This window comes from Dactylosporangium sp. NBC_01737 (assembly GCF_035963215.1).
Taxonomy (GTDB): domain Bacteria; phylum Actinomycetota; class Actinomycetes; order Mycobacteriales; family Micromonosporaceae; genus Dactylosporangium.
In genome coordinates, this window is sequence record NZ_CP109153.1 from 6,907,021 (window position 1) to 7,022,363 (window position 115,343).

The 115,343-nt window shown below is 73.7% G+C and carries 81 protein-coding genes and 1 pseudogene (2 of these 82 only partly in view); 54 read left to right on the top strand and 28 right to left on the bottom strand.

Annotated elements, in window-relative coordinates; all coding sequences use genetic code 11:
- The 5 genes in view from OHA72_RS31305 to OHA72_RS31325 are tightly spaced (at most 43 nt apart) and all read left to right on the top strand, a layout consistent with a single transcriptional unit that may run on beyond the window.
- On the top strand, positions 1-277 hold the 3' portion of the coding sequence (locus OHA72_RS31305; protein ID WP_327011379.1) for an ABC transporter ATP-binding protein. 527 nt of this gene lie to the left of the window's left edge; 277 of the gene's 804 nt are visible here — the last part of the coding sequence; the start codon falls outside the window, past its left edge; it ends in the stop codon at positions 275-277.
- 35 nt (positions 278-312) lie between these two features.
- Positions 313-552 (top strand): MbtH family protein, encoded by a 240-nt coding sequence (locus tag OHA72_RS31310; RefSeq protein WP_327011380.1) that lies wholly within the window; start codon positions 313-315, stop codon positions 550-552.
- 1 nt (position 553) lies between these two features.
- A complete protein-coding gene (locus OHA72_RS31315) occupies positions 554-2,272 on the top strand; it encodes an ABC transporter transmembrane domain-containing protein (protein WP_327011381.1) in 1,719 nt (572 codons plus the stop codon).
- Positions 2,269-4,038: an ABC transporter ATP-binding protein gene (locus OHA72_RS31320; protein WP_327011382.1), complete on the top strand. Its 1,770-nt coding sequence runs from the start codon at positions 2,269-2,271 to the stop codon at positions 4,036-4,038. The genes OHA72_RS31315 and OHA72_RS31320 overlap by 4 nt, the downstream gene beginning before the upstream one ends.
- Before the next feature lie 43 nt (positions 4,039-4,081).
- Positions 4,082-27,001: a non-ribosomal peptide synthase/polyketide synthase gene (locus OHA72_RS31325; RefSeq protein WP_327011383.1), complete on the top strand. Its 22,920-nt coding sequence runs from the start codon at positions 4,082-4,084 to the stop codon at positions 26,999-27,001.
- Between the two features lie 51 nt (positions 27,002-27,052).
- Here OHA72_RS31325 and OHA72_RS31330 read toward each other — a convergent pair whose 3' ends face one another.
- Positions 27,053-28,069: an ABC transporter substrate-binding protein gene (locus OHA72_RS31330; protein WP_327011384.1), complete on the bottom strand. Its 1,017-nt coding sequence runs from the start codon at positions 28,067-28,069 to the stop codon at positions 27,053-27,055.
- A gap of 131 nt (positions 28,070-28,200) precedes the next feature.
- On the opposite strand from OHA72_RS31330, the gene panD reads away from it, so the two are divergent.
- The 9 genes from panD to OHA72_RS31375 all read left to right on the top strand — a co-directional run bounded on the left by panD (position 28,201) and on the right by OHA72_RS31375 (position 37,616).
- A complete protein-coding gene (gene panD / locus OHA72_RS31335) occupies positions 28,201-28,635 on the top strand; it encodes an aspartate 1-decarboxylase (RefSeq protein WP_327011385.1) in 435 nt (144 codons plus the stop codon).
- A 4-nt stretch (positions 28,636-28,639) separates the two neighbouring features.
- Positions 28,640-29,011: a hypothetical protein gene (locus tag OHA72_RS31340; protein ID WP_327011386.1), complete on the top strand. Its 372-nt coding sequence runs from the start codon at positions 28,640-28,642 to the stop codon at positions 29,009-29,011.
- A gap of 114 nt (positions 29,012-29,125) precedes the next feature.
- The gene (locus OHA72_RS31345; RefSeq protein ID WP_327011387.1) at positions 29,126-30,004 is read left to right on the top strand and encodes an alpha/beta fold hydrolase; all 879 of its coding nucleotides are present in this window, start codon (positions 29,126-29,128) and stop codon (positions 30,002-30,004) included.
- Between the two features lie 232 nt (positions 30,005-30,236).
- On the top strand, positions 30,237-30,662 hold the full coding sequence (locus OHA72_RS31350; RefSeq protein ID WP_327011388.1) for a hypothetical protein: 426 nt from the start codon (positions 30,237-30,239) through the stop codon (positions 30,660-30,662).
- Entirely contained in the window at positions 30,644-31,909 is a 1,266-nt protein-coding gene (locus OHA72_RS31355) for a hypothetical protein (RefSeq protein WP_327011389.1), read from the top strand. The genes OHA72_RS31350 and OHA72_RS31355 overlap by 19 nt, the downstream gene beginning before the upstream one ends.
- Before the next feature lie 179 nt (positions 31,910-32,088).
- Positions 32,089-34,959, top strand: a complete 2,871-nt coding sequence (locus OHA72_RS31360; protein WP_327011390.1) for a HEAT repeat domain-containing protein — start codon at positions 32,089-32,091, stop codon at positions 34,957-34,959.
- Between the two features lie 51 nt (positions 34,960-35,010).
- The gene (locus OHA72_RS31365) at positions 35,011-35,445 is read left to right on the top strand and encodes a hypothetical protein (RefSeq protein ID WP_327011391.1); all 435 of its coding nucleotides are present in this window, start codon (positions 35,011-35,013) and stop codon (positions 35,443-35,445) included.
- A gap of 655 nt (positions 35,446-36,100) precedes the next feature.
- Entirely contained in the window at positions 36,101-36,634 is a 534-nt protein-coding gene (locus tag OHA72_RS31370) for a hypothetical protein (protein ID WP_327011392.1), read from the top strand.
- Positions 36,635-36,668: 34 nt separating this feature from the next.
- A complete protein-coding gene (locus tag OHA72_RS31375) occupies positions 36,669-37,616 on the top strand; it encodes an AbeC-like domain-containing protein (protein ID WP_327011393.1) in 948 nt (315 codons plus the stop codon).
- Positions 37,617-37,686: 70 nt separating this feature from the next.
- On the opposite strand, the gene OHA72_RS31380 is transcribed toward OHA72_RS31375, so the two are convergent.
- Together OHA72_RS31380 and OHA72_RS31385 are read right to left on the bottom strand one after the other, a co-directional pair.
- Positions 37,687-38,367: a response regulator gene (locus tag OHA72_RS31380; protein WP_327011394.1), complete on the bottom strand. Its 681-nt coding sequence runs from the start codon at positions 38,365-38,367 to the stop codon at positions 37,687-37,689.
- Complete coding sequence (locus OHA72_RS31385) at positions 38,364-39,647, bottom strand: sensor histidine kinase (protein WP_327011395.1); 1,284 nt, start codon at positions 39,645-39,647, stop codon at positions 38,364-38,366. The genes OHA72_RS31380 and OHA72_RS31385 overlap by 4 nt, the downstream gene beginning before the upstream one ends.
- Before the next feature lie 204 nt (positions 39,648-39,851).
- Between OHA72_RS31385 and OHA72_RS31390 the strand changes: the two genes are divergently transcribed.
- Together OHA72_RS31390 and OHA72_RS31395 are read left to right on the top strand one after the other, a co-directional pair.
- Positions 39,852-40,583, top strand: coding sequence for an ABC transporter ATP-binding protein (locus OHA72_RS31390; protein ID WP_327011396.1), 732 nt, complete (start codon positions 39,852-39,854; stop codon positions 40,581-40,583).
- The gene (locus OHA72_RS31395) at positions 40,580-42,955 is read left to right on the top strand and encodes an ABC transporter permease (protein WP_327011397.1); all 2,376 of its coding nucleotides are present in this window, start codon (positions 40,580-40,582) and stop codon (positions 42,953-42,955) included. The genes OHA72_RS31390 and OHA72_RS31395 overlap by 4 nt, the downstream gene beginning before the upstream one ends.
- A 61-nt stretch (positions 42,956-43,016) precedes the next feature.
- On the opposite strand, the gene OHA72_RS31400 is transcribed toward OHA72_RS31395, so the two are convergent.
- Positions 43,017-44,558: an alpha/beta hydrolase gene (locus tag OHA72_RS31400; protein ID WP_327011398.1), complete on the bottom strand. Its 1,542-nt coding sequence runs from the start codon at positions 44,556-44,558 to the stop codon at positions 43,017-43,019.
- Between the two features lie 132 nt (positions 44,559-44,690).
- On the opposite strand from OHA72_RS31400, the gene OHA72_RS31405 reads away from it, so the two are divergent.
- The 6 genes from OHA72_RS31405 to OHA72_RS31430 all read left to right on the top strand — a co-directional run bounded on the left by OHA72_RS31405 (position 44,691) and on the right by OHA72_RS31430 (position 54,726).
- Positions 44,691-45,752 (top strand): LacI family DNA-binding transcriptional regulator, encoded by a 1,062-nt coding sequence (locus tag OHA72_RS31405; RefSeq protein ID WP_327011399.1) that lies wholly within the window; start codon positions 44,691-44,693, stop codon positions 45,750-45,752.
- 275 nt (positions 45,753-46,027) lie between these two features.
- The gene (locus OHA72_RS31410; RefSeq protein WP_327011400.1) at positions 46,028-48,238 is read left to right on the top strand and encodes a pectate lyase-like domain-containing protein; all 2,211 of its coding nucleotides are present in this window, start codon (positions 46,028-46,030) and stop codon (positions 48,236-48,238) included.
- Between the two features lie 69 nt (positions 48,239-48,307).
- Positions 48,308-50,497 carry a carbohydrate-binding protein gene (locus OHA72_RS31415; RefSeq protein ID WP_327011401.1) on the top strand — a complete coding sequence of 730 codons (2,190 nt, stop codon included), beginning with the start codon at positions 48,308-48,310 and terminating at the stop codon, positions 50,495-50,497.
- Positions 50,498-50,934: 437 nt separating this feature from the next.
- Positions 50,935-52,395 carry an APC family permease gene (locus tag OHA72_RS31420; RefSeq protein ID WP_327011402.1) on the top strand — a complete coding sequence of 487 codons (1,461 nt, stop codon included), beginning with the start codon at positions 50,935-50,937 and terminating at the stop codon, positions 52,393-52,395.
- Positions 52,396-52,738: 343 nt separating this feature from the next.
- Positions 52,739-53,530 (top strand): hypothetical protein, encoded by a 792-nt coding sequence (locus tag OHA72_RS31425; RefSeq protein WP_327011403.1) that lies wholly within the window; start codon positions 52,739-52,741, stop codon positions 53,528-53,530.
- Entirely contained in the window at positions 53,527-54,726 is a 1,200-nt protein-coding gene (locus OHA72_RS31430; protein WP_327011404.1) for a pyridoxal-dependent decarboxylase, read from the top strand. Before OHA72_RS31425 ends, OHA72_RS31430 begins: the two co-directional genes overlap by 4 nt.
- 1,978 nt (positions 54,727-56,704) lie before the next feature.
- Here the strand turns inward: OHA72_RS31430 and ligA are convergent.
- A complete protein-coding gene (gene ligA, locus OHA72_RS31435) occupies positions 56,705-58,861 on the bottom strand; it encodes an NAD-dependent DNA ligase LigA (protein ID WP_327011405.1) in 2,157 nt (718 codons plus the stop codon).
- A gap of 117 nt (positions 58,862-58,978) precedes the next feature.
- On the opposite strand from ligA, the gene OHA72_RS31440 reads away from it, so the two are divergent.
- Together OHA72_RS31440 and OHA72_RS31445 are read left to right on the top strand one after the other, a co-directional pair.
- Positions 58,979-59,314: a VOC family protein gene (locus OHA72_RS31440; protein ID WP_327011406.1), complete on the top strand. Its 336-nt coding sequence runs from the start codon at positions 58,979-58,981 to the stop codon at positions 59,312-59,314.
- Between the two features lie 147 nt (positions 59,315-59,461).
- On the top strand, positions 59,462-60,463 hold the full coding sequence (locus tag OHA72_RS31445; RefSeq protein WP_327011407.1) for a LacI family DNA-binding transcriptional regulator: 1,002 nt from the start codon (positions 59,462-59,464) through the stop codon (positions 60,461-60,463).
- A gap of 1,233 nt (positions 60,464-61,696) precedes the next feature.
- Here OHA72_RS31445 and OHA72_RS31450 read toward each other — a convergent pair.
- The 5 genes from OHA72_RS31450 to OHA72_RS31470 form a co-directional block, all read right to left on the bottom strand.
- Positions 61,697-62,878 (bottom strand): hypothetical protein, encoded by a 1,182-nt coding sequence (locus tag OHA72_RS31450; protein ID WP_327011408.1) that lies wholly within the window; start codon positions 62,876-62,878, stop codon positions 61,697-61,699.
- Entirely contained in the window at positions 62,875-63,378 is a 504-nt protein-coding gene (locus OHA72_RS31455) for a SigE family RNA polymerase sigma factor (RefSeq protein WP_327011409.1), read from the bottom strand. Before OHA72_RS31455 ends, OHA72_RS31450 begins: the two co-directional genes overlap by 4 nt.
- A gap of 77 nt (positions 63,379-63,455) precedes the next feature.
- Complete coding sequence (locus OHA72_RS31460; protein WP_327011410.1) at positions 63,456-63,779, bottom strand: effector-associated constant component EACC1; 324 nt, start codon at positions 63,777-63,779, stop codon at positions 63,456-63,458.
- Between the two features lie 180 nt (positions 63,780-63,959).
- A complete protein-coding gene (locus OHA72_RS31465) occupies positions 63,960-64,175 on the bottom strand; it encodes a DUF397 domain-containing protein (RefSeq protein ID WP_327011707.1) in 216 nt (71 codons plus the stop codon).
- Positions 64,176-64,226: 51 nt separating this feature from the next.
- Entirely contained in the window at positions 64,227-64,979 is a 753-nt protein-coding gene (locus tag OHA72_RS31470) for a DUF5753 domain-containing protein (protein ID WP_327011411.1), read from the bottom strand.
- A 271-nt stretch (positions 64,980-65,250) separates the two neighbouring features.
- Between OHA72_RS31470 and OHA72_RS31475 the strand changes: the two genes are divergently transcribed.
- The 3 genes from OHA72_RS31475 to OHA72_RS31485 all read left to right on the top strand — a co-directional run bounded on the left by OHA72_RS31475 (position 65,251) and on the right by OHA72_RS31485 (position 68,149).
- Positions 65,251-65,889: a GOLPH3/VPS74 family protein gene (locus OHA72_RS31475; RefSeq protein ID WP_326999652.1), complete on the top strand. Its 639-nt coding sequence runs from the start codon at positions 65,251-65,253 to the stop codon at positions 65,887-65,889.
- A gap of 75 nt (positions 65,890-65,964) precedes the next feature.
- Entirely contained in the window at positions 65,965-67,497 is a 1,533-nt protein-coding gene (locus OHA72_RS31480) for an APC family permease (protein WP_326999653.1), read from the top strand.
- A gap of 37 nt (positions 67,498-67,534) precedes the next feature.
- Positions 67,535-68,149, top strand: coding sequence for a GNAT family N-acetyltransferase (locus OHA72_RS31485; RefSeq protein WP_326999654.1), 615 nt, complete (start codon positions 67,535-67,537; stop codon positions 68,147-68,149).
- Positions 68,150-68,152: 3 nt separating this feature from the next.
- Here the strand turns inward: OHA72_RS31485 and OHA72_RS31490 are convergent, their stop codons facing one another.
- The gene (locus tag OHA72_RS31490) at positions 68,153-68,716 is read right to left on the bottom strand and encodes a hypothetical protein (RefSeq protein ID WP_326999655.1); all 564 of its coding nucleotides are present in this window, start codon (positions 68,714-68,716) and stop codon (positions 68,153-68,155) included.
- 133 nt (positions 68,717-68,849) lie between these two features.
- Here OHA72_RS31490 and OHA72_RS31495 point away from each other — a divergent pair, with 133 nt between their 5' ends.
- Positions 68,850-69,941, top strand: a complete 1,092-nt coding sequence (locus OHA72_RS31495) for a type III PLP-dependent enzyme (protein WP_326999656.1) — start codon at positions 68,850-68,852, stop codon at positions 69,939-69,941.
- Between the two features lie 9 nt (positions 69,942-69,950).
- Positions 69,951-71,915 (top strand): Hsp70 family protein, encoded by a 1,965-nt coding sequence (locus OHA72_RS31500; protein WP_326999657.1) that lies wholly within the window; start codon positions 69,951-69,953, stop codon positions 71,913-71,915.
- 231 nt (positions 71,916-72,146) lie between these two features.
- On the opposite strand, the gene OHA72_RS31505 is transcribed toward OHA72_RS31500, so the two are convergent.
- A complete protein-coding gene (locus OHA72_RS31505) occupies positions 72,147-73,133 on the bottom strand; it encodes a LacI family DNA-binding transcriptional regulator (protein ID WP_326999658.1) in 987 nt (328 codons plus the stop codon).
- Between the two features lie 714 nt (positions 73,134-73,847).
- Between OHA72_RS31505 and OHA72_RS31510 the strand changes: the two genes are divergently transcribed.
- The 9 genes from OHA72_RS31510 to OHA72_RS31550 all read left to right on the top strand — a co-directional run bounded on the left by OHA72_RS31510 (position 73,848) and on the right by OHA72_RS31550 (position 83,454).
- Positions 73,848-74,792 (top strand): ABC transporter substrate-binding protein, encoded by a 945-nt coding sequence (locus OHA72_RS31510; RefSeq protein ID WP_327011708.1) that lies wholly within the window; start codon positions 73,848-73,850, stop codon positions 74,790-74,792.
- A 23-nt stretch (positions 74,793-74,815) separates the two neighbouring features.
- The gene (locus tag OHA72_RS31515) at positions 74,816-76,309 is read left to right on the top strand and encodes a sugar ABC transporter ATP-binding protein (RefSeq protein ID WP_327011709.1); all 1,494 of its coding nucleotides are present in this window, start codon (positions 74,816-74,818) and stop codon (positions 76,307-76,309) included.
- Positions 76,309-77,349, top strand: a complete 1,041-nt coding sequence (locus tag OHA72_RS31520) for an ABC transporter permease (RefSeq protein ID WP_326999659.1) — start codon at positions 76,309-76,311, stop codon at positions 77,347-77,349. Before OHA72_RS31515 ends, OHA72_RS31520 begins: the two co-directional genes overlap by 1 nt.
- Positions 77,346-78,335, top strand: coding sequence for a galactofuranose ABC transporter, permease protein YjfF (gene yjfF / locus OHA72_RS31525; protein WP_326999660.1), 990 nt, complete (start codon positions 77,346-77,348; stop codon positions 78,333-78,335). The genes OHA72_RS31520 and yjfF overlap by 4 nt, the downstream gene beginning before the upstream one ends.
- Positions 78,332-79,933 (top strand): ribulokinase, encoded by a 1,602-nt coding sequence (locus tag OHA72_RS31530; protein ID WP_326999661.1) that lies wholly within the window; start codon positions 78,332-78,334, stop codon positions 79,931-79,933. Before yjfF ends, OHA72_RS31530 begins: the two co-directional genes overlap by 4 nt.
- Complete coding sequence (locus OHA72_RS31535) at positions 79,930-80,604, top strand: L-ribulose-5-phosphate 4-epimerase (RefSeq protein ID WP_326999662.1); 675 nt, start codon at positions 79,930-79,932, stop codon at positions 80,602-80,604. Before OHA72_RS31530 ends, OHA72_RS31535 begins: the two co-directional genes overlap by 4 nt.
- Entirely contained in the window at positions 80,601-82,082 is a 1,482-nt protein-coding gene (araA, locus tag OHA72_RS31540) for an L-arabinose isomerase (RefSeq protein ID WP_326999663.1), read from the top strand. The genes OHA72_RS31535 and araA overlap by 4 nt, the downstream gene beginning before the upstream one ends.
- Positions 82,083-82,124: 42 nt before the next feature.
- Positions 82,125-82,514, top strand: coding sequence for a VOC family protein (locus OHA72_RS31545; protein ID WP_326999664.1), 390 nt, complete (start codon positions 82,125-82,127; stop codon positions 82,512-82,514).
- A gap of 112 nt (positions 82,515-82,626) precedes the next feature.
- Positions 82,627-83,454 carry an alpha/beta hydrolase gene (locus tag OHA72_RS31550; protein WP_326999665.1) on the top strand — a complete coding sequence of 276 codons (828 nt, stop codon included), beginning with the start codon at positions 82,627-82,629 and terminating at the stop codon, positions 83,452-83,454.
- On the opposite strand, the gene OHA72_RS31555 is transcribed toward OHA72_RS31550, so the two are convergent.
- Entirely contained in the window at positions 83,441-84,526 is a 1,086-nt protein-coding gene (locus OHA72_RS31555) for a lysylphosphatidylglycerol synthase transmembrane domain-containing protein (RefSeq protein ID WP_326999666.1), read from the bottom strand. The genes OHA72_RS31550 and OHA72_RS31555 overlap by 14 nt on opposite strands.
- Positions 84,527-84,834: 308 nt before the next feature.
- Here OHA72_RS31555 and OHA72_RS31560 point away from each other — a divergent pair, with 308 nt between their 5' ends.
- Positions 84,835-85,056: a hypothetical protein gene (locus OHA72_RS31560; protein ID WP_326999667.1), complete on the top strand. Its 222-nt coding sequence runs from the start codon at positions 84,835-84,837 to the stop codon at positions 85,054-85,056.
- Positions 85,057-85,129: 73 nt separating this feature from the next.
- Entirely contained in the window at positions 85,130-86,536 is a 1,407-nt protein-coding gene (locus OHA72_RS31565; RefSeq protein ID WP_326999668.1) for a glucose-6-phosphate dehydrogenase, read from the top strand.
- Here OHA72_RS31565 and OHA72_RS31570 read toward each other — a convergent pair.
- A complete protein-coding gene (locus OHA72_RS31570) occupies positions 86,520-86,717 on the bottom strand; it encodes a hypothetical protein (RefSeq protein ID WP_326999669.1) in 198 nt (65 codons plus the stop codon). The two genes, OHA72_RS31565 and OHA72_RS31570, sit on opposite strands and share 17 nt — an antisense overlap.
- A gap of 67 nt (positions 86,718-86,784) precedes the next feature.
- Positions 86,785-87,177 (bottom strand): hypothetical protein, encoded by a 393-nt coding sequence (locus OHA72_RS31575; protein WP_326999670.1) that lies wholly within the window; start codon positions 87,175-87,177, stop codon positions 86,785-86,787.
- Positions 87,178-88,303: 1,126 nt separating this feature from the next.
- On the opposite strand from OHA72_RS31575, the gene OHA72_RS31580 reads away from it, so the two are divergent.
- Positions 88,304-88,660, top strand: a complete 357-nt coding sequence (locus OHA72_RS31580; protein WP_326999671.1) for a tetratricopeptide repeat protein — start codon at positions 88,304-88,306, stop codon at positions 88,658-88,660.
- A 41-nt stretch (positions 88,661-88,701) separates the two neighbouring features.
- On the opposite strand, the gene OHA72_RS31585 is transcribed toward OHA72_RS31580, so the two are convergent.
- A complete protein-coding gene (locus OHA72_RS31585) occupies positions 88,702-89,985 on the bottom strand; it encodes a hypothetical protein (RefSeq protein WP_326999672.1) in 1,284 nt (427 codons plus the stop codon).
- A 136-nt stretch (positions 89,986-90,121) separates the two neighbouring features.
- The gene (locus OHA72_RS31590; protein WP_326999673.1) at positions 90,122-90,598 is read right to left on the bottom strand and encodes an SHOCT domain-containing protein; all 477 of its coding nucleotides are present in this window, start codon (positions 90,596-90,598) and stop codon (positions 90,122-90,124) included.
- A 227-nt stretch (positions 90,599-90,825) separates the two neighbouring features.
- Between OHA72_RS31590 and OHA72_RS31595 the strand changes: the two genes are divergently transcribed.
- Both OHA72_RS31595 and OHA72_RS31600 read left to right on the top strand, forming a co-directional pair.
- A complete protein-coding gene (locus OHA72_RS31595) occupies positions 90,826-92,196 on the top strand; it encodes a family 43 glycosylhydrolase (protein WP_326999674.1) in 1,371 nt (456 codons plus the stop codon).
- Positions 92,197-92,211: 15 nt separating this feature from the next.
- Entirely contained in the window at positions 92,212-93,657 is a 1,446-nt protein-coding gene (locus OHA72_RS31600; RefSeq protein WP_326999675.1) for a glycoside hydrolase family 43 protein, read from the top strand.
- Positions 93,658-93,666: 9 nt separating this feature from the next.
- On the opposite strand, the gene OHA72_RS31605 is transcribed toward OHA72_RS31600, so the two are convergent.
- Both OHA72_RS31605 and OHA72_RS31610 read right to left on the bottom strand, forming a co-directional pair.
- Positions 93,667-95,316, bottom strand: coding sequence for a HAMP domain-containing sensor histidine kinase (locus OHA72_RS31605; protein ID WP_326999676.1), 1,650 nt, complete (start codon positions 95,314-95,316; stop codon positions 93,667-93,669).
- Between the two features lie 36 nt (positions 95,317-95,352).
- Positions 95,353-96,042: a response regulator transcription factor gene (locus tag OHA72_RS31610; protein WP_326999677.1), complete on the bottom strand. Its 690-nt coding sequence runs from the start codon at positions 96,040-96,042 to the stop codon at positions 95,353-95,355.
- 114 nt (positions 96,043-96,156) lie between these two features.
- Between OHA72_RS31610 and asnB the strand changes: the two genes are divergently transcribed.
- From asnB to OHA72_RS31620, 3 genes and pseudogenes are all read left to right on the top strand, one after another.
- Entirely contained in the window at positions 96,157-98,040 is a 1,884-nt protein-coding gene (gene asnB / locus OHA72_RS31615) for an asparagine synthase (glutamine-hydrolyzing) (protein ID WP_326999678.1), read from the top strand.
- Positions 98,041-98,191: 151 nt separating this feature from the next.
- A pseudogene (locus OHA72_RS64945) lies at positions 98,192-98,503 on the top strand (GAF domain-containing protein); the annotation flags it as partial.
- Between the two features lie 349 nt (positions 98,504-98,852).
- A complete protein-coding gene (locus tag OHA72_RS31620; protein WP_326999679.1) occupies positions 98,853-99,770 on the top strand; it encodes a sensor histidine kinase in 918 nt (305 codons plus the stop codon).
- 108 nt (positions 99,771-99,878) lie between these two features.
- On the opposite strand, the gene OHA72_RS31625 is transcribed toward OHA72_RS31620, so the two are convergent.
- The gene (locus tag OHA72_RS31625; RefSeq protein WP_326999680.1) at positions 99,879-100,463 is read right to left on the bottom strand and encodes a hypothetical protein; all 585 of its coding nucleotides are present in this window, start codon (positions 100,461-100,463) and stop codon (positions 99,879-99,881) included.
- A 19-nt stretch (positions 100,464-100,482) separates the two neighbouring features.
- Here OHA72_RS31625 and OHA72_RS31630 point away from each other — a divergent pair, with 19 nt between their 5' ends.
- Genes OHA72_RS31630 through OHA72_RS31640 form a run of 3 tightly spaced genes read left to right on the top strand, consistent with a single transcriptional unit; the run spans position 100,483 to position 103,267 of the window.
- Positions 100,483-100,983, top strand: a complete 501-nt coding sequence (locus OHA72_RS31630; protein WP_326999681.1) for a YfbM family protein — start codon at positions 100,483-100,485, stop codon at positions 100,981-100,983.
- Positions 100,970-101,863 (top strand): hypothetical protein, encoded by an 894-nt coding sequence (locus OHA72_RS31635; RefSeq protein WP_326999682.1) that lies wholly within the window; start codon positions 100,970-100,972, stop codon positions 101,861-101,863. Before OHA72_RS31630 ends, OHA72_RS31635 begins: the two co-directional genes overlap by 14 nt.
- 57 nt (positions 101,864-101,920) lie before the next feature.
- The gene (locus OHA72_RS31640; RefSeq protein WP_326999683.1) at positions 101,921-103,267 is read left to right on the top strand and encodes an MFS transporter; all 1,347 of its coding nucleotides are present in this window, start codon (positions 101,921-101,923) and stop codon (positions 103,265-103,267) included.
- A gap of 148 nt (positions 103,268-103,415) precedes the next feature.
- On the opposite strand, the gene OHA72_RS31645 is transcribed toward OHA72_RS31640, so the two are convergent.
- Positions 103,416-103,631, bottom strand: coding sequence for a hypothetical protein (locus tag OHA72_RS31645; protein ID WP_327011964.1), 216 nt, complete (start codon positions 103,629-103,631; stop codon positions 103,416-103,418).
- Here OHA72_RS31645 and fusA point away from each other — a divergent pair.
- The gene (gene fusA, locus OHA72_RS31650; RefSeq protein WP_442788753.1) at positions 103,536-105,500 is read left to right on the top strand and encodes an elongation factor G; all 1,965 of its coding nucleotides are present in this window, start codon (positions 103,536-103,538) and stop codon (positions 105,498-105,500) included. The genes OHA72_RS31645 and fusA overlap by 96 nt on opposite strands.
- 60 nt (positions 105,501-105,560) lie before the next feature.
- Here fusA and OHA72_RS31655 read toward each other — a convergent pair whose 3' ends face one another.
- Genes OHA72_RS31655 through OHA72_RS31675 form a run of 5 tightly spaced genes read right to left on the bottom strand, consistent with a single transcriptional unit; the run spans position 105,561 to position 109,854 of the window.
- Positions 105,561-105,704 carry a hypothetical protein gene (locus OHA72_RS31655; protein ID WP_326999684.1) on the bottom strand — a complete coding sequence of 48 codons (144 nt, stop codon included), beginning with the start codon at positions 105,702-105,704 and terminating at the stop codon, positions 105,561-105,563.
- Between the two features lie 59 nt (positions 105,705-105,763).
- Positions 105,764-107,287 (bottom strand): FtsX-like permease family protein, encoded by a 1,524-nt coding sequence (locus OHA72_RS31660; protein ID WP_326999685.1) that lies wholly within the window; start codon positions 107,285-107,287, stop codon positions 105,764-105,766.
- Positions 107,230-108,465, bottom strand: coding sequence for a hypothetical protein (locus OHA72_RS31665; RefSeq protein WP_326999686.1), 1,236 nt, complete (start codon positions 108,463-108,465; stop codon positions 107,230-107,232). The genes OHA72_RS31660 and OHA72_RS31665 overlap by 58 nt, the downstream gene beginning before the upstream one ends.
- Positions 108,466-108,520: 55 nt before the next feature.
- Positions 108,521-109,240, bottom strand: a complete 720-nt coding sequence (locus OHA72_RS31670; RefSeq protein ID WP_326999687.1) for an ABC transporter ATP-binding protein — start codon at positions 109,238-109,240, stop codon at positions 108,521-108,523.
- Positions 109,241-109,269: 29 nt separating this feature from the next.
- The gene (locus OHA72_RS31675) at positions 109,270-109,854 is read right to left on the bottom strand and encodes a PadR family transcriptional regulator (RefSeq protein WP_326999688.1); all 585 of its coding nucleotides are present in this window, start codon (positions 109,852-109,854) and stop codon (positions 109,270-109,272) included.
- A gap of 425 nt (positions 109,855-110,279) precedes the next feature.
- Here OHA72_RS31675 and OHA72_RS31680 point away from each other — a divergent pair, with 425 nt between their 5' ends.
- The 3 genes from OHA72_RS31680 to OHA72_RS31690 are packed head-to-tail and all read left to right on the top strand — an operon-like array spanning position 110,280 to position 112,020.
- The gene (locus OHA72_RS31680; RefSeq protein ID WP_326999689.1) at positions 110,280-110,717 is read left to right on the top strand and encodes a hypothetical protein; all 438 of its coding nucleotides are present in this window, start codon (positions 110,280-110,282) and stop codon (positions 110,715-110,717) included.
- Between the two features lie 11 nt (positions 110,718-110,728).
- Positions 110,729-111,559 (top strand): alpha/beta fold hydrolase, encoded by an 831-nt coding sequence (locus OHA72_RS31685; protein ID WP_326999690.1) that lies wholly within the window; start codon positions 110,729-110,731, stop codon positions 111,557-111,559.
- The gene (locus OHA72_RS31690) at positions 111,556-112,020 is read left to right on the top strand and encodes a GNAT family N-acetyltransferase (protein ID WP_326999691.1); all 465 of its coding nucleotides are present in this window, start codon (positions 111,556-111,558) and stop codon (positions 112,018-112,020) included. The genes OHA72_RS31685 and OHA72_RS31690 overlap by 4 nt, the downstream gene beginning before the upstream one ends.
- A 121-nt stretch (positions 112,021-112,141) precedes the next feature.
- Here the strand turns inward: OHA72_RS31690 and OHA72_RS31695 are convergent, their stop codons facing one another.
- On the bottom strand, positions 112,142-114,184 hold the full coding sequence (locus tag OHA72_RS31695; RefSeq protein WP_326999692.1) for a methyl-accepting chemotaxis protein: 2,043 nt from the start codon (positions 114,182-114,184) through the stop codon (positions 112,142-112,144).
- A 56-nt stretch (positions 114,185-114,240) separates the two neighbouring features.
- Positions 114,241-115,194 (bottom strand): aldo/keto reductase, encoded by a 954-nt coding sequence (locus tag OHA72_RS31700; RefSeq protein WP_326999693.1) that lies wholly within the window; start codon positions 115,192-115,194, stop codon positions 114,241-114,243.
- Between the two features lie 138 nt (positions 115,195-115,332).
- Here OHA72_RS31700 and OHA72_RS31705 point away from each other — a divergent pair, with 138 nt between their 5' ends.
- Positions 115,333-115,343 carry the 5' portion of a helix-turn-helix transcriptional regulator gene (locus OHA72_RS31705; protein ID WP_326999694.1) on the top strand. It continues 829 nt past the right edge of the window, so the window shows 11 of its 840 coding nt (coding positions 1-11); the start codon lies at positions 115,333-115,335; its stop codon lies off the right edge, out of view.

Here is a 115,343-nt window from a genome sequence, read left to right on the forward strand (position 1 = left end):
CGAGCTGCTCGAACTGTGCCTGCGGCTCAACCGGGAGCAGGGCACCACGATGGTCGCGGTCCTGCACGACCTCAACCACGCCTGCCGCTACGCCGATCACATCGTGGTGATGAAGGCGGGCGTCGTGGTCGCCGAGGGCGACCCGCGGCACGTCGTGACCGGCGACCTCGTCGAGGACGTCTTCGGGCTGCCGTGCCGCATCATCCCCGACCCGGAGACCGGCACGCCACTGGTCATCCCGCGGGCCGGTGCGCTGCACGCCGCCGTATCGCTGTGATCCGCAACATTTCTCGACAGAGGGGAACGACCAGCATGTCCAGCAACCCGTTCGACGACGAGAACGGCACGTTCTTCGTGCTCGTCAACGACGAGGAACAGCACTCGCTGTGGCCGACGTTCGCCGCGGTGCCGGCGGGCTGGCGGATCGTCTTCGGTGAGAACGGCCGGACGGCCCGCCAGGAGTGCGTGGACTACGTCGACCGCCACTGGACCGACCTGCGGCCCAAGAGCCTCCGCGACAGCATGGCGCAGGACGCCGCCGCGGTCGCCTGACATGGCAACCGTCACAAGTTCCCGCATCCTGCTGCGTTCCCTCACCCGCAACCGGGCCCGGCTCGCCGCCGGCACCGGACTGATCAGCCTGCACCAGCTCGCCGAGGCGACGGTGCCGGTGCTGATCGGCGTCGGCATCGACCGTGCCGTGGCGCCCGGCGACGGCACGGCGCTGCTGCTGTGGGTCGTCGCGCTCGGCGCCCTCTTCACGGGGCTGCACCTGTGCTACCGCTTCGGCGCCCGTCACCTGATGCTCGCCATCGCCAACGAGGCGTACCTGCTGCGCGGCGAACTGGCCGCGAAGATCGTGCACCCGCGGCGGATCCGCACGTCCCTGCGCGCCGGGGAGCTGCTGACGGTGTCCAGCACCGACGCCGACAACGTCTCCTACCTGCTGGACTACTTCCCGCGGATCGTCGGCGCGCTCACCGCCACCGCCGTCAGCGCCACCGTGCTGCTCGTCGTCGACGTGCAGCTCGGCCTCGTCGTGCTGATCGGCACCCCGATCGTCCTGGTCGGCATGCAGTTCGCCGGCCCGCTCATCACCCGGCGGGTCACCGAGCAGCAGGAGCTCGCCGGGAAGTCCACGGCGCTGGCCACCGACCTGGTCAGCGGGGTCCGGCCGCTGCGCGGGCTCGGCGCCGAGCGGGCCGCCGCCCGCCGGTACCGCGACGTCAGCCAGGCCTCGCTGCGCGCCGCGTTGCGGGCCGCCGGCACGACCAGCCGGTACCTCGCGGTCTCCACCGCCGCCAGCGCGCTGCTCGCCTGCGGCGTCGCCGTGCTCGCCGGCTGGTTCGCCCTCGACGGCCGCATCAGCGTCGGCGAGTTCATCATGGTCATCGGCCTGGCCCAGTTCCTGCTCGAACCGATCGGGCTCCTCGCGATCGTGCCGAGCTGGGTCGCCGAGGCCCGCGCCTCCGCAGACCGGGCCGCCCTCGTCCTGGGCGCCGAGCTGCTCCTGCCGCCGGGGACAGCGCAAAAGACAGCTCCAGAGCCGGATCTGGTACTGGCGGCGCTGCGCCACGGCACGCTGAACGGCCTGGACCTGACGGTGCGCCCCGGCGAGTTCGTCGGCGTCGTCACCCCCCGCTCCGCCGACGGTGAGGCCATCGTGCGGCTGCTCGCCGGTGGCGTCCCGCCGGCCGAGTACGAGGGCTCGATCCTGCTCGGCGGGGTCTCGCTGCACGACCTCGAGCCGGCCCACGCCCGCGCCGTGCTGCTCGTCGAACCGCACCACACCGACCTGTTCACCGGCACCGTGGCCGCCAATGTCGCCGGCCTGCCCGCCGGGGCGGCGGTCAAGGACCAGGCGGCGCTGCGCGCGGCCCTCGCGGCGTCCGCGGCGGACGAGGTCGTCGCGGGCCACCCCGACGGCGTCGACCGGCAGGTCGCGGAGCGCGGCGCCACCCTGTCCGGCGGGCAACGGCAACGCCTCGCGCTGGCCCGGGCGCTGCTGGCGCACCCGCCGATCCTCGTGCTGCACGACCCGACCACGGCCGTGGACACCGTCACCGAGCAGGCGATCGCGCGGGCCGTCCGCGCGCTGCGGCACGGCGGCACCGGCGGGCGCCGCACGACCGTCGTCGTCACCAGCAGCCCCGCCATCCTCGCCGTCACCGACCGGGTCGTGGTCGTCGACGAGGGCAGGGTCACGGTCGAGGGCGGGCACGCCGAGCTCGGCGCCACCCACGACGACTACCGGAAAGTGGTATTGCGGTGAGCAACGACCAACTCCCGATCGCCGACCGGCGCGAGACACTGCGCTGGCTGCGCGGCGAGCTGCGGGCCCGGTGGGGCGAGGCGGCCGGCGCGTTCGCCGTGGGCGTGCTCGCCGCAGCCGCCGGCGTCACGCCCGTCTACGCGCTCGGCGTCCTCGTCGACCGGGTCCGGGCCGGCGCGCCGTCCTCCGACATCGTCGGGATCACGGTCGTCATCGCCGTCTCGGCCATCGTCGCCGGCGTCACCACCGCCGTGTCGACCTACCTCATCGCCCGGCTCGGCGGCCGGATCCTGGCCACACTGCGGGAGGACACCGTCGCCCGCGCGATCACGCTGCCCGCGACGCGCCTGGAACGCGTCGGCAAGGGCGAGCTCATGTCGCGGGTCGGCCCCGACGTCGCCGCCGTCAACAAGGCCGTCACCGACGTGCTGCCGACGATGACGGCGTCGGTGCTCCTCGCGGCGCTGAGCATCGCCGCGATGCTCGGCATCGACTGGCGGCTCGGCCTCGCCGGGCTCGTCACCGTCCCCCTGTACGTCATGGCGCTGCGCTGGTATCTGCCGCGCTCCGCCCCCGGCTACGCCGTCGAACGCGCCGCCGTCGGCGAACGGTCCCAGCTGCTGCTGGAGAGCGTGCAGGGGCTGCGGACGGTGCACGCGTACCGCCTCGAAACGCCGCACCTGCAAGGGATCGACGTCGCGTCGGCCCGCGCCAGGGACGTGTCCGTCGCGGTGTTCGGCTACTTCACGCGGTTCGTCGGCCGGATCAACCGGGCCGAGTTCGCCGGGCTCGCCGTCATCGTGGTGACCGGCTTCTGGCTGGTGAAGGACGGCTCGGTCACCGTCGGCGGGACCGCCGCGGCGGCCGTGCTGTTCCACCGGCTGTTCAACCCGGTGTCGATGCTGCTGTACACGTTCGACGAGCTGCAGGCGGGCGGCGCCGGCCTGGCCCGGCTCGTCGGCGTCGTCACCATTCCCGACGAGCCCCGTCCGTCGGCCGCCGGCGGGCAGTCCCCAGTGGACGCCACCCTGGAGCTGAGCGGGGTGCGGTTCGGCTACCCCGGCGGTGCCGAGGTACTGCACGGCGTCAGCCTCCGCATCGCGGCGGGGCAGCGGGTCGCGCTGGTCGGCTCCACCGGCGCCGGCAAGTCGACCCTCGCCGCCGTCGCCGCCGGGATCCTCCAGCCGGCCGCCGGATCCGCGTCCGTCGGCGGGATGCCCGTCACGGCGATGGACCCGGTGCTGCTGCGCTCGCAGGTCGCCATCATCAGCCAGGAGACGCACGTCTTCGCCGGGCCGCTCATCGAGGACCTGCGCCTCGCCCGGCCCGACGCGACCGTCGAAAACGTGGAGGCGGCCCTGGCGGCCGTCGGCGCCGCCGAGTGGGTCCGCGCGCTGCCCGACGGGGTGCGGACCGTCGTCGGGGAGGGCGGGCACGAGCTGACCGCCGCGCGGGCGCAGCAGGTCGCCCTGGCCCGGCTCGTCCTGGCCGACCCGGCGGTCGCGATCCTCGACGAGGCGACCGCGGAGGCCGGCAGCTTCGGCGCCCGCGACCTGGAGGACTCCGCGCTCGCCGCGACCGCGGGGCGCACCACCCTCGTGGTGGCGCACCGGCTCACCCAGGCCAGGGCCGCGGACCGGGTCGTCGTCCTGGAGGACGGCCGGGTCGCCGAGGAGGGCGGCCACGACGAGCTGCTCCTGGCCGGCGGCCGGTACGCGCAGCTGTGGGCGGCGTGGGAGTCCCGCACCCCACTCCCGGCCGAATGACCCACCCTTTCCATCGAACGCACCCATAAAGGCAGGAAGAACCGTGTCCACAGTGGACGTGCTGCGGCAGCTGGACGACTGGAACAACCCGACGGAGCCCGGCCACCGCAGCACCGTCGCGGCGTTGTTCACCGCCCAGGTCCGGCGCACACCGGAGGCGCTCGCCCTCGTCGCGGGCGGCACCCGGCTCAGCTATGCCGAGCTCGGTGCCCGGGTCTTCCAGCTGGCCCGGTCGCTGCGCCGGCGGGAACTGGCCGACGAGGAGATCGTCGGCATCGCGGTGCCGCGCTCCGCCGAGATGGTCGTCGGGGTGCTCGCCGCGATGGTCGCCGGCGGCGCGTTCGTGCCCGTCGACCCGTCCTGGCCGGCGGAGCGCCGCCGGCAGGTGCTCACCGACGCCGCCGTCCGCATCGTCCTTGACGACCTGGACCTCGGCGCGTGGGCACACGACGACGAGTCGCCGGAGCCGCTCGACCTCGACATCGCGCCGGGCCGCCTCGCATACGTCATCTTCACCTCCGGCTCGACCGGCCGGCCGAAGGGCGCGATGATCCGGCACGAGGCGATCTGCGAGCGGCTGCGCTGGCAGATCGAGGAGATCCTCGGCTTCGGGCCCGGCGACGCGAGCCTGTTCAAGGCGCCGCTCGCCTTCGACATCTCCGTCAACGAGATCCTGCTGCCGCTGGTGTCCGGCGGCACCGTCGTCGTCGCCGAACCCGGCGGCGAACGCGACCCGCAGTACCTGCTCGACCTCATCGCCGGGGAGCGGATCACGTTCGTGTACCTGGTGTCCTCGATGCTGGACGTGCTGCTGGAGATGGACCGTACCCACGAGCAGGGCCCCGGCCGGCTCGCCGGGCTCAAGCACGTCTGGTGCGGCGGGGAGGTGCTCACCCCGGAGCTGTTCGACCGGTTCCGCACCCAGCTCGGCACCACGCTCTACCACGGCTACGGCCCGGCCGAGGCGACCATCGGCGTCTCGCACGTCATCTACCGCGACGCCGCCGAACGCATCGCCACGTCGATCGGCCGCCCCAACCCGCACACCCAGCTGTACGTCCTGGACGACGCGCTCACCCCGCTGCCGCCCGGCGAGACCGGGGAGCTGTACGCCGCCGGGTTCCTGCTCGGCCGCGGCTACGTCAACGCGCCCGGCCTGACTGCGTCCCGCTTCGTCGCCAACCCGTTCGACGCCGCCGGCAGCAGCCGCCTGTACCGCACCGGCGACCTGGCCCGCTGGACGCCGGACGGCGCCCTGGAGTTCGTCGGCCGCGCCGACAACCAGGTGAAGATCCGCGGGATGCGCCTGGAGCTGGAGGAGGTCGAGGCGGTCCTCGCCGCGCACCCCGCGGTGCGGCACGCGGCCGTCGCCGTGCGGCGCAACGCGGCCGGCGCGAACCACCTCGTCGGCTACGTCATCGCCGCCCAGGACGCCGACTACCTCGGCTGGTGCGCCGGGCGGCTGCCCGAGTACGCCGTGCCCAGCGTGGTCGTGCGCCTGGACGCGTTGCCGGTCAACGCCAACGGCAAGGTCGACCGGGCCGCGCTGCCCGCGCCCGCCCTGCCCGGCAGCGCCGGCCGCGCACCGCGGACCGCCATGGAGCGGGCGCTGTGCGACGTCTTCGCCGCCGTGCTCGGCGTGCCCGTCGCCGCCGACGACGACTTCTTCGCCCTCGGCGGGGACAGCATCGTCGCCATCGGCGTGGTCCGCGAGGCCCGCCGCGCCGGGATCGCGATGCGCCCCAGGGACCTGCTCACCCACCGCACCCCGGCCGGCGTGGCGGGCGTCGCCACCACCGCCGCCGCGCCCGTGTCCGAGGTCGACCGTGCGGGGGACGTCCCGGACACCCCGATCGTGGCGTGGCTGCGCGAGCACGGCCCCGCCCTCGACGGGTTCTACCAGGCGGTGACCCTGCACACCCCGGCCGGGCTGACGCAGGCCGGCCTGGAGCGGATGGTCGCGGCGCTGCTGGCGACCCACGACGCGCTGCGGGCCCGCGTCGACGCCCGCGGCAGTCTCACCGTCCCGCCGTACGACCCGTCGCTGATGCCCGCCGTGGTGCGGGTCCCTGCCGGTGACGGTGACGGTGACGGTGCCGCGCTGGCCGGCGCCGTGGCCCGGCTCGACCCGGCGCGTGGCGTGATGGCCGCCTTCACCTGGCTCGACGCCGGACCCGGCGCGCCGGGGCGCCTGATCGTCGCCGTGCACCACATCGTCGTGGACGGCGTGTCCCTGCGGGTCCTCGCCGAGGACCTCGCCGCCCTGTGGGACGCCGTCGCCGCCGGCCGCCCCGCCGCGCTGGAGCCGGCCGCCACGTCGCTGCGGCAGTGGGCGACCGCCCTGACCGCCGCCGCCCGCGACGGGCGCTTCGCCGCCGACGCCGCGTACTGGCGGGCCGTCGCCGCCGTCGCCGACCCGCCCCTGGGCCGCCGGCCCCTGGATCCGGCCCGCGACGTGGTCGCCACCGAGCGGCGGCTGACCGTCAGCCTCTCCACCGGCACCACCGCCCGGCTGCTCGGCACCGTCCCCGCCGCGATCCACGGCGGCGTCGACGACGTCCTCGTCACCGCCGCCGCCCTCGCCGTGCACCGCTGCCGCGGCGGCGCCCCCGCCCCGGTGCTGCTGGAGCTGGAGGGCCACGGCCGGCAGGAGGACCTGGTCGGCGACCTCGACCTGTCCCGCACGTTCGGCTGGTTCACCGCCCTGTACCCGGTCGCGGTCGACGCCGGCGACGGCACCGACCTCGGCGCGTCGGTCAAGGCCGTCAAGGACCAGCTGCGTGCCGTGCCGTCGCACGGCCTCAGCCACGGCGTGCTGCAGCACCTCGCCGGGCGGGCCGACCTCGCGGCCGCCCCGCAGGTCCTCGTGCACTACCTCGGCCGCTTCGGCGCCGGCGACGGCCGCCCCTGGACGGAGGCGCCGACCGGCGGCGGACCGGTCGCCGAGGACCGCGACCCGCGGATGCCGCTGCCACGCGTCCTGGAGATCAACGCGGTCACCACCGACACCGCCGGAGGGCCGGTCCTGTCCGCGATGTTCAGCTGGCCCGGCGGGGTCCTCGACGAGGACGCCGTGCGGACCCTCGCCGGGCACTGGACCTGGGTCCTGGACGCGATCGCGACCGACCCGTCGGTCAGCGGGCACACCCCGTCGGACTTCCCCCTGACCGCGCTCAGCCAGGCCGACGTCGACCGGCTCGACGACGGCGGGCTGCGCGACGTCCTGCCGCTGTCGCCGCTGCAGACGGGGCTGTACTTCCACGCCACGTACACCACCGGCGCCGACCCGTACGTGGTGCAGCAGCGGGTCGAGCTGACCGGCGCCCTCGACGGGGACCGGCTGCGCGCCGCCGCCGATCGGCTCCTGGAGCGGCACCCGAACCTCGCCGCCGCGTTCCGCCCCACCGCCACCGGTGACGTCGTCGCCGTGCACACCGCAGGGACCGCCGCGCCGTGGCGTACCGTCGCGGTCACCGACCCCCGGGACCTCGACGGCATCGCGGCCGTGGACCGCTCCCGCCCGTTCGACCTCGCCGAGCCGCCCGCGATGCGTTTCACCCTGGTACGCCTCGCCGCCGACCGGCACGTCCTCATCCACACGATCCACCACATCGTCGCCGACGGCTGGTCGGTGCCGATCATGTTCAACGACCTCCTGGCGCTGTACACCGGCGACCCGCTGCCGCCCGCGGTGCCGTTCCGCGACTTCCTCGCCGCGATCGGCACGGCCGGCGGGCGGGCACCGGAGCACGCCGTGTGGGACCGGCTCCTGGACGGCGTGCACGAACCGACCCGGCTGCTCGGCGCGCTGCCGCCCGCGCCGGCCGGCGGCGACGGCTACGGGCGGGTCACCCGCGAACTGCCCGCCGCCCTCACCGCGTCCGTGCGGGCCTTCGCCACCGCGCACGGCCTCACCGCCGGCAACGTCGTCGGCGCCGTCTGGGGTGTGCTGCTCGGCCGGCTCACCGGCCGCGCCGACGTCACGTTCGGCTCCACCGTCGCCGGTCGTGGCCTCGCCGTGCCCGGCATCGAGCGGATCGCCGGGCTGCTCATCAACACCGTCCCGGCGCGGGTGCGCTGGACGCCTTCGCAGCCCCTCGCCGACGTCGTCGCCGCGTTCGCACGGGACCAGCGCGAAACCATGGACCACGAGCACGTGCCGCTCACCGAGTTGCAGCGGCGGCTCGGGACCGCGGAGCTGTTCGACACCCTCGTCGTCGTGGAGAACTACCCCGACGTCGGCGTCGCCGGTGGCGACCTGCGCGTCACCGGCATCGACGTGCTCGAGGCGCCGCACTACCCGGTGACGCTCATGGTCCGGCCCGGGGAGCCGTTCACCGTCACCGTCACCCACGACCGGCGGCACGTGGACACCGCCACCGCGTCGCGCCTGCTCGGCCAGTACGAGGCGCTCCTGTCGGCCCTGGACGCCACCTGCGCCGCGCCCCTCGCCGGTGTCCTCGCCGCGCCCGCCCTCCCGGCGGCGCACGACGGGACCGTGCTGGACCTGCTGACGTTCTCAACCGTGGACACCGACCGCACCGCCGTCGTCTGCGGCGAGCGGGAGCTGAGCTACGCCGAGCTCGACCGGCGCTCCGGCCGGCTCGCCCACGCCCTCGCCGCCGCCGGGGTCCGCCGCGGCGACGTCGTCGCCGTCGCCGCCGGTCGCTCCGTCGACCTGCCCGTCGCGGTCCTCGGTGTGCTGCGCGCCGGCGCCGCGATGCTGCCGGTCGACCCCGCCTACCCGGCCGCCCGCGTCGAACTCATGCTCCGCGACGCCGCCCCCGTCTGCGTCCTCACCGACGGCACCGCGGCGGCGCTGCCCGCGCACGGGCTGCCGGTGCTGCGGATCGGCCCGGCGATCGACGGCGCCACCGGGCACCTCCAGGTCGCCGGGCTCACCGGCGCCGACGCCGCCACCGTGCTGTACACGTCGGGGTCGACCGGCGTGCCGAAGGCGGTCGTCGGCACCCACGCCGCCCTCGCCAACCGGCTCGCCTGGGCCCGCGACGCCTGGGGGCTGCGAGCGGGGCGGGTGCGCATCGCGAAGAGCTCGCTGAGCTTCGTCGACGGCACCACCGAGCTGCTCGGCGGGCTCGTCGCCGGCGCCACGACCGTCCTCGCCGACGACGCCACCGCCGCCGACGGTGCCGCGCTCGGCCGGCTCGTCGAGCGCAGCGGAGCCGAGCAGCTCCTGGCCGTGCCGGGCCTCGCCGCCGCGCTCGCCGACCGGGCCGGGACCGGCCTGCGCGGGCTGCGGCGCTGGATCACCAGCGGCGAGGCGCTCACCCCGGCGGTCGTGCGGGCCCTCGCCACCGCGTCGCCGGCCGCCGAGCTCGTCAACTCCTACGGATCCTCCGAGGTCGCCGGCGACGTCCTCACCGCGGTCGTCACCCCGTCCGGCGGGCCGGTGCCGCTCGGCACCGCCGTCCCCGGCGTCCGGGTGCACCTGCTCGACGCGGCGCTGACCCTGGTCCCGGACGGCGCCGCCGGCGAGATCTACGTCGGTGGCGTCCAGAACGCCCGCGGCTACCTCGGCCGGCCCGGGATCACCGCCGGCCGGTTCGTCGCCGACCCGTTCGGCACGCCCGGGGACCGGCTCTACCGCACCGGCGACCTCGGCCGCCGCGACGCCGCCGGGCAGATCGAGTTCCTCGGCCGCGCCGACGACCAGGTCAAGATCAACGGTTTCCGGGTGGAGCTCGCCGAGGTCGAGGCCGCCCTGACCCGGCGTCCGGGCGTCGCCGACGCCGCCGCCGTGCAGCGCGGCAACGCCCTCGCCGCGTTCGTCGCCGGCACCGCCGGCGCCGTGGTGGACCCCGTGGCGGTCCGCGACGCGCTGCGCGCCGAACTGCCCGCGCACCTGGTCCCGGCGACCGTCACCGTCCTGGACGCGATCCCGTTGCTGCCCAACGGCAAACGCGACCGCGCCGCCCTGCCCCAGCCCGCCGTGCCGCGCCCCCGCGGCGGCGGCGCCGAGGGCCCGGTCACGCCCCGCCAGGCGCGCATCAGCGCCCACTACACCGCCGTGCTCGGCACCGACGCCGGACCCGACGACGACTTCTTCGCCCTCGGCGGCGACAGCATCGCCGCCATCCGCGTCATCAACCGGCTGGCCCAGGACGGCATCGTGCTCACCACCCGCGACATCTTCGACCACCGGACCCCGGGCGCCCTCGACGCGCACCTGACCGCCGGGACCCCGTCCGCCGCCGCGGCCGACCCTGAGGCGGCCGGCCCGCTGCCGCTGCTGCCCGCGGTGGAGCGGCTCACCGACGTGCCCGACGGCGCACCCGCCCGCCTCGCGCTGTTCCAGGCGCCGGCCGGCCTCACCGAACCGGTCCTGCGGCGGGCCCTGCAGACCGTCCTCGACCATCACGACGGGCTGCGGCTGCGGATCGCCCGCGAGTCCGGGCTGTTCCTCACCCTGGAGATCACCGCCCCCGGGACCGTCGACGCGGCGGACGTGCTGCGCCGGGTCCCCCTGGCCGACGGCGCCGTCGAACGGGAGGTCACGGCCCTGGACCCGGCCGCACCGCTGAGCGTCGTGTGGCTCGCGGACGGCTCCGGCACCGGCGGGCAGGTGCTGCTCGCCGCGCACCCCCTGGCGGCCGACGACGTCACCCTCACCCTCGTCGCCGACGACCTCGCCGCCGCCTGCGCCGCCGTCGCCGACGGCAGGACCCCGCAGCTGCCGCCCGTCGGCACGTCGCTGCGCGCCCACGCCCGCGCCGCGCAGGAGGACGCCGCCCGCCCCGGCCGCGTCGCCGAGTTCGCGCACTGGCAGGGCGTGCTGCGCCCCGGCGCCGACCCGCGCCTCCGCGGCGCCGTGGCCGGCCGGCACACCCGCGTGTTCGCCGGGCCCGTCGCCGCGAAGCTGGCCGCCGCGCCGGAGCTGGCCGCCCTCGCCGCGCTCCGCGTCGCCGTGCAGGACCCCGCCGACCTCGTCGTCGAGGTCGAACGCGCCGCCCGGCACCTCGTGCGGGTCGCGCCGGACGAGGACCTCACCCGCACCGCCGGGCTGTGCGCCACCGTCGTGCCCGTCCGGGTCGCCGCCGCCGGCGACGGTGACGCGGCGCTCGCGCACGCCGCCGTCGCCCTCGGCGCCGCACCCGGCAACGGCGCCGGGTTCGGCGTGCTGCGGCACGGCAACCCGCGCGTCGGCCGGGCCCTGGAGGCCCTCGAACGCGCCGCCGAACCCCGGATCCTGAGCCGCACCACCGGGTTCGGCGCCCCGGCGGCGTGGCACCGGCTGCCGGTCACGCAGCCCGCAGACCCGCTGCTCGGCACCCGGTACGCCGTGCAGTGCGAGCTCGCCCTCACCGGCGACGGCCGGGTCGAGGCGACCCTGCAGCACGTGTCCGACGTGGACGGTGCCGCGCTCGCCGAGCGGTGGTGGCGCGCCCTGGAGGCCCTGTCGCGGCAGGCCGTGCCGGCCTCAGAGCCGGCCGCCGAGGTGTGGGACCTGTCGCCGCTGCAGCGCGGCGTCTACTACCAGGCCACCTTCGACCAGGTCGCGAACACGTACATCGCGCAGAACGTCTTCGAACTCGACCGGCGGGTGGACGTCGAGGCGATGACCCGCGCCGTCGGCGAGCTGCTGCGCCGGCACCCGACGCTGCGGGCCGCGTTCGTCGGCGACGGCGTCCCCGCCCCCGTGCAGGTGATCGCGCCCGAGGTCCCCGCGACCGTCGCCGTGGTCGAGGTCCCCGACGACGACGGCTTCGCCGCGCTGGCCGCCCGGGACCGGACCGAGCCGTTTGACCTGGCGGCGCCGCCGCTGGTCCGTCTCACCGTCGCCCGGCGCCCCGGCGGCCGCGACACGCTCCTGCTGACCAGCCACTTCCTGCTCTGGGACGGCTGGTCCCGGGAGCTGGTCCTGCGCGACCTGTTCGCCCTGTACGCGGGGCATACCCCCGCCGAGCCGGCCGCGTCGTTCACCGACTACCTCGGCTGGCTCGCGACCCGTGACACCGCAGCGTCCGCCGCGGCCTGGCGCCGCGCGCTCGGCGACGTCGCCGAGGCGACCCTGGTCGCGCCGGAGGCGGCGGGCCGCGCGCCGATGCTGTCGGAGCGGGTCCTCGCCGTGCTGCCGGCCGGGGTCACCGCCCGCCTCACCGAGCAGGCCCGCCACGGCGGCGTCACCCTCAACTCGCTGCTCACCGCCGCGCTCGGCCTGGTCATCGGCTACGAGACCGGCCGCACCGACGTCGTGTTCGGCACCACCGTCGCCGGTCGCCCCACCGAGCTGCCCGGCATCGACCAGGTCGTCGGCCTGTTCCTCAACACCGTGCCGGCCCGGGTCACCGCGACCGCCGGCGCCACCGTGCTCGACCTCGCCCGCCGCGCCCAGGCCGACCGCCTGGACCTCGGGCCGCACGAGTACCTCGGCCTGGGCGAGATCCAGCGGGCCGCCGGTCACGAGCAGCTGTTCGACGCCCTGTACGTGCTGCAGAACTTCCTCGCCGACGACACGTTCGCCGACCTGGAACGCGAGCAGGGCATCACCGGCGTCGACTACACCGACACGACCCACTACCCGCTGACGTGGGTACTCACCCCGGGCGCGAACCTGCGCCTGAAGCTGGAGTACCGCCCCGACGTCTTCACCGGGGCGCAGGCCACGGCGATGACCGACCGGCTCGTGCGGCTCCTCACGATGCTGGCCGGCGGTCTCGACGTCCCGGTCGGCGCCCTGGACCTGGTGTCGGCGGCCGAGACCGACGCCCTGCGCGCGGCGTGGCGGGCCACGCAGCACCCGATCGGCGGGGCGACCATCGCCGACATGCTCGCCGAGCGGGCCGCGGCCTGCCCCGCCGACACGGCGCTGGTCTCCAGCGGGGAGGTGCTCACCTACGCCGAGCTCGACGCCCGCGTGAACCGCACCGCCCGGCTGCTGCTGGCCAACGGCGCCGGCCCGGAGCGGATCGTGGCGCTCGCGCTGCCCCGCGGCGCCGACATGGTCGTGGCGCTGTTCGCGGTGCTGCGGGCCGGTGCGGCGTACCTGCCGCTGGAGCTGGACCACCCCGTCGACCGGCTCGCGGGCATGCTGGAGGACGCCCGGCCGGTGCTGCTGGTCGCGCTGCCCGGCACCCCGGTCGCCGCCCGGCACGACGGCACCGTCGTCAGCCCCGCCGACGCGGCCCCGTTCCCGTCGGACCCGCCGCCGGCCGGCGACGACCCGCACCGCATGGACCGCCCTGCCTACGTCATCTACACGTCCGGCTCCACGGGCAGGCCGAAGGGTGTCGTCACCCCGTACCGCGGCCTGACCAACATGCAGCTCAACCACCGCGCCGAGATCTTCGCCCCAGCGGTCGCCCGGGCCCGCGCGGCCGGTCGCGACCGGTTGCGGATCGCGCACACCGTCTCGTTCTCCTTCGACATGTCGTGGGAGGAACTGCTGTGGCTGGTGGAGGGCCACGAGGTGCACGTGTGCGACGAGGAGCTGCGCCGCGACGCGGTCGCGCTCGTCGCCTACTGCCGGGCCCAGCGCGTCGACGTGATCAACGTGACGCCCACGTACGCCCACCACCTCTTCGACGAGGGGCTGCTCGACCCCGCCGGGCACCCGCCGTGCCTGGTGCTGCTGGGCGGGGAGGCGGTCTCCGGCGCGGTGTGGTCGCGGCTGCGCGCCTCGGACGGCACCACCGGCTACAACCTGTACGGGCCCACCGAGTACACCATCAACACCCTCGGCGCGGGCACCGACGACAGCGCGACGCCCACCGTCGGCCGGCCGATCTGGAACACCCGCGGCTACGTGCTGGACACGTTCCTGCGCCCCGTGCTGCCCGGTACCGTCGGCGAGCTGTACATCGCCGGCGCCGGCCTGGCCCGCGGCTACCTGCACGCGCCGGGGCTCAGCGCGGCACGCTTCGTCGCCGACCCGTTCACGGCCGGTGGACGCATGTACCGCACCGGCGACCTGGTGCGCGAACGCGCAGACAGCAACCTCGACTTCCTCGGCCGCAGCGACGACCAGGTGAAGATCCGTGGCTACCGGGTCGAACTCGGCGAGGTCGAGGCCGCCGTGGCCGCGCTGCCGCAGGTGCGGCAGGCCGCCGTCGTGGCCCGCCCCGACGCGGTCGTGCCCGGGCTGAAGAAGCTGGTGGCGTACCTGGTGCCGGCCGGCGACGGGACCGACCTCGCCGGTGCGGTGCGGGCGGCCCTCGCCGAGCGGCTGCCGTCCTACATGGTGCCGTCGCTGTACGGCGTCGTGGCGTCGCTGCCGCTGACCGTCAACGGCAAGCTCGACGTCGCCGCCCTGCCGGAGCCGTCCGCCCTGGGCGGCGGGGCCGGCGGTCTCGCCGGCCCGCGCAACGAGCGCGAGCGGGTGCTGTGCGCCATCTACGCCGACGTGCTCGGCCTGCCCGCCGTCGGCATCGATGAGGACTTCTTCGTCGCCGGCGGTGACAGCATCTCCTCGATCGCGGTCGCCGGCCGGGCCCGCCGCGAAGGCCTCCCCGTCACGCCCCGCGACATCTTCCGCCGCCGCAGCGTCCAGGCGGTCGTGGCGGGCCTGCCCGCGTCGGAGGCCGCCGTGGTGGCGGTCCCCGCCGACGACGGCGCCGGCACGGTCGCGCTGACTCCGATGCTCGCCGAGACCCGCGCGGCGGCGACCCCGCTGTCCGGCTTCTACCAGGCGATGACGTTCCGCACCCCGGCCGGGCTGACCCGGCCCGCCCTCGACGCGGTCCTTCGCGCCCTGGTCGACACGCACCACCTGCTGCGCGCCGTCGTCGACCGGGACTGGACGATCACCGTCCCGCCCGGGGGGACGCCGGTGCCGGTCACGGAGGGCCCGCTGGACGTCGCCGCCGCGGCGGCGCGCCTCGACCCGCACCGCGGGGTCATGGTGCAGGCCGTCTGGTCGCCGGCGGCCCGGGAGCTGCTGCTCGTGGTGCACCACCTCGTCATCGACGGCGTTTCCTGGCGGATCATCGGCGCAGACCTCGCCCGCGCCTGGCAGGACGCCGCCGCCGGCCGGCCCGTCGCCCTCGACGCGGCGCCGGTGTCGTTCCGCGGCTGGGCCGCGCTCACCACCGGGGCGGGGGCGCGCTTCGCCGGGGAGACCGCCCACTGGCGGGACGTCCTGGCCACCCCCGACCCGCTGCTCGGCTCCCGCGCACCCGACCCGGCCGTCGACACCGCCGCCACCGTGCGGACCGTCACCGTGACGCTGCCCGCCGCCGACAGCGGCGCCGTGTTGTCCCGGGTGCCCGCCGCCATGTACGGCACCGTCAACGACGTCCTCCTCGCGGCGTTCGCCCTCGCCGTGCGCGCCTGGCGGCCCGCGGCCGGGTCCGCGGTCGTGGTCAGTCTCGAAGGCCACGGCCGGGAGGCGGACGTGTACGACGCCGACGTCGACCTGTCCCGCACCGTCGGCTGGTTCACCGCCATCGCCCCGGTGCGGCTGGACCCCGGCGCCGTCGCCTGGGACGACGTCCTCGCCGCCGGCCCGGCCCTCGCGGGGGCGGCCCGCGCGGTCAAGGAGCAGCTGCGGGCCGTGCCCGGCAAGGGCCTCGGCTACGGCGTGCTACGCCACCTCCGGCAGGAGCTCACCGGCCCGGTGCCGCAGATCCTGTTCAACTACCTCGGCCGGTTCCCGACCGGCTCCGCCGAGGACTGGGCGCCGACCGGGCCACTGCGGGAGGGCGTCGACCCGGCGAACCCGGCGATGACCCTGGAGGTCAACGCGTTCGCCGCGGACGGCCCCGACGGCGTGACGTTCACCGCGGCGCTGTCGTTCCCGGCCGGGCTGTTCGCCGAGGACGACGTGGCGGGGCTCGCGCAGCGCTGGCTCGCCGCGCTCGCCGCCCTCGGCCGCTGCGCCGACCTCGCCGGGCACACCCCGTCGGACTTCCCGCTCGTGCGGCTCGCCCAGCGCGACGTCGACGACCTCGCCGGCGCCGAGGACATCCTGCCGCTGCTGCCGTTGCAGGAGGGCATGTACGTGCACCAGGCCCTCGCCGGGCCCGGCGCCGACACGTACCTCGTGCAGCAGGTCGCGGGGCTGTCGGGCCCGGTCGACCCGGTGCGGCTGCGCGCCGCGGTCGAGGCGGCCGTCCGGCGGCACGCGGCCCTGCGCGCCGGTTTCCGGGAGCTGCACGACGGCCGGATCGTCCAGGCGATCGCGCCGTCGGTCGAGGTGCCGTGGCGGGTCGTGCCCGGCGGCGACCTCGCCCTGGTCTGCGCCGACGAGCTGGCCCGGCCGTTCGACCTGGCCCGGCCGCCGGCGCTGCGCTACGCGCTGGTGTCGCTGAGCGCCACGGACCACCGCCTGGTGGAGACCATGCACCACGTCCTGGCTGACGGCTGGTCCTACCCGCTGGTGTTCAGCGACATCGTCGCCGCCTACGCGCTCGGCACGGACCTGCCGGCGCCCGCGACCACGTTCCGCGACCACGTCGAGGCCGTCGTGGCCCGCGACCGGGACGCGGCCCGCGCCGTCTGGTCCCGCGCGCTGGACGGGGTCGCGCCGGCGCTGCTGTACCCCAGCGGCAGCCCCGTCGCCGCGCACGACAGCGTCCACCGTGCACTGTCCACCCAGGACACCGCGGCGCTGACGGCCGCGGTCCGCGCGCACGGCGTCACCCTCAGCACCGCCGTGCACGCCGCGTGGGGCCTGCTGCTCGGCCGGCTGCTGCGCCGCGACCGGGTCGTGTTCGGCTCGACCGTGTCCGGCCGCGGCGGCGAGCTGCCCGGCGTCGAGACGGTCGTCGGGCTGCTCATCAACACGCTGCCGCTGCCGATGGCGTGGAGCCCCGACGAGCCGCTCGGCGCGGTGCTGACCCGCCTGCAGGACCAGCAGAGCGAGGTCCTCGACGCGCAGCACATCGGCCTCGCCGAACTGGCGCGCCTCGCCGGGGTCCGCGAGCTGTTCGACTCGATGGTCGTGGTGGAGAACTTCCCGGCCGTGCGCGCGGGCGTGGACTCGCCGCTGACCGTCGACGGCTTCACCGGCACCGACTCGCCGCACTACCCGGTCGCGCTGGTCGCGTTCCCCGGCGACGAGCTCACCCTGGAGATCAAGTACGACGTGGCGCTCGTCGGCGCCGCCAAGGCCCGGGAGCTCCTGACCGCGGTGGAGGAGATCCTGCGCGGCTTCGCGACCGGCCTCGACGCTCCCGTCGGCGCCCCCGCCGAGGCCGAATGGCCCACGGTGGACGGCACGCTCGCGGACCGCCGGGGCGAGGCCGACCCGTCGGCGGTGGCCGTCAGCCACGGCGCGGACCGGCTCACCTACGCCGAGCTCGGCGCCCGCGCCAACCGGCTCGCCCGTGAGCTGATCGCCCGTGGGGTGCGGCCCGAGTCACGGGTCGCCGTCGCGCTGCCCCGCGGCCTCGACCTGGTCGTCGCGCTGCTCGCCGTCATCCGGGCCGGCGGCTGCTACGTGCCCGTCGACACCGGCGCGCCGGTCGCGCGCACCGCGTACATCCTCGCCGACGCCGCGCCCGTGTGCCTGCTCACCGACGGCGCCACCGCCGCCGTCCTCGACACGGACGTCCCGGCGGTCCTGCTGGACGGGCCGCTGCCCGCGCACGACACCGGCCCGGTCACCGGCACCGGGCTGCTGCCGGACAACACCGCGTACATCATCTACACGTCCGGCTCGACCGGGCAGCCGAAGGGCGTCGCGGTCACCCACCGCAACGTGCTGACCCTGTTCGCCGCCGCCGAGGGGCTGTTCACGTTCGGCGCCGCCGACGTGTGGACGATGTTCCACTCCTCCGCGTTCGACTTCTCCGTCTGGGAGCTGTGGGGCGCCCTGCTGTACGGCGGCCGGCTCGTCGTCGTGGACAACGACGTCGCCCGCGACCCGCGCCGCTTCGCCGGCCTGCTGCGCGCCGAACGCGTCACCGTGCTCAACCAGACCCCGTCGGCGTTCTACCCGCTCACCGGCGAGGACACCGCCGGTCTCGCCCTGCGCTACGTCGTCTTCGGCGGCGAGGCCCTCGACCCGGCCCGGCTGCGGCCCTGGTACGCCACGCACGCCGACGACGAACCGTTGCTGGTCAACATGTACGGCATCACCGAGACGACCGTGCACGTGACGTTCCGGGCGCTGCGCCGGGCCGACGCGGCCGCCGGCAGCGTCATCGGCGCGGCACTGCCGAGCCTGCGCGCGTACGTGCTCGACCAGCGGCTGCGCCCGGTCCCGCCCGGCGTCACCGGCGAGCTGTACGTCGCCGGCGACCAGCTCGCCCGCGGCTACCTCGACCGGCCCGGGCTGACCGCCGCCCGGTTCGTCGCCAACCCGTTCGGCCCCGGACGGCTGTACCGCAGCGGCGACCTGGCCACCTGGACCGCCGGCGGTGACCTGGTCTACGCCGGTCGCTCCGACCACCAGGTCAAGGTCCGCGGCTACCGCGTCGAGCTCGGCGAGATCGAGTCGGCGCTGCTGGATGCCGACGGCGTCGGCAACGCCGCCGTGCACCTGCACGAAGGGCGGCTCGTCGCCTACCTCGTCGGCGGATCCACCGTGGACGTCGAGGCCGTCCGCGCGAGCCTTGCGCGGCGGCTGCCGTCCTACATGGTGCCCGCGGCGTACGTGCGGCTGCCGGCCCTGCCGCTGACCGTCAACGGCAAGCTGGACCGGGCGGCGCTGCCGGCACCCTCCGCGGAGCGGGCCGCGCCGGTCGCCGTCGACGCCGCCGAACCCGAGACGCAGCGGCTGCTGCGCGGCCTCGTCGCGGAGGTCGTCGGGCTGTCCGAGGTCGGCGCCGACGAGGACTTCTTCGCCGTCGGCGGGGACAGCATCATCGCGATCCAGCTGGCGAACCGCGCCCGCCGGGCCGGCCTGTCGCTGACCCCGAGGGACGTGTTCGTGCACCGCACCGCGGCCGCCCTCGCCGCGGCCGCCGCCCCGAAACAGCCGGCGGCGCCGGTCGCATCGCACGGCGTGGGCGAGGTGCCGCTGCTGCCGATCGTGCAGCGCCTCGCCGAGCTGGGCGGGCGGATCCACCGCCACAACCAGTCGGAGCTGCTGCTCACCCCGGCGGGCAGCACCCACGAGGGGATCACCGGCCTGGTCGAGGGCCTGGTGCGCCGCCACGACGCGCTGCGCCTCCGGCTGCACCGCCCGTCGCCGATGCTGTGGTCCCTGGAGACCCGGCCCGCCGCCACCGCTTCCACCGCGGACGTGCGGCGGGTGGACGCGGCCGGGCTCGGCGCCGCCACCGACCGGCTCGACCCCGACGCCGGCACGGTCCTGCAGGCGGTCTGGTTCGACCGCGGGCCGGGGGAGCGGGGCCGGCTGCTGCTGGTCGCGCACCACCTGGTCGTCGACGGGGTGTCCTGGCGCATCCTCACCGACGACCTCCGCGACGGCGCCACCGCCGCGGACACGACCGGCACGTCGCTGCGCGCCTACGCCCGGCTCCTGCAGGAGCAGGCCGGGCAGGCGGCGCGGCTCGGCGAGTTCGAGCACTGGGCCGCCGCCCTCGCCCCCGGCGGCGAGCTCGACGCCACCAGGCACACGATCGGGCTGACCGTCGGCCGGACCCGCGACCACGAGCTGCGCCTCCCGCCGGAGGTGACCGGGCCGCTGCTCACCACCGTCCCGGCCGCGGCCGGTACCGACGTCACCGCGACACTCGTGGCGGCGCTGCGGATCGCGGTGAGCCGCTGGCGGGCCGGCCGTGGCGCCGACGCGGACGCGGCGCTGACCGTCGACCTGGAGCGGCACGGCCGGGAGGAGCTCGACGGCACCGACCTGTCCCGGACCGTCGGCTGGTTCACCGCGATCGCCCCGGTGCGGCTGCCCGCGGTGCCGGACGGGCCGCAGGCCCTCGCCGACGTGCACCGGCTCATGACCGCCGCGCCCGACAACGGGCTCGGCTTCGGGCTGCTGCGCTACGCCAACGCCCGCACCGCCCCGGTCCTCGCGAGGCTCGGCACGCCGCAGGTGCTGTTCAACTACCTGGGCCGGTTCGCGGCGGCGTCCGATGTGGACTGGGACACCGCGCCGGAGGCGGACGCGCTGCGCACCGCACCCGACCCGGACCTCGGCACCCCGTACCTTCTGGAGATCAACGCCGCCTGCCACGGCACCCCGGACGGGCCGGAGCTGCGGGCCGTGCTCACCTACGCCGACGAGGGCCTGGACATCCCCGGCCTCGCCGCGCACTGGGCCGACGCGATGCGCGAGCTGTGCACGCCCACCGAGGAGGTGTGGCCGCTGTCGCCGCTGCAGGAGGGCCTGTTCGTGCAGGCCCGCCTCGCCGGGGACGCCGACGTGTACGTCGCCCAGAACGCGTTCGACTTCGCCGGCCGCCTCGACGCCGGCCGCCTCGACGCCGCCTGGACGAAGGTCCTGGACCGGCACCCGGCGATCCGTCTCGGCTTCACCGTCGACGGCCGGACCGAGCCGGTCGCTGTGCTCGCGGCCGCCGTCGAGGGTCACGTCGCCGTCGTCGAGGGCGACGTCGAGGACATCATGGCGCGGGACCGGACCAGGCCCTTCGACCTGGCGGTGCCGCCGCTGGCCCGGCTCACCGTCGTGCGCCGCCCCGACGGCACCGACCGGCTGCTGTTCACCTACCACCTGCTGCTGTGGGACGGCTGGTCCCGCGAACTGGTGCTGCGGGACCTGTTCGCCCACTACGCCGGGCAGGCCCCGCCGCCACCGGCGGGCCGGTTCACCGACTACCTCGGCTGGCTCGCCGCCCAGGACGCCGAGGCGTCCGCGCGGGCGTGGGCCGGCGCGCTGCGCGGCCTCGACGAGCCGACCGTGCTCTACCCGGAGGCCGCGGGGACCCGGCCGGTCCTCGCGACCAGCATCGCCCGGCAGCTCACCGAGGAGCAGACGGCCCGGCTCACTGCGCAGGCCCGCGCCCAGGGCGTCACCCTCAACGCGGTGCTCAGCGCCGCGCTCGGCGTCGTCCTCGCGCACGCCACCGGGCGCAAGGAGGCCGTGTTCGGCACCACCGTCGCCGGCCGCCCCACCGAGCTCGACGGCATCGACGAGGTCGTCGGCGTCTTCCTCAACACCGTCCCGGCCCGGGTCACGCTCGCGCCGGGCGAGCCGGCCGCCGCCGTGCTGCGCCGCATCCAGGCCGACCGGATCGACCTGATGCCGCACGAGTACCTCGGCCTCGGCGAGATCCAGCGCGCCGCCGGTCGCACCACCCTGTTCGACAACCTGTACGTGCTGCAGAACTTCCTCGACGACGACACGTTCACCGACCTGGAGACCGAGCACGGGATCGTCGGGGTGACCGCCGTGGACGCCACCCACTACCCGCTGACGTGGGTCGCCACGCCCGGCCGGCGGCTGCGGCTGCGGCTGGAGTACCGCGCCGACGTCGTCCCGGCCGCGGACGCCGAGGCGCTGCTCGCCCGCCTGGAGCGGGTGCTGCTGGCCCTGGCCGAGGACGTCTCGACCCCGGTCGCCGCGCTGCCCGTCGCCTCCGGCGAGGTGCTGCAGGGCGTGCAGGGGGAGATCCTGCCGGAGACCATCGCCGAGCTGATGGCGGCGCAGGCCGCCCGCACACCGGACGCGCCGGCGCTCACGTTCGGCGGCTCCACCGTCACGTACGCCGACCTGGACGCGCGCGTCAACCGGCTGGCCCGGCACCTGCTGAGTCTCGGCGCCGGCCCGGAACGCATCGTCGCCCTCGCCCTGCCACGCTCGATCGACATGGTCGTCGCGCTGTTCGCGGTGCTGCGCACCGGATCGGCGTACCTGCCCCTCGAACTCGACCACCCCGACGACCGGCTCCTCGCCATGCTGCGGGACGCCCGCCCGGCCCTGGTCCTGACCGCCGGCCGCCTGGACGGGATCCGCCTCGACACCCTCGACCTGTCCGCGGTGTCCGGCGCCCCGCTCACCGATGCGGAGCTCGGCGCGTTCGCGCCCGGGACCCCCGGCCGCATGGACCACCCCGCCTACGTCATCTACACGTCGGGCTCCACCGGGCGGCCCAAGGGCGTCGTCACCCCGTACCTGGGGCTGACGAACATGCAGCAGAACCACCGCGAGGCCATCTTCGCCCCGACGATCGCCGCGCACGGCGGCCGGACCCTCACCATCGCCCACACCGTGTCGTTCTCCTTCGACATGTCGTGGGAGGAGCTGCTGTGGCTCGTCGAGGGCCACCACGTGCACGTGTGCGACGAGCACCTGCGCCGCGACGCGGTCGCGCTCGCCGCCTACTGCGCGACGCACCGCATCGACGTCGTCAACGTGACACCCACCTACGCCCAGCACCTGCTCGACGCGGGACTGCTGCGCGGTGCCCACCCGCCCGCGCTGGTGCTCCTCGGCGGCGAACACGTCCCAGAGGGGCTGTGGGCCACGCTGCGCGACACCGGCGGGGTGCTCGGCTACAACCTGTACGGGCCCACCGAGTACACCATCAACACCCTCGGCGGCGGCACCACCGACAGCGCGACGTCCACAGTGGGCACCCCGATCTGGAACACCCGCGGCTACGTCCTGGACGACTGGCTGCGCCCCGTCCCGCCGGGGGTGCCCGGCGAGCTCTACATCACCGGCGCCGGCCTGGCCCGCGGCTACCTCAACCGTCCCGCGCTCACCGCGGACCGGTTCGTCGCCGACCCCGCGGTCCCCGGCGGCCGCATGTACCGCACCGGCGACCTGGTCCGGGTCCGCCCGGACGGCCTGCTGGACTTCCTCGGCCGCACCGACGACCAGGTGAAGATCCGCGGCTACCGGATCGAGCTCGGCGAGGTCCAGGCGGCGGTCGCGGCGCAGCCCGGGGTCCGGCAGTGCGCGGTCCTCGCCGTCGCCGACGGTACCGGCGGCAAGCGGCTCGTCACGTACATCGTCGCGTCCCCCTCCCTGGACGTCGCCGCGCTGCGCGGCGCGCTGAAGGCGACGATGCCCGCCTACATGGTCCCCGCCGCGTATGCGGTCGTGCCGGAGCTGCCGCTGACCGTCAACGGCAAGCTCGACGTGGCGGCGCTGCCCGAACCGCAGTCCGTCGCCACGGGCGGGCGGGCCGCCGCCACCGACACCGAACGGCGGCTGTGCGCGGTCTTCGGCGAGGTCCTCGGCGTGCCCGGCTACGGCGTCGAGGACGACTTCTTCGACCGCGGCGGCCACTCGCTCATCGCGATGCGGCTCCTCGGCCGGCTGCGCACCGACCTCGGCGCCGACCTGCCGCTGCGGGCACTGTTCGACGCGCCGACCCCGGAGCGGCTGGCGCTGCGGCTGGCCGCCGGGGTTCCCGGCCGCCGGCCCGCGCTGACCGCCCGCCCCCGCCCCGACCGGGTCCCGCTGTCACCGGCGCAGGAGCGGCTCCTGCTGCTGCACCACCTCGACCCCGCGTCCACCGCCTACAACTACCCCCTCGTCATGCTGCTGCAAGGCCACGTGGACACCGCCGCCCTGCGCGCCGCCCTGGCCGACGTCACCGCCCGCCACGAGGTGCTGCGGACCCTCGTCACCCTCGACGGCCAGCAGGTCCTCGATTCGGTGGAGGTCCCGGTGTACGAGACGCTTGACGCCGCCCTGGCGCTGCCCTTCGACCTGGCCGTCGAGGCGCCGATCCGGGCCGCGGCCGTCGACGAGCCCGGCGGCGGCACGCTCCTCGCCGTGGTCCTGCACCACATCGCGATGGACGAGTGGTCCGACCTGCCGCTGCTGCGGGACCTCACCGGCGCGTACACGGCCCGGCTCGCCGGGCGGGCACCGTCGTGGGCGCCGCTGCCGGTGCAGTACGCCGACTACGCCGCCTGGCAGGCCGACCTGCTGGGTGATCCCGCCGACCCCGCGAGCGGGCACGCGACGTCGCGGCGGTTCTGGCAGGAGCAGCTGCGCGGGCTGCCGGAGGAGATCCCGCTGCCCGGTGCGCTGCCACGCACCACGCCCGGGCCCGCCGGGCAGGTCGGCGCGACCCTGCCCGCGGACCTCGTCGCCCGGCTGCGGGCCATCGCGGGGGAGCAGTCGGCGAGCCTGTTCATGGCCCTGCACGCCGGTGTCGCGGTCCTGCTGTCCCGGCACGGCGCCGGGGAGGACGTGCCGATCGGCACCCCGACGTCCGGCCGTGGCGACCCGGCGCTCACCGACCTCGTCGGCTTCTTCGTCAACACCGTCGTGCTGCGCACCGACCTGTCCGGCGCGCCGACGTTCACGGAGCTGCTGCGGCGGGTCCGCGCCGCCGACCTCGCCGCGTTCGACCACGCGGAGCTGCCGTTCCAGCACGTCGTCGAGGCGGTCAACCCGCAGCGCGCGCCGGGCCGCAACCCGCTGTTCCAGGTGATGATCGGCTACCACCACCGGCCGGCCGGCGACGGCACGGTCCTCGGCCTGCCGCTCGGCCCGGAGCCCGGCTTCGCCGCCGACCCGAAGGTCGACCTCAACGTCACCTTCGTCGACGCGGGGAAGACCGTCGGCGTGACCGTCGAGTACGACACCGCACGCTTCGCCGCCGGCACCGCTTCGCGTGTCGTCCAGCGGCTCGTCCGGCTCCTCACGGACCTGGCCGGGCACCCCGGCCGCCCGGTCCGGGACGCGGCGCTGCTCGCCCCCGGCGACGAGGCCGACCTGGCCCGCTGGTCGACTGGCGGGCCGCTGCCCGTCACCGGCTCGTGGGTCGAGGCGTTCCGCGGCCACGCCGCCCGCGCCCCGCACGCCGACGCGCTCGTCAGCGACGGGCGCACCTGGAGCTATGCCGAGCTCGACGCCGCCTCCGACCGGCTCGCCGCCGCGCTGCTCGCCCGGGGCGCCGGCCCGGAGCGGCTCGTCGGGGTCGCGCTGCCCCGCACCGCCGACCTGGTCGTCGCGGTCGTCGCGGTGCACAAGACCGGCGCCGCCTACCTGCCCCTGGATCCGGCGTTCCCGGCGGACCGCCTGGCGTACATGGTGCGGGACGCGGACCCGGTGGTGGTCCTCGACGAGCACACCGAGCTGGCACCCGGCCCCGGCAGGGCACCGTTCGTGCGGGCGGATCCGGGCAGCGCGGCCTACGTCATCTACACCTCCGGGTCGACCGGGCGGCCGAAGGGCGTCGTGGTCACCCACCGCGACCTCGACGCGTTCCTCGCCGCCGTCGGCGAGGTCGTGCCGATGGACGCCGCCGACCGGTTCCTCGCGGTCACCACCCTGTCGTTCGACATCTCGGTGCTGGAGCTGCTGCAGCCGCTGCGCACCGGCGGCTGCGTCGTGCTCGCCTCCGGCGCGCAGGTCCGCGACCCGGCGCTGCTCGCGCCGCTCGCCGCGGCGGCCACGGTCGTGCAGGCCACGCCGTCGCTGTGGGCGGCGCTGCTGGAGGCGTCCGATGTGGACCTCACCGGCGTGCGGGCCCTCGTCGGCGGCGAGGCGCTGCCGCCGTCGCTGGCCGCCGAGCTGCACCGGCGGGCCCGGTCCGTGACCAACCTGTACGGCCCCACCGAGGTCACCGTGTGGGCGAGTGCCGCGACCGTCGGCGAGGGCCGGCCCACCATCGGCGGGCCGCTGCCCGGCACGACCGCCCACGTCCTGGACGCGGCGCTGCGGCCGGTGCCGGGGGTCGCCGGTGAGCTGTACCTCGGCGGCGCCCAGGTGACCCGCGGCTACCTCGGCCGGGCCGCGCTGACCGCGTCCCGGTTCGTCGCCGGCGCGGACGGGGCCCGCCTGTACCGCACCGGCGACCTCGTGCGGTGGCTGCCGGGCGGGGACCTGGAGTTCCTGGGCCGCACCGACTTCCAGGTGAAGGTCCGCGGGCACCGCATCGAGCTCGGCGAGATCGAGGCCGTCCTGGCCGCGCACCCGTCGGTGCACCGCGCGGTGGTCGTCGCCCGCGACGACCGCCTCGTCGGTTACGTGACCACAGTGGACGGTCAGGCGGCCGACCTCGGGCGGTACCTCGCCGACCGGCTGCCCGCGTACATGGTCCCGGCGGCGTTCGTGGTCCTCGACGCGATCCCGCAGACCCCGAACGGCAAGGTCGACCGGGCCGCGCTGCCCGACCCCGAGTTCACCGCCGGGACGGCGGGGGACCGCCCGCGCAGCCGGACCGAGGCGCGGCTCTGCGAGCTCGTCGCCGAGGTCCTCGGCGTGCCGGCGGTCGGGGTGGGGGACGACTTCTTCGCCCTCGGCGCGCACTCGCTGCTGCTGGTCCGGCTCGCCGCCGCGGTCCGCCGCGAACTCGGCGCCGACGTGGCCGTCGCGGACCTGTTCACGGCCCCGACGGTGCAGGGCCTGGCCCGTCGGCTCGCGGGTGACCTGCCGCCCGGCGACGCCCTCGCCCCGGTGGTCACGCTGCACCCGGGTGCGGGCGAGGCACCGCTGTTCTGCCTGCCGCCGGCCAGCGGCCTGGTGTGGCAGTTCGCCGGGCTCAAGCGGCACCTACCGGCCGGGGTGCCGCTGCTCGGCCTGCAGGCACCCCGGCTGAGCCGCTCCGAGGACCTGCCGTCCACGTTGGACGACCTCGCGGCCGAACTCGCCGGCCGGGTTGCGGAGCTGGCCCCGGACGGCCCGGTGCGGCTGCTCGGCTGGTCCTTCGGCGGCGCCGTCGCGCACGCCCTGGCCGCGCGGCTGGTGAGGGCCGGCCGGGACGTGACGTTCGTCGGCATGCTCGACTCGCGGGTGTCGCTGCCGGCGGCCGTGTCCGGCGACTGGGACGGCCCGGCCGCGATCGTGGCGCTGCTGCAGGAACTCGGCTACGACGTGCCGGCGGACCTGCGGCCGACCGTCGCGGACGCGGTCACGTTCGTGCGGGACGCCGGCGGCGGCGTGGCCGCGCTCACCGACGCGCAGATCGCCCGGGTCGTGGAGAACTACCTCGACAGCGACCGGATGATGGCGGGCGCCCGGCACGGGGTGCTCGCCACGGACGTGCTGTTCGTCGACGCGACCGTGCCGGAGCCCGGGTTCACCGGCACCGCGTCCGACGGCTGGGTGTCCCTGGTGGACGGTCGCCTGAGGACGGTCGGGATCGCCTGCGGGCACTCGGAACTGCTCGACCCGCAGGTGCTGGAGCAGCTCGGCCCGCTGATCGCCGGGGCGCTCTGAGGCAACGCAAAGGGGCGGCGCCGACCGGCGCCGCCCCTTTGGTGTTCGTCGTTACGCGGCCAGGTCCGGGACCTTCGTCGCGGGGTCGTTGTCGACGGCGGTGGCGAGCGCCGGCACCAGCAGGTCCAGCGCGAACAGCAGCGCGTTCGGGCCGCTGTAGGACAGCGCACCGGCGAGCGGGGTCTCGAACGTGGTGTACAGGGTACGGTCGGTGGTGACGACCTTCAGCTTGGCGAACACCGGCGAGGCGGTCATCGTGGCCTTGGTGGCGCCGACGACGAAGAGCACATCCTTGTCGGCCAGGTCGAGCCGCTCCTCGCTGATCTCGTCCTTGTCTGTCTGCGCGGCGAAGCCGAGCGCGTCGAACACCGCGCGCCGCGGGTCCTTGGCGGCGATCAGCCAGTGCGTGCCGTTCTCCGGGCCGTAGTCCTCGACGAGCACCTTGCCGGCGAACTCGGGGTGCGCCTTCCTGATCTCGGCGATCTTGGCGTTCACCTTGTCGACGAGGGCCTTCGCCTCGGCGGACCTGCCCAGGGCCTTGCCGGTGGTCAGGGTCTGCACGTCCCACGGGGTCTGCTCGTCGGCGTAGTCCTTCGACTGCACCACCGTCGGCGCGATCTGGCTGAGCCGGTCGTACGTCTCCTGGTTGATCGTCTCGTAGATGGCCAGGATCAGGTCCGGCTTCTCCTTGAGGATCGCCTCGAAGTTGATCTCGGCAGAGAAGGTCGGCAGCGCCTTGCCGCCCAGCACCGACTTGACCCACGGGTAGTTCGGGTACTCGGCGAACCACTCGCGGGTGCTGACCGGCGTGACGCCCAGGGCGATCGCGTAGTCCTGGTCGTTCCAGCCGACGGTGAGGACCCGCTTCGGCTCGGACTCGATCTTCGTCGATCCGAACTTGTGCTCGATGGTCACCGGGAAGGCGGCGGGAGCGGCGGGCGCGTTCGCCGGGGCGGCGGTCTCCTTCTCCTCGCTCCCGCAGGCGGCGAGGGTGGTCGCGGCGAGGAGTGCCGCGGCGGCCAGCGCCGTATGGCGCAGCCAGTTCCTGGATCGGGGGGCGCGGATCATCAGGGCTCCTTGGAAGGTTCGGGTTGCGGCCGGCCAGGCCGGAGGGAGGCGCGTCGCGGCAGGAATGTAGGTTAGCATTGCCTAACTTAGGTTGGGCTTCCCCATGCCTGCCCCTTTGGAGAGGACGACGCATGCAGCGCACCCTGCTCGGCGGCAAGATCCACCGCGCGACGGTGACCCAGGCCGACCTGCACTACGTTGGATCGATCACCATCGACAGCACGCTGCTGGAGGCGGCCGGCCTCGTCGAGGGGGAACAGGTGCAGGTCGTCGACATCGACACCGGCGCACGGCTCACCACGTACGTGATCGAGGGCGAGCGCGACAGCGGGATCATCGGCATCAACGGCGCCGCCGCCCGCCTCGTCTCACCCGGCGACCTCGTGATCATCATGTCGTTCGAGCTGGTCGACGACACCGAGATCGCACGGCACCGCTCCCGCGTCGTCCACGTGGACCGGGCCAACCGCATCGTCGACCTCGGCACCGACCCGGCCGCTCCCGTCCCCGGCGACCCCGACCAGCGCTCGGGTCGCGGCCCGGCCGTGCTGACGGCGGGCCGCTGACCCCATGGCCCCGCCGTCGAGGGACGACACCTGCACGCTCACGGTGTGCCGCGACTGCTGCTGCGGCAGTCCCGACAAGCACCCCGACGTCGACCACGACGCGCACCTCGCCGCGCTGCGTGCCGGCGCCGGCCGGCACCGCGTCCGCGTCAGCGAATGCCTCTCGGTCTGCGAACGCTCCAACGTCCTGGTGGTGCAGCCGTGCCCGGCCGCCCGCCGCCGCGGGGCCAGACCCGTCTACCTGGGCGACGTCCTCGACGGCGACGCCCTCGACGCGGTGACGTCCTGGCTCGCCGCCGGCGGGCCCGGCGTCGCCGCGATGCCCGACCGGCTCCACCCGCACCACTTCGACCGCTCGGCGGCCGAGGTGGGCTGAGTTCCTTCGCTGTGCCTCCGGCCGCCCGTCGTGTCTCCGGTCGCCTGGCGCCCCCGGCCGCTTGGCGGCCGGGGGCACTTCCGGAGATCGCGTCTCATGGCGGATGCTGGCCCGATGGTCACCGGACTGGCGCGGCACGGCGACGTCACCATCGCGTACGAGCGGCTCGGCCCGGCGGACGGCGAGCCGCTGCTGCTCGTCATGGGGCTCGGCATGCAACTGGTGTCGTGGCCCGACGAGTTCTGCGCGATGCTCGTCCAGCAGGGCTTCAGCGTCGTGCGGTTCGACAACCGCGACGCCGGGCAGTCCACCCACTGGTCCCACGCCGGCAACCCCAGCCTGCTGCAACTCCTCGCCCGCCCGCGGTCCGTCGCGCCCTACCGCCTCACCGACATGGCCGACGACGCCGCAGCGGTCCTCGACGCCGTCGGCTGGCCCGCCGCGCACGTGGTCGGCGCCTCGCTCGGCGGGATGATCGCCCAGACGCTCGCGATCGGCCACCCGGGCCGCGTACGGACACTGACGTCCATCATGTCCACGCCGTCACCGACGATCGGCCGCCCCCGCCCCGGCGCCCTCGCCGCGCTCGGCCTCCGCCCAGCCACCGACCGTGACGGGGCGGGCGAGCGGATGGTCCGGGTCTTCCAGGCGATCGGCTCTCCCCGGTACCCGCACGAGGAGCAGTGGCTGCGCGACGTCGGTCGCCGCGCGTACGACCGCGGCCACGACCCCGCCGGCGGCCGCCGCCAGCTCGCCGCGATCCGCGCCTCCGGCGACCGCCGCGCGGCCCTCGCCGGCGTCCGCGTCCCGACGCTGGTCCTGCACGGCGACGCCGACCCCCTCATCCGCCCGTCCGGTGGCCGCGCCACCGCCGCCGCCGTGCCAGGCTCCCGTCTCGTCATCTACCCCGGCATGGGCCACGACCTGCCCCGCCCCCTCTGGCCGGAGATGATCGCCGAGATCACCACGCTCACCGGCGCGCGATCCACCTGACCAGGGCTCCGGTGCCTAGGATCGGGCCTGTGACCACATCGAGCGGGCCCGTGACCGCCGCCGTCGAACGGGGCGACGCGGACTGGCTCACCGCGAACGTCGACGGCACCGCCTGCCCACCCGCCGTCTTCGCCCGGCTCGCCCGCCACGCCGACCCGCGCCTGCGGCTGCTCGCCGTGCGCTGGCTCGGCGAGCGGCTCGCCGACGCCCCGACCCCGCCGGCGTCGCGGCGTTGGACGCGGGTGGCGGCCTCGACGCCTCGCCGGAGGTCGCGCTGGCCACCGCCGAGGTGTACCAGCGCCACGGCCGGCACCTCCCGGCCGACGCGTGGCCACGGTGGCGCGACGCCGCGACGCCGGCCGTGGTGCGGGTCGCCTGGCTGCGGGCCGAGCTCCTGCACCTGCCGGGCAGTCTCACTGCGTACCCACGCGGCGAGCTGCTGTATCAGGCCGTGGCCGGACTGCGGTGCGCCGACGTCCCCGACCCGCGGCGGCTCATCGACGAGCTCGCCGACCGCGACGACCCGGTCCTGCGCGCCGCCGCGCTGCGACTGTGCCGGGAGGCGCTGCGCGCCGCGGTCCTCGCTCCGCACCCGCCCGCCGCCTGCTGGTCCGCCTCCTGGACGGCACCGACCCGGCGGTGGTCGCCGGCGCCCTGACCGAGCTGGCCCAGCCGTGGGCCGCCGTCGACCCGGCCGCACCACACCACCTGCACGCCCTGCTGGCCGTCCCCACCCCGCCCGCGACCCCGGCCCCGCCCGCGATCCGGGTGCCGCCACCCGCGATGTCGGTGGTGACGCCAGCCCCGCCCGCGACCCCGGCCCCGCCCACGACCCCGGCCCTGCCCGCGATCCCGGCCCTGCCCGCGATCCCGGCCCTGCCCGCGATCCCGGCCCTGCCCGCGATCCCGGCCCTGCCCGCGATCCCGGCCCTGCCCGCGATCCCGGCCCTGCCCGCGATCCCGGCCCTGCCCGCGATCCCGGCCCGCGATCCGGCCCTGCCCGCGACCCGGCCCTGCCCGCGATCCGGCCCTGCCCGCGATCCCGGCCCTGCCCGCGATCCCGGCCCTGCCCGCGATCCCGGCCCTGCCCGCGATCCCGGCCCTGCCCGCGATCCCGGCCCTGCCCGCGATCCCGGCCCCGCCCGCGACCCCGGCCCCGCCCGCGATCCGGGTGCCGCCACCCGCGACGTCGGTGGTGATGCCACCCGCGACCCCGATCCCCGCCGCGATCCCGGCTCCGGCCGCGACGTGCGCCGCGACCCCGCCGGCGGCGTCAGGGCGGACGTCGTCGAGGCTGCGGTGGCGGCCGCGGCCCGGCACGGACTGCGGGACCCGCTGCTCGCCGCGGCCGCGGACGCCGGGCTGCCGCCGCGGGCACGGCGCCGTGCCCTCGAGCTTCTCGGTGGTCTGCTCGACCGCAGGCACATCCCCGCCGTCGTCGACCTGGCCGGCACCGATCCGCTGCTGCTCGGGGTGCCCGCCGTCGCGTGCCTCGTCGCCATGCACCACCGGAGGCTGTTTCCCGGCGACGGCGAGGCGGTCAGGGTCGTCGGCCTCGCCCTCGACGACCACGCGATCGTCGCCGAGGACGTGGCGATGCTGCTGTACACCGCGCGCCACCAGGTCCGCGGCGCGCTCCTGGACGCGGCGGCGGGCGATCCCGGCTGGCCGCGGCGGCTGGAGCTGCTGGTCGCGCTCGCCCGGCAGGGCGCGCCGGACCTCGACGTCGGGGGCGACCTCGCCGCGCTGCTGCCGGCCGCGGTCGCGCCCGAGCCGGTGCTGGCCGCGATCCGGGCGCTGCGCCACGCGCCCGCCGAGGACGCCGTGCCGGCCTGCCCAGGGCGCCCGTCGCGGCGCTGCACGCCCTGGAGGCGGTCGGGGGTGCGCGGACCGTTGCGGTACTGACCGGCGCGCTGGACGGTGACGGCACGCCGTACCTGCGGCCGTGGCGGATCCAGGCGCTCGAACTGTGCTGGCGGCTCGTCGAGCCCGGCCGCCGGCACGCGCTGCTGCGCCGGCTCGACCCGGCGAGGCTGCCCGAGGTCGCGGCGGACCTCGGCCGGGCCGACGAGCGGGAGCTGGCGGTGCTGCGGGCCCGCGCGGCCCCGGACCGGCCCGTCGAAGCGCTGGTCACGCTGGTCCGGGACGCGGACGCCGGCGCCGTGCCCGCCGTGACCGAGGTGCTCGGCCGGATCGTCGCCGAGCTCGCGGTCGCCTGGGACACCCGTGGTAACCCGCCGGGGCAGCGGCACACGGTCCCCGAGGACCTGGCCGCCGCGGCCGTGGAGGCCGACCGGCCGGTGGGCGCCACCCAGCCGATGCCCGTCGTGCCGCAGCGGGTCGTCGAGGCGATCCACGGCCTGGGGCGCCGGCTGTACCACCGCGGCCGGATCCGGCCGGTCTGCCTGCTCGACGCCGCCTCGGCCGCAGCCGCCGGGGACGCGCTGGTCGCGAGCGTCGCGCTGGACCTGCTGGAGCGGCCGCGGGCGACGCCGACCGAGCTGGCGGTGCTGCTCGAACTGCTGCACCGCGCGCCGTACGAGGGCACCCGCGCCCGCGTCCACCGGCTGCTGCGCCACCGCGACCCGCACGTGCGCAAGCACGTCATCGCGCTGCTGGCCCGCGACGGCGGCGGCGCGGAGGCGCTGGCGGCGACCCTGACGGTGCTGACCGGGGCCGCGGACGTGCAGACGGCCCGGCAGGCCCTCGCCGCGCTCGGCCAGGTCGGCGCCCGGTGGGCCGCCCACGCCGTCGCCGCCTGCCTCGACCACCCGAACATGAACGTGAAGAAGGCGGCCGCCGAGGCGTTGCGTACCGCCGGAACCCCCGCAACGGTCCCGCACCTGCTCGCCTGGCTCGGCCGGCACGACAACCCGGGCCTGCGCTCGGCGCTGATGTCGGCGCTGCGGGCGGTCCTCGGCGAAGCCGCCGACGCGACGGTCCTGGCGGCCGCCGAGCACGCCGAGCCCGGCCGCACCCGTGACCTGCTGCTGGAGGCGCTCGACCGCGCCCTGCCGGCGCGTTCGGTTGCGGCGCTCGCGGACCAGGGCTCCCCGGCAGGCCCGGCGCTGCTGCGGCTGGTGACCGCCGGCCGCGTGCGCCTGCGCGCCGGCACCACCGCCGACCTCGCGAGCAGGATGGTGGCGCACGGCGTGACGCCGCCCGCCACATCCCCGGCCGCCGGCCCGCATCCGGACGTCGACGCGCTGACCCGCCACGGGTGGCACGAGGCGACCGCCCGCCGGCTCGCGACCGGCCACGACCCCGCGGACCTGCCCGAGGCACTGCTGCCCGGGCTGCGACGGCTGCTGCCCGACTGGCTCAGGCTCGCAGCGACTGAGACCGAGACCGCTCCCGCGATCCGCCCGCCGGTGCTGCGGCTGGTCCTGCGCTGCTGCCCGGCGCCGTGGACCGACGCGGAACGGGCCGCGTTCACCCACTCGCGGCAGGCCCTGGTCGCCGGCGTCGGGGAGCTGTCGCACGCCGACCGCGACGGGCTGCTCGCCGTCCTCGAGGACCTGGCACCGCACCTCACCGCCGTTGCGGCGTTCGACGTGGCGTCCGGATTGCGGCGTGTACCGCCATCGCCGGCCGGACGGCGCAGCACCCTGCCGCTGCTGCGCCGGTGCGGCGCGGTCCTCACCCGCGCCGACCTCGAGCGTGCCCTCGCCGACGCCGCGCTCGGCGCCGACCCGTGGCAGGGCGAGGTCTCGGTGCTTCGGGAAGCGTTCGCCGTCGCCCGGCGTGCCGCGGGCGAAGACTCCAGGGAACGGCTCGCGGCGCTGCTCGAGGCGTGGCCCGCCACCGCACCCGGCGACCGCCCGGCGCTGCTGGACCGGATGACGGACCTCCAGCCGATCGACGCTCCACTGTGGACCATCGAGGAGGAGGCGCACCGTCACGGCCCGGCGCCGCGGACACCGCACGACGGCGACCTCGACCAGCCCCGCTCGGCCGTCCAGCGTGACCGGCTCCTCGACATGCTCGACGCTCCCACGCCCGGCACCACGCAACGCCGCCGCGCCGCCGAGGCGCTGCTGGACTGGCCCGAGCCGGACGTCCGGCGGCGCCTGCTCGCCGCGTACCTGCGCGGCGACGCCGACGTGCACCCCACCGCCGCGCTCGCCCGCACCCTCACCGCCGCCGACCTCACCGCCACCGCCGCCGGCGACGACGTGCTCGTCCGGGCGGTCCGGCTCGCCGGTCACCTCGGCACGGCGGGGCTGGCACCGCTCGTCCCGGCCCTGCGACGGCTGGGGAGCACGCCGCACCGGCCGTGCGGACAGCGGCCGGCGAGACCCTGCGCCGGCTCCCGGACGACGTCCGCGCGGCCGTCCTCGGTGAGCCGCTGCACCCGCTGTTCGTGCCGGCGCCGGTCGAGCCGCGCCTGCCGGCCGCGCTGCTGGAGCGGCCCGCGCGGCCCGCGGACGCCCGCCCGCCGACCCGCCAGGAACTGCTCGACCGGGCCCGCGACGGCGACGCCGGGCAGATCCGGGTCGCCCTGGCCGGCCTCGCCGAGTCGACCGGCGACGGCGACACCGACGTCGCCGAGCTCCTCGAACACCTGCTGCGCCACCCCGAGCCGAAGGTCCGCCTGCACGCCCACCGCGTGTCGCGGCAGTTGCTGGACCGCCCGGCGTACCTGCGGCACAGCGAGATCCTGCTCGCCGACCCGCAGCCGGACATCGTCCGCTCCGCGATCCGGGCCGTCAGCGGCGCCGCCTGGACCCCGGCGATCGGCGCCGTCGTCGGCCTCCTGCTGCACCCCGACCCGACCGTCCGCCGTACCGCCGAGGCAGGCCTGGCCCGCTTCGGCCCGGCCGCCGCGCCGGCGGTCACGAAAGCCGGCCGTGCCCGCCCGGACCGCCGCGGCGTCTACACCGCCGTCCTGGCCGGTCTCGCCGCCGCGGCCGAGCCACCCGGCTGACCCCGGCGCCGGCAACCCGACCGGGTGACGGCCGGTCGATCCTCTGGAAGGCGGACCCGGCCGTCCCTATGGTGATCCGATGAGCGCAGCCGGTGCGGCCATGTGGGGTCTGTTCGCGGCGCTCGCGCTCGAATGCCTCGACCTGCTCGGTGCCCTGCGCCGGGCGGGCCGACCGCCTTGGCGTGGTGCGGGGGAGCCGGGCGGGGTGCCGTACGCCATCTCCGCCGCGGTCCGCTGCCTCGCCGGCGCCGGGCTCGCCGCTGCCGTCGCCGCCGCCGGCCAGGTGTCGACGGCGGGCGGTGCGGCCGCCGTCGGGCTCGCGGCCCCGCTGCTGCTGACACAGCTCGTCCGGCTCGCCCGCCCCGCCGTGGTTTCCGACGTCGCCGTGGGTACGGACGCCGCCGTCCCCGCCGGCGCCTCCGCGCCGCTGGTGGGCACGACCCGCCCGTCCCGGCTGCGGGTCAAGCTGCCCGCCGCCCGGAAGAAGACCGGCGACGATCACCGTGCGGGTTGACCGCCTCGCCGTGCGGGTCGTCGCTGCGCTGGCCCGCGACGACCACGGCGGCCCGGCCCCGGTGCCGCTGCTTGCCGCGCTGAGCCGGGACACCCCGCGTTCGGCGGCACCACCACCGCGTCGGCGCAGGGCCCCGGCCGGCCCTGGACTGGCCTGCCTTCCCTCGTGCGCCGCGCCGCCGTCGTGCGCCGCGCCGCCCTCCTGCACTGCGCCGTGCTCCTGCGCCGCGCCGCCCCGTCGGCGGGCGTGCTTCCGGCCCGGCGGGCGTGCTTCCGGCCCGGCGGAGCGTGCTTCCGGCGCGGCGGAGCACCCGTTCACGGAAGCCGGCCGCCCGCCGTCCATGCCGGAGGATAGGCTGCCCTTCACGGCGGCGGACCGCCCGCCGTCCGGGTCGGCCGCGCAACGGTCCACGACTGCCGTGCCGCCGTCGACGCCCGCCCTGCGCCCGGCCGCGTCCGCCGAACAGACCGAACGCACGGCCGGATCTGCTGCACACCCGACCGGATCCCCGGACCGACCCGCTGCTGCCGACCGACCCGCTCCTGCCGGCCGCTCCGCGTCGGACGGCCGCTCCGCGTCGGACGGCCGGACCGGTCGCGGGGACGGGCCGCCGCGGCAGGCGAGACGGGAGCCCTGGGCGCCGCCGCTGTTCTCGATGCCCGACGTGCCCACGTCGCGGCGCATGCCGTCGACCACGACCAGGCGGCTGTGTGCGGCCGTACACCTCGACGCCGGCCTGGCCCGAACTGTCGTCGCGGAGCTCACCGACGACCCACGCCGGGCCGTGCCCCCGTCGGTCGGCTTCGACCTGGCGCCGGTGCTGTGCCATGCGCTGCGGGCCAGGTTCCTCACCACCGCCCGCGACGGGTTCCTCACCGTGGTGGTGCTCGTCGCGCTCGTCCTCGCGCCCCGCAGCACCGCCGCCGTGCTGCTCGCCGGCGCCGCCGTCGGGCTGTGCCGGACGGGGCCCGTGCGGGCGGTGCCGCCGGCCGGGCGGGCGCTGTTCGCCGCCGTGCTGGTCTTCGGTCTCGTGACCGTCGTCGGCGCGGCCCTGACCGTCCTCGGCACCGCCACCGCACCGGGCGGAGCCGTTGCCCCGAATCCGCCGGTGGTGAGCTCGACCGCCTCGTCGCCGCCGCCGGCGCCTCGCCCGGCCCGCGCGTCTGGGTTGCGCTCGCGGTGCTGCTGACCGGCGCGGCCGCCGGGCACCTCGCGCACCTGTGGTGGACCGGCGCCGCCCTCGCCGTCCCCACCAACCCCGCCCCGCTGCGGGCCGCGACGGCCGCCCGGGTCGCGGTGGTCGCCGCCGCGCAGCGGGCAACGTCGCGTTCAGCCGCGCCGACCCGTTCGTCGGCGCCGGGCCGCGGGTGCGGGCGTGGTCGGTCGCGGTGGCGTTGCGGGCGACCGATTCCGGCGTGTACCGCCCGCGCAGCCCCGCCACCCTCGACCCCGTCCTGCTGCGCCGGCACATGGGCCAGGCGCTGCAGGGCCTCGGCGACGGCGCCGGTCATGCCGGGGTCCCGGGCCTGACCGTCACGCCGTACCTCGCCGCCGACGGCGTCCGCTGCGACGGCGACCCGCTGCTGGACGGCGGCACCCCGCTGCCGCTCGCCTCCCGGGAGGCCCTCGACGCCGTCGTCCGCGCCCCGCAGGAGGGCCTGCGTCACTACGACCGGGTCGTGGTGCTGCCACGGGCCCGCGGCGTCACCACGGCGGAGGGCAGGCCGCTCGTGCCGTCCGACGACGGCGACGGGCACGTGTCGGTGTTCGTGCACACGTCGATCGAGGCGTCCGTGGTGTACGTCGAGTTCTCCGCACACGTCCTGCCCCTGATCCGGACGTCGTGCTACGTGGCGCAGGCGCCGGCCGTACACCTGGAACTGCTGACACAACTGACGGCCGCGCCGTGGCGGCTGACCCGCACGGCGGCGCGCGCCCTGAGCACCGCGGCGCGGCGTGCCCACCGGGGCGGCTGGCACGATCACAGCGCCCGCCTCGGCGTGCGGCAACTCGCGAGCGAACCCGGCGACCCCGCCGCCCTGCCGGCCCTGGAGGCCGCGAAGTACGTGAAGATCGTGGAGCGCGTCGTCATCGAGGCGGTCGCAGACTTCCTGGAACGCTACGACCTGGACGCCACCACGTTCCGCGCCGAGGTCCCCACCGCCCGCTGACCCCGCCCACCCTTCGCCGCCCGCCGCGAAACACGTTCGAGTTCCGCGAACTTCTCCGAAGCGGGGCGGGTCAGGGGGTGGCGGAGCCGGGGGTGACCAGGCCGGTTTCGTAGGCGGCGACGATGGCCTGGGCGCGGTCGCGCAGTTGCAGTTTCGACAGGATGCGGGCGATGTGGGTCTTCACGGTGGCATCGCTGAGCTGGAGGCGGGCCGCGAGTTCGGCGTTGCTCAGGCCCCGGGCCAGCAGCCGCAGGACCTCCACCTCGCGGGGCGTGAGGCCTGACAGGTCGCGGTGCAGGCTGGCGGTGCGGCCGTCGCGGGTCGCGTAGCGTTCGATGAGACGGCGGGTGATCGACGGGGCGAGCAGCGCGTCGCCGGCGCGCACCAGGCGGACCGCGGCCACGAGCTGCTCGGGGCTGACGTCCTTGAGCAGGAAGCCGCTCGCGCCCGCGGAGAGTGCGGCGTAGACGTACTGGTCCAGGTCGAACGTGGTGAGGATGATGACGCGTGGCGCGGCGGCGGTCACCGGGCCGCCCAGGATGCGGCGGGTCGCCTCGAGGCCGTCCATGCGTGGCATCCGCACGTCCATGAGCACCACGTCGGGCAGGGTGCGGCGGACCGCGTCGACGGCCTCGGCGCCGTCGACGGCCTCGGCGACGACCTCGATGCCGCCCGCGGTGAGGATCATGCGGAAGCCTGTGCGCACGAGGGCCTGATCGTCGGCGACCACCACGCGCAGCGTGTCAGTCATGTGTCCCCGATCGGTATGACGGCGCGGACCCGGAACCCGCCGGTGCCGGTCGGACCCGCGGACAGGCTACCGTCGTGCACGCTCAGCCGGTCGCGCAGCCCGGCCAGGCCGCGGCCGCTGCCAGGGTCGGCGGCCGAGTCGGCGGTGCCGCCGGTGTCGGTGACGTCGATGCGCAGCGCGGACGGGGTGTGCTCGACGGTCACGGTCACCGACGCGCCGACGGCGTGCTTCACGGTGTTGGTCAGAGCCTCCTGCACGACGCGGTACGCCGCGAGCTCGATGCCGGCGGGCAGCGGCACGCGGGTGCCCGTCTGGACCACCTCGACCGGCACCCCGGCGCGCCGGACCCCGTCGGCGAGGACGTCGAGCTGGTCGAGGCCCGGGGTCGGGGCGAGGTCGGGGCCGTCGAAGTCCATCGTCAGCAGGCCCATGACGTGGCGCAGCTCGACCATCGCGGCGCGGCCGCTGGACTCGACCGCGAGCAGCGCCTCCCGGGCCAGCTCCGGTGCCGTGTCCAGGACCGTGCGGGCCGCGCCGGCCTGCACGACCATCATGCTCACGTTGTGGCTGACGACGTCGTGCAGCTCGCTGGCGAGCCTGGCCCGCTCCTGCTGCACGGCGAGGCTGGTGGCCGTCGCCTGCTCCTGTTGCAGCGCCATGGCCCGCTGCTTCCAGGTGTGGATGGCGTTGGCGGTGAGGCTGATCGCGCACAGCAGCAGGAACGTCGCGAACCCAGGCGCCGGCGCGTTCTCCTGGTCGACGGAGACCAGGCCGGCGGCGGCCACGACGACGCTGCCGATGGCGAGCAGCCGGTGGCGGCTGTAGAGCGCGGCGCTATACGCGGCGATCGCGAAGCACACCAGGGACGCGGTCGGGTCGAACCCGGGCCATGAGCGCAGCGACGCGGCGGCGGTGACGATGACCCACATCGACGCGATCGGGAACCTGCGCCGGGTCACCAGCGGCAGCGCGGTGAAGGCCACCAGCACGAGCTGCCAGCTGGTCGCCTCGACGGGGTGGTGGTCGCCGGGCGGCGGCGGCCGGAAGTCCGGCAGCTGCGGCACCTCCGGCGCCACCGGAAACCGGTCCGGCGGGATCTCCATGGGCGCGTGCTCGTCGCCACGGTTCAGGGCGCTGTCGATCGTGACGATGGTGAGCAGCAGCGCCAGCACCGCGTCGGCAGCCCACGCCCACCGGCTCAGCCTCGGCTCCGGGCCGCTCACGCGCCACAGCTCGGCGTTGATCGCCCGGAGCTGTCGCGTGACGAACCCGGTGTCCATCGCACCAGTCTGCCAAGCGCTCCGCCCGGCGGCATCGGCTTCGGTGACCACGCCGGCGCGCCGCGCGGCGTAGTCCGAAGGGATGACGCCGGCCGTGCTCCGCCGCACGGGCGAGACGAAGCCGTCACCGCGGGCGACGTGTCCGGGCACGCCGCGTCAATACGGTCGGAGCGTCCAATTCGTCCCGCAGCCGTGGAGGTACCCGTGACCGCGCCACTCATCCAGATCAGCGACGTGAGCAAACGCTACGACGACGGGCCGCCGGCGCTCGCCGGCCTGACGTTGCGGATCGACGCCGGTGAGGCCGTTGCCGTGCTCGGCGCGTCCGGCAGTGGCAAGTCGACGCTGCTGAACCTGATCGCCGGGCTGGACCGGCCGACGTCCGGCAGCGTCACCGTCGACGGGGTCCGCGTCGACGGCCTCGGCGAGGCGGCGTCGGCGAAGTACCGCCGCGCCCGCATCGGCATGGTGTTCCAGTTCTTCAACCTGGTCGACGACCTGACCGTGCACGACAACGTGCTGCTGCCGGCGCAGCTGGCCGGGGTACCCCGCGGCGAGGCCACCGCGAGAGCCGGGGAGCTGCTGGAGCGCCTCGGTGTCCAGCGGCACGCGAAGGCGTTCCCCGGCCGGCTGTCCGGCGGTGAGCGGCAGCGGGTCGCGGTGGCGCGGGCGCTGATGAACCGGCCGTCGCTGCTGCTGGCCGACGAGCCGACCGGCGCGCTGGACACCGCCTCCGGCCGGGAGGTCCGCGACCTGCTGTCCGCCCTGCACCGCGAGGGGCAGACGCTGGTCCTGGTCACCCACGACGTCACCCTGGCGCAGGAGTGCGCCACGCGGACCGTCGAGCTCGTCGACGGCCGGCTCAGCCGCGACGTCCGGCACGGCGGCCACGGCCTGTCCGACAGCAGCGCCGTCACCGCCGGTGGTGCCCGGTGAGCAGCGTCGGCCGGATCGTGCGGGCCGGCGGCCGCCGCCGGGTCCAGTCGGTGGTGATGGCGCTGACGACGCTGCTCGCGGTGTCCGCGTCGGTGCTCGCGGCGGGGCTGCTGGTCGCGTCGCAGGCACCGTTCGACACGGGGTTCGCCAAGCAGCAGGGCGCCCACCTGACCGCCGCGTTCGACGCCAAGCTGGTCGACTCGGCCACGGTGGCGGCCACCGGGGCCTCGTCCGGGGCGGCCGCGACCGCCGGGCCGTTCAGGACGGTGTCGCTGCGCCCGACGACCACCGAGGGCGGGAACCGGATCCCGGGCGGTATCACGCTGCCACCGGCGGCGCTCGTCGGCCGCGCCGACGCCGGCGGCCCCGTCGACAAGCTCGAACTGACCGAGGGCCGCTGGGCCGCCGCCACCGGGGAGATCGTGTGGGCGGCGGGGAAGGGGCCGTTCGAGGTCGGTGACCGGCTCACGTTCCAGGACGCGCCCGGCAGCCCGACGCTGACCGTCGTCGGGATCGCCCGGTCCGTCGGCGGCAGCGGCGAGGCGTGGACGACGCCGGAGCAGCTGGCCGCCATGGCCGGCGCGGCCGACACCGGCGGCTTCCAGATGCTGTACCGGTTCAACGACGTCGCCACCGAGGCGCAGATGACCGCGCACCGGTCCGCGGTCGCCGCCGCCGTGCCGGCCGAGGCGCTGACCGGCGCCACGTCGTACCTCACGGTGAAGCACGCCGCCGAGCGCATGGCGGCCACGTTCGTGCCGTTCGTGGTGGCGTTCGGGGTGCTGGGCCTGTGCATGTCGGTACTCATCATCGGCGTCGTGGTCAGCGGGTCGGTCGGTGCCGCGACCCGGCGCATCGGCATCCTGAAGGCGGTCGGCTTCACCCCCGCCCAGGTCACCCGCGCCTACGTCGGGCAGGCGCTGATCCCGGCGGCCGTCGGTACCGTCCTCGGCGTGATCCTGGGCAACCTGGCCGCGGTGCCGGTCCTGCAGGACGAGAGCGAGGCGCTGGACACCGCGACGATGACGATCGAGCCCTGGGTGAGCGTGGTCGTGCCGATCGTCGCGCTCGTCGCGGTCGCGGTCACCGCGTTCTTCCCCGCGCTGCGGGCCGGCCGGCTGCAAACCGTCGCCGCGCTGTCCGTCGGCCGGACCCCGGTCGCCGGGCGGGGGCGCACGGCCCGGCGGGTCCTCGGCCGGCTGCCGCTGCCCCGGCCGGTGAGCCTCGGGCTGGCGAACCCGTTCACCAGCCCGTCGCGGTCGGCGACGATCGTCGCCGCTGTCGCCCTCGGCGCGCTCGGCGTCACGTTCGGCGTCGGCCTCGCCACGTCCCTCGCCGACATCCAGGAGGGCCTGAACCGCCGCAACGCGGGCGACGTCGTCGCGCACACCGGCATGGGACCGCCGAGGCCCGGGCAGCAGCCGCCCACACCCGCCGATGCCGCCGAGGCCCTGGCGAAGATGACCGCCGCGGTCCAGGCGCAGCCGGGGACCCACCGCAGCTACAGCACCAGCGAGGTCGAGCTCAGCGTCTCCGGCCTCGCCGGCGCGGCGCAGGTGATCGTGTTCGACGGCGACTCGTCCTGGGCCAGCTACGAGATGATCTCCGGCAGGTGGTTCGACGGGCCCGGCCAGATCGTGGTGCCGACCGGGTTCCTGAACGCCACCGGCCTGCACGTCGGCGACACCGCCACGCTGTCGGACGCGGGGAAGTCCGTCAGGGTCCGCATCGTGGGGGAGTCCCTCGACCTCAGCGAGGACGGGCGGGTCGTCGTCACCGACAAGGCCACCCTCGCCGGGCTCGGCACGACCGTCGAACCCCGGGGGGTCGAGCTGCACATCGATCTCAAGGACGGCGTCTCCGCGAAGTCCTATGTGGACGGTCTGAACGCCGTGCTGGAGCCGCTCGGCGCCGGCGCCGAGGTCAACGTCGCGGAGATCAGCAGCACCGTGGTCGCGATGGACACCCTCGCCGCGACGCTCACCGTCATGCTCGTCGTCGTCGCCGGGATGGGTGTGCTCAACACGCTCGTGCTCGACACCCGCGAACGCGTCCACGACCTCGGCGTGTTCAAGGCGCTGGGCATGTCACCGCGGCAGACGGTCTCGATGGTCCTCACGTCCGTCGCCGGCACCGGCCTGCTCGCGGGCGCGATCGGGGTACCGGTCGGGATCCTGCTGCACCACGCGGTGCTGCCGGCGATGGGCCGCGCCGCCGGCACCGGGCTCCCGCCCGGCTACATCGAGGTGTACGGCCCGCTGATGGTGGTGCCGCTGGTCCTCGGGGGGCTCGCGATCGCCGGCTGTGGCGCGCTGCTGCCCGCGGGCTGGGCCGCCCGCATCCGCACCGCGACCGCCCTGCGCACCGAGTAGCGCGCCGGGCGGTGCATCGGGGGAGAGGGGCCGGGCCGGGGAGGTCCGGCCCCTCATGCCGTCAGCGTTGCCGTGGTACGACCCACCGCGGCGCGGTGCCGCCCGTCAGCGCGGCGGGTGCGCTCTGGGTGCACGAGGCGCCCTGGGCCGGCAGGGTCACCGTGTCGAGGTAGGCGAGCATCGCCGCGCCGACGCACGGGTTGAAGTCGGTCGCGGCGACGTGCCCGTCGGCGCGGTAGGTGAGCAGCCGCGCGTTGCCGAGCTGCTCGACCATCCGCCGTCCCCACCCATACGGCGTCGCCGGGTCGTGCGTGCCGGCGATGACCAGCACCGGCGCCGCGCCGGCCGGGTTGCGGAACGGTCCCCGGAACACGTCCTTCTGCGGCTGGTCGTAGACGGCGTACACCAGGTCCTGCCCGAACGCGTACATCCACTGGTGCGGGAACATCGTGTACTGGTGCCGCACGTCGCCGACGTAGTCCGAGACGTCGCGGGGCAGCCGGTGGTCCTGCGCGGTGACCGCGAAGTAGGCGGCGGTCGCCTGGTAGGTGCCGTCGGGCGCCCGGCCGGTGTAGTAGTCGAGCAGGTCGCGCATCATGCTGGCGTCGCCGGTCGCCGCCTGCCGCAGCGCCTGCGACAGCAGCGTCCAGTCGTACCTGGCGTACATCGCGTTCGTGGCCACCCGCAGGACGTCGTCGCCGCGGACCGGATCGGGGTGCGTCGCGCCCGGCGCGGGCAGCGGCACCCGGTTCATCGCCGCGACCAGGTCGTCGAAGCCGTCCTCGGTGAACCCGCCGGAGGCGAAGAACCGGTCCAGGGAGTCCTCGAACGACGCGTTCTGCTCCCGGCGCATCTCCATCGGGCGGTTCGCCCACACGTCGGGGTCGACCGGCGAGTCCAGCAGCAGCGCCCGCGCCCGGCCCGGGAACAGGCTCGCGTAGGTGGCGCCGATGTGCGCGCCGTAGGACATGCCGAGATACGTGAGCTTCTCGTCGCCGACGGCCCGCCGCAGCAGGTCCAGGTCCCGGGCCGAGTTCGCGGTCCCGAGGTACGGCAGGATCCCCGGGTTCCGCTCGGCGCACGTCCTGACCGAGGTGCGGGCACCGTGTACCGCCGCCTTCAGGTCGAGCTCGAACAGCGGCGTGAACGTGGTGCTGGGGGACGCGTTGTCCTCCTCCGGCGTGCTGCAGTCGACGGCCGGGACGCTGCCGGCGATCCCGCGCGGGTCCCAGCTGACCACGTCGAAGCGGGCGAACGTGTCGAGGGCCCCGGGCGGCGCGCCGCGCAGGAACCCGACCCCGGACCCGCCGGGCCCGCCGGGATTGACGAACATCGTGCCGATCCGGCGCGTCTGGTCCTTCGCCGGCCACTTGATGACGGGCAGCCGGAAGGCCGGACCCCGCCGGTCCCGGTAGTCGCGGGGCACGGCCGCGGTCGCGCACTGGAAGCCGCCGCCGCAGTCGCTCCATTCGAGTTTCGGCGCGGGTACGCCGCCCGTCAGGTCCGACGGGTCGGCGGCACCGGCGCGGCCGGCGCCGGCGAGCAGCCCGGCGCCGACGGCCAACGCGGCCGCGACCCGGAGCCATGAACTGGTTGAACGCATGGTGGCGCTCCTTGAGGCATCGAGGATGGTTGCCCTCGTATGGCACCGTGCCTGGGCCGGCGGCAATGCGTACAAAGACCCACTGGCGCTGTCGCCACGTCGACGTATCAGGGCCAGATAGGCTGTGACGTGATGAAACAAAGCCGTGAAACAGAGCAGCCCGCCGCGGCACCGCAGCGCGTCACGATCCGCGACGTCGCGCAGCAGACGGGCCTGTCGATCGCGACGGTCTCGCGGGTGCTCAACGGGCGCTCCAACGTCGCCCCGGACACCCGGGACCGGGTCCTCGACGCGATGGGCGGGCTGGGGCGGCAGGCACCCCGCCGCCGCGGCTCCGGCGCCGTCAAGGCCGACAACGGCGTCTACGTGCGCTGCCCGTACGTGCTGACCGACTACTTCGGGCTCATCGTCTCCGCGATCGCGGAGGCCCTCGACGTGCACGGCATGCACGCGATCGTGGACGCCGGCGAGTCGTCGTGGAAGCGCACCGAGGTGCTCAAGACGCTCACCGGCTGGCCGCAGGTGACCGGTGCGCTGCTCATCCTGCCCTCGGAGCCCGAGGCGGACCTGGAGCGGCTGCGCGACCAGGGGTTCCCGTTCGTGGTGGTGGACCCGCGCACGTCGCCGCCGCGCGACATCGCGGCGGTGTCCGCGGCCAACTTCGCCGGGGCCCGGCGCCTGGTCGCGCACCTGACGCAGCTCGGGCACCGCCGCATCGGCATCCTCGGCGGCCCGCCGGAGTGGATGGCCAGCACCGACCGGCTCGCCGGCTGGCTCGCGCCCCTCGTCGGCGTCGGCGTGCTGCCGACCCCCGACCTGGTGCGGTCCGTGACCGACCCGACCGTGCAGGAGGGCTACCGGGTCGCCGCCGAGCTGCTCGACCGGCGGGAGCGGCCGACGGCCCTGGTGGCGTTCAACGACAAGATGGCCGTCGGCGCCCTGCACGCCGCCGCGGACCGGGGCCTGCGCGTGCCGCACGACCTGTCGGTGGCCGGCTTCGACGACATCGACGTCGCCAGCGCCGCCCACCCCGCGCTCACCACGGTCCGCCAGCCGCTGGGCGAGATGGGCCGCATGGCGGTCAGCCTGCTCGGGCGGATGCTCGCCGGGCACGAGCTCGACGCGCTGCACGTGGAACTCGCGACCGACCTGGTCGTCCGCGGCTCCACCGGGTCCGCGCCCGCCGCCGAATGACGCGTGTTTCACGCTGACTTCCATCGCGACCTGAAAAAAGATGCGGCGTTCTGTTGACATGCCGCGGCATTGACGTGTTTCCTTCCTGTTACAGGCGCCGATGGATCCCGGCGTGGCACCGCACCCTCACCCTCACCCGGCGACCCGCCAGTCGACATCGGGTCGGACGGTCATGCGTCCTCACTTCGTTCCGGGCGCGTGACCCAGGACCGCCTTGCTGATGACCGGCCCGAGACGCTTCGCTGGCCGGTCACCCCGCCCAGAACAGGACCCCCATGCCAGTAACGAAACGCATCAGGTGGCGCACGGCGCTGCTCGCGGCCGGCGTCACCGCGGCCGCCGTCGGCGCGGTCGGCGCGATCGCCATGACCACCGCCGCCGCCGCCAGCAGCGGCCGGATCACCAGCGCCGCCAACGGCAAGTGCCTCGACGTGACCAACGGCTCCACCGCCGACGGCAACCAGCCGCAGATGTGGACCTGCTACACCGGCAGCGCGAACCAGAACTGGACCTTCGCCGACAACGGCTCCGTGCAGGGCCTCGGCAAGTGCCTCGACGTCGCCAACGGCGCCACCACCGACGGCGCGGTCGTGCACCTGTGGACCTGCTACGACACCGTCGCCAGCCAGAAGTGGCAGCTGACCGCCGCCGGCGATCTGGTCAACACGGCGTCCGGCAAGTGCCTGGACATCAAGGACAACAACCTCGCCGACGGCGCCAAGCTCCAGCTGTGGGCGTGCGCCGGCACCGCCAACCAGAAGTGGACGTTCAGCGGCGGCGGCACCAACCCGACCCCGACTGCGACGGCGACCGGCGTGCCCAACAACCCGAACAATCCGGACCTGGGTCCGAACGTGTCGGTGTTCGATCCGTCGATGTCGGCCTCGACGATTCAGAGCCGGTTGAACACGGTGTTCAACCAGCAGGTGCAGAACCAGTTCGGCAATGCGCGGTTTGCGTTGTTGTTCAAGCCGGGGACGTACAACGTGAACGCGAACGTGGGGTTCTTCACCCAGGTCGCCGGTCTCGGCATGTCGCCTGACTCGGTGGTCATCAACGGTGCGGTGCACGCCGAGGCGGACTGGTGGCCGGACGGTTCGCAGAACGCGACGCAGAACTTCTGGCGTTCGGCGGAGAACCTGTCGGTGACCCCGTCCGGCGGCCTGGACCGGTGGGCGGTGTCGCAGGCGGCGCCGTACCGGCGCATGCACGTGCGTGGCAACCTCGCCCTGTCCGACGGCGGCTGGTCGTCGGGTGGCTGGATCTCCGACAGCAAGATCGACGGCCAGATCCAGTCCGGCACGCAACAGCAGTGGATCACCCGGAACTCTGCCATCGGCTCGTGGAGCGGCTCGAACTGGAACCAGGTCTTCGTCGGCACCAGCGGCGCACCGGCCAACAGCTTCCCGAGCCCGCCGTACACCACCGTCGGCAGCACCCCCGTGGTCCGGGAGAAGCCGTTCCTCTACGTCGACAACGCCGGCGCCTACCAGGTCTTCGTGCCGGCACTGCGCACCAACTCGTCCGGGACCAGTTGGTCCTCCGGCACCACGGCCGGTTCGTCGCTGCCGATCAGCCAGTTCTTCATCGTGAAGGCCGGCGCGACCGCCGCGAGCATCAACGCGGCTTTGGCGGCTGGGCAGAACCTGTTGTTCACGCCCGGTGTGTACCACGTCAACGACACCATCCGGATCACCCGCGCCGACACGGTCGTGCTCGGGCTGGGCCTGGCCACGATCGTGCCGGACAACGGCGTCACCGCGATGACGGTGGCTGACGTGGACGGGGTGAAGGTCGCCGGGATCCTGTTCGACGCGGGCACCACCAACTCGCAGGTCCTCATGGAGGTCGGGCCGTCCGGGTCCGCCGCGTCGCACGCCGGGAACCCGACGTCGCTGCACGACGTGTTCTTCCGCATCGGCGGCTCCATCGCCGGCAAGGCCACCGTGTCCCTGCGGGTCAACAGCAGCAACGTGATCGGCGACCACATGTGGATCTGGCGCGCCGATCACGGCAACGGCGGCACCGTCGGCTGGAACACCAACACCGCCGCCAACGGCCTCGTCGTCAACGGCAACAACGTCACCATGTACGGCCTCTTCGTCGAGCACTACCAGCAATACCAGACCATCTGGAACGGCAACGGCGGCCGCACCTACTTCTACCAGAACGAAATCCCCTACGACGTGCCCAACCAAGCCAGCTGGACCAGCGGCGGCGGCGCACAGGGCTGGGCCGCCTACAAAGTCGGCGCGAACGTCACCAGCCACGAAGCGTGGGGCCTGGGCAGCTACTGCTACTTCAACACCAACCCCAGCGTCGTGCTCGGCCACTCGTTCGAGGTCCCGCAGACCCCGAACGTCAAGTTCCACAACATGGTGACCGTCTCCCTGGGCGGCACCGGCACCATCGCGCACGTCATCAACAACACCGGCGGCCCGTCGAACTCCGCGACCAACGTCGCCAACTGGGTCAACTACCCGTAGTCAGTATCCCGCCCGATCGGTGCGGCGCCGCTTGCGGCGGCGCCGCACCGCTGAACCCCAGGAGGCGCCGTGAGGCGATCCATCTCCGTGGCGACCGTCGCCCTCGTCACCGCGGGCTCCCTCGCGGCCCCGACCGCCGCGACCGCCGCCCGGCCCGGTGCCCTCGTCACGGGCACCTACTCGGCCGGCGCCGCCCACTGGAAGCCGCTGCCGGACACCCGCGTCGGTGCCGGCGCCGGCATCCAGGCCGACGCCACCGTCGTCGTGGATCCGAGCGCTGCCCGGCAGGCGTACACCGGCATCGGCTTCTCGATCGACGAGACGACCGTGTCCAACCTGTGGAAACTCACCCCCGCGCAGCGGGAGGACGCCGTGCGGCTGCTCGTCGACCCGCGCACCGGCGCCGGCCTGGACCGCTTCCGGCTCACCATCGGCAGCCCCGACCTCATCGAGCACCTGCCGTTCTGGTCCTACGACGACCTGCCCGCCGGCGTCACCGAAGACCCGGACCTGCGGTACTTCAGCATCCAGCGCGACATCGATCTGCACATCGTCGACACGATCAAGCTGATCCAGAAGTACAACCCGCGCGCGACGTTCCTCGCCTCCGCGTGGAGCGCCCCGGCCTGGATGAAGACCAACAATCGCTTCCTCGGCGAGGTCGCCCTCAAACCCGGCAGCACCAGCGAGTACTACCAGGTCGGCAAGCTGCGCGACGACCGCATCGACGTGTTCGCCCGCTACTACGTCAAGTACGTGCAGGCGTACGCCCGGCTCGGCATCCGCGTCGACGCGCTGACGCTGCTCAACGAGCCCGGCATGGACGTCGTCTACCCGGCCATGGACATCAGCGTCGAGCAGCAGCAGAAGCTGTCCGTCGCGATCGACCGGGAGCTGCGCAGGGCCCGCCTCGACGTGGACCTCTACATCCACGACTTCAACTTCTGGGACTGGCACGACCCGAACAGCACCGCCACCAAGAACTACTACCGCGTCCTGAACGACCCGGCGGCGGCGCGCGCGGCGGACGCGATCGCGTTCCACCCGTACTGGGGCGACCCCACCGTCATGCGCGACGCCTACGAGCAGACCGGCAAGCCGGTGCACCTGACCGAGACCAGCGACCTGTCGCCGGCGACGGTCCTGGCCGACTTCCGCCTCGACGCGTCGTCCTACATCCTGTGGGCGCAGGCGACCGACCAGGACGGCGGCACCCTGCACTGGACCCCCGCGCGCGACAACAACGTCGACTGGGACGAGGTCGCGCGCACCACGAAATGGCCGGACCGGCTCGTCAAGGTCGACACCACCGCCCGCACGTTCACCGTCCGCGACGAGCTCTACCAGCTCGGGCAGTTCTCCCGGTACCTCACCCCGTCGCACGTGCGGGTCGCCTCCAGCGGCACGGCGGGCGGCATCGGCAACGTCGTCTACCGCGATCAGCACGACGGCTACGTCGCGGTCATCGGCAACTCCCTCGACGTCGAGCGCACCGTGCGGGTCGTCCTCGCCGGCAGGTCGTTCGTCACGACGGTGCCCGCGCATGCCTACGCCACGTTCCGCTGGGACGGCGACGTGCCCCGCGGCCGCAACCACGTGCCGGTCCTGCATGCGCCCTCGTCGGTCGCGGTCGACCAGTACAGCACCACCCAGGTGCGGTTGCAGGCCACCGACACCGAACCCGTGTCGTTCTACGCCACCGACCTGCCCGACGGCGTCACCATCGACGCGGCCACCGGCGTCGTCACGCTGCACCCGACCGTCGCCGGCGCCTTCGACCTGCCCGTCACCGTCACCGACGGCCGGGCCAGCGACCGCCGCGTCATCCACGTCACCGTCCAGCCGCACGGCGCGCCGGTGGGGGAGAAGATCGAGGCCGAGGCGTACGTGGCGCAGCACGGCTGGACCGACGGCGGGCCGAACTTCGTCGAGAGCAACCCCGCCGCCAGCGGCGGCCGCAACGTCGGGTGGACGTCGGCCGGCAACTGGCTCGCGTACCGCCTCGACGTCGCCGCGGCCGGCACGTACGACGTCGAGCTCCGCGTGGCGAACGGCTCCGGCGCGCCCGCGACCGGCGCGATCTCGCTGCGCTCCGCGACCGGCGCGATCCTGGCCACCGCCTCGGTGCCCGACACCGGCGGGTGGGGCGCCTACCAGTCGGTCCACGTCCCGGTCACCGTCGCCGCCGGCGACCAGCAGCTGACGCTGTACTGCGAGACCGGCGGATTCAACGTCGACTATTTGCGCCTCACCGCGTAGCGCGTTTACGGCATGCCCCACCGGGTCCAGGATCCGGTGGGGCTCCGCCGGTTCTGGACCTCGGTCGCCGAGTTCTGCACCTGGGCATCGAGGCAGGTTACGAGCCGGACACGCGGCGGTAAATTCTGCTGCCCCCGACCCGGCATCTGAGGTGACCGGCCGGTGTCTGGCCGCGCTCCCATCCCAGTTCCGGGGCCTTCGGGACCGAACAAATGATCGGCGTCCGTGAAATTGCCCGGGGTCGGCGGTGAGTGACTTTCGCCTATACACTCCGCAGCGGCAATGATCACGCAGGGCCTCTGGTCCACCACGGACCGGCCAAACTTCAGAATCGGAGAACGCGCCGCGATGCGTCCTTCCCCATGGTCCACGTTCGCCCCGCCGCGCCGGCGGGAGGCCGGCCCCCGGCGTTTCCGCAGCATGCCGGGCACCGCACGATGACGGGGTACGGGCTCACCCGGCGGCAGATGTCCGGCGGCGGCGTCTGGCTGTTCCAGATCGGCGCGAGCTCCCCGATGGCGGTCCTGGCCGGCGGCATCGTCGCCACCTACGCCTCGACCGGGATGGTCGCCACGCCCCTGACGTTCCCGCTGCTCGGCGTCGCGCTCGCGCTGCTGGCCGTCGGCTACGTGTCGATGGCCCGCAACGTGCCGCACGCCGCACCCGCCTACGCCCTGCTCGCACACGGCTTCGGCCCGACCGCGGGGATCATCGGCGGCGCCCTGGCCCTGGTGTTCTACTCGTGCATCCAGATGAGCCTGTACGGCCTCGTCGGCGCCACCCTCGCCGGGCTCCTCGGCGGCGACTGGGTCGTGTGGGCCGGCGTGCTCTGGCTCGCGGTCGCGATCTGCGGGCTGCTGCACGTATCGCTGTCCGCGTTCGTCGTCGGCTCGGTCCTGTGCGTCGAACTCGTCGTCATCGCCCTGTTCGACCTCGCCGCGTTCGCCCACCCGGCCGGCGGCGGCATCACCCTCGAGCCGATCAGCATGACCGGCCTGTGGGCGCCCGGCATCGGCGGCGCGCTCGCCCTCGGCATCGCCGCGTTCATCGGCTTCGACACCGCCCCCGCGTACAGCGAGGAGGTCCGCACCAGCCGCAGCATCACCCGCGCCACGATCGCCGCCCTCATCTTCATGCCGCTGTTCTACGGCCTGTCCGCGTGGGCGCTCGCCGCCACCGTCGGCGCGGACCGCATCGCCGCGGTCGCCGCCGACCCCAACGCGGGCCTGCCGTTCACGGTCCTCGACGAGTGGTACGGCAGCGGCCTCAGCCTGCTCGCCACCATGCTCCTGGTCACCAGCGTCTTCGTCGCGATGCTGTCGTTCCACAACGTGCTCGCCCGGTACGCGTTCGGCATGGCCCGCGAGGGCGTCCTGCCGGCGTGGCTGGCCAGGACCGGCTCCGGCGGCCAGGCCGAGGGCGCCCCGACCGGCGGGTCGATCCTGCAGAGCGCGACCGCGCTCATCGTCGTCGGCCTGTTCGTCGTCCTCGGCGCCGACCCGATCACGGTGCTGTTCACCTGGCTGTCCGCGGCCGGCGCGGTCGGCATCCTGCTGATGCTGGTGCTCATCTCGGCCGGCAGCATCCGGTACTACCGCCGCGGCGGCGGCACCCGCGAAGGCCTCATGGTCAGCACGGTGCTGCCGACCCTCGGTGTCATCGCCGGCACCGGCATCCTGCTCGTCACGGTCGCGAACCTGTCCTCACTGCTGGGCATCGCCGGCGACTCCGTCCTGCAGGCCGTCATCCCCGCGTCGGTGCTCGCGACCGTCCTGGTCGGGGCGCTGTGGGCGCTGCTGCTGCGGTCCCGGCGGGCACCGGTCCTCGCGGAGGTCGGCAAGGGCAGACCGGACCCGCTGCGAGTGCTGGACCGCCGGCTGAAGGACCTCGATGTTTGAGCCGGACCAGGCCGTGGTCCCGGATCCGATGCTGCGGCCCTCCTCGTATCCGTCCCCGGACCCGATGTCGCGCCCCCCGTCCCATCCGTCCCATCCGTCCTCGGACCCGATGTCGTGGACCGCGTCCCATCCGTCCCCGGACCCGATGTCGCGCCCCCCGTCCCATCCGTCCCATCCGTCCTCGGACCCGATGTCGTGGACCGCGTCCCATCCGTCCCCCGACCCGATGTCGCGGCCCCCGTCCCATCCGTCCCCGGATCCGACGCCGCGGCCCCCGTCCCATCCTTCCCCTCCGTCGCCGGATCCGACGCTGTGGACCGCGTCCCATCCGGATCAGGGCCACGTGCCGCGGCCCTCTTCGCATCGCCGGGGCGCCGCCGCTGCCGAGGAGCCTGACGGCCGGCACCTGCGCTCGGTGCCGCCGGAGGGCCCCCGCGGCCAGTCCGCCGCCGACGGCAACCCGGAGGCCGACGTCACCGCCGCCTTCCGCGGTGAGGTCGTGTCCAGGCTGCGCCGCTTCTCCGTCCTGCACACCCGCCACGTCTGGGAACGCCGCCGCCGCGACCCGCTCAGCCCGCACGGCATCGCCCTGTTCTACCTGGAGCGTGGTGTACCGGTGCTGCAGCAGCTCCGCACGGCGACCCGAATCTTCCTCGCCGACGACGAGGCCAGCGACCTGCCGATGCTGCTGTACGGCCTGGCCCGGCACGCCCACGAGGGCTACCAGTCCGACCCGCAGTTCGACCCCCGAACCATGATGGCCAACAAGTGCGACCCGATGTCCGCCGCGGCCGTGTTCGTCGGCGTCGGCGTCTGCACGCTGGACACCCCGAACGGCTCCTGGGCCGACGCACAACGCCACGCCGCCAACGAGTTCGACCTGCCCGGCCGCTGCTTCGCCCGCCTCATCGACGGCACCCGGCTCCTGCTGGACCGGGGCGGCCGCAAACAGTTCAACGGCCTGACCGTGGAGAGCTCCGTCGACGACGCCAACACCCACTACGGCGTGCCGAGCATGCAGTGGCGCTGGAACCCGTCCCTCGCCGAGATCGAACCCCACGACCCGACCTACCACGTGTGGCGCTGGATGAGCGAGCTGGGCCGCATCGTCGACGTCAGGTCCCAGCCGCGGTGACCGCCGGGGCACCCTTCCCGGAGGACCCGACGTTCCTCGGCCGGCTCGACCAGCTGCACGCCGACCTGACCAGGCACTCCGCCTACGACCTCGGCTTCCCCGGCGCCACCGACCTGCCCGACATGACGGCCGTGTCGCGCTTCGAACGGCTGCTGCTCAACAATGTCGGGCACCCGTACGCCGCCGGAGGCTCGTACCGGCTGCACACCAAAATCGTCGAGCACGAGGTCGTCCAGTTCGTCGCCGACCTCGTCGACGCCCCACTGGACAACCGGCACGGCTACGTCACGACCGGCAGCACCGAGAGCACCCTGTGGGCCCTGTGGCAGGCCCGCCGGCACCTGCCCGGCGCGGCCGTGTTCGCCTCCACCGCCGCCCACTACAGCGTCGCCAAGAACGCCGAGCTGCTCGGCCTGCCCCTGCACCTCATCCCGGCCGACACCCGCGGCGAGATCCGCTACGACGCCCTGCGCGCCGCCGTCACCGAACACCGCCGCCGTCGCCGCGGCGCGGGCGCCGTCGTCATCGCCACGATCGGCACCACCATGACCGAGGCCGTCGACGACGCCGCCCTCATCGACAAGACCCTCGCCCTCGCCGGCGTCGACCCCGGCCAGCGCTGGATCCACGCCGATGCCGCCCTCGCCGGCATCCCCCTCGCCCTGTGCGACCCGCTCAGCCGCCCCGGCTTCACCTTCGCCGACGGCGTGCACTCCTTCGCCGTCAGCGGCCACAAGTTCCTCGCCACCCCCTTCCCCTGCGGCATCGTCGTCGCCCTCGCCGACCGGCACACCGGCCGCGGCAGCATCACCTACACCGCGGCTCCGGACAGCACCATCACCGGCTCCCGCTCAGGCCACGCACCGCTCTGGCTCTGGTACCTGCTGCGCTACTGGGGCCTGCCGGGCCTGCGCCGCCGCGCCATCGCCGCCCGCGACCTCGCCGCCTACACCGAACGCCAGCTCCACGACATCGGCTGGCCCGCGTGGCGCGCCCAGGAACACGCTTTCACCGTCGTCTTCCCCCGCCCGCCACAACACCTGCTGGACCGCTGGCCCCTCGCCACCGACGAACACGGCAACGCCCACGTCGTCTGCATGCCCGGCAAGACCCGCGACCTCATCGACCGCTTCGTCGCCGACCTGGCCCACGCCATCACCGGCGCCGTCTCACTGCCGAAGACGGTCGCCTGCTGACGTCCTCATGACCGGCGCGGCGGCTGCCGTGCTGCGGAGGCGGTGGTCCCAGCGGGATGCACCCGCCGCCGCGCCGACCATCAGACCCCCGTGCCTGAGAACCTAACAAGCCCGCGCCCCCGCATTCGCCCCTGACCAATTCCGGACAGTTCCTCGAAACCACCACCCCCATGCGCTAGCCCTCGCGCCACCAACCTTCGGCTGCCCCCCCACCCATTGCAGTGCACAGGCCCCGGTATGCGCTTCGCGGTGTCAAGCACACGCGCTGCCCGGTGCAATTGGGCGGTTGCCCGGCCCACCACCGACGCGCCGCCACGATCGACGTCACCTGGTGGACGATCCGTGCGGCCTTCGAAGCCATCAACCGTGCAACCACCGATTGATGCCCTTGACGCTGGATCATGTGTCAGTGCGGAGCGGGAGGAGATCACCGCAACACGGCACGGACCGCACCCACACCACCCGCTCCCGTGGCCACGTCGGAAGACGTGTCGCAGGGCAGAGCCCGGAAGGCTGTCGCCGGGCGTGCCGATAACCTGCCGCGTGTTCGTGCGGATGGCGTGTAGTCGAGCGGGCCGGGAGACCCGTTGCGGTTCGTGCCGGACGCCGTGTTGCAGTGCGGGCTGGGAGACCCGTCGTGGGCTCGTGCCGTACGGCGTGTCGCCTGGCCGCGCCGAAGACCGCGCAGCGTCTCCCCGCCACCCGAACCCGCCACCCCTCGGCCGCGCCCACCCGCGTCCTGACCGACAGTCGACTCGCCGGCAGCCGCATCGACTGGCGCCCCAGCCCCGCCGCCGCCCCCGGACGGTCACTGACGGACACCGGCTGAGGTCGTTGCCTCGCGATGGATGGCGCGTCGCCGGGTTGCGCCGGAAGATCCGTGCAGCCTCCCGCCCCAACCGGCGTCCCCTCGGGTCGCGGCCGCCCGCACCCCGACCGGCAGCTGGTTCGGAGGCGGCCGCCGTTGGACCGGCGCCCCGACCCCAGCCGCCACCGGGTGCCCAGGCCCGGCAGCCCCCGAGCGGTCGCTGAGGGGTGCTGGCTGCGGTCGTTGGCTCGCGATGGATGGCGCGTCGCTGGGTTGCGTCGGAGAGGTCCGTGCAGCCTCCCGCTCCAACCGACGGCCCTTGGCCGCGCTCGCCCGCACCCCGACCGGCAGCTGGTTCGGAGGCGGCCGCCGTTGGACCGGCGCCCCAGCCCCGGCCGCCACCGGGTGCCCAGGCCCGGCAGCCCCCGAGCGGTCGCTGAGGGGTGCTGGCTGCGGTCGTTGGCTCGCGATGGGCGGCGCGTCGCTGGGTTGCGCTGGGCGGCGCGTCGCTGGGTTGCGCCGGAAAGACCCGTGCGGCCTCCCGCCCCAACCAACGCACCCTCGGCCGCACCCGCCCACACCCCAACTGGCAGCCGACCCGTAGACGGCCGCCGTTGGGCCGGCGCCCCGACCCCAGCCGTCACCGGGCGCCCAGCCCCGGCCGCGCCCCGAGCGGTCGCTGAGGGGGTGCTGGCTGCGGTCGTTGGCTCGCGCTGGGCGGCGCGTCGCCGGGCTGCGCCGGAAAGGTTCGCGCGGCCTTCCGTCCCAACCGACGCCCGCTCGGCCGCGCTCGCCCGCACCCCGACCGGCAGCCGACCCGTAGACGTCCGCCCATGGACCGGCGCCCCCAGCCTCAGCCGCCCCCGAGCGGCGCCAGCGCAGCTGCCCCCGAGGGCCCAGCCCCAGCCCGCCCCGAGCGGTCGCTGGCAGGCGCTGGCTGCGGTCGTCGGCTCGCATCGGATGGCGCGTCGCCGGGCTACGCCGGAAAGACCCGTGCAGCCTCCCACCCTAACCAACGACCCCTCGGCCGCACCCGCCCACACCCCGACAGGCAGCCGATCCGCAGGCGGCCTCCCTCGGACGGACACCCCGGGTCCTCAGCCGCCACCTGGCGATCGATGCCAGGCGCCGGCCGTAGGTGTCAGCGGTCAAGGGTCAACGGCAGAACCGTCAGGCGGCGAGGATGCTGGCGGCCGTGGCCTCGTCTCCGGCGCCGAACGCCTGCAGCAGCGCGGCGAACTGCTCCGCCGGCAGAATGCGGATGCCCAGCTGCTCGGCCTTCTCGGCCTTGGAGCCGGCGCCGTCGCCGACGACGACCAGGTCGGTGCGCTTCGAGACGGAGCCGGAGGACTTGCCGCCGAGGCGTTCGACGGCTTCGTTGCCCTCGTCGCGGGTGAGGCCGGGCACCGAGCCGGTGACGACGACCGTCATCGGGGTGCCGTCGGGGCGGCGCAGCGGCAGGGCGACGGTGGCAGCGGCGCCCTCGTCGGTGTCGGCGTCCGGGTCGGCGCCGGCGGAGGTCGTGGCCCGCGGGGTGAGGTCGGGCTCGGACATGTTGACGCCGTGGGCGACCAGCTTCGCGATGACCGGCGCCAGCTCGACCAGCTCCGCGGCGATGGTCACGGCGCGCTCCGGGCCGACGCCCTCGACCTGCTGCAGGTCCTCGACGGACGCGTCCAGCAGCGCCTGCATCGTGCCGAAGTGGCGGGCCAGCCGGCGCGACATCGACCGGCCCGTCATCCGCACGCCCAGGCCGGTCAGCACACGGGCGAGCGGCTGCTCCTTGGACGCCTGGATGCCGGCGACGAGCTTCGTCGCGGACAGCTCACCCATCCGGTCGAGGCCGGCGACCGTCGGCACGTCCAGGTCATACAGGTCGGCAGGGTCGGTGACGAGACCTGCGGCGACGACCAGGTCGATGATCTTCCCGCCGAGCCCCTCGATGTCCATCGAGTGCCGGGCGGCGTAATACGCGAGGGACTCGTGCGCGCCGCAGACCCGGCCGCGGGTGCACCGCCACCGCTTCTGGCTGCGGTCGATCTCGCCGTCGCAGCGAGGGCACCGGGCCGGCGGCTCGAACGGCACCGAGTCCGCCGGGCGCTCGTCCAGCTTCGCGCCGGTGACCTCGGGGATCACGTCACCGGCCCGGCGGACGAACACGACGTCACCTGGGCGCACGTTGCGCCGGACCAGGTCGTCGAAGTTGTGCAGCGTCGCCGACGTGACGGTGACGCCGCTGATCTGGACGGCCTCCAGCACCGCGACCGGCGTGATCACGCCGGTCCGGCCGATCTGCACCTCGATCCGCAGCAGCCGGGTCGTGCGGGTGTCGGCCGGGAACTTGAACGCCACACCCCACCGCGGCGCCCGGCTGGACGAGCCCGCGGCGTCCCGGTCGGCCGGCAGGTCCGCCTTGATGACCGCGCCGTCGATGCCGAACCCGAGCGTGCCCCGGCTCGCGCTGAGCGTCTGCACCGCGGCAAGGACCTCCTCGATGGTGCCGCACACCGGCGTCCCGGCCACGGACCCGCCGGTCGTCGCGATCCCGAGCCGCTCCAGCTCCGCCATCGCGTCCGAATGGGCAACCGTGGCAAAGGACTCGCGGTGCACCGAATACGCGAAGAACGACAGCGGCGCGTCATACGTGCGGTCCTGCGCACGCAGCGTGCCGGCGGCGGCACTGCGCGGATGGGCGAACGCGGGCTCACCCGTGGCGGTCCGCATCGCGTTGGCCTGCTCGAAGTCGGCGTCGGTCATGAACACCTCGCCGCGCACCTCGAGGCTCACCGGCTCGGCCAGCCGTTCGGGCAGCCCCGCGGCCCTCCGGGCCTGCCCGGTGACGTCCTCACCGGCGCGCCCGTCGCCGCGGGTCGCGACCTGCACGAGGCGGCCGTCGACATACCGGGCGGCGATCGCCAGCCCGTCGATCTTCGGCTCCACGGTGAACCCACCCGCGGGCCGGCCCAGGATCCGGTCCAGCCGCGCAGCCCACTTGCGCAGCGTGTCCTCGTCGAACACGTTGTCCAGGCTGAGCATCGGCGTGCTGTGCACGACGTCGCCGACGACCCCGCCGCCGGCGCCGACGACCTCGGTCGGGGACTCGTCGTCCTTCCACTCGGGCCGTGCCGCCTCTGTGGCCGCGACCCGCGCCAGCAACGCGTCATAGACGGCGTCGTCCATGGCGAGATCGGGACCGCTGTAGTACGCGGCGGCGGCCTGGCGGACCTCGCCGACGGCGGCCCGGTAGTCCTCGGCACTCGCGAACGGCTCCGCCCGCGCGGCGTCGACGACCAGATCTGTCCCAGCTCCCTGCACGACCGCGTCCACAGCGTCCCCTTTCCGGAATGACAGCAGCCTAGTCAGGGGGTACGACAGTTTCGGGGCAGCACGGCGGACGCCGAAATCCGGTCAGAGGAAGCCGGATCCGGGAGTACCGTGCGGCCCATGCCCGCATACATCAAGTCGGTGACGTTCGACAGCGCGGACGCGCTGGTGCTGGCCCGGTTCTGGGCCGCGGCCCTGGGCACCGACGTCGACGAGGAGTCCACATCGGACAAGGCGTTCGTGGAGGCCGCCGGCTGGGGCGGGCCCAACATCTGGTTCGCCCGTGTCCCGGAGGGCAAGACCGCCAAGAACCGCGTGCACTTCGACCTGCGGGCGCCCGGCCCGGTGGCCGACGAGGTCGCCAGGCTGGAGGCGCTGGGCGCCACGGTCCTGCACGCGGGCGACGAGCTGACGGTCATGGCGGACCCGGAGGGCAACGAATTCTGCGTCGAGTAGCGGCCCGTCCGATGCCCCAGGGTCATCCGAACGGCCATTCCCGCCCCCGGGACACGGCGTACCGCCCGGTACGGCATATCGTGGCAGCGCTAACATCAACATGGGGGGAGGGCGATGCGTCCAACGAGCCAGGGCCGGGCAGCGGTCATGAACGACGTCGCGCGACTCGCCGGCGTCTCCCATCAGACCGTGTCCCGGGTGCTGAACCAGCACCCCAGCGTCAGCCCCGCCACGCGTGAGCGGGTCCTGGAGGCGGTCCGGCAACTCAACTACCGCCCCAACGCGATGGCCCGCGGCCTCGCCGGCCGGCGTTCCCGCGTGATCGGCGTCGTCAGCTTCGACACGATCCTCTACGGCCCCGCCTCGACGCTGCTCGGCATCGAGCGCGCCGCCCGCGCCGCCGGCTACGGCGTCAGCATCGTCACCCTCGAGCAGGTCGACCACAGCGGCATGGTCGCCGCCCTGGAGGCCCTTGCCGATCAGTCCGTCGCCGGGGTCGTCGTCATCGCCCCGCAGACCGCGGCCGCCGCGGCCCTGCACAGCCTCCCGCTCGGCGTGGCCGCCGTCGCGGTGGAGTCCAACGTCGGCGGCGAGATCCCCGCGATCTCCGTCGACCAGGTCACCGGCGCCCGCCTCGCCGTCCAGCATCTGCTGGGCCTCGGCCACCGCAAGGTCTGGCACCTGTCCGGTCCCCGCGACTGGCTGGAGACGCACGGCCGTATCGAAGGCTGGCGCGGCACCCTCGAAGAAGCAGGACTGCCCGCCCCGCCGCTCATGACCGGCGACTGGTCCGCCCGCTCCGGCTACCAGGCCGGCCTCGAGCTCGCCCGCCGCGACGACGTCACCGCCGTCTTCGCCGGCAACGACCAGATGGCCCTGGGCATGATGCGCGCCTTCCACGAGCACGGCATCCGCGTCCCGGACGACGTCAGCATCGTCGGTTTCGACGACATCCCGGAGGCCGAGTTCCTGTCGCCGCCGCTGACCACGATCCGCCAGGACTTCGACGAGGTCGGCCGCCGCTGCATCGCCGCCCTGCTCCGCGCCATCGAAGCCGACCTCCCGGAAGGCCCCGACCGCCCCGAGCCCGACCCGCACGTCGCCCCCACGCTGGTCCTGCGCCGCAGCACCGCCGCCCCGAAAGCCTGAAAAGCAAGAACAAGAACAAGAGCAAGAGCCGGGCTCCGGTCCGCCGTGGTCCGGGCCGTCGCTCCCGTCAGTCACCGGTCAGGCCGTGGACGGCCTTCCCTGCCACGTCCGCGGACTCTTGCGCCGCCGCGACCTGACGGCCGCGAACAACCGCAGCCGTGAACGGCTGCGACGCGACCGTCCCGGCCGCGACCGGCCCCCACCACCCACGATCAACCCCCTCCCTGCCCGCCCGCGACAACCACCCGCCGACTTCGATCACAACCCCCCACGCTCCCGGCCTCGAACACCGACTCTGGCCACCCCCGGTCCCGTGGACTACAGCCGGCGGGGAATCCGCGCCGCCGTGATCGAAGTCGTGCTCCGGCCGTCCGGACAGCCCCGGGGCGACTTCGATCACAAGCCTCGCGGCTCCGGCGCCCGGGAGCGGATCAGAGTCGCCACCGGTTCCGTGGACCCGGAGACCGGCCGCGGCGGTAGGACTGAACGTCCCCCGCGCCGCCGTCGCCCGTGCCACAGTCGGCAAGGATCTGCGCCGCCGTGATCGAAGTCGTGTCCTGGCCGTCTGGACAGCCGCAGGGCGACTTCGATCACGGGCATCCTGTTGCCCGCGCTGGACGAGCGGCTCGGGTTGCCTTCGGTTCCGTGGGTTCGCGGGCGGCTGCGGCGCGAGGTGTGAGCGGCGCTCGTGCGGCAGTCGGCGGGCGCCTTGGCCTGCCGCGAGCCCGGAGCCGGCGGGCGCCTTCGCCCGCCGTGGGCCTGCGCCGCAGCTGGCGGGGATCTGCGCCGGCGTGATCGAAGTCGTGTCCTGGCCGCCCGGGCAGCCACAGCGCGACTTCGATCACGAGCCTCGCGGCTCCGGTGCCCGAGGAGCCGATCTGGTCGCCTCCGGTTCTGTGGGGGTCGGGTGCGAGAGGACTGAACGTCGCCCGTCGTGGCTCCGTGCCGGAGCCGGTGGGCGCCTTCGCCCGCCGTGGGCCTGCGCCGCAGCTGGCGGGGATCTGCGCCGGTGTGATCGAAGTCGTGTCCTGGCCGCCCGGGCAGCCACAGCGCGACTTCGATCACGAGACTGCCAGCGCTCGCGCCCGAGGAGCGGAGCCGGTCGGCTCCGGATCGGTGGTCCGGGCGTCCGCCGTGATCGAAGTCGCGCCCTGGCCACCCGGACGGCCACGGAGCGACTTCGATCACGAGCGGACACGAGCCTCGCGGGCGGTGGAGCATGCGGGAGCGGGGTCAGCGGCGGCAGTCCCAGCGGAACGGTTCGATCGAGCCGCCGGTGTTCTTCGAGGCGGCGCCGGCGAGGACCCTGCCGTCGGCGCTGATCGAGGTGATCTGCACGCGTTCGTAGCCGGGCGGTGCCGGCAGCGGGATCATCGTCCCGCCGTTCCAGAAGGCCGCGTCGGTGAACCGGTTGATGACCAGGGTGCCGTCGGCCGTGATGCGGCCCGAGCCGTTGAAGACGTCCGTGGTTTCGAGGGGCTCGACGGTACCGGCGGAAAGATGCCAGCGTGCGGGCTTCGGGTTGCCCGCTCCCGTCCGGTGACCGGTTACCGGGTCGAAGTCCTTGATGGACAGGTAGTTGACCATGCCGGTGATCCAGTCGCCGGCGATCTGCAGGGGGCGGCCGCCCGGCATGCCCGGTGGGGTCGGCAGGGTGGCGCCGGTGCCGTCGGCGTTCCACAGGTATGGGATCGCGCCTTGGTCGATGTCGCCGATGACGCGGCCGTCGTCGGTGATGCCGCTGGCCGAGGACGACTTGCCGGACGGTGTCGGCAGCAGGACCGGCACGTCGAGGGCGGTGTGGCGCCACAGGACCGCGCGGAACTTCTTGCCGGGCATCCACGCCTCGCCGACGATGTCGCCGGCCGCGTTGATGCCGTACGCCACGACGCGCAGCGCGCCGGACGGGCGGGGGAGGGTGACGACGGCGCCGTCGGCGGTGGTGCGGTAGGCGTCGTCGCCCTGCATGCCGACCGCGATCCCCGCCGTGTTCAGCGCCGTCGTCTGGAACCGTTCGCCGGTGTGGTACTCACGGACGACGGCGCCGTCGCGGTACAGGATCAGCAGGCCGGGATCGGGGGCGCGGGAGAACGCGAGGTGCCTGCCGTCCGGGGCGGTGAACAGGCCGCCGATGTCACCGCCGACGTCGATCGTGGTGACCGTGCACCCCGACGGGTGGGCGCTGACCGACGGCACCGGCGGCGGTGCGGGGTCGGGATGCGCAGGCCCGCCGCGCGGGGCGCCGACGGCGACGCCGGCGACGGTGGCGAGGACGAGCACCGCCGCGCACACCCCGGCGACGATCCCGCGGCGCCGCCGCACCCGGGCCCGCCCGCCGGCGATGACGTCGTCGACGCGGACCCGGCTCGCCGGCACGGGCTCGTCGGTGAGGATGCCGAACGGGTTGTCGCTCATGCCTCGCTCCTAGCTCGCTCGTCGAGCAGCTTGCGCAGGTTGCCCAGGCCGCTGAACGTCTGGCGCTTCACGGTCCCTTCCGACCGGTTCATCAGCCGCGCCACCTCGGCGACCGGGAGGTCGCACAGGAACCGCAGCACCAGCACCGTGCGCTGGCCCTCCGGCAGGCGGCGCAGCGCGGCCCGCAGCATCATCCGCTGGTCGACGAGGGGGTCGTCGGCGGCGACGGGCACGTCCGGGGTGGTCTCCCGCAGCTGAACCTTCGACCACCAGCGCCGGTGGTCGCTCAGGCAGGAGCGCACCAGCATGGTGTGCACGTACGCGTCGAGGTGCTGCACGTCGTGCATGCGGGTCCAGCGCTGGTACAGCACGGTCAGCGTGTTCTGCACCGCGTCGTCGGCCCGGTCCCGGTCGCCGAGCAGCTGGAACGCCACCCGGTGCAGCCGCGGTATCCGCGCCTGCGCGTACTGGCTGAAGTCATGTTCCCGGTCCGGGCGCACGTGGTGGGTATCCCTTCGCTGGGCGGTCCACCAGAGAGATGTCGCCGCGGCGGTGCGCGGTTGACTGTGGGCCCGGACTATTCCGGACCGGCCTGCAGCGCGCGGACCTCGCTGACGGCGACGGCCGCGGCCCGCAGCGCCCCGGCGAGATCCTCCGCGGCGAGCGCCGGCCGCACCCGCCGCCAGGCGGTGTGGGCGATCACCGGGTTCGCCGCCGCCACCGCGCGCATCAGCACGATGTCGGTGACGTCCAGGGCACCCATGTGCCCGGTGACCGAACTGCGCTGGGCGATGTCCGCGTCGAGGCCGGGGGAGCGGACCAGCCAGCCGTGCAGCGCCTGCACGGCATGGGCGTCGGACACGGACGGCGTGGTCACGGACAGGAGCACCCGGCGATTCACGCACCTCCTGGAGATCAATGGGTGGCGGCGCCGTTACAGATACTGCGAAAGCAGGTGGTGGCGCCGCCGCGCGGCCGGTAATAGCATCGACCAGTATCTTCGCGGTGGGCTGATGCATTCCTGCACCAGCCCAGACGCGATTCAATGTCGCATGGGATTTGAGGTAACCGGGAAAAGCAATCAGTTGGTCACATCGAAAACGCCGAGCTTGGTGTCGGTGACGAACGACTCCCAAGCTGCCGGACTGAACCGTAATACGGGTCCGTCCGGATTCTTGCTGTCGCGGACACCGACAGCGGAGTCAACGACTGCGACTTCGACGCAGTTGTTGCCGCCGTTGCCGTTGCTGCGACTACTTTTGTGCCAGCTGGTAGCAGTGACTTGTGCAGACAATATGCACACCTCCTCTCCTTTGCGGGGACGTGCGGCTGAGGTGGCGCGGACAGCTCAGCCGAGCAGGGTTTCGATCAAGGCGATCGACGACGCCTCGCTGAGGGCTCTGTTCCTCAGTCGCTCGAACTCGTCGCGGTAGCGCTTGACCTCCGCAGGCTGCTCCTCGTAGTAGTCCCCGGCAAGACCCTCCAGGTATACGACATCCAGGTGGGCGACGTCGGGAAACTCGAGCAGAGCGACGGAACCACCCATGAACGGGTGCTCGCCGGCGCTGTACGGGACGATCCGCATCGACACGTTGGGCAGTGCGGCGATCTCGATCAGCCTGTGACGTTGCTCGTGCATCACTGACGGACCGCCGACGACGCGGTGGATCACCGACTCGTCGATACACGCCACGAGCTGCAGCGGAGATGGTGCCGTCAGGCGCGCCTGACGCATCCTGCGCAGCGCGACCCGCCGTTCGATCGTCTCCTTCCGGTCGTGCCGGCGGCCCGTGCCGATCAGCGCCCGCATGTACGCCTCGGACTGCAGCAGGCCGGGCAGCACGATCGGCTCCCAGACGCGGGTGATCGACGCGTCGGCCTCCATGCCCACGAAGTTGCCCGGGCGCATGACGTCGCGGTAGTCGGTCCACCAGGTGCGCTGCTTGCCCTGCCGGGCGAGCGCCAGCAGCGCCTCGCGGTAGTCGACGTCCCGGACCCCGTAGAGGGTCAGTAGGTCGTTGACGTCCCGGGCGGTCACCGGCACGCGGGCGTTCTCAATTCTGGTGACCTTGGCCGAGTGCCACTCGAAGTGCCGCGACACGGATTCCTGTGTGAATCCGGCTTCCTCGCGACTTTTCTTCAGTTCCGCTGCCAGTCGACGGCGGCGAAGCGTGGGGCCCTCGTCCTTTGCGGCGTCTATGTCCACGGCAATGATCCTATGCAATTCGCGGGATGCGCATACCCCGAGTCTAGTACTCGTTGCACTACGCGCCGTGTTGGGTACATGATGCTCGGGGACATCGAAGCCAGCACATGTGCCTGCTGGTCTGTCGCTGATGTGCTCGAGGGACCCTCGAGGGAGCGTGGTCGCGATGCTTGCAAACAGCTATTACCTGATTGCCCACGACGATCGAACTGGCCGTTCGCGGCTGCACCCCCGAGCGGCGGGCCTCGGCCTGGCCGCTGCCCTACTCGGCGAACTGATGTTGTACGGGCGGCTGCGCGCCATGACCGGCGACCTGTATGTCGTCAGCCAGGAGCCGCCTGGCGACTCGCTTGCGCACCGCGTGCTGGACCTGCTGATCGCGCAGCCACAGCACCGTGAGATCCGCACCTGGCTGGCCTACCTCGCCGCCGACGCGACCGACCAGGTCGGCGAGCGGCTGCTGCGGGCCGGCGTGGTCGAGCCGGTCACCCGGCGGAAACTGCTCAGCGCGCAGACGCTGTACCTGCCGCTGAGCGCCGAACAACGCAACACGGCCGCGTGGGAGTCGATCCGGCTGTCCGAGGCGCTCGCGCACCGGCGATCGATGGGGCTGCACGACCGGGCACTCATCGCGCTGGTCGTGGCGACCGGGCTGACCCGGCACGTGTTCGCCGGCGTGCAGGAGCAGCGCGAATGCATGCGCCAGCTGCCGGCGATCATGGCGTCCCTCCCGGACGACGTCGTGCAGCTCGTCCAGTACACCGAGGCCGCGGTGGGCTCTGCGCTCGCCGTGGGTCGTCGGTGACATTCGGTGGGCCGCCACCACTATCACCGCGGTGCGTTGCGCACCAGCACAACTGACCGCGTGAGGAGACCGAACATGGCGCGGACCACCACCGCGAGCGGGCCTGACATCGTCACCAGAGGTCTGGCCAGCAATCGCCTCGGCGTGCCGTCCGTGGTGTTCTTCGGGGTGGCGGGTGCCGCACCGCTGACCGTGATCCTCGGCGCCATCTCGACGATCTACGCCGTGGTGGGCAACACCGCGGTGCCGCTGGTGTACTTCGTGGCCGCGCTGATCCTGTCGATCTTCACCGTCGGGTTCGTGGCGATGAGCCGGCACATCGTCAACTCCGGCGCGTTCTACTCCTACATCAGCCACGGGCTGGGCCGCGTCACCGGCGTGGCGGCGGCGTTCATCGCGCTGCCGGCGTACGCGGCGATGCAGATCGGCCTGTTCGGCCTGCTCGGCGTCGTGGCCTCCGGGATCCTGGAGGCCAGCGGCATCAAAGCCAGCTGGTTCGTCTGCGCGCTGGTCGGCTGGTTCCTGATCGCCGTGCTCGGCGTGCTGTGGGTCGACCTGAGCGGCAAGGTCCTCGCCGTGCTGCTGACCGCCGAGATCACCATCGTGCTCATCTACGACGCGATCATGATCGCCCACCCGGCGGGCGGCAAGGTCAGCGCGGAGACCCTCGCCCCGGCGCAGCTGCTGACGCCGGAGGTCGCGGCGATGCTGGTGCTCGCGATCGCGGGCTTCGTCGGGTTCGAGGCGACGGTCGTGCTGTCCGAGGAGGCGAAGGACCCGAAGCACACCATCGCCCGGGCGACGCACTGGGCGGTCCTGCTGCCGGGGCTGCTCTGCGGGGTCTCGGCGTGGGCGATGTCGGTCAACACCGGCGCCGGCAACATCGTGCAGGCCGCGAAGGACGAGGAGACCGACCTGGTCTTCGCGCTGGTCACGCCGTACGTGCCCGAGGCGTTCATCAACGTCGGGTACGTGCTGTTCCTGACCAGCGTGTTCGCCGCGAGCCTGGCGTTCCACGCGGCCGTCGCCCGCTATCAGTTCGCCCTGGGCCGGGAGCGGGTGCTGCCACGACTGTGGGGTGTGGCGCACCCGCGCACCGGCGCGCCGATCCTGGGCTCGATCACGCAGAGCCTGCTCGCCCTGGCGGTGCTCATCGTGTACTGGGTGACGAAGACCGACGCGTTGATCTACCTGTTCGCCTGGGGCACGACCGTCGGCGGGCTCGGCGTGCTGATGCTCATGTGGGGCGCGTCCGCCGCGGTCATCGCGTTCTTCATCCGGCACCGCCGGCGGGAGAACGTGTGGCGCGCGCAGATCGCGCCGCTGCTGGCGTTCCTGCTGCTCAGCATCGTGCTGGCCGCGACGGTCATCGGGCTGGGCGACCTGCTGCAGGTCGAATCGAACTCGATCTTCAACTGGGTGTTCTCAGTGGCGTACGCCGTGTTCGCCGTCGTGGGCATCCTCTGGGCACTGGTCATGCGCGCCGCGCGGCCGGAGTCCTACGCCGGGATCGGCCGGGGCGCCGAGCAGCGGGTCCTGCCCGAGGGCTCCAGCTTCCCGGTGTCACACTCGCTGCCCCGCACGTCCGACGTCGCCCACCACTCGTAACTTCTTTCTCCACTGTGGACACCGAGAGGGGATGGTCATGACGCACGCCATTCAGGATGTCGTCGTCCGCGACATCGAACCTGTCGACACCGACGAGATCACCGAGGTCCTGACCGCCGCGATGAGCGACGGCCCGGTCGCCCGCTGGATGGCGCCCGACCCCGACGACCGCCGCGAGTACGCGCCCGAGTACTTCGCGATCTTCGCCGAGCATGCCGTGCGGTTCGGCGAGGTGTACGCGACCGTCGACCCGATCGACGGCCGGCTCTCCGGTGTCGCGCTGTGGTTCCCGCTGACGCGGGCCATCCCGCCGCCGGTCGACTACGACCGCCGGCTCAAGGAGGCGTCGGGCCCGGCGTTCGACCGCGCCAGCCAGCTCGACGCGCTGCTGGAGGAGGAGCATCCGATCGTGCCGCACCACTACCTGGCGTTCGTCGCGGTGCGCCCGGAGCGGCAGAACCTCGGCATCGGCAGCGCCATGCTCGCCCGCCACCACAGCCGGCTGGACCGGGCCGGCCTCCCGGCGTACCTGGAGGCCAACGATCCCCGCAACCGTGAGCTGTACCTGCGGCACGGTTACCAGAGCCGCCCGCCGATCCTGCTGCCGGGCGGCCCCCCGGTCTGGCCGATGTGGCGCCCGCCGTACACCTGATCGTCAGGCGGCCTGCTGCTCGGGCCCGGACGGGAACTCGTAGAGCCAGTACTGCTGCTCGTCGAGCCGGTGGGTCCGCACGTCGCCGGAGAGCCGGTGCAGCATGAGCCGCACGACCCTGGACATGTGCCGGATCTCGTCCGTGCGCCGGCAGAAGTCCAGGGCGATCAGCCCGTTCTGGGTGGCGGCCGCGAGGTACATCGCGGTCACGAGCTCGCCGAAGGCGGTCGCCGCCCGCCCGTCGCGCTGCACCGCGACGAAGCCGCAGTACCAGATGCGCCGCTCGGCGTAGTGCTGCGGCCAGCGCCGCTCGAAGTATTGCGGGGAGATCAGGGGCATGGAGCCCAGGTCGTTGGTGTAGACGGCCAGGCCGCGCAGCGTGTCGTCGTCATCGAGGCAGAGGTACTTCTGGACGCGGGGGTCGCCCATCACGTCGTCGAACTCGTTGCGGTACATGAGGTGGCGCTGGACCGCGAGGGCGTTGAGTTCCTCGAACGCCTCCGAGTAGAGGGTCCATGCCTCGTCGCGGAGTTCGGCCTGCACCTGGTCGACGGTCTTGACGTTCATGTCCAACACTCCGATCCGCATCGGCGGGGACTTATTGATCAGTACATTTCGATAGATGGTCTATTGACGGTAGTGCAAAAGTTACGATGCGCAATATCCTGACCACGGAGAATCAAGTGGACGGGGAGGCCGGGTGGACCGAACGCCGGAGCTGCTCATCGATCTCGATCGTGTGGCAGCGGAGTATCATGCGGTCGTCGCCGGGCTGCCGGGGATGACCGTGCACTACGCCATGAAGTGCAACCCGCATCCGGAGGTCCTCACCGAGCTGCACCGCCTCGGCTGCCGCTTCGAGGTCGCGTCGGCCCCCGAGCTCGACCTGCTCGCCGAGGTCGGGGTGGACCCGGCCGACACGCTGTTCAGCAACCCGGTCAAGCCGGTCGGCCACATCGCTCGCGCGCACGCGAAAGGCTTGTGGCGCTTCGCTTTCGACTCCGAGGACGAGCTGGACAAGCTCGCCGCCGCGGCGCCCGGCGCGGCCGTGTACGTGCGGCTCGCCGCGCACCAGATCCGCAGCGGCGTGCCCAGCGAGGGCAAGTTCGGCGTCGACGCCGCGACGGCCACCGCCCTGCTGCTCAGCGCCCGGGACCGGGGGCTGCGCCCGTTCGGCGTGGCCTTCCACGTCGGCTCCCAGATGCTGCTGCCGCAGGCGTGGCGGGCGCCGCTGCGCGCCGTCGCGCAGGTCATGGACAAGCTCGCCGCCGAGCAGGTGTTTCTCCAGATGGTGAACGTCGGCGGCGGCTTCCCCGCCCGCTATACGAGCATCGTTCCGCCTTTGTCGGATTACGCGGCGGCGATCACAACTGGCCTGGCCGGACTGCCCTACGAGGTCCCGGTCGTGATCGAGCCGGGCCGCGCCGTGGTCGCCGCGGCCGGCACCCTGCGGGCCACGGTCATCGGCACCGCCCTGCGCCACGGCCGGCGCTGGATCCACCTCGACGTGGGCGCGTTCAACGGCCTGATGGAGAGCCTGGAGACCGGCAACCAGCTCCGCTTCCCCGTCACCGACTCGCGGGACGCCCCGGCCCGCGAGCGCTGCCACCTCACCGGCCCGACCTGCGACAGCCAGGACACCATCATGTTCGACGTGGAGCTGTCCGCCGGACTGCGCACCGGCGACGAGGTGTACATCGGCAGCACCGGCTCCTACACCAGCGTCTACGCCTCCTCGTTCAACGGTTTCGACCCACCGGTGGTCAACTGCGTGCGCACGAGCGCCGCCTAAGATCGGTCGATGCGCTCGGGCTTCGTCCTCGGCATCGACTTCGGCACCTCCAACACCGTCGCGGTGCTCGCCTGGCCCGGCGGCCCGGTCAAGCCGCTGCTGTTCGACGGGTCGCCGCTGCTGCGCTCGGCCGTGTACCTGGACCGCTCGGGGCGCCTGGTCGTCGGCCGGGACGCCGTGCACAGCGCCAGGCTCGACCCGGCGCGCTTCGAGCCCAACCCGAAACGCGGCATCGACCACGACGCCGTCCTGCTCGGCGAGGCCGAGGTGCCGGTGACGGACCTGGTCGCGGCGGTGCTGCGCCGGGTCGTCGAGGAGGCGCACCGCACCACCGGCGGGGTGGCGCCGGACCGCGTCGCGCTGACCCATCCGGCCTCGTGGGGACCGCGCCGCCGCCGGATCCTGCTCGACGCGGCGGGTGCGGCGGGGCTGGCGTCCGTGGACCTGGTCGCCGAGCCGATCGCCGCCGCGTGCGCGTTCCTCAACCAGGTCCGCGTGCCGGTGGCCGTCGGTCAGTCGCTCGTCGTGTACGACCTCGGCGCCGGCACCTTCGACGTCAGCGTGGTGCGGCGGGAGGCGGAGGGCTTCACCATCGTGGCCACGGACGGCCTCGGCGACGTCGGCGGCCTGGACGTGGACGCCGCGGTCGTCGGCTACTTCGGCGCGGTGTACGCCGACCGGGCCGAGGAGTGGCAGCGGCTGGAGCACCCCGTGACCGCCGCCGACCGCCGGGCCCGGCGGCAGCTCTGGGACGACGTGCAGACCGCGAAGGAGCTGTTGTCGCGCAGCGGCAGCACGGTCGTGTACCTCTCGGGCCTCGACACGGAGGCCACGCTCGGGCGGGAGCAGCTCGACCGGCTCGCCACCGTCCTGCTGCGCCGCACCGCCGACCTCACCAGGATCATCCTGCAACGGGCGGGCATCGACGCCACCGCCACCGCCGGGGTGTTCCTGGTCGGCGGCGCGAGCCGGATGCCGCTCGTCGCGACGCTGCTGCACCGCATCGTCGGCGTGCCACCGCTCGTGGTCGAGCAGCCGGAGCTGGTCGTCGCCGAGGGCAGCGTCCTGGCCGTCTCACAACCCCCGGCCGCACCGTCGGCGGCACCGCCGGCCGCACCGTCGGACGCTCCCCAGGCCGCACCGCCGGTCGCGAAGGCGGTGAAGGCGCAGGTCGCGAGGCCGGTGAAGCCGCCGGTCGCGGAGGCGGTGAAGGCGCCGGTTGCGAAGGCGGTGAGACCGGCGGCCGCGAAGGCGGTGAGACCGGCGGCCGCGAAGGCGGTCAGGCCGCCGGTCGCCAAGGCCGTCAGGCGCTCGGACGACGACGGGATCGAGGCGTTCGGCGCGTACGTCGTCAGCTCGCCCTGGGCGTGGCTGATCCAGCCGGACCGCGGCTTCGTCATGCCGGGCCGGCCGTGGCACGAGGCGCCGATCCATCCGTTGCGCATCACGCTGCCGTCGGGGCAGGGGTACACCATCCGCGCCTGCTTCCAGGACCCCGAAGAGGTCGGTTTCCTCGACCGGGACGGGCGGCCGCTGCTCTTCCGCTCCACCGAGGGGCTCGCCCGGCACCTGGACCGCGACGACCACCTGCTCGCCGGGATCGAGGGCTGGCCCCGCGTGAAGGACTGGTTCGCCAACCTCGTGCTGACCCCGGACGACGAGGACCAGGTCGACCTGGAGATCGTCCCGCTCATCCTGCAGCACCCGCCGGCGCAGTGGCTGCCAGACGTGCTCGTCAGGAGCCGGGACCTGGTCGCGGAGCTGGCCGCCGCGTTCGCCTTGCGCGAGGTGTCACGGCTGATCGCGCGGGGCTCGCGCCTCGACGAACTGGACGACGTGCTGCGCCGGTCGCAGCAGTCCGTGGCCGGCTGGTCCGCCCGGCGTCGCCTGCGTGCGGCCGACGCCGTGCCGGCGGTGCGGGACTGGCGTCGCGTGGTGGACGCCGTCGACCGGGCCGTCGTGTGGGAGGCCTGACCACGTCCTCGGCGCCCCGTCCCCGAGCGGAGCCGATCTGCACCCCGTGATCCGGGTCGGCCCAGGGCGCTCCGGCGGCCGGCGCGCGGGCTTCGAACGCGGCGCGGCTTCGATCACCGGCGCGCGGCTTCGAGCCCGGCGAGCCAGGCGACCGCGGCGAGCCAGGCGACCGTGGCGACCGTGGCGACCGTGGCGACCGCGGCGACCGTGGCGAGCGCGGCGCGCGACGGGTCAGGCGTGGCTGCGGGCGGCGCTGGCGCGCACGATGAGCGACGGGGCGAGGTGGACCGGTGCCGTGGGCGCGGGCGTGCCGGCGAGCCGGGCGACGAGCAGGTCGACGCTGCGCCGGCCGAGCTCGGCGAAGTCCTGGTGCACGGTGGTGAGCGGGGGCAGGAAGTAGCCGGACTCGGGCATGTCGTCGAAGCCGACGATGCTTGCGTCGTCGGGGACCGTGCGGCCCGCCTCGTGGAACGCGCGCAGAACGCCGAGGGCGATGTGGTCGTTGCCGCAGAAGACGGCCGTCACCGTGGGGTCGGCGGCGAGCACCTGGCCGCGCAGGTAGCCGGAGCGGGCCGACCAGTCGCCGGCGGCGACCGGGGGGACCGGGGCGCCGGCGGCGTGCAGGGTCTGCCGCCAGCCGTCGATGCGGTCGCGGCCCTCGGGCCAGTCGGCCGGGCCGGGCACATGATGGACTGTGCGGTGGCCGAGGTCCAGCAGGTGCCGGGTGGCCAGGCACGCGCCCCGGACGTTGTCGACGCGCAGCATCGGCACCGCGCCGTCGTCGGCGCCGCCCACCCCGACGGTGGGGGTGCCCGGCGGCGCCTGGGCGAGGGCGTCGGCGACGGAGTTCTTCGGGGCGATCGCGATGATGCCCTCCACGGCCTGCGCGCAGAGCTGCTCCACGGCGTCGAGCACGGCGTGGCGGTCCAGCGACCGCACGGTGGCGATGCTGACGTAGTAGCCCGCCTCCCGGGCGGCCTTCTCGATACCGTAGATCATCGAGGCGGGGCCGGCCAGGGTGGTCTCGAAACCGATCAGGCCGATCGTGCGGGACCGGCTCGTCACCAGCGTGCGCGCGGCCATGTTGCGCCGGTAGTTGAGGATCCGCACGGCGTCCAGGACGCGGCTGCGGGTGCTGTCGCTGACGTTCGGCAGGTCGTTGAGCACCCGCGACACGGTCTGGTGCGACACCCCCGCCAGGCGGGCCACGTCGCGCATGCCGACCTTCCGCGGGGGCGGCACCGCCACCGCGTCGGGCGCGATACCGCCGGCGTGCGCGACCGGTCCCCGCCGGCTGCGGTCCGGCCCCGTGGCCGGGTGCCTGCGCGCCGAGCCGGCCCGTGCCTCCGCGCGCCGAGCCGGCCGGGAGCCTCCGCGCGCCGAGCCGGCCCGGGAGCCTCCGCGCGCTGAGCCGATCCAGGAGCCTCGGCGCGCCGGTCCGGCGCCGGCGGGAGGCCGCCGATGTCCGGGGACGCCCGGCGGTTGTCCGTGGACATCGGACTCCGATCTGAAACATTACGATCGGCACGGACTGGATCACGGTCCGTAGAAGGCGCGTTGTCCTTCGCGGTAAAGACGCTACGTTCCGTAGGAAAGGAGACACGTTCAGTCGAGGTGGCGGCGGGTGAGGCGGCGCGAGCGGAGGCTCCGCGGTCCCGCCCGGAGCGCGCGGGGTGGGCCAACGAGCACCTCCGGTCACGAATCGACGTCACAGGCTTGACGTCGGGGATGAGAACGCTAACACTCTCGACATACAACCGCGACGGCCAATGTAACCGAGGCCGGAGCAAGGTACCCCCATCGCCACACACCCCGGCGGTGGGGCGGTCCGCCCTTGAATGTGAACGTTCACTCGAACTGGCACAAGACACCCCGTTAGGAGAAGGCGTAGTGCTGAAGAAGTGGTCCGCGGCCGTGCTCGGCGGCCTGTTGATGGTTGGCACGCTCAGCGCGTGCGGTGGCGAGAGCGACGCCGGCAGCGGCGACAAGAAGGACGACGGCAAGATCACGATGGGCTTCGCGCAGGTCGGCGCGGAGAGCGGCTGGCGCACCGCCAACACCAAGTCCATCCAGGAGGCCGCCACGGCCGCCGGGATCGACCTGAAGTTCTCCGACGCGCAGCAGAAGCAGGAGAACCAGATCAAGGCGATCCGCAGCTACATCGCGCAGAAGGTGGACATCATCGCCTTCTCGCCGGTCGTCGAGTCGGGCTGGGACACCGTGCTCAAGGAGGCCAAGGACGCCAAGATCCCGGTGATCCTGACCGACCGCGCGGTCGACTCGAAGGACACCTCGCTCTACAAGACCTTCATCGGCTCCGACTTCGTCCTCGAGGGCAAGAAGGCCGGCGAGTGGCTGGTCAAGGAGTACACCGGCAAGACCGACACGGTGAACATCGTCGAGCTGCAGGGCACCACCGGTTCGGCGCCCGCCAACGACCGCAAGTCCGGCTTCGCCGACGTCATCAAGGCCGACCCGAAGTTCAAGGTGATCGCGTCGCAGACCGGTGACTTCACCCGCGCCAAGGGCAAGGAGGTCATGGAGGCCTTCCTGAAGGCCAACCCGAAGATCGACGTGCTCTACGCGCACAACGACGACATGGGTCTCGGTGCGATCGAGGCGATCGTCGCGGCCGGCAAGAAGCCCGGCGTCGACATCAAGATCATCACGGTTGACGCGGTCAAGGACGGCATGACGGCCCTTGCCGACGGCAAGATCAACTACATCGTGGAGTGCTCGCCGTTGCTTGGCCCTCAGCTGATGGACCTGGCAAAGAAGGTCATCGCCGGTGAGACGATCCCGCAGCGCGTGCTGACCGAGGAGACGGCGTTCACCCCGGAGCAGGCCAAGGCGGCACTCCCGAACCGCAAATACTGAGAGGCGCGAACATGGGGACCGCAATGCTGAGCATGAGCGGCATCAGCAAGCAGTTCCCCGGCGTCAAGGCTCTTGAGGGTGTGGATTTCCGCCTGTACCAAGGGGAAATCCACGCCCTCATGGGCGAGAACGGCGCCGGGAAGTCGACGCTGATCAAGGTGCTGACCGGCGTCTACGACATCGACGAGGGCGAGATCGCACTGGACGGCCGTCCGGTGCGGTTCGCCGGACCGCAGCAGGCCACCGAGGCCGGGATCAGCACCGTGTACCAGGAGGTCAATCTCTGCGCGAACCTTTCCGTCGCGGAGAACATCTTCATCGGCCGTGAGCCGACGAAGTTCGGCCGGATCCAGTGGGGCGTCATGCGGCGCCGCGCCACCGAACTGCTCCAGCGCATGGAGCTGAACCTCGACGTCACCGCACAGCTGTCGACGTACTCGCTCGCGGTCCAGCAACTCGTCGCCATCGCCCGCGCCATCGACGTCGACGCGAAGATCCTCGTCCTGGACGAGCCGACCTCCAGCCTCGACGCCGGTGAGGTCGCTCAGCTGTTCCGGATCATGCGGCAGCTCAAGGCGCAGGGCATCGCGATCGTGTTCGTCTCGCACTTCCTCGACCAGATCTACGAGATCTGCGACCGGATGACGATCCTGCGCAACGGCCGGCTCGTCGGCGAGCATCTCGTCGCCGACATCAGCCAGCTCCAGCTGGTCAGCCTCATGATCGGCAAGGAGCTCGCACTGCTGGAGCGCCTCGAGGACGCCGGCAAGCGCTCGTTCACGGGCGTCCAGGCCGTCGCCGAGGCACACGGCCTCGGCCGCTCCGGCGCCGTCGAGCCGTTCAACCTCACCATCCACCAGGGCGAGGTCGTCGGCCTCGCCGGGCTGCTGGGCTCCGGCCGCACCGAGCTCGCCAGGCTGTTCTTCGGCGCCGACCGATCCGACAGCGGCCGCCTGGAGATCGACGGCAAGGCGGTCACGCTGCACGGGCCGCGCACCGCCATGGCCCACGACATCGCCTACTGCTCCGAGAACCGCAAGACCGAGGGCCTCGTCGAGGAGCTGTCGGTCCGGGAGAACATCATCCTCGCCCTGCAGGCCGCCCGCGGCTGGACCCGCCCGCTGCCACGGCGGCGGCAGGACGAGCTCGTCCAGAAGTACATCGACGCGCTCAATATCAACCCCAGGGACCCCGAGCTGCCGGTGCGCAACCTCAGCGGCGGCAACCAGCAGAAGGTCCTGCTCGCCAGGTGGCTCATCACCGAGCCGCGGCTGCTCATCCTCGACGAGCCGACCCGCGGCATCGACATCGGCGCCAAGGCCGAGATCCAGCGGCTGGTCGTCGAGCTCTCCGACGGGGGCATGGCGGTGCTGTTCATCTCCGCCGAACTGGAGGAGGTGCTGCGCCTGAGCCACCGCATCGGCGTCCTGCGCGACCGGCGCCTGGTCACCCAGCTGGAGAACACCGACGCGGTCGACCTGGACCGCCTCACCGAGACGATTGCGAGCGGCACCTGATGGCGGCGATCACCAAGCACAGGCTGTTCTGGCCGGCGGCGATCCTCGTGGTGCTGCTCGTCACCAACGTGTTCTTCTCCGGCGGCTTCTTCAAGGTCGAGTTCCGGGACGGGCACCTCTACGGCAGCATCATCGACATCCTGCGCGCCAGCGCTCCGCTCGGACTCGTCGCGCTCGGCATGACCCTGGTCATCGCCACGGGGGGCATCGACCTGTCCGTCGGAGCGGTCGTCGCGATCGCCGGCGCCCTGGCCTGCCTGCGCATCAGCGGCCTGGACGACCAGAACAGCGTCACCGGCGTGCTCCTGGCCGTCGGGCTCGCGCTGCTGCTGTCGCTGGCACTGGGCGTCTGGAACGGGTTCCTCGTCGCCACCGTCGGCATCCAGCCGATCATCGCCACGCTGATCCTCATGGTCGCCGGCCGGGGCCTCGCCCAGCTCATCACCGACGGGCAGATCATCACGATCAACAGCAGCCCGTACAAGATGATCGGCGCGGGATACTGGCTCGGCCTGCCGCTGTGCGTGATCATCGCGGTCGGTGTCGCCGTGATCGCGGCGCTCATCGTGCGCCGCTCGGCGCTGGGCCTGCTGCTGGAGTCCGTCGGCGGCAACGCCGAGGCGTCCCGGCTCGCCGGCATCAAGTCGCGCTGGCTGATCCTCATCGTCTACGTGTTCGCCGGGCTCTGCGCCGGCGTCGCCGGGCTGATGATCAGCTCCAACGTGTCCAGCGCCGACGGCAACAACGCCGGCCTGCTCATCGAGCTCGACGCGATCCTCGCCGTGGTCATCGGCGGCACGTCGCTGTCCGGCGGCCGGTTCTCGATCGCCGGCACCATCCTCGGCGCGGTCATCATCAAGACCCTCGACATCACGATCTACACCGTCGGCATCCCGCCCGAGGTGACGCTGCTGTTCAAGGCGGTCGTCGTGGTCGTCCTGTGCCTGGCCCAGGCGCCGAAGTTCCGCGAGAAGTTCCAGCGCCGCCGACCGTCCGCGCCCGCCCCGCAGGCGCCGCAGAAGGTGGAGGTGACGGCATGACGACGGACTTCGCGGTGCTGAGCAAGCGGGTGTTCCGCAGGCCGCAGCAGCGGCACATCCCGGTCCTGGCGACCCTGGCACTGCTGTGCGTCATGTACGGCGCAGGCGTCGTGCGGTACACCGGGTTCAACGACACCCAGATCATCCTCAACGTCTTCATCGACAACGGCTTCCTGCTCGTCGTCGGCGTCGGCATGACGTTCGTGATCCTGACCGGCGGCATCGACCTGTCGGTCGGCGCGGTCGTCGCGCTCACCACAATGATCTTCGCGTCGCTGGTCCAGGCGGGCTGGTCGCCCCTGGCGGTGCTGCCGCTGGTGCTGATCGTCGGCGGGCTGATCGGCCTGGCAATGGGCTGCATCATCCACTTCTTCGACATCCAGCCGTTCATCGCCACCCTCGCCGGCATGTTCCTGGCCCGCGGGCTGTGCTACGTCATCAGTACCGAGGCGATCCGGATCGACAACGCGCTCTGGACGTCCCTGGCGGACTACAAGATCCGCTTCGGCGGCTTCCACATCTCGTGGAGCGTCGTCATCTCGCTCGTCGTGGTGCTGGCAGGGGCGTACGTCCTGGCCTATACCAAGCTCGGCCGCAACATCTACGCCATCGGCGGCAACCAGCAGTCGGCACTCCTCATGGGCCTGCCCGTCGGGCGCACGAAGATCGCCGTCTACACCATCAGCGGCGTGTGCTCCGCGCTCGGCGGCGTGCTGCTGACCTTCTACACCTCCTCCGGCTACGGGCTGCACGCCCTCGGCATGGAGCTCGACGCGATCGCGGCCGTCGTCATCGGCGGGACCGTCCTCACCGGCGGCTCGGGCTTCCTGTTCGGCACCGTGCTCGGAGTGCTCGTGCTCGGCCTCATCCAGACCATCATCACGTTCGAGGGCACCCTCAGCTCGTGGTGGACGAAGATCGTCATCGGTGCGTTGCTGTTCGCGTTCATCGTGCTGCAGCGGGCCGTGGCGCGGAGAACAACATGACGCGATATGTAGTCGGGGTCGACTTCGGCACCCTGTCCGGCCGGGCCGTCGTGGTCCGGGTGGCAGACGGGGCCGAGGTGGGCACCGCCGTCCACGAGTACCGGCACGGCGCGGTCGAGCGGACCCTGCCGGCCACCGGCGAGGCGCTGCCGCCGCACTGGGCGCTGCAGATGCCGTCCGACTGGGTCGACGTGCTGCGGCACGCGGTGCCCAAGGCGCTGGAAGGTCTCGACGCGACGCAGGTGGTCGGCATCGCCACGGACTTCACGGCGTGCACGTTCCTGCCGGTGCTCGCCGACGGCACCCCCCTCGGTGACCTCCTGCCGGACCGGCCGCACGCCTATCCGAAGCTGTGGAAGCACCACGCCGCGCAGCGCCAGGCGGACCGGATCAACCGGCTCGCCGAGGAGCGCGGCGAGGCGTGGCTGGCCCGCTACGGCGGGAAGCTGTCGGCGGAGTGGCAGCTCGCGAAGGCGCTGCAGGTCCTCGAGGAGGACCCGGAGGTGTACGCCCGCGCGGACCGGTTCATCGAGGCCGCCGACTGGATCGTGTGGCAGCTGACCGGGGTGGAGACCCGCAACGCGTGCACCGCCGGATACAAGGGCGCCTACCAGGACGGCGGCTACCCGTCGCGGGACTACTTCGAGGCGCTGCACCCCGGCTTCGGCACGTTCGTGGACAAGGTCGACGGCCCGTTGTCGCCGCTCGGCGGGCTCGCGGGCCGGCTCACCGCCGAGGCCGCCGACTGGACCGGGCTGCCGGAGGGGATCGCGGTCGCCGTCGGCAACGTCGACGCGCACGTCACCGCCCCCGCCGCGCAGGCCGTCGACGCGGGCCAGCTCGTCGCCATCATGGGCACCTCCACGTGCCACGTGATGAACGGCGCGACCCTCGCCGACGTGCCCGGCATGTGCGGCGTCGTCGCCGACGGGATCGTGCCGGGCCTGTACGGCTACGAGGCCGGCCAGTCCGGCGTCGGCGACATCTTCGGCTGGTTCGCCACCTTCGCGTCCGCGGAGCACGACCAGCTCACCGCCGCGGCCGCCGCGCAGCGCCCCGGCCAGCACGGCCTCGTCGCGCTGGACTGGCACAACGGCAACCGTTCGGTGCTGGTCGATCACCACCTGTCCGGCGTGATCGTCGGGCAGACCCTGGCGACCCGGCCGGAGGACCAGTACCGGGCGCTCATCGAGGCGACCGCCTACGGCACCCGCACCATCGTGGAGACCCTCGAGCAGGCCGGCGTGCCGGTGACCGAGTTCATCGCCGCGGGCGGGCTGCTCAAGAACACGTTCCTGATGCAGGTCTACAGCGACGTGCTGCGCCGCCCCATCAGCGTCATCGACTCCGAGCAGGGCCCGGCGCTGGGCTCGGCGATCCACGCCGCGGTCGCCGCCGGCGAATACAGCGACGTGCGGGCCGCCGCGGCGGCGATGGGCAAGGTGAAGCGGGCCGTCTACACGCCCGACGAGGCCGCCGCCGACGTCTACGACCGACTCTACGCCGAGTATCAGCAGCTGCATGAGTACTTCGGGCGCCCTCAAGGCAACCAGGTCCTGCACCGCCTCCGTGAGCTGCGCGAGGAGGTGGCCCGGTGATCGACCAGCTGCGGCAGGAGGTCTGCGACCTGCACGCGGAGCTGATCCGCTGGGGCCTGGTCACCTGGACGTCGGGCAACGTGTCGGCCCGCGTCCCCGGCGAGGACCTGCTGATCATCAAGCCGTCCGGGGTCGGTTACCACGAGCTGACCCCGCAGAAGATGGTGATCTGCGACCTGGACGGCAAGCTCGTCGAGGGCGAGCACGCGCCGTCCAGCGACACGGAGGCGCACGCGTACGTCTACCGGCACATGCCGCACGTCGGCGGCGTCGTGCACACGCACAGCCCGTACGCGACGGCGTGGGCGGCGCGGGGCGAGCCCATCCCGTGCTCGATCACCGCGATGGCCGACGAGTTCGGCGGCGACATCCCGATCGGGCCGTTCGCGCTCATCGGCTCCGACGCGATCGGCCGCGGCATCGTCGAGACGCTGACGGGCCACCCGTCGCCGGCGGTGCTGATGCTGCAGCACGGGCCGTTCACCATCGGCGCCACCGCGAAGGCCGCCGTCAAGGCGGCGGTGATGTGCGAGGACGTCGCCAGGACCATGCACTTCGCCCGGCAGCTCGGGACCGTCGACCGGCTGCCGGACCAGGCCGTCGCGTCGCTGCACGACCGCTACCAGAACGTCTACGGCCAGCCCCAGGGCGGGCAGAGGAGCACATCATGACGCACGAGGTCTGGTTCCTGACCGGCAGCCAGGGGCTGTACGGCCCCGAGACCCTCGACCAGGTCGCGGCCCAGTCGAGGCAGATCGCGGCCACGCTGGACGAGTCGCCGGACATCGCGGTGCGCGTGGTGTGGAAGCCGGTGCTCACCAGCGCCGGCGACATCCTGCGGGTGTGCCTGGAGGCCAACGCCGACCCGCAGGTCGTCGGCGTGGTCGCGTGGATGCACACGTTCTCGCCCGCCAAGATGTGGATCTCCGGGCTGGACGCGCTGCGCACGCCGCTGCTGCACCTGCACACGCAGTCGAACGTGGCGCTGCCGTGGGCGGACATCGACATGGACTTCATGAACCTGAACCAGGCCGCGCACGGCGACCGCGAGTTCGGCTACATCCAGTCCCGGCTCGGGGTGGCCCGCAAGACCGTCGCCGGGCACGTCACCGACCCCCGCGTCACCGCCCGCATCGGCGCGTGGGCGCGCGCCGCGGCCGGCTACACCGAGATGCGGTCGCTGCGGCTGGCCCGCTTCGGCGACAACATGCGCGACGTCGCCGTCACCGAGGGCGACAAGGTCGAGGCGCAGCTGCGCTTCGGCGTCTCCGTCAACACCTACGGCGTCAATGACCTCGTCGAGGCCGTCGACGCGACGCTGGACGCCGACGTGGACAACCTGGTCAAGGAGTACCACGACACCTACCGGGTCTCCGACGCCCTGAAGAGCGACCGGGCGGACTCGCTGCGCTACGCCGCGCGCATCGAGCTCGGGCTGCGCACGTTCCTGACCGCGGGCGGGTTCAAGGCGTTCACCACGAACTTCGAGGACCTCGGCGGGCTGCGGCAGCTGCCGGGCCTGGCGGTGCAGCGGCTCATGGCCGACGGCTACGGCTTCGGCGGCGAGGGCGACTGGAAGACCTCCGTCCTCGTGCGCACCCTGAAGGCCATGGCCCCCGGCGGCGGCACGTCGTTCATGGAGGACTACACCTACGACCTGACCCCGGGCAGCGAGGTCATCCTCGGCGCGCACATGCTGGAGGTGTGCCCCAGCATCGCGCTGGACACCCCGTCGTGCGAGATCCACCCCCTCGGCATCGGCGGCCGCGAGGACCCGGTCCGGCTCGTCTTCGACGCCACCCCCGGCCCCGCCGTCGTGCTCGGCCTCGCCGACCTCGGCGAGCGGTTCCGGCTCGTGGCCAACGAGATCGACGTGGTCGCCCCGACCGCGCCGCTGCCCAAGCTCCCCGTCGCCCGCGCGGTGTGGAAGCCCCGGCCCGACCTGTCCACGTCGGCCGAGTCGTGGCTCACCGCGGGCGGCCCGCACCACACGGTGTTGTCGTTCGCCGTGGGTACCGAGGAGCTGCAGGACCTCGCGGAGATGACGGGCACCGAACTGCTGGTGATCGACGCCGACACCACGGTGCGGCAGTTCACCAAGGAGGTTCGCTGGAACCAGGCGTACCATCGGCTGGCCCGCGGCTTCTAAATCGGCGTGCGTTCCGTATGCGGAACTGGTGAGGTGGTGTGCATGACCGTACGAATCAGGCACATCACCGTCGACTGCGCGAAGTGCTACGACCTGTCCCTGTTCTGGGCCGCCGTCACGGGTTTCCGCGAGAACCCTGACGACCCGAACCTGCCCGAGCACACCGAGGCGGCGCTGAACGCCCCGGACGGCTCGGCCGGGTTGCTGTTCGTCCAGGTCCCGGAGGGCAAGGCCGGTAAGAACCGGATCCACCTCGACCTGCAGCCCACCGACGCCGGTCGGGACGAGGAGGTCCAGCGCATCCTCGCGCTGGGCGCCACCCTCGTCAACGACTTCCGCAAGGAGGACGGCACCGGCTGGGTCACCCTGGCCGACCCCGAGGGCAACGAGTTCTGCGTGGAGCGCAGCGCCGCCGAGCGCGCCGCGTCCTGACCTGTCCCTGCGCCGTTTCTTGCGGGCGGCGCAGGGGCAGCCTGGTTTTCCCGCTCGCGGGCCGCCGCCACCCGTGCTTGCTTCACGCTCGTTCAGGGCGGACGATGCAGCCATGCAGCGCGAGGAGCACAGCCTCACCGGTGGCGGCGGGGTCCGCATCGTCTACGACGCCTGGACGCCGCCGAGTGTCGAGGGGGTCGTCGTGCTCTCCCACGGCATGGGGGAGCACGCCCGGCGCTACGACCACGTCGTGGCCCGCCTCGGCGAGCTCGGCCTGGCCGTCTACGCGCCCGACCACCGCGGCCACGGCCGCTCCGGCGGCAAGCGGATGTATGTGCGCAGCATCGACGAGTACACCGCCGACCTGCACCTGCTCTTCGGCGAGGTCGCGGCCCGCCACCCCGGCCAGGTCCCGTTCCTGCTCGGCCACAGCATGGGCGCCATGATCGCGCTCGCCTACGCCCTCGATCACCAGGCGTCGCTGCGGGCCCTCGCCCTGTCCGGCACCCCGGTCGTGCCCGGCTCCGGCATCGGCAAGCCGGCGATCGCGGTCGCGAAGGTCCTCGGCCGGATCCTGCCCGCCACCCCCGTGCAGGCCCTGGACTCGAAGTTCATCTCCAAGGACCCCGCGGTCGTCGCCGCCTACGACGCCGACCCTCTCGTCTACCACGGCAAGATCCCCGCCGGCGTCGGCGGCGCCATGCTCACCACGATGACGGTGTTCCAGCGGCGCCTGCCCTCGCTGACGCTGCCGACGCTGGTGCTGCACGGCGCGGAGGACCGGCTCGTCGACCCGGCGAGCAGCCGCCTCATCGCCGACACCGCCGGGTCGAAGGACCTCACCGTGCACATCTATGACGGGCTGCACCACGAGGTCTTCAACGAGCCGGAGCAGGACCGCGTCCTCGACGACCTGGTCGGCTGGCTCAAGATCCACTGAGTTCGGTGTCCCGGCCCGCGGACGGGGACGGGGCCGGAGCGCGGCGGGGGCGGCGCAGGACGACCGCGGCGGCCCCGCCGAGCGGGATCAGCAGCCAGCAGGACAGCATCCGGTAGAGCAGCACCGCCGCGGCGGCGGTGATCGCCGTCGCGCCCGAGGCGGTCAGGCCGGCGACCAGGGCCGTCTCGATCACGCCGATGCCACCGGGCGACAGCGGCACCTGCCGCACGATCTGGACGCCCAGGTAGATGCCGGCGAGGGTGGGCAGGTCCACCGGCAGCCCCAGCGCGTGGGTGCACGCCGCCAGGCAGCACAGGTCCGTCAGCCAGTTCACGGCCGCGTATCCGACGACCGCCCACCAGTCCCGCCCGCGCAGCCCGGCGCCGGCCCGCCACGCGTCCCTTGCCGAGGCGAGCAGGCGCTGCATGTACCGGCGGATCCGACCGTGCCGTGCAGGAGGGCGCTCACGGGCGTGATCGCCGTCGAACAGCCGGCGGCCGAGGACGACCGCGGCGGCGGTCAGCGCGACACCGGCCGCGACAATCGCCAGCGGGCGCCAGGTCAGCGACGTCGTGGTGCCGTACGCGAGCAGCGCCGCCCCGCCGCCGACGTAGATGAGGGCCAGGCCGCCGATCGACGCCAGGCCGGACACGATCGCGGTGACCGCGCCGAGCTCCTTGGGTGCGCCGGCCCGCTCGTACTCCCGGATCGCATACCCGGTGGAGACCGCGGCGCCGGCCGGCACCGAGATCGAGATGGCGGTCCGGGCCAGCGTGATCGCCAGCACGCGGCGCCGGCGGATCCGGGCGCCGAGGGCCGCGAACAGGTACTGCTGCTGCCCGGCGAACGCGGCGATCGACCCGGCCTGCAGCAGCACGGCGAGGCCGACCCAGCCGTAGCCGGCGCCGGCCAGGGCGGCGAACAGCTCGTGCGGGTCCGGCAGCCGCCCGCGCAGCCCGATCGCCGCCAGCACGATCACCGCGACAACCACCAGCAGCAGCCGCAGCCACCGGCTGCGCCACGTGCCGGGCGTCACATCGTCCCGCGGCGGCGACTCGGACGGCCACGACATCGTCTGATCTTCCCAAACACCGCGAGGTACGCCGCCCGCGCCCCCTTTGTCGCACCTCGGCGCCGATCATCGGGCGGCGATGGCCGATCAGGTGCCGGGCCGTAGGCTCGCCGGTGCCGCGGCGCGGCGATACCGCCCGACACGGCCTCGACCCGCGCCGGCGGCGTGGCCGAGCGGCGCTGCAAGGAATCGTTTTAGCTGCTGTCAGGCCGCCTGAACGCGGACTAGGCTCGGCCTATGCAAGTGATGCAACTCGATGCCGGAGCGCCTCGTCGGAGTCGGGTCGGTGCCTCGTCGGCGGTGAGGGCATGACGACGTCGGACGCCGCGGTCCTGGTGCTCGACGAGCGCGACTACCGGTACGGCACCGGCCCCCTGCGGCTGCGGGTCGAGGCGGTGAACCGCGCCGGTGCGATCGCGCTGGACGGCGAGTCCTGGCTGCCGGTGCGCGGTGTGCAGCTGCGCCGCGACGGGACCGAGGTCGGCCCCGTGCAGGTGCTCGTCCGGGCCGCCCAGCTGCCGTCGCGCTGACACCGTCGCGCCGCCGCGGCGGCCGCCGGGCGGGACCCGCATACGGGCCCCGCGCTCGGGGCATATGGCAGGCATGAGCCTCGCACCGGCCACACCCGGCCCGCCGGCATCCGGCGGCGCCCCGACGCTGTGCATCCTCGGGGCCGGCGGTGACCTGACCACCAGGCTGCTGCTGCCCGGCCTGGCCGGGCTGCTTGCCCACGGCGGTGGAGCCGGCCTCACGCTGGTCGGCTGCGGCACCGACGACTGGACCGACGCCCAGTGGCGCGAGCACGTCACCGCCGCGTTCGCCGGCACCGCCGACCGCGCGGCGCAGGTGATCGGCGCCTCGCGCTACCACCGGGCCGACGTCACCGACGCCGGCGACCTGACCCGCCTGCTGGGCGACTGCGACGGCACGCCGGTGCTGTACTTCGCCCTGCCGCCCGCGGTGACCGTGCGGGCCTGCCAGGCGCTGACCGGCATCGACGTGCCGGAGGGCACCCGGCTGGTGCTGGAGAAGCCGTTCGGCACCGACGCCGCCTCCGCCGCGGACCTCAACGCGCTGCTGACCAGGATCGTCCCCGAGCGGCAGATCTTCCGGGTGGACCACTTCCTCGGCATGTCGACGGTACTGAACATCCTCGGGCTGCGGTTCGCCAACCGGATCGTCGAACCGCTGCTCAGCAACGTCCACGTCCGGCAGGTCGAGGTCGTCTTCGACGAGGACCTGGGGCTTTCGGGCCGGGCCGGCTACTACGACCGCGCGGGCGCCCTGGTCGACATGGTGCAGAGCCACCTGCTGCAGGTGCTCGCGCTGCTCACGATGGAGCCGCCGGCCGCGCTGGACGCCGATGACCTGCGCGACCAGAAGGCGCTGGTGCTGCGCGCGACCGGCGTCTGGCAGGACGACCCGGTGCGGTTCAGCCGGCGGGCCCGGTACACCGCCGGCACCGTCGGATCACGGCGCCTCCCGGACTACCTCAGCGAGCCCGGCATCCCCGCCGACAGCACCACCGAGACCCTCGCCGAGGTCGCGCTCACGGTCGACACCTGGCGGTGGGCCGGGGTGCCGTTCCTGCTGCGCTCCGGTAAGGCGCTGGGCCGGCCGCGCAAGGAGGTCGTGGTCACGTTCGCGCCGCCGCCGAAGGTGCCGGCCGGCTTCACCGGCCACGACCGGCCCGACCGGCTCCGCATCGGCCTGAACCCCGACCGGCTGCAACTGGACCTCAACCTCAACGGCCCGGGCGACCCGAGCCGCCTGGACCCGGTCACACTGCGGGCCGATTTCGGCGCCGGCGACCTGCTGCCCTACGGCGAGGTGCTCGACGGCGTGCTCACCGGCGACCCGACACTGTCGGTGCGCGGCGACACGGCCGTGCAGTGCTGGCGCATCGTCCAGCCGGTCCTGGACGCGTGGCGGGCCGGCCGCGTACCGCTGCACACCTATGCCGCGGGCAGCGACGGCCCGGACGCATCCTTGTTCAGGCCCGCCAGGTGAAGGCGGTGCGATCGCCGGCGGCGGCACTCGTGCCGTCGCGCGTCGTCACGGCGACCGTGACGCGGGTGACGGTGAGGTGCTCGCCGGTGCCCGTGACCGTCGCCGCGGGCAGGCCGGGGTTGGTCGGCTGGCCGCTGCCGAGGTAGTCGCCGTCACAGGTGAAGTACGGCGCGATCGCCACCGCGTCGGTCCCCCTTGCAGGCGTCCTGCCAGGACAGCACCGCTTCGCCGCCGGCTGGGTTCGCCACCTACGTGGCGAGCACCCGCACCAGCCTGCGGTCCATGAACCGCAGCGTCCGCATGCCCTGCAGTCGATGCAGGAACCGCGAGTGGAACTCCCGCGCCGCGCCGGTCTGCTCGAACCCGGGCAGCCACACGTGGATGTCCCGCACGTAATCGGCCGGATCGGTGCTCATGACGTGCACGACGTGGTTGCCGGCCTTGCCCCTCTCGAACTCGGTCCGGTTCGCGATCCGGTTGCCGGTCTTCCCGTCGCCCGACTTCGCCACCGGGCCGCGGACCTTCCAGGTGACGACCAGCTCGCCCGCGCGGTAGCGGCCGCCGTCGCCGGTCAGGATCGCCGCCTCCGCGCAGGCACTCGCGTCATGGGATCTCGTCGGGGCACACAGGGACAGGTCCACCCAGATTCCGCGGCGGCGGTTAACCCCTACCTATCGCGGTCCGGTTGCGTACGTTGCTGTTCACAGCGCGTGATGGCGCTGGACACGGCGGTGTGCGGGTTCGAAAATGGTGGGGTAGCGCCTACCGGGGGGAGGCGGCACATGCCACGGCCCTACTTTTCTTTGGACGCACCGTCTTCCGGGTCTTCGGCGGCTCCTGCGCCGATCGACTGGGATGCCCGGTTCACGGCGGCGCAGGCCTCGTGGTCACGGCGCAGGTCGGAGCGCTTGCGGGTCCGGGCGGAGTTCGCCGAGGCGCGGTCGCACGGTCTGGCGGCCCGTCACGCGACGAAGCTGACTCGCCTCCGCAACGCTCGACTGCTCGCGGAGTTGGACGCGTCGGCTTCGGTATCGGCCCGCCCTGCGCACGGCAACCCGGCGGTCGCGCCTCCGTCGACTGCTCGTCCTGCACCTCGCCCCGCGTCCGCACCGCAGCGCTTGCTGGCGGCTCGCCCTGTGTCCGCGCCGCAATCTCGGCCTGAACGCCGACCTGCGTCCGCGCCGCAGTCCACGCTCGCACCCCGACCGATGTCCGCACCCGGGCCGCGGCCTTCGCCCGCACGCCGACCTGCGTCCGCGCCGCAGCGCTCGCTGGCGGCTCGCCCGGCGTCCGTGCCGCAGTCCCCGCCTGCATGCCGACCCGTGTCCGCGGCGCAGTCCCCGCCTGCATGCCGACCCGTGTCCGCGGCGCAGTCCCCGCCTGCATGCCGACCCGTGTCCGCGGCGCAGTCCCCGCCTGCATGCCGACCCGTGTCCGCGGCGCAGTCCCCGCCTGCATGCCGAACTGCGTCGGTGCCGCAGTCCTCGCTCGCACCCCGACCCGTGTCCGCACCCGGGCCGCGGCCGTTGCCCGCACGCCGACCCGCTCCCGGGCCACGGCCTTCGGAGTCCGGTTCTGTTCGCCCCAGGCGGAGGGCTGTGGCTGGCGGCCGTGGGGTGCGCGGCGGGCGAGCGGCATCCGTGGGAGTGCGACGCGGGTGCCGTGCACGGGGCGTTTCCTGCGTGGTTCGGGTCGCGTCTGGGCGGGCGCCGCCGTCCGTGCGGGGCCGGTGGAATGCGGGGGCGGTGTGTGCGGTTGCATCGGTTCATGAACGACGTCATGGCTGAGTACCGCAGGGGAGTCCTCTACTTCGACGCCGGAGACCCGATCGAGGCCGCGAAGATTCTTGCTGCCGTCCTGGACGAGGAGCCCGGTAACGCGGAGGTGCGGCTGTGGCTGGCGCGTGCCTATTTCGCGTCGGCGCAGTTGCACCGGGCCGAGACGCACCTGCGGGCCCTCGTGGACCGTGACCCGACCGACCACTACGCCCACCACATGCTGGGTCGCACCCTGGAGCGGCAGAACAAGCCTCGCGAGGCGTTGCCGTTCCTGCGGCTGGCGGCGGCGATGTCCACCGTCCCTGACTACGCCGACGCGGTCCGCCGGGTCGAGGGCGCCTGCTGATCGTCCGGCCTCGCGGAACGGCGCAGCGCGGCAGCGGGGACTCAGGGTCGCAGGTCTGGGCGGCGTGGTGGCGGGAGGAGGGCCGCGGTGAGGGCGAGGAACGCGGCGAGGGCGACGCCGGTCAGGACGCCGTCGCTGACCTCGTCCCAGTCGAGCGGGTTGATCCACCAGCCGGCGTCGTCCCGGGCGGTGACGTCCGTGGCGTCCGGCGGCGGAGACGGGTGTGCGGGCGGAGACGGGTGGACCAGGCGTGGTGGCAGCAGGCCGGGGTCGGGTCGGTGGACGTACTCGGTGAGCGTCGCGACGTGCAGGACCTGTGACGGCGGCGGTTCGGGGCTGAACCGGGGCTCGCCGCCGCGGGCCCAGGCGACCGGCACGGTGAGCGCGACGAGGGCCAGCGCCGCGAGTGCCGTGCCGCGGCGTGACGTGCGTAGGCTCCGGCAGACGGCCACGGTGCCGGCGGCCGCGGCGAGCAGGGGTGGCACGACGGCCAGGAGCAGGCCGGCGCCGTCGCGGGAGGCGGCGAGCGGGATCTGACCGAAGTGGTCCCGCGTCCAGAGCGGCCGGGTCGCGACCGCCACGGCGAGCACGGTCGCACCGACGGTGCCGGCCGCCACCAGCCGTGACCGCCACCAGTCCGGGCTCCGGCGCGACCGCCACCGATCCGGCTCCTGGCCCGGCGGCGACGGGTCCGGGTCCCGGCGTGGATGGTCCGAGCGCTGGTGGTCCGAGCGCTGGTGGTCCGAGCGCTGGTGGTCCGAGCGCTGGTGGTCCGAGCGCTGGTGGAACGGGAGCGACCGGGACGGGGGCGGGGTGGTCGGGTGCGGTGTCAGGAGGCCGAGGTCGAGCACGACCGGGGCGCCGGTGGCCGGGTCGGGTGCCGGTGGGGGTTCCAGCAGGTCGAGGACCGTGGTGCGGCGGTCGGCGTACCAGGTCCGGAGCCGGCCCCGCAGGTGTTCCTCGGTGCCGTGCTCGGGGAGCAGGGCGGCGGCGGAGAGGCCGAGGACCGCGAGCGTGAGCAGTGCCGCCTCGAGGCGTGCCTGGGTCGTGCCGGCGGGGGCTTCGGTGAGGAAGAAGGGCCAGCCGACGCCGCCGCCGCGGTACTCGACCTCGGCGACCAGGCCGGCCACGGCCGTCAGCCCGGACGGCAGGGCGACGGTGCGCAGGGTGCCGGTCGACGCTCGTACCGTGGCGGCGGTGACCACGAGCAGTGACGCCGCCGTGAGGGTTGCCGACCATGGCACTGGATGGTGGGTGAGCAGGCCCAGCACGTGCACCGAGGCGAACGCGAGGACCGGCCATCGCGACGCGTCGTGGACCAGCACGCCGGCGATCATGTCACCGGGTGGCAGGCCCTGCTGTCGGCCATCCGGGCGGACCAGCAGATATCGCCAGAAGTGCCCTGTGAGTTACTGCGAGTAGTTCTGACAATGCGTGACTAAATGGAACTCTAGCGGCCGGTCACAGGCCCTTGAGGATCTCCGCCTTGAGGGCCGCGAACTCGACGTCGGAGATCGCGCCGGAGGCGTGCAGCCCGGCCAGGCGCTGCAACGCCTCGACCCGGTCCGGCGGCTGGGCCGCAAACGACGCGGCGGCGCCGGTCTCGCGCAGCCGGTTGGTCTCCCAGTTGAGCTGGTTGGTGCGGCTGTTCATCGCCTCGAGGTCGAAGCGCGGGTCGCCTTCCAGGTCGAAGATGACCTTCAGGGTGGAGGGCTCGTACTTCACCTGGACCACGTCCGCCTCGACCGGCTTGCGCTCGGCGATGTAGAACGCCTGCCGGACCTGCGCCTGGAACGGGGCTCGATCCTGCGGCCGGACCTCCAGCACGAAGTCGTACCGGGGCTTCTCGTTGGAGCTGAACGTCGAGTGTTCCTTCGCGGACAACACCAGCGCCTGTGCGGTGAGGCCGTGCTTGCGGATCCGGCGGTTGTCGAACATGGCTGCACTGTATTGATCATTTGGCGCCGGTGGGTGTCGGTGTTGCGACCGGCGCAACCGCTGTGAGCGATCACAGCGGTCGTGGGGCCGGCCGGCCATCGACGGAGTTCTTGACATCACTGTCATGGGCGTCAACACTTCGTCATACTCCGGAAACATTCAACGCCGCCAAATCAGGGGAGTCGTGTGAGCGCTAACATCGAGCAGGACAAATGCGGATAGCCGCGATGACGGTACTGTCCGTCACAGCTGCGGGCGTCGTCGTGGCGCTCACCGGCGCGCCGGCCGCCGCGGCCACCGTGCCGACCGGCGCCGTGTCGCTGGAGTCCGTCAACTACCCCGGCCGGTTCGTCCGGCACCTCGACTCCCTCGGCCGCCTCGACCCGGTCACCGCCGCCAGCACCGCCCAGGTGAAGGCGGACGCCACCCTCACCGTCGTCAACGGCCTCGCCTCGCCCGGCTGCTACTCGTTCCAGACCAGGAGCGGGCTGTTCCTGCGGCACCGCGACTGGCGGCTGCGGATCGACGCCAACACCGGTGACCCGACCTTCCGCGCGGACGCCACCTTCTGCGCGGCCGACGGCGACCGGGCCGGCACCGTGTCCCTGGTCTCCTACAACTACCCGTCCCGGCGGATCCGGCACCGGGACTTCGCACTGTGGCTGGACCAGGTCGGGGCGGTGGCCGACAGCTCCTTCCGGATCACCACGGCCTGGGCGCCGAAGACGGCCCGCAACCCGGTGATCCCCGGCCTGTTCGCGGACCCGCAGATCGCCAGCTTCGGCGGGCGCTACTACCTGTACCCGACCACCGACGGGTACGCGGGCTGGAGCGGCACCTACTACAAGGCGTTCTCCTCCACGGACCTGGTCACCTGGACCGACCACGGCGTGATCCTGGACCTCGCGCCGGACGTGTCGTGGGCGGACAACTCCGCCTGGGCGCCGTCCATCGCGACCGCCGGCGGCCGGTACTACCTGTACTTCAGCGGCGGACTCGCCACCGGCAACACCGCCAAGCAGCTCGGTGTCGCGGTGTCCGCCTCACCGACCGGGCCGTTCCGCGACGCACTGGGCCGCCCCCTGGTGACCAGCGGGCAGTTCCCGGGCGGGCAGGTCATCGACCCGGCGGTGTTCACCGACGACGACGGCCGGTCCTACCTGTACTGGGGGCAGGGCGTCGCCCGCACGGTCCCGCTGAACAGCGACATGATCTCGTTCGACCCGGCGCAGGTCCGCACGATCACCCCGTCCGGCTACAACGAGGCGCCGTTCGTGTTCAAGCGCAACGGCACCTACTACTTCATGTGGTCGGAGAACGACACGCGCAGCGAGGACTACCGCGTCGCGTACGCCACCGGGCCGTCGCCGCAGGGACCGTGGACCAACCGCGGGGTCGTGCTGAGCAAGCGCCTGGATCAGGGGATCCGGGGGACCGGGCACCACTCGGTCGTGCGGGCGCCCGGCACCGACGTCTGGTACATCGCCTACCACCGCTTCGCCGTGCCCGCCGGCAACGGCACCAACCGCGAGACCGCCATCGACCGGATGCAGTTCAACGCCGACGGCACCATCCAACCCGTCGTGCCTACCCTCTGAAATCAGGAGACATCTATGCCGAGAAGGATGGGCACGTTCCTCGCGCTCGCCCTGCTGATCTTCGCGTCCTGGTCGGTGACCGCACCGGAGAAGGCCAACGCGCTGGACCCGTTCACCGGATACCTGATGGTGCACTTCACCGGTGAGACCGCCAACGGTGAGCAGATCTACCTCGCCCACAGCAAGGACGGCCTGCACTGGAACGACCTCAACGGCAGCGGCCCGGTGCTGCTGTCCACTGTGGGCACCCGCGGCGTGCGCGACCCCGCCATCGTCCGCTCGCCCGCCGGTGACCGGTACTGGATCATCGCGACCGACCTGCGCATCGCGTCCGGCACTTCGTGGGGCGACGCGTCCAGCCGCGGCAGCACCTCGCTGGTCGTGTGGGAGTCCCGCGACCTGGTGACGTGGTCCGCGCCGTGGCTGATCAACGTCGCGGGCGGCATCACCGGCGCCGGTGACGCGTGGGCGCCCGAGGCGATCTGGAACCCGGCGACCAACGACTACGTCGTGTACTGGGCGACGAACTCGGCCCGCAACGGCGTGACCAAGCACCGGATCTTCTACGTGCGCACCAGCGACTTCCGCACGTTCACCGCGCCGCAGCTGTACCTGGAGCGCGGCACCGGCCAGGGCGTCATCGACACGCAGATCGTCGAGGTGCCCGGCAGTGTCGGCGGTTACCGGTACTACCGCGCCTCCGCCGACGGCCAGATCACGGTCGAGGGCAGCAACACGATCCTCGGTACCTGGACCACGATCGGCAACCTGTCGCACATGGGCATCTCCAACGGCGCCACCGGTGGCAACGTCGTCGAGGGCCCGATGTGGGCGCAGTTCAACGGCCGCAACGAGTGGAACCTCTGGCTCGACCAGTACGCCACCGGCCGCGGCTACATGCCGATCAGCTCGACGAACCTGGGCAGCACCGCCAACTTCCGCACCCGCACCGACTACAGCCTCGGCACCGACCGCAAGCGGCACGGCTCGATCCTCAACCTGACCGCCGCCGAGGAGACCCGGGTCCTGACGAAGTGGGGCACGACCTCCGCCGTCAACCGCATCCAGTCGTACAACTACCAGGACCGGTACGTGCGGCACAGCAACTTCGACGTCCGCATCGACGCTTCGGTGAGCCCCGCGCAGGACGCGCAGTTCCGGATCGTGCCGGGTCTGGCGAACACGTCCGGGTACGTGTCGTTCGAGTCGGTGAACTACCCCGGGTACTTCCTGCGGCACTCCTCGTACGACTTCGTCCTCGCCGCCAACGACGGCACCTCGACGTTCGCCGCCGACGCCACGTTCCGGCAGGTCGCCGGTCTGGCCGACGCATCGTGGTCGTCGTTCCAGTCGTACAACCACACCGACCGCTACATCCGGCACTACGGCTACCTGTTGAAGCTGGACCCGATCAGCACGGCACAGGCGCGCGCCGACGCCACGTTCCGCGTCACGACCTGACGTCAAAGCTCAGTGGGGGAGGGTGAAGCGGAACGTGGAACCCTCTCCCACGACGCTCTGCACGGCCAGGTCGCCGTCGTGGTCGCGGACGATCTGCCGGGCGATGGTCAGGCCGAGCCCGCTGCCGCCGGTCGCGCGGTCGCGGGCCGGGTCGGCGCGCCAGAAGCGCTGGAACACGAACGGCAGGTCGGCCGGGGCGATGCCGCAGCCGGTGTCGCGGACCTCGACCGCGACGCGGTCCCCGTCGGGAAACGCGCGCAGGGTCACCTCCCCGCCGCGGTCGGTGTACCGGATGGCGTTGCCGATGAGGTTGCCGAGCACCTGCCGGAGCCGGTCGTGGTCGGCGTGCACGGGCAGCGGCCCGGCGGTCGCCGCGGTCAGCCGGACGCCGGCGGCCTCGGCGACGGCCAGGTGCGCGACCCGGGCGGTGTCGACGAGGTCGGCGACGTCGAAGTCGCTGCGGCGGTACGTGAGATGCCCCGCCTCCGCCAGGGTCAGGTCCTGCAGGTCGTCGAGGATGCGCCGCTGCAGGACGGCCTCGTCGTGCAGCGAGGCGAACAGCTCCCGTCTCGGCGCGACCAGGCCGTCCTGCAGCGCCTCCAGGTAGCCGAGCAGGTTCGACAGCGGCGTGCGCAGCTCGTGGGCGACGCTGGCGACCAGGCGGCGCTGGGCCTGCTCGGCGGCCTGCACCGCCGCCGCCATCCGGTTGAACGACTCCGACAGCTGCCCGAGCTCGTCCCGCCCGACGGACGTCACCCGCGCGTCGAGGTCCCCGTCGGCGAGGCGCCGGGACGCGGCGGTGAGGTCGCGCACCGGCCGGCTCACGTGCCGGGCGATGATCGCCGTACCGAGGATGACCAGGAACAGGACGCCGCCGCCGGCGATCAGCCCCGGCCGGCCGATGAGGGTCACCGCGTCGTCCTCGCGGGCGCCGAGGAACAGCTGCAGCGGCTCGGGTGCGAAGGAGGCGACCCGTTCGCCGAACGCCTTTGTCAGGCACGACGCGGTGTCCTTCTCGCCGCGGCAGGTGACGACGTAGGACATGTCGCCCTCCGCGTCCACGGCGACGGCTTCCCGGACCTGCTCGCCGCAGCCGAGGTCGTCGGTCTTGCCGTTGCCGACCGGGATGCCGTACCGGTTGGTGGTCAGCGTCGGCGGCGTGGCGAACAGGTCGGTGAGGCACCGGGCGAAGAGCACGGTCTGCCGGTACTCGACGATGTTCTGCAGGGTCACCGCCTCCAGCCGGTTGCCGACCTTCGCCTCGACCCCCGGCGACGCCTGCGCGGCCAGTTCGGCCGGCGGGAAGACCAGCGTCGGGCGCGGGTCGATCAGCGCCGGTGAGGTGATCACGGGGCGGGCCGCCCGGTTGGCCAGGTGGTCGGTGTCGACGGTCACCTGGCCGTAGAGGTTGGTCAGGCGGATCCGCTGCTGGTTGGTGCTCGACAGCCGCTGCACCACCTTGTCGATGCCGGCCCAGGTGCCGTGCCGCAAGGCGTAGGTGCGGAAGGTGTCCACGGTGCTGAGCTCGTTGCGGGTCGCGGTCTGCTGCGACTCGGCGAACTGCCCGGCGGTGAGCCGGACGCTGAGCCAGGCGGTCAGGCCGATCGCGGTGACCGCGATCAGCAGCACCAGGGCGAACACGCGGATGCGAAAGCTCATGCCGTCACGCTCCGGCGCCGGCCTGAGCTGACGCTTTCATGCGGCCTCGTTCAGCCGGTAGCCTCGGCCGTACACCGTCTGCACGTAGCGCGGCTCGGCCGGGTCGGACTCGATCTTGCGGCGGAGGTTGACGACGTGGGCGTCGACGGTGCGCTCGGAGACGTCGCGCTCGAAGCCGAAGACCCGGTTGATGATCTCGCCGCGGGTGAAGACCCGGCCGGGCTCGCCGGCCAGCAGTTCGAGGATGCCGAACTCCTTTGCGGTGAGCACCACCACGGCGTCGTCGAGGCGGACCTCGAAGCGGCCCGCGTCCACCACCAGGTCGCCGACGCGCAGCACCTGCTGGTGCCCGGGGCTGCCGATGCCGGAGCGGCGCAGCAGCGCCCGCACCCGCGCCGCCAGCTCCCGCGGGCTGACCGGCTTCGTCATGTAGTCGTCGGCGCCGAGGTCCAGGCCGAGCAGCAGGTCGTCCTCGGTCGAGCGGGCCGTCACCAGCAGGATCGCCACGGTGGACTCGGCGCGGATGATCCGGCACACGTCGAGGCCGTCGACGAGCGGCATCATCACGTCCAGGACCAGCAGGTCGGGCCGGCGGGACCGGCACTGCTCCAGCGCCAGCCGCCCGTTGGGGACGGTCAGCACGCTGTGACCGTCCCGCTCCAGGTACAGCCGGATCAGCTCTGCCTGCTTCGGGTCGTCGTCGGCGACCAGGATCCGTGCGCTCATCGCCGATCATTGTCGCGCGCGGAGTGTGAAGAACCTGCGAAACCTCGGCCGGATTTCGATCCGGCCCATGGTTCTTCATCAGTTCCCAACGACCGGCTCCCTACCTTCACCGCCATGTGTGGATTCCTGGTGTTCGTGAGCACGGACGGCACGGTGGCGACGGAAGAGCTCGCCGCGGCGTTGGACCTCCTGCGCCACCGCGGGCCCGACGAGACCTCGCTGCACGTGGACAGCGGCGCGGCGTTCGGGTTCCAGCGCCTCGCCATCGTTGACGTCGCCCACAGCCACCAGCCGGTGTCCTGGGGCGGCTGGACCGTGGTGTTCAACGGCGAACTGTACAACTTCCGCCAGTTGCGCGCCGAGCTGATCCGCGACCACGGCGCGGACTTCAGCACCGAAGGCGAGGCGGAGGTCCTCGCCGCCGCGTTCCACCACTGGGGGCCGACCGCGGTGCACCGGCTGCGGGGCATGTTCGCGGCCGTCCTGCGCGACCGGGCGACCGGCGTCGTCCACGCGATCCGCGACCCGTTCGGCATCAAACCGCTCTACCACCTGCAGACCGCGGACGGGCTGTACCTGGCCAGCGAGAAGAAGGCGCTGCTGCCGTTCGCCGGCGCCTCGACCCGGGTCGACACGGTGGCGCTGTCGCACTACCTGACGCTGCAGTACGTGCCGGAGCCGGCCACGCTGCACCCGTCGGTGCGGCGGCTCGAGGCCGGCCACACGCTGACATGGACACCGGGTACCCCACCGGCCATCGAGGCGTATTTCCGGCACTCGCTGCGGCCGGCGGTGCGGCCCGCGCAGGACGCGATCGCCGCGGTGCGCGACGCGCTGCGCGACAGCGTCCACGCCCACCTGCAGTCCGAGGTGCCGCTCGGCGCGTTCCTGTCCAGTGGCATCGACTCGACCGCCGTGGTGGCGCTGGCCCGGGAGAAGCGTCCGGGGATCCGCACGTACACCGTCGGCTTCGACGACGAGCGCTACAGCGAGGTCGAGGCGGCGTCGGAGACCGCGGCGGCGCTCGGCGTCCAGCTGACCGCGACCCTGGTCCACGAGGCGGACGTGATCGCGGCGCTGCCGCGCATCGTGTGGCACCTCGACGACCCCGTCGCCGACCCGGCGGTCGTGCCGCTGTACTTCCTGGCCCGCACCGCCGCCCGCGACGTCACGGTGGTGCTGTCGGGGGAGGGCGCGGACGAGCTGTTCGCCGGCTACGAGATCTACCGGGAGCCGGCCGCGCTCGCCGGCGTCGCCGCCCTGCCCGCGCCGCTGCGCCGGGGGCTGCGGGCCGTGTCGGCGGTGATGCCCGAGGGGGTGCGCGGCAAGAGCTTCCTGGAACGGGCGACCACGCCGATCGGGGAGCGCTACTACGGCAACGCCCGCATCTTCGGCCCCGCTGAGAAGGCCCGCCTCATGCGCGGCCCGGCCGAGCCGCACACGACGGTCACGGGCCCGCTGTACGAGGCGGCGGCCGACCTGGACGACGTCGCCGCCATGCAGTACGTCGACCTGCACACCTGGCTGCCCGGGGACATCCTCACCAAGGCCGACCGGATCTCGATGGCGCACTCCCTGGAGCTGCGGGTGCCGTTCCTGGACCGTGCGGTCTACGCCGCCGCCGCGGCGCTGCCGACGTCGCTGAAGCTGGCGAAGACCACGAAGTTCGCGCTCCGCGAGGCGATGCGCGGCATCGTGCCGGACGCCGTCGTCGACCGCCGCAAGCTCGGCTTCCCCACCCCGACCAGGGTCTGGTTGCGCGGCGACATCGGCGCCTGGGCCGGTGACGTCATCGCCGACGCCGGCGTGGACCACCTGCTGGACCTCCGCCACGCCCAGCGCCTGCTCGCGGCGCACCGGCGCGGCGACGGCGACCATTCGCGCAAGATCTGGACCGTGCTCATGTTCTGCCTCTGGTACGCCCAGCAGAACACCCCCCGCCCACTGGTCGCCCGTTCCCAGGTGATTTCCCGTTCCCGGGGGGAACACCCAGAGTAGGGCAGACGCTACAAAGAGTAGGTGCGGAGGCTGACGTATGAGCGGTAGGACGGACACGGGACAGCTCGCGGCGCGGCGCCGGCTGGCTGCGGTCGGGCGTGCCCGCGCCAACTTGGCGAGCTGGCAGCCGTCGGTGCAGCGCCTCGCCGACATGGTCGTCGAGGCGGCCGGGGTGCCCGTGTCCGTGGTGTCGCTGGTCACCGCCGACAGCCAGGTCATGCTCGGCTGCGCCGGCGGCGGGACCTCCGACGGCGGCGCGTTCGAGATCCCGCTGTCGGCGTCGCTGTGCCGTGAGGTCGTCATCACCGGCCTGCCGTTCATCGCCCGTGACACCGCGGCCGACGCCCGGTTCGCCGGCACCGACCCGGTGCTGGTGCACGGGATCCGGGCATACGCGGGTTTCCCCGTCGCCGACGAGGACGGCCTGGTCCTCGGGGTCGTCTCCGTCGCCATGTACGAGCCGCACGAGTGGACGGTGGCGCAGCTGTCCACCGTCGACAACGCCGCGCAGCTGTTCGCGGAACTGCTCGGCGGCGCCAACGCCGCCGACGCCCGCCGCCACGCCGCCGTGGAGGAGCAGCGCGCGTTCCTCGACGCGCTGCTGGACAGCCTGGACATCGGCGTCGTCGCCTGCGACCAGCAGGGGCGCCTGGTGCTGCTCAACTGGGCGCTGCGCAGCTTCACCGTCGGGCCGGATCCCGACGTCATCGGCACCGGGCCCCAGGACTGGGCCGACCGTTGCAACGTCCGGCACCCGGACGGCCGCCCGTACACCCCGGAGGAGATGCCGCTGGCCCGGGCGCTGCGGGGGAGTGTGGGCCGACGACATCGACGGCGCGGGCCTGCTCGTGCAGGACCCGACCGCGGACCTCGTGCTGCGCTCCGCGGTCGTCGTGCCGGTCCGCAGCGGCGAGGACCGCCTCGGCACGCTCGTGCTGTGCTCCAACGCCGCCGAGCAGCCCAACGACATGCTCTCGGTGATGCTCAGCGGGATCGCCGCCCAGTTCGGCCAGCACCTGCAGCGTCGCCGCGCCGAGGGCCTCGCGCTGCTGCTGGCGCGCAGCCGCCACGAGTACGTCCGGCTGGTCGGCCACGAGCTGCGCACGCCGCTGACGTCGATCGCCGCGTGCACCGACCTGCTCTGCGCGTTCGGCGACGAGCTGCCCGGCGACGCGCGGGAGCTCCTCGAGGCCGTCACCCGCAACAGCGACCGGCTCCGCCACATCATCAACGCCCTGCTGGACCTCGCCGCCCTCGACAGCGGCCACGTCGTGCTGCACCGCACCACCTTCGACCTCGCCGTCGCGGTCCGCCACGCCACGGCGGGCCCGTTCGAGCGGCAGGTGCACGTCCGGTCCGACACGCCCGACGCACTGCTCGTCGACGCCGACGAGACCCGCATCCGCGAGGTCCTCCGCGCCCTGGTCGGCAACGCTGTCACCTACAGCCACCCCGGCGGCGACGTCACCGTCACACTCACCACCACCGCCGGCCACGCCTGCCTCACCGTCACCGACACCGGCATCGGCATCCCGCCCGACGAGCTCGACGAGGTCTTCGAACGCTTCCAGCGCAGTTCCCGCGTCCGCGACCTCGGCATCCCCGGCCTGGGCCTCAGCCTCGCCACCAGCCGCGCGGTCCTGGACCGCCACCAGGGCACCATCACGCTGCACGAGACCCGGGGCGGCGGCGTCACCGCCGAGGTCCGCCTCCCCCTGCACCCGCTCTGACCCGATGCCGACGCCCCGCAGGCGTTCGGGCGGCCGCGGCGCGACGCTCACACCGGCGGCTGACCCGCCTGCTCGAGGCCGCGCCACCGACCTGCTGAGCGGGCGCGGTCACGGCACGTTCCGCCGGGTGCGGCGGTGGGTGCCGATGACGCCGAGGGCGCCGCATGCCGCGGTCCCGGCCGCGCCGAGGGCCGCGAACGTGCCGACGACGCCGCCGATGAAGCCCCACGGGTCGGGGCCTGTCGTGACGAACCAGCCGTGCGGGTCGTAGCGGATGCGGACGGAGTCGCCGACCCGGCTGCGCTCCTCGGCCGGGTACCGCAGCTCTCCCCGGCCGGCGAGCACGATGTCGGGGTGGGTCGCGTCGTCCCCGCCGGCGGGCTCGACCGAGCTGACCTGCCCGACCGCGGGGATGCCGTTGGCCGACATGTACAGCGGGCAGATCGAGAACGCGGCGCCGAGCGTGAACGCGGCCAGGCAGATCCCGACGCCGCGCGAGCCGAGCCAGTTGTAGTCCGCGGCGGCGGACGTGTAGACCCACCACCCGGCCACCGCGGCGGCCACGGCGAGCAGGATCCCGCCGACCATCCACCCGATGCCCTGGTGCCCGCCGAGCACCCCGGCGACGCAGGCCGGCACCAGTGTCACCGCCAGACCGGCGAGCGCCCAGCCGGCCCCACGGACGAAATCCATCGCGGCATACTACTGACCCATGGGGATGGAGCTGATCGGGCGCCGGTTGACGGCCGGCGAGCTGCGGGCGGTGCTCGAGGACCCCGAGGCCGTCGACGAGCTGCTCTACGGCGACCTCGACGACGACGCCGAGATGCCCGAGCCCGACCTCGACCTGGACAAGTCCTGGCACGCCGTGCACTTCCTGCTCACCGGCACCGCGTGGGAGGTCACCGAAGGCGCCGGCGAGGCGGTCCTCGGCGGCACCGAGATCGGCCAGGACGGCGGCTACGGCCCGGCCCGGCTGTTCGACCCGGCCGCGGTCCGCCGGGTCGCCGCCGCGCTGGACACGGTGGACGTCGGCGCGCTGCGCGCCCGGTTCGACCCGGCCGCGATGGCCGCCGCCGACATCTACCCGAGCGCGCTGGCACTCGGCCCGGACGACGTCGAGGCCTTCCTGGCGCCGCAGCTCGCCGAGCTGCGCCGGTTCTACGGCACCGCCGCGGCCGCCGGGCAAGCGGTGCTGGTTGCCATCGCCTGACCGCGCACCGGCGGGGCGGTTCGTCGCGGTCGCCGAGGGGCCCGGCGGCTGCTACGCCACCGTCGACGACGCCGGGAGCGTGTCGGTGTGGGCCGGGCCGGGTGAGCTGCGCTCGCGGTTCGACGCGATCCCCGGCGACGGCGCGGAAACCAGGTCGTCGGACTCGGTCGCGGTGACGACCGGGCCCGCGGGGATCGAGATCGTCGTCGGCTCCTGGCACCGGGGCGTCGCCGGGTTCGACCCCGAGGGCGGCGTTCGGTGGCGGCGGCGGGACATCCGGCACGTGCACGACGTCCGCGCACTGCCGGACGCCGGCGGCGCCCGCCGGGTCGCAGGTGTCGTGACCGAACGGCAGGGCGGCCTGGTGCTCGGGCAGACCGGCGGCACCCGGCTCACCGTGCGCGGCGGGAGGTTCCTCGCCGGATGGGCCGACGGCTCGCTGCTCGCCGCCGACCGCAAGGGCAGCGCCCGGCGTCTGGCCCGCGACGGCACCGTGCTCTGGCGGCTGCCGCTGACCACGTTCGCGGTCCTCGACGCCGCCGTGGACGACGGGGCGCTGATCAGCGTCGCGGCGCGGCGGCTGACCTACGTGGGCCCGGACGGCACGGTCGCCTGGAGGGTGCCGACCCCGCACGGCGAGGCGGTCCCGATCGTGCGGGCCGACCCCGACGGGGACGGCTGGATCTGCCTCAGCACGGCGTCCGCCCGCCATACCGTGCCGACCGTCTGGCGGGTCGCCCGCGACGGCGGGCTGTCCCCGGTCGCGGAGGTGCCCGCCCCGCCCGATCTGTGGCTCGGCTTCGCCGGCGGCGGCACCCACCTGCTCGGGTCCGACGGCAGGCTGGTCGAGCTCGGCCTCGGCCCGGCACCGTGGCGGTGATCACTTCACGGTGCGCGGCGGGCGCGGAAGCACCCGGGTGGGTGGAGGCTGGAGGCCATGTGCGCAGCCTGCGGAGCCGAGACCCACACAGAAGCCGAGGCCCCCACCGCCGCGCCCATCGCCAAGGCGGCGCCCCGCAGGTTCGCCGCGCTGCGCAACAAGGACTGCCGGCCCTACCTGTTCGGGGCGGCACTGGCGATGATGGCCGACAACATCGAGCACGTGATCACCTACTGGATGCTGTGGGAGAAGTTCCACTCCCCGGCGCTGTCCGGGTTCCAGGTGATCAGCCACTGGGTGCCGTTCCTGCTGTTCTCCGTGTACTTCGGGTCCCTCGCCGACCGGTTCGACTGCCGGCGGGTCATCCAGGCCGCGCAGCTGCTGTTCGCGTCGGTGTCGGTCGCGTGGGGCGTGCTGTTCCTGACCGGCACCCTGCAGGTCTGGCACGCGTGTGTACTGCTGGTGCTGCACGGCCTCGCGGGCTCGCTGTGGGGGCCGGGCGAGCAGCTGATGCTGCACGACTTCGTCGGCGACGAGGAGCTGCCCAGCGCGGTCCGGCTCAACGCCACGTTCCGCAGCCTCGGCGTGCTGTTCGGGCCGGTCGTCGGCTCGGCGCTGCTGCTCGGGCTCGGTGCGACCGCGGGCATCTTCGTCAACGTGCTGTTCTTCCTGCCGCTGACGCTGTTCCTGTTCCGCACCAGGTTCACCGGCCACACCCGCGACCACGGGGCACCGCGGGCCAGGGTCGGGCTGATGGAGTCGGTGCGCGTGCTCAAGGCCGTCGGCAGCAACCACACCCTGGTCAGCATGATCATCCTGGGCGGGCTCGGGTCGTTCTTCGTCGGCGCGTCGATGCAGTCCGCGATGCCGATCTTCGCCCAGGACCTGGGTGCCGGCGGCGCCGCCACCGGCGAGGGCGTCGACGGCGCCAGCCTCGCCTACGGCGTCCTGCTGTTCGCCAACGGCGCCGGCGGGGTCATCGGCGGCATCCTCCTTGAGGCGACCGGGCGGATCAGGCCGACCGTCCTCGCCGCCGTGATCAGCACCGCCGTCTACGGCGTCACCAGCCTGTTCTTCGCGATCACCACCAGCTACCCGCTCGCGGTGGCCCTGCTCCTGCTCGGCGGCGTGGCGAGCCTGGCGTCGATGTCGATCGGGCAGACCGTGGTGCAGCTGCTCGCGCCGCCCGCGGACCGGGGCCGGGTCATCGGCGTGTACGGGATGTCCGCGAACGGCCTGCGGGCCGGCAGCGGCTTCACCGTCGGGCTGCTCGGCGCCGCGATCGGCGTGCACTGGTCGCTCGGGCTGAGCGCCGCGTCGCTGTGCGTCGGCACCGCCCTGGCCGGCGTCTATGCGCTGCGGGGGCGAAAAGCGGTTCCCGTCACTGGCGCGGCGCCGGTATGATCTCTGTGTCGTGCTGAGGGAAGGGGAGACCGCCATGCGTTACCGCGTCGCCGTCGTCATCCCCCGGTCCCGGCACGAGGTGATCCTGGTGTCTTCCTGCCCGCTGGTGTGAGCCCGCGCGGCCGCACCGGCTGGACCCTGCGCCTCTTCATGTCACGACGCCGCACCGGCGCCGTGACCGGCGTGGGGCAATCGCGCTGCCCTGTTCAGACACCACGCTGAAAGGCCGCAGGCCGTGCGCACCCATCACCTGTCCCAGACCCGCAACATCGGCATCCTCGCCCACGTCGACGCCGGCAAGACCACCACCACCGAGCGGATCCTGTTCCTCACCGGCGCCACCTACAAGCAGGGCGAGGTCCACGACGGCACCACCGTCACCGACTTCGACGCGCAGGAGCGCAAGCGGGGCATCACGATCTTCGCCGCGGCCGTCAGTTGTACCTGGGACGGCCACCGGATCAACCTCATCGACACGCCCGGGCACGTCGACTTCTCCGCCGAGGTGGAGCGCTCGCTGCGCGTCCTCGACGGCGCCGTCGCCGTGTTCGACGGGGTCGCCGGGGTCGAGCCGCAGAGCGAGTCGGTGTGGCGGCAGGCCGACCTGCACGGGGTGCCGCGCATCGCGTTCGTGAACAAGCTCGACCGCGCCGGCGCCGACCTCGACGCCGCGGCCGCCTCGATCGGGGCGCGGCTGCACGTCACGCCGTTGGTCGTCCAGCTGCCGATCGGCGCCGAGGAGCGGTTCACGGGCGTCGTCGACCTGGTCACCCGCCGGGCCGTCACGTGGACCGGGGATGCCATGACGGTCGTCGAGGTCCCCGACCCGGCCGAGATGGAGCGGCGCCGGCGCCTGCTGGAGGAGGCCGTCGCCGAGCTGCACGCCGGTGCCCTGGAGGAGTTCGTCGCCAACGACGGGCTCAAGGACGCCACGCTGCGTGACGCGCTGCGCGACATCACCGGCTCCGGCGCCGGCGTGGTCGTGCTGTGCGGCTCCGCGTACAAGAACCGGGGCATCGAACCGCTCCTGGACGCGGTCGTGGCCTACCTGCCGTCCCCGCTCGACGTCCCGCCCGTCCACCCGCAGCGTCCGGCGAGCCCGGACGCGCCGTTCGCCGGCCTGGTCTTCAAGGTGCACGCCGCCACCACCGGGCGCCTCACCTACGTCCGGGTCTACTCCGGCACGATCACGAAGGGAGCCACCGTGCTCGACACCGGCACCGGACGCACCGAACGCGTCAGCCGGATCCTGCACGTGCAGGCGGACCGGCACACCGAGCTGGACGACGCCTCCGCGGGCGACATCGTCGCGGTGGTGGGCGTCAAGCACGCGAGGGTCGGCACCACCCTCTGCGCGCCCGACGCGCCGCTGGTACTGGAGGCCGCCGTCACCGCGGAACCCGTCGTCTCCGTGGCGGTGGAGGCACGCGTGGCCACCGACACCGACCGGCTGTCGGTCGCCCTCGCCCGCCTCGTCGAGGAGGACCCGTCGCTGCGGGTGCGCAGCGACCCCGAGACCGGGCAGACGGTCCTGTCCGGCCTGGGTGAGCTGCACCTGGAGGTGGCCGTGGAGAAGCTGCGCCAGGCGAACGGCCTGACCGTCAACGTCGGCCGTCCGCAGGTCTCCTACCGCGAAACCGTCGTGGCGGGGGTCAGCGGCCTGCTGTACCGCCACGTCAAGCAGGACGGCGGCTCGGGTCAGTACGCGCACGTGCTCATCGACGTCACCACGTCCGAAGAGCCGTTCGCGTTCGACTCGGCGGTCGTCGGCGGCCGGGTCCCGAAGGAGTACGTCAAGGCGGTCGAGGCCGGCTGCCGCGACGCGCTGCTGGAGGGTCCCCTCGGCGGTCACCCGGTCACCGGGGTACACGTGACGCTGGTGGACGGCCAGACCCACTCGAAGGACTCCTCCGAGCTGGCCTTCCGCACCGCCGGCCGGCTCGCCCTGCAGCAGGCGCTGCGGCAGAGCACCATGGCGGTGCTCGAACCGGTCGCGGAGGTCACCGTGACCGCTCCCGACGACACCGTCGGCGCGGTCCTCGGCGATCTCGCGGCCCGCCGCGGCCGGGTCACGGACTCCACGACCCGGGCCGGCACGGTCGTGGTGACGGCGACGGTGCCGCTCGCGGAGCTGTTCGGCTACGCGACCCGGCTGCGCAGCCGCACGCAGGGCCGTGGCACGTTCACGACCCGGCCGGCCGGCTACCAGCAGGCCCCGGAAGGCACGGTCTGAACGGCAGTGGGCGCCTGCCAGGTTCGGCGGGCGCCCACTGATCGTCTGAGTGGCGGTTGTTCAGCGCGTCATCGTCGAGTACAGGAAGCCGACGATCACCAGCACGCCGATCACCCCGAAGAGGATCAACGCACCGGAGCCGCTGGTGCTGGCGCCGCCCTCGTCCTGCAGCTCGGACGTCTCGGGCTCTTCGTCGGAAGTCACGGGATCTCCCTATTCGGACTTGCGGGACATCCTACCGCGACGCCGTGACCCCCAGGAGCTCAGGCCCGTCGTTCGATGGGGAGCCGGGCCCTGGTGAACAGCGCCGTGCCCAGCATCGCCACGACCGGCACGACCAGCACCGCCACGACCACGTTCGGCCACGGGATCGACAGCGGGTACGTCACGTCGCTCGGCCACACGCTCAGCGTCTCGCGGTTGAGGGCGGCGAGCACCGCCCACCCGGCGCCGATCCCCGCGGCGGCGCCCAGCAGCGAGCCCAGCCCCGCGATCACCCCCGCCTGGCTCAGCGTCAGCCGGCGGCGCACGCCGGGTGACGCGCCGACCGCGCCGAGGGTCGCCAGGTCCGGCCGGCTGTCGACGGCGGCGAGACCCGTCGCGATGCCGGCCGCGCCGAGGGCGATGACGGCCGCGACGATCGCCAGGACGACGAGGTTGACGGTGGCGCTCGGCCGGTACGGCAGGGCCACGGCCCCGTGGTAGTTGTTCCCGAGCGCCTCGGAGGCGGCGTTGAAGGCGCCCATCTCGGCCCTGGTCGGGATCCGGCTGGTCGCCACGACGACGCCCCTGAGCTCGACCGCGAGCCCGGCCTCGGCGACGGCCTGCGGCGAGAACGCGACGAAGATCCGCGACACGGCCGTCGTGGTGACGTAGCCGGGGACGGTGGCGGTGTGGTTGACGCCGTCGGGGTCGTCCGGGGTGGGCGCGGCGATGATGATCCTGCCGTCCTCGACCAGGGCCGGGTCGGCCACGACGGCGCCGCCGGCCCGCAGGGTCGCCTCGGCGCGGGCGAGGTCGTCGCCGTGGGCGCCGGAGATCACCCCGAACGTCGAGCCGTCGTCGACGATCGTGGTCGCGTTGCCGCCCCCGCTCATCATGTAGCTGTTCTCGTGGCAGCGCGGGTCGCGGGCCGCCTTGCGCTGCTCCTCCTTCGTGGCCTCACCCGGCCGGTACGGGCAGCGCCGGTGCGCGGGCCGCAGGGGTGTCAGCCAGCAGTACACGGGTCCCGTCGCCGGTGCCGCGCCGGGCGCCGCCGGAGGGCAGGTCGCCGCCCGCAGCTCGACGGTCCGGGCCACCGGCAGGGTCGACGTCGCCGCCTCGACCAGCCGCGAGGTCGGCAGCGGGTCGGCCCGTTCGCCGTTGCGGCCCACGCCGCGGGTGATCTCCGCGTATCCTTCCGGCAGGGCCGCGACCTGCATGTCGCGCTGCCGCTGGACGTCGCTGGCGAAGTACACGCCGATCGTGACGGCGCCGAGGACCGCGGCCATCACCGCGGAGATCGCCGGCGCGGTCGAGGACCGGTTGCGGGCCAGGTCCCGCACCGCGATGCGAGGGGCGAGCGGCAGCCCCCCGCCGAGCCGGGCGATCAGCCCGACCAGCGTCGGCGTGCACACGACCAGGCCCAGCTCGGCCAGGACGAGGCCGCCCATGACGACGGTCGAGTCGACCGCGACGATGCCGTAGGCCGCGGCGGCCCCGCCGGCGCCGAGGGTGCACAGCCCGACGATCAGCCAGCGGCGGCCGGGCCCGGTCCGGTTGCGCCGCCCGGCGAGGGCGGCGACCACGTCGGTGCGGGCCGCCGCGAACGCCGGGACGAGGGCCGCGCCGACCCCGGCGATGAGCGCGAGTCCGGCGATGCCGAGCAGCGCGAGGGGAAGACCCGGTAGCCGCCGGCCCGGGCGTGGGCGACGTTGTCCTCGAACACGCCCCGCAGCGCGAACGCCACCGCGATCGCGGCGGCGGTGCCGGCGACCGCGGCGACGATGCCGAGCAGGACCCCGTCGGCCAGGACGATGCGGCGCAGCTGCGCCGGGGTGCCGCCGTTGGCCGCGACGAGCGCCAGCTCGCGGCGCCGCCGGCGGGCGCCGACCGCGAACGCCGGGCCGGCGAGGAGCACGACCTCCAGCACGCCGAGGCCGAACACGAGGATGCCGAGCCCGAAGGCGCGGCCGTCGCTGGACGGCCAGGTCAGCGCGTCCGGGGGCGGGTCGAGCACGACCGCCCGGGACCGCACGACCACGCCGTGCTGGTTCATGGCCCGCACCTGCTCCCAGGTGACCGGGCCCGGCGCGTCGATCAGCCAGCTGGTGCTCTGCCCGGCCGGGTCCACGCTCAGGGTGCCGGGGCGCACCACGGCGAGGGGCTTGAGGTCGTCGGGGAACTCCATCTCCGCGACGACCCGCAGCTCGCCCTGCCCCTGGTCCTGCCCGGGCAGCTTGACGGTGCCGCCGGCCTTGACGCCGAGCAGCTCCATCGCCGCCGCGTTCAGGGCGACCTCGCCGGTCGACGCGGGTGCCCTGCCGTGCAGGACCGAGACCTTCCCCCGGTACGCGGGGTCGGCGAGGTCGAACTGGTGCGCGCGGAGCGTCTGCTCGCCGGTCGCGCCCTGCAGCCGGATCTCCCGCTCGTCGACCAGCGCCACGCGGGAGCCGGCCGGCAGCAGCGCCAGCAGGCCCTCGGCGCTCGGCGTCCCGGGCTCGTGGTTGCCGGCGCTCATCGTGCCGTAGCCGTCGGCGTCCTGGGTGATCGCGCCGGAGAACGGCCAGTGCGCCGACGCCTCGAACCGGCCCAGCTCGCGGTCCAGCGTCTCGGTCCTGGTCAGCGTGAACATGTCGTACATGACTGCCGCGAACGACAGTCCCAGCACCGGCAGCAGGATCAGCGACAGCACCAGCGTGGTGCGGCCCTTGGCCCGGCGCGCCTCCCGCCGTGCGATGCGCAGCGAGACCAGCCAGCCCCTCACGCCGCCACCTCGCTGCAATCCTGGTTCGCGGCTCCTGCGCTGCGCTCCGGCCCGCTCACGAGGCGGCCCCGTCCAGCAGATGCTCCGGCTCGGCGAGGGGGCCGGAGGTGTCCACGACCACGCCGTCGCGCAGGAACACCACCCGGTCGGCCCACGCCGCGTGCCTGGCCTCATGGGTGACGAGCACCCCGGCCGCGCCGGCGTCGACCTTGGCGCGCAGCAGCCGCAGGACCGCCTCACCCGTCTGCGAGTCCAGCGCGCCGGTCGGCTCGTCGGCGAGGATCAGCCGCCGCTGCCCGACCAGCGCCCGGGCGATCGCGACCCGCTGCTGCTGGCCACCGGACATCTCGTCGGGGAAGCGCTGGGCGTACCCCTCGAGCTCGACCTCGGCAAGGGACGTCAGCGCGGCCCGCCGGGCCTTCCGCACGCCGACGCCGTCGAGCTCGAGCGGCAGCGCGATGTTCTCGGCCGCGGTGAGGCTCGGCAGCAGGTTGAGATCCTGGAACACGTAGCCGATCCTGCGCCGGCGCAGGGCGGCGAGCGCCTTGCGGCCCAGGCCCCGCAGGACGGTGCCCTCGACGGCGACCTCGCCCTCGCTCGGCGCGTCGAGCCCGCCGGCGAGGTTGAGCAGCGTCGACTTGCCGGACCCGGAGGGCCCCATGACCGCGACCAGCTCACCCGGCCGGACGGTCAGCGACACGCCGCGCAGCGCCAGGACGGTCGCCTCGCCACGCCCGTGGGTGCGGTGCACACCCCGCAGCTCCAGCACGCTCATGCCGCCACCTCCGCTTCGCTGCGGCCCGCTCATGCCGTCTTCTCCTTGTCGTCGTCCCTGTCCGCGACGGGCGCCGGCGCCGGGGGAGGAGTCGGCAGCGGGGCGTGCCGGGCCAGGCTGGCCTCGCAGTGGTCCAGCCACCGCACCTCGGCCTCCGCCTGGAAAATCATGGATTCGAGCACGAGCCGCCATGACAGGTCGGCCGGGTTCGCCGTGCGCTGCTTCATGCGGGTGTACTCCTGCAGCATCCGCATCGTCGCGGTCCGCTGCGCCTGGATGATGCGGGGCACGTCGACGCCCGGCGTCGTCAGCGCGAGGGCCAGCTTGATCGCCAGCTCGTCGCGGGGACGGTCGCCGCGGCCGATCGGCGTCGCGAACCACGCGGCGAGCTCGGCGCGACCCGCGTCGGTGATCTCGTACGGCCGCTGCCCCCCGTCGTGCTCCGGCAGCGACCGCACCAGGTCGTCGCGTTCGAGCCGCGACAAGGTCGTGTAGACCTGCCCGATGTTCAACGGCCACGTCCCGCCGGTGGACTCCTCGAACGAGGTCCGCAGCTGGTAGCCGTACATCGTGCCGCGCTGCAGCAGCGCCAGCAGGCCGTACTTGATGGACATAGATACGGAGTATGCATACCCGGTATGCGACGCGCAAGCCGCCTTGCCCCGTCAGGTCACCATCCGGGCCTGCGCCGCAGCCTTCGACGCGTGGTTCGGCGCCCGCCGCGCCGACGCCCGGTTCGCCGCGTTCGTCCCGCCATCCCGGTACCGGTGATCACCGTGCCGCCGGCGAGCATCCTGGAGCCGTGGCAGCTCGTCCACGCCGTGCCCGAGGCGGGCAGGATCGTGCACCGCCGGGCGGCGGCGCGCGCCTTCGCCGACGCCGAGTACGGGCCGACCGGCTCGCTGCCGGGCGCCCACCGGCCGAACCGGCAACCGCCCCGCGCGGCCCGGCTGGCGCAGTTCGGCGAGCTGGCCCGCGCCGCCGGCTTCGACGTCACGCTCCCCGGCGCGGTCGTTCCCGGTGCCGCTGAGGTTGCGGCGTGGCTGGACGTGCTCGGCGGGGCGTGTCCGGGCGCAGCCGGGTGCTTGCCGTCGTGCGGCAGACCCCGGCCGTGGCCGCGGCGCTGCCGGCGACCCGGTTCGCCGGCGGTACCCTGCCCGAGCTGTGCGGGTTGGACCCCGGCAGGTTCGGCCCCGGCGGCGACGTCGAACGCTGGCGCACCGAGCTCACGCTGATGCACGCCAGGACGCCCGGCGACATGTGGGCGACGTCCGCGACCAGCGGGGTCGCCTCCGCCGTCGCCCTGTGGACCGGTGACCGCCCCGACCCGCCGGCGCTCGCCCTCGCCACCCGCAACCTGCTGCTCCTGCTCCCGGCCGCGGCCCCGACGCCGGCCACCGCACCGGCCCTGCCATCGGCGCAGGATGTGGCCCGGATCGCCGCCGCCGTCGCCGCGCACCTCAATACGGGCAGATAGGCTCTGGACGCATGGGGGCTGAGATCGACGTCCGGCTGGACGACGGGCGGACGCTGCACGCGTACGACACCGGCGGCGGCGACCTCGTGATCTTCTGGCACCACGGCACGCCCAACACCGGTGCGCCGCCGTCGCCGCTGTTCGCCGCGTCCGAGCCGCTCGGCGTCCGCTGGATCTCCTACGACCGCCCCGGCTACGGCGGCTCGACCCCGCGTCCGGACCGCACCGTCGCCTCGGCCGCCGCCGACGCCGCGGCGGTCGCCGACGCGCTCGGCGTCGACCGGTTCGCGGTCATGGGCCACTCAGGCGGCGGCCCGCACGCCCTCGCCTGCGCCGCGCTCCTGCCCGACCGGGTCACGGCAGCCGTGAGCGTGTCGGCGCTGAGCCCGTACACCGGCGAAAACGACGGCTATTTCGCCGGGATGGCCGACGGAGGGGTCGCCTCGCTGCGCGCCGCAGTCGCCGGCCGCGCCGCGAAGGAGCGGCACGCGGCGACCCGCGACGACGATGTCGACATCGGCTTCCTCCCCGCCGACTGGCAGGCTCTGGAGACCGACTGGTCCTGGTTCGGCGAGATCGTGGCCGCCGCCCTCGCCTCCGGTCCTGCCCCGCTGGTCGACGACGACCTGGCCTTCGTGCGCCCGTGGGGCTTCCCGCTCGCCGCCGTCACCGCCCCGGTCCTGCTCATGCACGGCGCCGCCGACCGCATGGTGCCCAGCGTCCACGCCACCCGCCTCGCCGCCCAACTGCCCGCCGCGACCTCGCGGATCGTCCCGTCGGAGGGTCACATCACCGTCATGCGCCACGCCACCGACGCCCTGCACTGGCTGCACTCCCGATGACCGACCGTTCCCGCCCCGGCTACGTCCTCACGACGGACCCCACCCGGGTCGACGTCGACCTCGTGCACCGCTGGCTGTCGGAGGAGTCCTACTGGGCCGCCGGCCGCGCCCACGACGTCGTGGCCCGCTCGATCGCGGGCTCCCTGCCGTACTCCGTCTGGCACGACGACACGCAGGTCGCCTTCGCCCGCGCCGTCACCGACGGCGCCACCTTCGTCTGGATCTGCGACGTCTTCGTGACCACCGCCCACCGCGGCCGCGGCCTCGGCCAGTGGCTCGTCGACACCATCGTCGAAGACCTGTCCGCCGCCGGCCTGCAACGCTTCCTCCTCGCCACCCGCGACGCCCACGAGGTGTACCGCCGCTCCGGCTTCGAACCTCTCGCCGGCCCTGGCCGCTTCATGGAGATCGACCGCCGCCCCACCCGCGCCGCCATCCTCGCCGCCCTCCCCGACACATAACCACCCGCTGCCTCGCCCGCCCCCACGTTCCCCGCGCCGCCCAGCACAGCACCGCCGGTCGGTGCGGCGGAGAACGTCCGGTACACGCCGTGGAAGGCGCGCGGGACGGCGGGAACGGGCGTCAGTCCTCGCCGAGGAGGGTGGTGATGTAGTGGGCGATCGTGGTGACCGTCTGCGGGGACGGACTGACGAACTCGATGCCGACCTCGCCGGCGGTGTCGGTGTCCAGGTGGCGGACCGCGCGGCCCTGCAGCTGGATGCGTTCGGCGCCGAGCAGCAGTGTCAGGTCCAGGGTCGACTCCAGGGCGGGCCGCCAGCCGGTCTTCGCCGCGCAGCGCAGGCCGGAGATGCTCAGGTCGAGCAGGTCCGCCTCGGCCTGTGTGGCGGCCTGGGAGAGCAGGACGGTGCCCTGGACGGCGGCGCGGTTGTGGCGGCGGCGTTCCAGGCGGTCGGTGACCTGGGCCAGGCTCTCGATGCGGGTGATCGCGGCGCGCACCGCGCCGACCAGTTGCTCCACCGACGCGCGCTGGCGGGCGGCGACCGCGGTGAGCTGGGCGGTGACGTCGCCGACGGCGTTGACGCCCTGGCTCATGTCGGTGATGACGCCGGCCATGGCGGAGGCGTCGGCGCCGAGCGCCTCGACGGTGCTGGTGATCTCGCCGGTGGAGTCCTTCGTCTTCGTGGCCAGGTTCTTCACCTCGCCGGCGACGACGCTGAAGCCGCGGCCGGCGTCCCCGGCGCGGGCGGCCTCGATGGTGGCGTTGAGGGCGAGCAGGTTCGTCTGGCCGGCCACGCCTGCGATGAGGTTCGCGATGCCGTCGACGCGGCCGAGGCTGGTGGTGACCGCGTCGATGACGGAGTCGGCGTCGGCGGCGCGGTCGACCACGGTACGGGTGACCCGGTCGGCGGCGGTCGCCTGCTGCTCGATCGCGTCGGCGGCGGCGAGGACGTCGTCCGCCTCCGACATGACGATGCGCAGCTCGGCGAGGGCGGACGCGCTGGTCTCGTCGATGACCTCGCCGGCGCGGCGGCGGACGGTCTGCTCGGCCAGCTGCTGGCGCACGTTCGTCGTCATGAGCTGCGCCTCCTTGGCGAGGCGCTCCTCGGACAGGCGGCGTTCCTGCTCCTGGAGGGAGTCGAGCATGGCGTCGACGGCGCGCCCGAGCACGGCGATGTCATCGGTGCCCGAGGGGTTGATGCGCAGCTGGTGATCACCGGAGGCGATGATCTGCTCGGTGGTGCGCCGCAGCGGGCCGACCCGGCGGCGCAGCGCCGACCGTACCCCGTACAGCACGCCGATGACGAGCAGCACGGTCGCGACCGTGACGAAGACGAACAGCTTGACCGCGGTCGTGGAGGCGGCGGCGCGGATCGGGCGGGCCGCGACGACCTCCAACACGACGCTGCCGCCGTTGACCGTGCCGATGACGGCCTCGACCGCGATGTGATCGGCGCCGAGGACCTTCGTGCCGATGCGCAGGTCGCCGAGCTCGCTGTGCAGGGTCGGCTGCGGGTCGGTGCCGGAGCGGGCCCGCTGGGCGAGCTGCAGCGGCAGGTCCAGGGCGGTGCCCAGGTCCGCGACGCGGTCGTCGTCGAGGCGCTTGAGCAGGATCATCCCGCCGGACGGGGCGCCCTCGCCGCTGCTCTGGAACGCCCCGACGCCGCAGAACAGGTACGGCGCGTCCGCCGACACGATGCCGCACCGGGACACGCCGGCCTCGGCCGCCGGGTCGAACAGCTGGCGCAGCACCGCCGGGTCCCGCAGCTGCGGCGGCGGGGTGCCGTGGGTCGGCACGTCGGTCGTCATCCCGCCGACCCGGAGCGTGCCGTCCGCGCCGATGCCGAACATGCCGTCGATGTCATTGGCGGAGCTCTGGGCCTCGGGCGGGAAGTCGGCGGCGAAACCGTCCTTGTCGCTGTTGCCGATGTCGTTGTACGCGTTGTCCCACACCGCGTTCGTCGCGCCGAAGGCGGTGAGCAGCTGCGCCTGGGAGTTCAGCCCGATGCGGATCCGGTCCGCGTCCTGCGCGACCTGGCGCGCCTCGAGCTGCTCGAACGCCCCGGTGGTGATCAGCTGCATCAGCAGGAACGCGGCGGCGAGACCGGCGAGCGCGCCTGCGACGGGCAGCAGCAGGCGCGACAGCCGGCGTACGTTGGGACCCACGATGACCAGTTCGGCACCGGAGGTCCGGACCTTACCCGATCCGGCAGGAAGGTCGCTTACCGCGAGCCGAGGTGGGCCATCATCGGTTCGGGATACCGGGAGCCGAGGGCGGAGTCCGCCGGCACCGCGGCCTCGATCGCGGCGAGATCGCCGGCGGTCAGCTCGACCGGGGTGAGGGCCTCCGCGAGCCGTTCGCGGGTCCGCGCGCCGACCAGCGGCACGATGTCGGCGCCCTGCGCGGCGACCCACCCGATTGCCAGCTGCGCGACCGTGACCCCGCGGGCGTCGGCCACCTTGCGCAGCGCCTCGACCAAATCGAGGTTGTGCCGCACGTTGCCGGGTGCGAAGCGCGGCCCGTGCGCGCGGAAGTCGCCGGGCGCCATCGCGCGGTCCGCGCGCCAGTGCCCGGACAGCAGGCCGCGGGACAGCACCCCGTAGGCCGTCATCCCGATGCCCAGGTCCCGCAGCGTCGGCAGCACGTCGTCCTCCACCCCGCGCGACAGCAGCGAATACTCGATCTGCAGGTCGGCGATCGGGTGCACGGCGTGTGCCCGGCGGATGACGTCGGAGCCGACCTCCGACAGCCCGATCTCGCGGATGTACCCCTCCTTGACCAGGTCGGACAGGGCGCCGATGGTCTCCTCGACCGGCACCGCGGGGTCCAGCCGGGCCGGGCGGTACACGTCGATGTGGTCGACGCCGAGGCGCACGAGGGTGTATCCGAGGAAGTTGCGGATCGCGGCGGGGCGCGTGTCCATGCCGCCCCACGCGTTGTCGGGGCCGCGCAGCGCGCCGAACTTCACGCTCAGCTTGACCTTGTCACGGTCGCCCGGCCGCAGCGCGTCGCGGATGAGCAGCTCGTTGTGGCCCATCCCGTAGAAGTCGCCGGTGTCGATGAGGGTCACTCCTGCGTCGACGGCGGCATGGATCGTGGCGATGCTCTCCGCGCGGTCCGACGGGCCGTATATGCCCGACATTCCCATCGCGCCCAGCCCGATGTTGCTCTTCATGGCGTTTTCTCCCGGTGTACGGCGAATGCCTTCCGCCTCCGAGCCTGCCGCCGCTCGCATCGCGCTGACAACGGAGCGCTCTTCGTAGGAGCGGCGGTCCCTGGCTGCGGCGGCGGCCGGAGGGTCACGATGGGGGGCATGCAACGTGA

Coding starts and splice junctions, on each gene's coding strand:
- OHA72_RS31310 (WP_327011380.1), top strand. CDS start 313: ATGTCCAGCAACCCGTTCGACGACGAGAACGGCACGTTCTTCGTGCTC.
- OHA72_RS31315 (WP_327011381.1), top strand. CDS start 554: ATGGCAACCGTCACAAGTTCCCGCATCCTGCTGCGTTCCCTCACCCGC.
- OHA72_RS31330 (WP_327011384.1), bottom strand. CDS start 28,069: ATGATCCGCGCCCCCCGATCCAGGAACTGGCTGCGCCATACGGCGCTG.
- panD (WP_327011385.1), top strand. CDS start 28,201: ATGCAGCGCACCCTGCTCGGCGGCAAGATCCACCGCGCGACGGTGACC.
- OHA72_RS31340 (WP_327011386.1), top strand. CDS start 28,640: ATGGCCCCGCCGTCGAGGGACGACACCTGCACGCTCACGGTGTGCCGC.
- OHA72_RS31345 (WP_327011387.1), top strand. CDS start 29,126: ATGGTCACCGGACTGGCGCGGCACGGCGACGTCACCATCGCGTACGAG.
- OHA72_RS31365 (WP_327011391.1), top strand. CDS start 35,011: ATGAGCGCAGCCGGTGCGGCCATGTGGGGTCTGTTCGCGGCGCTCGCG.
- OHA72_RS31370 (WP_327011392.1), top strand. CDS start 36,101: ATGCCCGACGTGCCCACGTCGCGGCGCATGCCGTCGACCACGACCAGG.
- OHA72_RS31380 (WP_327011394.1), bottom strand. CDS start 38,367: ATGACTGACACGCTGCGCGTGGTGGTCGCCGACGATCAGGCCCTCGTG.
- OHA72_RS31385 (WP_327011395.1), bottom strand. CDS start 39,647: ATGGACACCGGGTTCGTCACGCGACAGCTCCGGGCGATCAACGCCGAG.
- OHA72_RS31400 (WP_327011398.1), bottom strand. CDS start 44,558: ATGCGTTCAACCAGTTCATGGCTCCGGGTCGCGGCCGCGTTGGCCGTC.
- OHA72_RS31405 (WP_327011399.1), top strand. CDS start 44,691: ATGAAACAAAGCCGTGAAACAGAGCAGCCCGCCGCGGCACCGCAGCGC.
- OHA72_RS31410 (WP_327011400.1), top strand. CDS start 46,028: ATGCCAGTAACGAAACGCATCAGGTGGCGCACGGCGCTGCTCGCGGCC.
- OHA72_RS31420 (WP_327011402.1), top strand. CDS start 50,935: ATGACGGGGTACGGGCTCACCCGGCGGCAGATGTCCGGCGGCGGCGTC.
- OHA72_RS31440 (WP_327011406.1), top strand. CDS start 58,979: ATGCCCGCATACATCAAGTCGGTGACGTTCGACAGCGCGGACGCGCTG.
- OHA72_RS31445 (WP_327011407.1), top strand. CDS start 59,462: ATGAACGACGTCGCGCGACTCGCCGGCGTCTCCCATCAGACCGTGTCC.
- OHA72_RS31450 (WP_327011408.1), bottom strand. CDS start 62,878: ATGAGCGACAACCCGTTCGGCATCCTCACCGACGAGCCCGTGCCGGCG.
- OHA72_RS31475 (WP_326999652.1), top strand. CDS start 65,251: ATGCTTGCAAACAGCTATTACCTGATTGCCCACGACGATCGAACTGGC.
- OHA72_RS31480 (WP_326999653.1), top strand. CDS start 65,965: ATGGCGCGGACCACCACCGCGAGCGGGCCTGACATCGTCACCAGAGGT.
- OHA72_RS31485 (WP_326999654.1), top strand. CDS start 67,535: ATGACGCACGCCATTCAGGATGTCGTCGTCCGCGACATCGAACCTGTC.
- OHA72_RS31490 (WP_326999655.1), bottom strand. CDS start 68,716: ATGAACGTCAAGACCGTCGACCAGGTGCAGGCCGAACTCCGCGACGAG.
- OHA72_RS31500 (WP_326999657.1), top strand. CDS start 69,951: ATGCGCTCGGGCTTCGTCCTCGGCATCGACTTCGGCACCTCCAACACC.
- OHA72_RS31505 (WP_326999658.1), bottom strand. CDS start 73,133: ATGCGCGACGTGGCCCGCCTGGCGGGGGTGTCGCACCAGACCGTGTCG.
- OHA72_RS31510 (WP_327011708.1), top strand. CDS start 73,848: ATGGTTGGCACGCTCAGCGCGTGCGGTGGCGAGAGCGACGCCGGCAGC.
- OHA72_RS31515 (WP_327011709.1), top strand. CDS start 74,816: ATGCTGAGCATGAGCGGCATCAGCAAGCAGTTCCCCGGCGTCAAGGCT.
- OHA72_RS31520 (WP_326999659.1), top strand. CDS start 76,309: ATGGCGGCGATCACCAAGCACAGGCTGTTCTGGCCGGCGGCGATCCTC.
- yjfF (WP_326999660.1), top strand. CDS start 77,346: ATGACGACGGACTTCGCGGTGCTGAGCAAGCGGGTGTTCCGCAGGCCG.
- OHA72_RS31530 (WP_326999661.1), top strand. CDS start 78,332: ATGACGCGATATGTAGTCGGGGTCGACTTCGGCACCCTGTCCGGCCGG.
- araA (WP_326999663.1), top strand. CDS start 80,601: ATGACGCACGAGGTCTGGTTCCTGACCGGCAGCCAGGGGCTGTACGGC.
- OHA72_RS31545 (WP_326999664.1), top strand. CDS start 82,125: ATGACCGTACGAATCAGGCACATCACCGTCGACTGCGCGAAGTGCTAC.
- OHA72_RS31550 (WP_326999665.1), top strand. CDS start 82,627: ATGCAGCGCGAGGAGCACAGCCTCACCGGTGGCGGCGGGGTCCGCATC.
- OHA72_RS31555 (WP_326999666.1), bottom strand. CDS start 84,526: ATGTCGTGGCCGTCCGAGTCGCCGCCGCGGGACGATGTGACGCCCGGC.
- OHA72_RS31560 (WP_326999667.1), top strand. CDS start 84,835: ATGACGACGTCGGACGCCGCGGTCCTGGTGCTCGACGAGCGCGACTAC.
- OHA72_RS31565 (WP_326999668.1), top strand. CDS start 85,130: ATGAGCCTCGCACCGGCCACACCCGGCCCGCCGGCATCCGGCGGCGCC.
- OHA72_RS31580 (WP_326999671.1), top strand. CDS start 88,304: ATGAACGACGTCATGGCTGAGTACCGCAGGGGAGTCCTCTACTTCGAC.
- OHA72_RS31590 (WP_326999673.1), bottom strand. CDS start 90,598: ATGTTCGACAACCGCCGGATCCGCAAGCACGGCCTCACCGCACAGGCG.
- OHA72_RS31595 (WP_326999674.1), top strand. CDS start 90,826: ATGACGGTACTGTCCGTCACAGCTGCGGGCGTCGTCGTGGCGCTCACC.
- OHA72_RS31600 (WP_326999675.1), top strand. CDS start 92,212: ATGCCGAGAAGGATGGGCACGTTCCTCGCGCTCGCCCTGCTGATCTTC.
- OHA72_RS31605 (WP_326999676.1), bottom strand. CDS start 95,316: ATGAGCTTTCGCATCCGCGTGTTCGCCCTGGTGCTGCTGATCGCGGTC.
- OHA72_RS31610 (WP_326999677.1), bottom strand. CDS start 96,042: ATGAGCGCACGGATCCTGGTCGCCGACGACGACCCGAAGCAGGCAGAG.
- asnB (WP_326999678.1), top strand. CDS start 96,157: ATGTGTGGATTCCTGGTGTTCGTGAGCACGGACGGCACGGTGGCGACG.
- OHA72_RS31625 (WP_326999680.1), bottom strand. CDS start 100,463: ATGGATTTCGTCCGTGGGGCCGGCTGGGCGCTCGCCGGTCTGGCGGTG.
- OHA72_RS31630 (WP_326999681.1), top strand. CDS start 100,483: ATGGGGATGGAGCTGATCGGGCGCCGGTTGACGGCCGGCGAGCTGCGG.
- OHA72_RS31640 (WP_326999683.1), top strand. CDS start 101,921: ATGTGCGCAGCCTGCGGAGCCGAGACCCACACAGAAGCCGAGGCCCCC.
- OHA72_RS31670 (WP_326999687.1), bottom strand. CDS start 109,240: ATGAGCGTGCTGGAGCTGCGGGGTGTGCACCGCACCCACGGGCGTGGC.
- OHA72_RS31675 (WP_326999688.1), bottom strand. CDS start 109,854: ATGTCCATCAAGTACGGCCTGCTGGCGCTGCTGCAGCGCGGCACGATG.
- OHA72_RS31685 (WP_326999690.1), top strand. CDS start 110,729: ATGGGGGCTGAGATCGACGTCCGGCTGGACGACGGGCGGACGCTGCAC.
- OHA72_RS31690 (WP_326999691.1), top strand. CDS start 111,556: ATGACCGACCGTTCCCGCCCCGGCTACGTCCTCACGACGGACCCCACC.
- OHA72_RS31700 (WP_326999693.1), bottom strand. CDS start 115,194: ATGAAGAGCAACATCGGGCTGGGCGCGATGGGAATGTCGGGCATATAC.